This window comes from Streptomyces sp. NPDC041191, from assembly GCF_055591945.1.
Window position 1 is genome coordinate 1 of the sequence record NZ_JBVIZC010000014.1, and the last position, 93,069, is coordinate 93,069.

76 protein-coding genes and 1 pseudogene are annotated in these 93,069 nt (G+C 74.8%); 30 read left to right on the forward strand and 47 right to left on the reverse strand.

Annotated features, from left to right (window positions below; genetic code table 11):
* Window positions 1-180 (reverse strand): annotated as a pseudogene (locus tag ACZ6AQ_RS25540) (RNA polymerase sigma factor SigF); the annotation flags it as partial.
* Between the two features lie 173 nt (window positions 181-353).
* Here ACZ6AQ_RS25540 and ACZ6AQ_RS25545 point away from each other — a divergent pair.
* On the forward strand, window positions 354-677 hold the full coding sequence (locus ACZ6AQ_RS25545) for a plasmid stabilization protein (protein ID WP_468762665.1): 324 nt from the start codon (window positions 354-356) through the stop codon (window positions 675-677).
* A gap of 79 nt (window positions 678-756) precedes the next feature.
* Here ACZ6AQ_RS25545 and ACZ6AQ_RS25550 read toward each other — a convergent pair whose 3' ends face one another.
* Window positions 757-2,130, reverse strand: coding sequence for a carboxyl transferase domain-containing protein (locus ACZ6AQ_RS25550; RefSeq protein ID WP_468762667.1), 1,374 nt, complete (start codon window positions 2,128-2,130; stop codon window positions 757-759).
* 83 nt (window positions 2,131-2,213) lie between these two features.
* Window positions 2,214-2,672 carry a Crp/Fnr family transcriptional regulator gene (locus ACZ6AQ_RS25555; protein WP_388695196.1) on the reverse strand — a complete coding sequence of 153 codons (459 nt, stop codon included), beginning with the start codon at window positions 2,670-2,672 and terminating at the stop codon, window positions 2,214-2,216.
* Window positions 2,673-3,167: 495 nt separating this feature from the next.
* Between ACZ6AQ_RS25555 and nadE the strand changes: the two genes are divergently transcribed.
* The 4 genes from nadE (at window position 3,168) to ACZ6AQ_RS25575 (ending at window position 7,604) form a co-directional block, all read left to right on the forward strand.
* On the forward strand, window positions 3,168-3,998 hold the full coding sequence (nadE, locus tag ACZ6AQ_RS25560; protein WP_468762669.1) for an ammonia-dependent NAD(+) synthetase: 831 nt from the start codon (window positions 3,168-3,170) through the stop codon (window positions 3,996-3,998).
* Between the two features lie 593 nt (window positions 3,999-4,591).
* On the forward strand, window positions 4,592-5,686 hold the full coding sequence (locus ACZ6AQ_RS25565; RefSeq protein WP_468762671.1) for a glycoside hydrolase family 5 protein: 1,095 nt from the start codon (window positions 4,592-4,594) through the stop codon (window positions 5,684-5,686).
* Window positions 5,687-5,922: 236 nt separating this feature from the next.
* Window positions 5,923-6,855, forward strand: a complete 933-nt coding sequence (locus tag ACZ6AQ_RS25570; protein WP_468762673.1) for an SIS domain-containing protein — start codon at window positions 5,923-5,925, stop codon at window positions 6,853-6,855.
* Window positions 6,852-7,604, forward strand: a complete 753-nt coding sequence (locus tag ACZ6AQ_RS25575) for a PIG-L deacetylase family protein (protein ID WP_388695206.1) — start codon at window positions 6,852-6,854, stop codon at window positions 7,602-7,604. Before ACZ6AQ_RS25570 ends, ACZ6AQ_RS25575 begins: the two co-directional genes overlap by 4 nt.
* Window positions 7,605-7,646: 42 nt before the next feature.
* On the opposite strand, the gene ACZ6AQ_RS25580 is transcribed toward ACZ6AQ_RS25575, so the two are convergent.
* A complete protein-coding gene (locus ACZ6AQ_RS25580) occupies window positions 7,647-8,624 on the reverse strand; it encodes an NAD(P)/FAD-dependent oxidoreductase (RefSeq protein ID WP_468762675.1) in 978 nt (325 codons plus the stop codon).
* Window positions 8,625-8,692: 68 nt separating this feature from the next.
* Here ACZ6AQ_RS25580 and ACZ6AQ_RS25585 point away from each other — a divergent pair, with 68 nt between their 5' ends.
* The 10 genes from ACZ6AQ_RS25585 to ACZ6AQ_RS25630 all read left to right on the forward strand — a co-directional run bounded on the left by ACZ6AQ_RS25585 (window position 8,693) and on the right by ACZ6AQ_RS25630 (window position 18,350).
* On the forward strand, window positions 8,693-9,310 hold the full coding sequence (locus ACZ6AQ_RS25585; protein ID WP_468762677.1) for a helix-turn-helix domain-containing protein: 618 nt from the start codon (window positions 8,693-8,695) through the stop codon (window positions 9,308-9,310).
* 37 nt (window positions 9,311-9,347) lie between these two features.
* Entirely contained in the window at window positions 9,348-10,316 is a 969-nt protein-coding gene (locus ACZ6AQ_RS25590; protein WP_468762679.1) for an NADPH:quinone oxidoreductase family protein, read from the forward strand.
* Complete coding sequence (locus ACZ6AQ_RS25595) at window positions 10,313-11,518, forward strand: acyl-CoA dehydrogenase family protein (protein ID WP_468762681.1); 1,206 nt, start codon at window positions 10,313-10,315, stop codon at window positions 11,516-11,518. Before ACZ6AQ_RS25590 ends, ACZ6AQ_RS25595 begins: the two co-directional genes overlap by 4 nt.
* Complete coding sequence (locus ACZ6AQ_RS25600; protein ID WP_468762683.1) at window positions 11,515-12,603, forward strand: acyl-CoA dehydrogenase family protein; 1,089 nt, start codon at window positions 11,515-11,517, stop codon at window positions 12,601-12,603. Before ACZ6AQ_RS25595 ends, ACZ6AQ_RS25600 begins: the two co-directional genes overlap by 4 nt.
* A 168-nt stretch (window positions 12,604-12,771) precedes the next feature.
* A complete protein-coding gene (locus tag ACZ6AQ_RS25605; protein WP_468762686.1) occupies window positions 12,772-14,388 on the forward strand; it encodes an ABC transporter substrate-binding protein in 1,617 nt (538 codons plus the stop codon).
* Window positions 14,385-15,377: an ABC transporter permease gene (locus tag ACZ6AQ_RS25610; protein WP_468762688.1), complete on the forward strand. Its 993-nt coding sequence runs from the start codon at window positions 14,385-14,387 to the stop codon at window positions 15,375-15,377. Before ACZ6AQ_RS25605 ends, ACZ6AQ_RS25610 begins: the two co-directional genes overlap by 4 nt.
* Window positions 15,370-16,206 carry an ABC transporter permease gene (locus ACZ6AQ_RS25615; RefSeq protein WP_468762690.1) on the forward strand — a complete coding sequence of 279 codons (837 nt, stop codon included), beginning with the start codon at window positions 15,370-15,372 and terminating at the stop codon, window positions 16,204-16,206. Before ACZ6AQ_RS25610 ends, ACZ6AQ_RS25615 begins: the two co-directional genes overlap by 8 nt.
* Entirely contained in the window at window positions 16,203-17,231 is a 1,029-nt protein-coding gene (locus ACZ6AQ_RS25620) for an ABC transporter ATP-binding protein (protein ID WP_468762692.1), read from the forward strand. The genes ACZ6AQ_RS25615 and ACZ6AQ_RS25620 overlap by 4 nt, the downstream gene beginning before the upstream one ends.
* Complete coding sequence (locus ACZ6AQ_RS25625) at window positions 17,224-17,895, forward strand: ABC transporter ATP-binding protein (protein ID WP_468762694.1); 672 nt, start codon at window positions 17,224-17,226, stop codon at window positions 17,893-17,895. The genes ACZ6AQ_RS25620 and ACZ6AQ_RS25625 overlap by 8 nt, the downstream gene beginning before the upstream one ends.
* A 260-nt stretch (window positions 17,896-18,155) precedes the next feature.
* A complete protein-coding gene (locus ACZ6AQ_RS25630) occupies window positions 18,156-18,350 on the forward strand; it encodes a hypothetical protein (RefSeq protein WP_388695231.1) in 195 nt (64 codons plus the stop codon).
* Window positions 18,351-18,369: 19 nt separating this feature from the next.
* Here the strand turns inward: ACZ6AQ_RS25630 and ACZ6AQ_RS25635 are convergent, their stop codons facing one another.
* Window positions 18,370-19,167, reverse strand: a complete 798-nt coding sequence (locus tag ACZ6AQ_RS25635) for a VOC family protein (protein ID WP_468762696.1) — start codon at window positions 19,165-19,167, stop codon at window positions 18,370-18,372.
* A 103-nt stretch (window positions 19,168-19,270) separates the two neighbouring features.
* Between ACZ6AQ_RS25635 and ACZ6AQ_RS25640 the strand changes: the two genes are divergently transcribed.
* Window positions 19,271-19,957 carry a formylglycine-generating enzyme family protein gene (locus ACZ6AQ_RS25640; protein ID WP_468762698.1) on the forward strand — a complete coding sequence of 229 codons (687 nt, stop codon included), beginning with the start codon at window positions 19,271-19,273 and terminating at the stop codon, window positions 19,955-19,957.
* Between the two features lie 11 nt (window positions 19,958-19,968).
* Here the strand turns inward: ACZ6AQ_RS25640 and ACZ6AQ_RS25645 are convergent, their stop codons facing one another.
* Together ACZ6AQ_RS25645 and ACZ6AQ_RS25650 are read right to left on the reverse strand one after the other, a co-directional pair.
* Entirely contained in the window at window positions 19,969-20,469 is a 501-nt protein-coding gene (locus tag ACZ6AQ_RS25645) for a nucleotide triphosphate diphosphatase NUDT15 (RefSeq protein ID WP_468762700.1), read from the reverse strand.
* A 101-nt stretch (window positions 20,470-20,570) separates the two neighbouring features.
* Window positions 20,571-20,969, reverse strand: a complete 399-nt coding sequence (locus ACZ6AQ_RS25650) for a DUF5997 family protein (protein ID WP_468762702.1) — start codon at window positions 20,967-20,969, stop codon at window positions 20,571-20,573.
* A 63-nt stretch (window positions 20,970-21,032) separates the two neighbouring features.
* On the opposite strand from ACZ6AQ_RS25650, the gene ACZ6AQ_RS25655 reads away from it, so the two are divergent.
* A complete protein-coding gene (locus ACZ6AQ_RS25655; protein WP_468762704.1) occupies window positions 21,033-21,893 on the forward strand; it encodes a LysR family substrate-binding domain-containing protein in 861 nt (286 codons plus the stop codon).
* Window positions 21,894-21,995: 102 nt separating this feature from the next.
* Here the strand turns inward: ACZ6AQ_RS25655 and ACZ6AQ_RS25660 are convergent, their stop codons facing one another.
* The 13 genes from ACZ6AQ_RS25660 to ACZ6AQ_RS25720 form a co-directional block, all read right to left on the reverse strand.
* Complete coding sequence (locus tag ACZ6AQ_RS25660; RefSeq protein ID WP_468762706.1) at window positions 21,996-23,654, reverse strand: FAD-dependent oxidoreductase; 1,659 nt, start codon at window positions 23,652-23,654, stop codon at window positions 21,996-21,998.
* A gap of 27 nt (window positions 23,655-23,681) precedes the next feature.
* Window positions 23,682-24,611 (reverse strand): AurF N-oxygenase family protein, encoded by a 930-nt coding sequence (locus tag ACZ6AQ_RS25665; protein ID WP_468762707.1) that lies wholly within the window; start codon window positions 24,609-24,611, stop codon window positions 23,682-23,684.
* A gap of 222 nt (window positions 24,612-24,833) precedes the next feature.
* The gene (locus ACZ6AQ_RS25670; protein WP_468762709.1) at window positions 24,834-26,654 is read right to left on the reverse strand and encodes a S8 family serine peptidase; all 1,821 of its coding nucleotides are present in this window, start codon (window positions 26,652-26,654) and stop codon (window positions 24,834-24,836) included.
* Between the two features lie 583 nt (window positions 26,655-27,237).
* Entirely contained in the window at window positions 27,238-28,056 is an 819-nt protein-coding gene (locus ACZ6AQ_RS25675) for a VOC family protein (RefSeq protein ID WP_468762711.1), read from the reverse strand.
* A 110-nt stretch (window positions 28,057-28,166) separates the two neighbouring features.
* Complete coding sequence (locus tag ACZ6AQ_RS25680) at window positions 28,167-30,905, reverse strand: fumarate reductase/succinate dehydrogenase flavoprotein subunit (RefSeq protein WP_468762713.1); 2,739 nt, start codon at window positions 30,903-30,905, stop codon at window positions 28,167-28,169.
* 118 nt (window positions 30,906-31,023) lie between these two features.
* Window positions 31,024-31,761, reverse strand: coding sequence for an ABC transporter ATP-binding protein (locus tag ACZ6AQ_RS25685; protein WP_468762715.1), 738 nt, complete (start codon window positions 31,759-31,761; stop codon window positions 31,024-31,026).
* On the reverse strand, window positions 31,758-32,633 hold the full coding sequence (locus ACZ6AQ_RS25690; RefSeq protein ID WP_468762906.1) for an ABC transporter permease: 876 nt from the start codon (window positions 32,631-32,633) through the stop codon (window positions 31,758-31,760). The genes ACZ6AQ_RS25685 and ACZ6AQ_RS25690 overlap by 4 nt, the downstream gene beginning before the upstream one ends.
* Window positions 32,634-32,725: 92 nt before the next feature.
* Window positions 32,726-34,066 carry an ABC transporter substrate-binding protein gene (locus ACZ6AQ_RS25695; protein ID WP_468762717.1) on the reverse strand — a complete coding sequence of 447 codons (1,341 nt, stop codon included), beginning with the start codon at window positions 34,064-34,066 and terminating at the stop codon, window positions 32,726-32,728.
* Window positions 34,067-34,080: 14 nt separating this feature from the next.
* On the reverse strand, window positions 34,081-34,308 hold the full coding sequence (locus ACZ6AQ_RS25700; protein ID WP_388695267.1) for a 4Fe-4S dicluster domain-containing protein: 228 nt from the start codon (window positions 34,306-34,308) through the stop codon (window positions 34,081-34,083).
* A 66-nt stretch (window positions 34,309-34,374) separates the two neighbouring features.
* A complete protein-coding gene (locus ACZ6AQ_RS25705) occupies window positions 34,375-35,142 on the reverse strand; it encodes a GntR family transcriptional regulator (protein WP_468762719.1) in 768 nt (255 codons plus the stop codon).
* A 406-nt stretch (window positions 35,143-35,548) separates the two neighbouring features.
* Window positions 35,549-36,643: a carboxylate-amine ligase gene (locus ACZ6AQ_RS25710; protein WP_468762721.1), complete on the reverse strand. Its 1,095-nt coding sequence runs from the start codon at window positions 36,641-36,643 to the stop codon at window positions 35,549-35,551.
* Between the two features lie 130 nt (window positions 36,644-36,773).
* On the reverse strand, window positions 36,774-38,915 hold the full coding sequence (locus ACZ6AQ_RS25715; RefSeq protein ID WP_468762723.1) for a S9 family peptidase: 2,142 nt from the start codon (window positions 38,913-38,915) through the stop codon (window positions 36,774-36,776).
* Window positions 38,888-40,672: an N-acetylglutaminylglutamine amidotransferase gene (locus ACZ6AQ_RS25720; protein ID WP_468762725.1), complete on the reverse strand. Its 1,785-nt coding sequence runs from the start codon at window positions 40,670-40,672 to the stop codon at window positions 38,888-38,890. Before ACZ6AQ_RS25720 ends, ACZ6AQ_RS25715 begins: the two co-directional genes overlap by 28 nt.
* A 270-nt stretch (window positions 40,673-40,942) precedes the next feature.
* On the opposite strand from ACZ6AQ_RS25720, the gene ACZ6AQ_RS25725 reads away from it, so the two are divergent.
* Window positions 40,943-42,409, forward strand: coding sequence for an aminotransferase class I/II-fold pyridoxal phosphate-dependent enzyme (locus tag ACZ6AQ_RS25725; RefSeq protein WP_468762727.1), 1,467 nt, complete (start codon window positions 40,943-40,945; stop codon window positions 42,407-42,409).
* A 166-nt stretch (window positions 42,410-42,575) separates the two neighbouring features.
* Here ACZ6AQ_RS25725 and ACZ6AQ_RS25730 read toward each other — a convergent pair whose 3' ends face one another.
* Window positions 42,576-43,781: an amidohydrolase gene (locus ACZ6AQ_RS25730; protein WP_468762729.1), complete on the reverse strand. Its 1,206-nt coding sequence runs from the start codon at window positions 43,779-43,781 to the stop codon at window positions 42,576-42,578.
* 183 nt (window positions 43,782-43,964) lie between these two features.
* Here ACZ6AQ_RS25730 and ACZ6AQ_RS25735 point away from each other — a divergent pair, with 183 nt between their 5' ends.
* From ACZ6AQ_RS25735 to ACZ6AQ_RS25745, 3 genes are all read left to right on the forward strand, one after another.
* On the forward strand, window positions 43,965-45,146 hold the full coding sequence (locus tag ACZ6AQ_RS25735; protein WP_468762731.1) for an FUSC family protein: 1,182 nt from the start codon (window positions 43,965-43,967) through the stop codon (window positions 45,144-45,146).
* A gap of 788 nt (window positions 45,147-45,934) precedes the next feature.
* Window positions 45,935-46,882: a LysR family transcriptional regulator gene (locus ACZ6AQ_RS25740; RefSeq protein WP_468762733.1), complete on the forward strand. Its 948-nt coding sequence runs from the start codon at window positions 45,935-45,937 to the stop codon at window positions 46,880-46,882.
* 141 nt (window positions 46,883-47,023) lie between these two features.
* Entirely contained in the window at window positions 47,024-48,388 is a 1,365-nt protein-coding gene (locus tag ACZ6AQ_RS25745) for a carbohydrate-binding protein (protein ID WP_468762735.1), read from the forward strand.
* An 86-nt stretch (window positions 48,389-48,474) separates the two neighbouring features.
* On the opposite strand, the gene ACZ6AQ_RS25750 is transcribed toward ACZ6AQ_RS25745, so the two are convergent.
* From ACZ6AQ_RS25750 to ACZ6AQ_RS25765, 4 genes are all read right to left on the reverse strand, one after another.
* Window positions 48,475-49,878: a GH1 family beta-glucosidase gene (locus tag ACZ6AQ_RS25750; protein WP_468762737.1), complete on the reverse strand. Its 1,404-nt coding sequence runs from the start codon at window positions 49,876-49,878 to the stop codon at window positions 48,475-48,477.
* A 58-nt stretch (window positions 49,879-49,936) separates the two neighbouring features.
* Complete coding sequence (locus ACZ6AQ_RS25755; protein ID WP_468762739.1) at window positions 49,937-50,875, reverse strand: carbohydrate ABC transporter permease; 939 nt, start codon at window positions 50,873-50,875, stop codon at window positions 49,937-49,939.
* The gene (locus ACZ6AQ_RS25760) at window positions 50,872-51,837 is read right to left on the reverse strand and encodes a carbohydrate ABC transporter permease (RefSeq protein WP_468762741.1); all 966 of its coding nucleotides are present in this window, start codon (window positions 51,835-51,837) and stop codon (window positions 50,872-50,874) included. Before ACZ6AQ_RS25760 ends, ACZ6AQ_RS25755 begins: the two co-directional genes overlap by 4 nt.
* Window positions 51,838-51,924: 87 nt before the next feature.
* Window positions 51,925-53,229 carry an ABC transporter substrate-binding protein gene (locus tag ACZ6AQ_RS25765; RefSeq protein WP_468762743.1) on the reverse strand — a complete coding sequence of 435 codons (1,305 nt, stop codon included), beginning with the start codon at window positions 53,227-53,229 and terminating at the stop codon, window positions 51,925-51,927.
* A gap of 307 nt (window positions 53,230-53,536) precedes the next feature.
* On the opposite strand from ACZ6AQ_RS25765, the gene ACZ6AQ_RS25770 reads away from it, so the two are divergent.
* On the forward strand, window positions 53,537-56,308 hold the full coding sequence (locus ACZ6AQ_RS25770) for a glycosyl hydrolase (protein WP_468762745.1): 2,772 nt from the start codon (window positions 53,537-53,539) through the stop codon (window positions 56,306-56,308).
* A 68-nt stretch (window positions 56,309-56,376) separates the two neighbouring features.
* Here ACZ6AQ_RS25770 and ACZ6AQ_RS25775 read toward each other — a convergent pair whose 3' ends face one another.
* The 3 genes from ACZ6AQ_RS25775 to ACZ6AQ_RS25785 form a co-directional block, all read right to left on the reverse strand.
* Window positions 56,377-57,402 (reverse strand): LacI family DNA-binding transcriptional regulator, encoded by a 1,026-nt coding sequence (locus ACZ6AQ_RS25775; RefSeq protein WP_468762747.1) that lies wholly within the window; start codon window positions 57,400-57,402, stop codon window positions 56,377-56,379.
* Window positions 57,403-57,862: 460 nt separating this feature from the next.
* The gene (locus ACZ6AQ_RS25780) at window positions 57,863-58,627 is read right to left on the reverse strand and encodes a CbtA family protein (protein WP_468762908.1); all 765 of its coding nucleotides are present in this window, start codon (window positions 58,625-58,627) and stop codon (window positions 57,863-57,865) included.
* A gap of 53 nt (window positions 58,628-58,680) precedes the next feature.
* Window positions 58,681-58,908 (reverse strand): CbtB domain-containing protein, encoded by a 228-nt coding sequence (locus ACZ6AQ_RS25785; RefSeq protein ID WP_468762749.1) that lies wholly within the window; start codon window positions 58,906-58,908, stop codon window positions 58,681-58,683.
* Window positions 58,909-59,216: 308 nt separating this feature from the next.
* On the opposite strand from ACZ6AQ_RS25785, the gene ACZ6AQ_RS25790 reads away from it, so the two are divergent.
* Window positions 59,217-59,792 carry a histidine phosphatase family protein gene (locus ACZ6AQ_RS25790; RefSeq protein WP_468762751.1) on the forward strand — a complete coding sequence of 192 codons (576 nt, stop codon included), beginning with the start codon at window positions 59,217-59,219 and terminating at the stop codon, window positions 59,790-59,792.
* A 125-nt stretch (window positions 59,793-59,917) separates the two neighbouring features.
* Here the strand turns inward: ACZ6AQ_RS25790 and ACZ6AQ_RS25795 are convergent, their stop codons facing one another.
* From ACZ6AQ_RS25795 to ACZ6AQ_RS25810, 4 genes are all read right to left on the reverse strand, one after another.
* A complete protein-coding gene (locus ACZ6AQ_RS25795; RefSeq protein ID WP_468762753.1) occupies window positions 59,918-60,472 on the reverse strand; it encodes a hypothetical protein in 555 nt (184 codons plus the stop codon).
* 267 nt (window positions 60,473-60,739) lie between these two features.
* A complete protein-coding gene (locus tag ACZ6AQ_RS25800) occupies window positions 60,740-61,816 on the reverse strand; it encodes a FecCD family ABC transporter permease (RefSeq protein ID WP_468762755.1) in 1,077 nt (358 codons plus the stop codon).
* The gene (locus tag ACZ6AQ_RS25805) at window positions 61,813-62,847 is read right to left on the reverse strand and encodes a FecCD family ABC transporter permease (RefSeq protein WP_388695316.1); all 1,035 of its coding nucleotides are present in this window, start codon (window positions 62,845-62,847) and stop codon (window positions 61,813-61,815) included. Before ACZ6AQ_RS25805 ends, ACZ6AQ_RS25800 begins: the two co-directional genes overlap by 4 nt.
* 13 nt (window positions 62,848-62,860) lie before the next feature.
* A complete protein-coding gene (locus tag ACZ6AQ_RS25810) occupies window positions 62,861-63,913 on the reverse strand; it encodes an iron-siderophore ABC transporter substrate-binding protein (RefSeq protein ID WP_468762757.1) in 1,053 nt (350 codons plus the stop codon).
* Between the two features lie 355 nt (window positions 63,914-64,268).
* Here ACZ6AQ_RS25810 and ACZ6AQ_RS25815 point away from each other — a divergent pair, with 355 nt between their 5' ends.
* Together ACZ6AQ_RS25815 and ACZ6AQ_RS25820 are read left to right on the forward strand one after the other, a co-directional pair.
* On the forward strand, window positions 64,269-66,257 hold the full coding sequence (locus ACZ6AQ_RS25815; protein ID WP_468762759.1) for a SpoIIE family protein phosphatase: 1,989 nt from the start codon (window positions 64,269-64,271) through the stop codon (window positions 66,255-66,257).
* A 302-nt stretch (window positions 66,258-66,559) separates the two neighbouring features.
* Window positions 66,560-66,850 (forward strand): hypothetical protein, encoded by a 291-nt coding sequence (locus ACZ6AQ_RS25820; protein WP_468762761.1) that lies wholly within the window; start codon window positions 66,560-66,562, stop codon window positions 66,848-66,850.
* A 48-nt stretch (window positions 66,851-66,898) separates the two neighbouring features.
* Here ACZ6AQ_RS25820 and ACZ6AQ_RS25825 read toward each other — a convergent pair whose 3' ends face one another.
* Window positions 66,899-67,630, reverse strand: coding sequence for a hypothetical protein (locus ACZ6AQ_RS25825; RefSeq protein ID WP_388695325.1), 732 nt, complete (start codon window positions 67,628-67,630; stop codon window positions 66,899-66,901).
* Window positions 67,631-67,839: 209 nt separating this feature from the next.
* A complete protein-coding gene (locus tag ACZ6AQ_RS25830) occupies window positions 67,840-68,592 on the reverse strand; it encodes a beta-glucanase (protein ID WP_468762763.1) in 753 nt (250 codons plus the stop codon).
* A 320-nt stretch (window positions 68,593-68,912) separates the two neighbouring features.
* Between ACZ6AQ_RS25830 and ACZ6AQ_RS25835 the strand changes: the two genes are divergently transcribed.
* Together ACZ6AQ_RS25835 and ACZ6AQ_RS25840 are read left to right on the forward strand one after the other, a co-directional pair.
* The gene (locus ACZ6AQ_RS25835) at window positions 68,913-69,953 is read left to right on the forward strand and encodes an NAD(P)-dependent alcohol dehydrogenase (RefSeq protein WP_468762765.1); all 1,041 of its coding nucleotides are present in this window, start codon (window positions 68,913-68,915) and stop codon (window positions 69,951-69,953) included.
* A 94-nt stretch (window positions 69,954-70,047) separates the two neighbouring features.
* Window positions 70,048-71,070 carry an aminoglycoside phosphotransferase family protein gene (locus ACZ6AQ_RS25840; protein ID WP_468762767.1) on the forward strand — a complete coding sequence of 341 codons (1,023 nt, stop codon included), beginning with the start codon at window positions 70,048-70,050 and terminating at the stop codon, window positions 71,068-71,070.
* Between the two features lie 134 nt (window positions 71,071-71,204).
* Here ACZ6AQ_RS25840 and trpS read toward each other — a convergent pair whose 3' ends face one another.
* From trpS to ACZ6AQ_RS25885, 9 genes are all read right to left on the reverse strand, one after another.
* On the reverse strand, window positions 71,205-72,290 hold the full coding sequence (gene trpS / locus ACZ6AQ_RS25845; RefSeq protein ID WP_468762769.1) for a tryptophan--tRNA ligase: 1,086 nt from the start codon (window positions 72,288-72,290) through the stop codon (window positions 71,205-71,207).
* Between the two features lie 253 nt (window positions 72,291-72,543).
* Window positions 72,544-73,788 (reverse strand): cytochrome P450 family protein, encoded by a 1,245-nt coding sequence (locus tag ACZ6AQ_RS25850; protein ID WP_468762770.1) that lies wholly within the window; start codon window positions 73,786-73,788, stop codon window positions 72,544-72,546.
* On the reverse strand, window positions 73,785-75,014 hold the full coding sequence (locus tag ACZ6AQ_RS25855; protein WP_388695342.1) for a cytochrome P450: 1,230 nt from the start codon (window positions 75,012-75,014) through the stop codon (window positions 73,785-73,787). Before ACZ6AQ_RS25855 ends, ACZ6AQ_RS25850 begins: the two co-directional genes overlap by 4 nt.
* The gene (locus ACZ6AQ_RS25860) at window positions 75,011-75,634 is read right to left on the reverse strand and encodes a GTP-binding protein (RefSeq protein WP_468762772.1); all 624 of its coding nucleotides are present in this window, start codon (window positions 75,632-75,634) and stop codon (window positions 75,011-75,013) included. The genes ACZ6AQ_RS25855 and ACZ6AQ_RS25860 overlap by 4 nt, the downstream gene beginning before the upstream one ends.
* Entirely contained in the window at window positions 75,615-75,968 is a 354-nt protein-coding gene (locus tag ACZ6AQ_RS25865) for a DUF742 domain-containing protein (protein WP_388695347.1), read from the reverse strand. Before ACZ6AQ_RS25865 ends, ACZ6AQ_RS25860 begins: the two co-directional genes overlap by 20 nt.
* Window positions 75,965-76,366, reverse strand: a complete 402-nt coding sequence (locus ACZ6AQ_RS25870) for a roadblock/LC7 domain-containing protein (protein WP_388695349.1) — start codon at window positions 76,364-76,366, stop codon at window positions 75,965-75,967. The genes ACZ6AQ_RS25865 and ACZ6AQ_RS25870 overlap by 4 nt, the downstream gene beginning before the upstream one ends.
* Window positions 76,366-77,985 carry a sensor histidine kinase gene (locus ACZ6AQ_RS25875; RefSeq protein WP_468762774.1) on the reverse strand — a complete coding sequence of 540 codons (1,620 nt, stop codon included), beginning with the start codon at window positions 77,983-77,985 and terminating at the stop codon, window positions 76,366-76,368. Before ACZ6AQ_RS25875 ends, ACZ6AQ_RS25870 begins: the two co-directional genes overlap by 1 nt.
* A gap of 229 nt (window positions 77,986-78,214) precedes the next feature.
* Complete coding sequence (locus ACZ6AQ_RS25880; protein WP_468762776.1) at window positions 78,215-78,937, reverse strand: VOC family protein; 723 nt, start codon at window positions 78,935-78,937, stop codon at window positions 78,215-78,217.
* A gap of 152 nt (window positions 78,938-79,089) precedes the next feature.
* Window positions 79,090-80,262 carry a PP2C family protein-serine/threonine phosphatase gene (locus ACZ6AQ_RS25885; protein WP_468762778.1) on the reverse strand — a complete coding sequence of 391 codons (1,173 nt, stop codon included), beginning with the start codon at window positions 80,260-80,262 and terminating at the stop codon, window positions 79,090-79,092.
* Between the two features lie 50 nt (window positions 80,263-80,312).
* On the opposite strand from ACZ6AQ_RS25885, the gene ACZ6AQ_RS25890 reads away from it, so the two are divergent.
* Window positions 80,313-80,822, forward strand: a complete 510-nt coding sequence (locus tag ACZ6AQ_RS25890) for a MarR family transcriptional regulator (RefSeq protein ID WP_468762780.1) — start codon at window positions 80,313-80,315, stop codon at window positions 80,820-80,822.
* 849 nt (window positions 80,823-81,671) lie between these two features.
* Window positions 81,672-83,480 carry a PP2C family protein-serine/threonine phosphatase gene (locus tag ACZ6AQ_RS25895; RefSeq protein WP_468762782.1) on the forward strand — a complete coding sequence of 603 codons (1,809 nt, stop codon included), beginning with the start codon at window positions 81,672-81,674 and terminating at the stop codon, window positions 83,478-83,480.
* Window positions 83,481-83,577: 97 nt separating this feature from the next.
* On the opposite strand, the gene ACZ6AQ_RS25900 is transcribed toward ACZ6AQ_RS25895, so the two are convergent.
* From ACZ6AQ_RS25900 to ACZ6AQ_RS25915, 4 genes are all read right to left on the reverse strand, one after another.
* Window positions 83,578-85,389 carry an ATP-binding SpoIIE family protein phosphatase gene (locus tag ACZ6AQ_RS25900; RefSeq protein ID WP_468762784.1) on the reverse strand — a complete coding sequence of 604 codons (1,812 nt, stop codon included), beginning with the start codon at window positions 85,387-85,389 and terminating at the stop codon, window positions 83,578-83,580.
* Between the two features lie 200 nt (window positions 85,390-85,589).
* Window positions 85,590-87,149: a mucoidy inhibitor MuiA family protein gene (locus ACZ6AQ_RS25905; RefSeq protein WP_468762785.1), complete on the reverse strand. Its 1,560-nt coding sequence runs from the start codon at window positions 87,147-87,149 to the stop codon at window positions 85,590-85,592.
* Window positions 87,150-87,154: 5 nt separating this feature from the next.
* Window positions 87,155-89,233, reverse strand: coding sequence for a DUF4139 domain-containing protein (locus ACZ6AQ_RS25910; RefSeq protein WP_468762787.1), 2,079 nt, complete (start codon window positions 89,231-89,233; stop codon window positions 87,155-87,157).
* 84 nt (window positions 89,234-89,317) lie between these two features.
* A complete protein-coding gene (locus ACZ6AQ_RS25915) occupies window positions 89,318-91,543 on the reverse strand; it encodes an alpha-N-acetylglucosaminidase (protein ID WP_468762789.1) in 2,226 nt (741 codons plus the stop codon).
* A gap of 305 nt (window positions 91,544-91,848) precedes the next feature.
* On the opposite strand from ACZ6AQ_RS25915, the gene ACZ6AQ_RS25920 reads away from it, so the two are divergent.
* Entirely contained in the window at window positions 91,849-92,961 is a 1,113-nt protein-coding gene (locus ACZ6AQ_RS25920; protein ID WP_468762791.1) for a chitinase, read from the forward strand.
* Window positions 92,962-93,069 lie beyond the last annotated feature (108 nt).

The following is a 93,069-nucleotide window of genomic DNA, read 5'->3' on the forward strand; positions in this document are numbered from 1 at the left end:
TTCGGGGAGTTGGTTGAGGCGGGTGAGGAGGGCGGCGGAGAGGGGTTGGGCGTCGTCGGTGGAGATGGTGGTGGGGCGGGTGAGCTCGGGCAGGTTGCCCAGCGCCGCCCGACGCACCGCCGCCCCCGGAGTCGTCGGGGCGTCGCCCGTGGTGACCGGTCGGACTCTGACGGTGGACATGGCACTCCTTCGACGATGCGTGGGACCCGTGCCGCTTCCGTACGGGGTCACGTCCCGGGTCCGTCGGTCGAGCGTCTTGGACCAGGATGCCTGCTATCCGATGGTTCGGCACGATTTACCGGGGAAGCCGAACAGAAGCAGGACGGACCCTTCCGGACCGAGAGGAGTGACCGATGCCGCGCGGATCGAGCCCCAAGCGGGAACGGCAGTACGAGCACATCAAGGAGAGCGCCCGGGACCGGGGCGAGAGCGAGAAGCGGGCCGAGGAGATCGCCGCGCGCACGGTCAACAAGGAACGGGCCCGGGCGGGTGAGTCGAAGACCGCGAGCAAGAGTTCGACGCAGGACATGTCCTCGTCGCGCCGTGGCGGAAAGCACTCGCACAGCGGCGCGCAGGGCCCGACCTACGACCAGCTCTACGCCGAGGCCAGGCGCCGCGACGTGCACGGCCGTTCGTCCATGGACAAGGCGGAGCTGAAGCGGGCCCTGGGGGAGTGACCCGCCCCGCCCGGAGAAGTCCCGCGCCGGGCCGGGCACGGGCCGTACGCGCGCCCGTGCCCGGCCCGGCGCACCGCGTTCACGCCCCGTCGCCGCCGCTTCCGGGAGGCGCGGGCCGGACCTCCACGATGCCGCGCGCGATGCCGAGGTCCACCAGGTCCTCCGGCCGCAGCCGGAGCTGGTCGGCGGTCGTGACGGCCTCCTCGGGGGCGCGCTTGAGGATGGCCGCGGCGGCCTCGGGAGCGATGACGGAGAAGTACGCGTCCGGCGTGGTCCAGGTGTTCCCCGGGGCCGCGAGGGCCAGCGCGCCGCCCGATCCGCCCTCCCCGACGAGCAGGGAGGTCAGCGGGGTGCGCGCGGAGGCGACGGCGGCGAACAGGTCCGCGATCGCGCTCCCCGCGCCCTCGCGCTCCGCCGCCGGGTCGTTGGCGGCCCCCGGGGTGTCCACGAGGGTGAGGACCGGTATGCCCAGCCGTCCGGCGAGCCGCACGAGCCGGGCGGCGGTGCGGAAGCCGGCCGGACGGGTCGCCGTGCCGCACTGCGCGGCATAGGCGGCGGTACGGCCGTCGGGGAGCCGCCCGAAACCGCACCGCACGCCCGGGTCCACCCCGCCGCAGCGGTCGCCGGAGATCTCCTCGCGGAGCGTGAAGTGGGCGTCGAGGTACGCGCCGGCCCGGGGCCGGCCGGGGTGCCGGGCGCGCGCCACGGCCTCCCGGCCGCTCGCGGAGGGCGCCGCGCCGGGGTCCCCGAGCGCGTACGGCGGCGGAACCGGGCCCCCGGCGGGGCGGGTGAGCAGGGAGAGCCAGCGCCCCAGGGTGGCGCGCAGCGCCTCCGGGGGCACGATCGCGTCCACGTGGCCGTGGGCGAGCTGCGCCTCGGCGGTGTACGCGGCCGGGTCCGCGCCCGGCGGGCGCACCCGGGACCCGGCGAAGGCGACCTGGGCGCCCGGCAGGGCGAGGACGACGTCGGAACCGGCGCCGAGCGTGGCCCAGCCGCCGCCGGTCGTCGGATCGCGCAGGACGGCGACCTGCGGCAGCCCGGCGGCCCGGGTGAGCGCCGACTCGCGGGCCAGGCGCTGGAGCTGGAGGAGGGCCCGCATGCCCTCGTGCATCCGGCTGCCCCCGGTGGCCGGGAGGACGACCACGGGCAGCCGCTGCTCGCGCGCCAGGGCGTGGGCCGCGGCGATCCGCGCCCCCGTCCGCTCGCCCAGGGAGCCGCCGAGGAACCGGAACTCGAAGGAGATCACGACCGCCGGCACCCCGCCCACCGCACCCGTGCCGCAGACCACCGACTCGGTCTCGCCGGTACGGGCGGCGGCGCGGGCGTGCGCGGCGGAGTACCCGGACCAGCCGATCGGTCCGTCGTCCTCCAGGGGCCCCTCGGAGAAGGGGAGTTCGGTGAACTCGTCGGTGGCGAGGGCGATCGCCCCGCGTGCCGTCGTCGGGTCGGTCACGATGCCTCACAGCCGGTCGCCGGTGCGTGCGTACGGGTGGATCAGCGGTGCCGCCCCACCGTACCGTCCGGCCCCGGCCGCGCTCAGGCCAGGACGCCGCTCCCGTGCGGGGCGTACAGGTCCAGGAGCCGGACCCGGTTCACCTGGAGGCGGTGCGCCAGGACCGACCCCATCCAGAACAGGACCGCGGCACCGAACTCCACGTCCGAGCGGCACAGGGAGCGGACGGCCGGGGCGTCGAACTCGAACGCCCGCACCGGCGTCATCGCCTCCGCCCCGGACTGGCAGAGGTACGGCGGGAACATCCAGGACACGCCGACCAGTTCGCCGTGGCGCAGGGTCTCGATCACCGGGGCCCCGCGCCCCGGCACCCTCACGTCGAGCGTCACCGCGCCCGTCTTCACGATCCAGAAGCGGTCGGCGTGCTGCCGTTCCTCGAACAGCCGGTGACCGGCCTCGAAGGACACGTCCTCGGCGAAGGCCATCAGGCGCTCCCGGTGCTCCGGGGGCAGCGAGCCGACCTTGGGCGCGGCACTGCTCATGGCGGACCCTCCTCGCACACTCGATCCCACCCCCAGTGTCCGCCAGACGGCCGCCGCGCGCAGATCTCCCCCGGCCCGGGGAGGGCCCGCCCGGGAAGCGCGCCGGAACGGTCCGCGCGTCGACCGGCGGGCCGGCCCGCGAGGAGCTCCTCCTCCGCGCCCTCACCTGCCTCCCGGGGGACGGCTCCGACCGGGTCCCGCGGGGTCCCCCGGCACGTTTGAACCCGCCGGGCCGGGAGAGCCGGGACCACGGGTCCGGCCTACGGCACCGGCCACCGCGACCGCGTTCCGGCCTGCCTCGCGGGGCGGACCGGGAAGGGGCGGACGGACCGGGCGGCGCGAGGCGACGCCCCGGCGTCCCGGTGCGTAGAGTCGACCCCTGTACGCCCCCGTACAGCCGCCGTGCCGACCCGTGCGAGCCCGCACGGACCCGTACGGCGGACCGGGCGCGCCCCACCGGTGCGCCGCCGACCGATCCCGACGAGGAGACTTCACGTGACCGACCCGGTGTCCACCGACCTCCAGCAGCAGATCGCCCGGACTCTCCAGGTCTCCGGGTCCTTCGACCCGGCGGCGGAGATCGAGCGCCGGGTGGCCTTCCTCACCGAGCAGCTCACCTCCAACGGACTGCGGGCCCTGGTGCTCGGCATCAGCGGAGGCGTCGACTCCACCACCGCCGGCCGGCTCTGCCAGCTCGCCGTGGAACGTGCCCGCGCCGCGGGCCACGACGCCACCTTCTACGCGATGCGCCTGCCGTACGGCGCCCAGGCCGACGAGAAGGACGCGCAGACCGCCCTCGACTTCATCCGCCCCGACAAGGTCCTCACCGTGGACGTGAAGCCCGCGAGCGACGCGGCCCTGGAGGCGTGCGTCGCCGCCGACGTGGCCTTCCGCGACGACCACCACCGGGACTTCGTCCAGGGCAACATCAAGGCCCGGCAGCGGATGATCGTCCAGTACGCCGTCGCCGGTGCCCACAACGGCCTCGTCGTCGGCACCGACCAGGCGGCCGAGGCCGTCTCGGGCTTCTTCACCAAGTTCGGCGACGGCGCCGCCGACGTCGTCCCGCTGACCGGTCTGACCAAGCGGCGCGTGCGCGCCGTCGCGGCCGAGCTGGGCGCGCCGGACGAGCTGGTGCGGAAGGTTCCCACGGCCGACCTGGAGACCCTCGACCCGGGCAAGCCCGACGAGGAGGCGCTGGGCGTCACGTACGACGAGATCGACGACTTCCTGGAGGGCAGGCCGATCGGCCGGGAGGCGTTCGACACGATCGTCCGCCGTTACGAACTCACCGAGCACAAGCGGCAGCTGCCCATCGCTCCCTGAGCGGCGCCCGGGGAGGGGCGGGGGCCGGCCGACCCCCGCCCCTCCCCGGGTCCGTCGTCCTTTCCCGGCCCGCTGCCTTTCCCGGACCCGTCGTCCTTTTCCGGTCCGCCGCCTTCCTCGGGCCCGTCGTCCTTTCCCGGCCCACCGCCCTCCCCGGGGTCGCCGCCCACCCCCGGGCTCCCGCCCGCGTCGGCCCTCCCGCGGCCCCCGCCCCGCCCTCCTCGCGCGACCCGTGACCGGCCCCCTCCACCCGTCGCCGCACGCGGCGCGGAGCCCGATGCCGTACGGCCGTCCCGCGCCCCGGCAGGCCCCGTAGCCCCGCAGGCCCCGCCGATCCCGACGGACAGGCGGACGCCCGGTGCCGCCCCACGGGGGACGACGACCGACACCCCCGCAAACGACAGCCCTTGGCGTACCGACGCCAGGGCCGTCCCCCACAGGGCCGATTTCCAGCCCGCTGAACGGCGTCTCCCGTCATGACCCTTGCGGGACGGTCCGGAGCCCTGCTATTCATCCGTTAGGAAGGTTTCCTTCCAATCTCGGAGACGCCTTCTCGCGTCCCTCCCCTCGTTCGTCGTTCCGTGGAGACCCCCATGACTTCCGCACGAACCGTACGACTCCGCTCCCGCCGCTTCGGCGTCGCCGGCACCGCCCTCGGCGCCCTGCTGTTCGGCATCACCGCCGCCCCTCCCGCCGTGAACGCCGCCCCCGCCCCCACGGCCCCCTCGTCCTCCCGGGCCGCCGCCACCACCCCGGCCGCGATCAACGGCCGGCTGAAGGTCTGCGGCACCAAGCTGTGCAACCAGTACGGCAAGCCGATCCAGCTGCGCGGCATGTCCTCGCACGGCACCCAGTGGTACAGCCAGTGTCTGACGGGCGGCTCCCTCGACGCCCTCGCCAAGGACTGGAAGGCCGACGTCCTGCGCGTCTCCACGTACGTCCAGGAGGACGGCTACGAGACCGACCCGCGCAAGTACACCGACCTCGCCCACTCCCTCATCGAGCAGGCCACCGCGCGCGGGATGTACGTGATCGTGGACTGGCACATGCTCGACCCGGGCGACCCGCACCACAACCTCTCCCGCGCCAAGACCTTCTTCACCGAGATCGCCAAGCGCCACGCGGGCAAGACCAACCTGCTGTACGAGATCGCCAACGAGCCCAGCGGCGTCTCCTGGTCCAGGATCAAGAGCTACGCCGAGCAGGTCATCCCCGTCATCCGCGCCAAGGACCCCGAGGCCCCGGTCCTCGTCGGCACGCGCGCGTGGTCCTCGTTCGGCGTCTCGGAGGGCGCGACCGAGTCGGAGGTCGTCTCCAAGCCGGTGAACGCGTCCAACATCATGTACACCTTCCACTTCTACGCGTACTCGCACCGGGACGAGTACCTGAAGACCCTCTCCCGCGCCGCCGACAAACTGCCGGTCTTCGTCACCGAGTTCGGCACCCAGAACTACGCCGGTGAGGGCAGCAACGACTTCGCCATGACGCAGAAGTACCTCGACCTGATGGCGTCCAAGAAGATCAGCTGGGTCAACTGGAACTTCTCCGACGACGAGCGCAGTGGCGCGGTCTTCAAGACCGGCACCTGCGACAAGGGCGGCCCCTGGACCGGCACCGCCTCCCTCAAGCCCGCCGGCGTCTGGATCCGCGACCGGATCAGGACGGCGGACGACTTCCCGACCTCCTGATCCGCACGACCCCCGACCCACCCGGCCGGCCGGTCCGTTCCCACCCGGCCGGCCCGGTGCGCCCCCGTCCCGCGTTCTCGCCCGGCGGGGGCGCACTGCTCTCCGTCGACGGGACCGCCGGGGGCCGGACACGAAAGTCCAAGGGGTGTGTGCCCCTCGCTCATGGCGCGTCCCGGCGGGCGGCGGTAGAACTCGGTCCGGGGCCCCGAGGACCCCCGCGAGGAGAGGACCCGGACATGAGCACCCACGCCGACGCGGAGATCGCCGCGCAGCCCGACTGCTGGCGCCGCGCCGCCGAGGCCGCCGACCGCCACGCCGGCCTGCTGCCGGCCCCGGGCGAACGCGTCGCGGTCGTCGGCTGCGGCACCTCCTACTTCATGGCCCGCGCCTACGCCGCCCTGCGCGAGTCCCTCGGCGCGGGCGAGACCGACGCCTTCCCCGCCTCCGACGGGACCCCGCTCGGGCGCGGCTACGACCGGATCGTGGCCCTGACCCGGTCGGGCACCACCACGGAGGTCGTGGACCTGTTGGCCCGCGCCGCCGGCCGCGCCCCGACCCTCGTCCTCACCGGCGCCCCCGACAGCCCGGCGGGACGGCTCGCCGGCCGGGTCCTCGACCTCGGCTTCGCCGGCGAACGCTCCCTCCTGCAGACCCGGTTCGCCACCACCGCCCTGCAACTCCTGCGTGCCGGGCTCGGCGTGGACCTCGCCCCCGCGATCGCGGACGCCGAACTCGTCCTGTACGAACGACTGCCGGCCCTCTGGGAGCGGCGCGGCCAGTTCACCTTCCTCGGCACCGGCTGGACGGTCGGCCTCGCCGACGACGCCGCCCTCAAGCTGCGCGAGGCGGCCCGCGCCTGGACGGAGTCGTACGCGGCGATGGAGTACCGCCACGGACCGATCAGCATCAGCGACCGGACCAGCCTCGTCTGGTGCCTCGGCCCCGCCCCGTCGGGACTGCGCGACGAAGTGGAGTCCACCGGCGCCCTGTTCGCCGCCGACGCGATCGACCCGGTCGCCGCCCTCGTCCGCGCCCAGCGGCTCGCGGTCGCCCTCGCCGCCCGGCGCGGCCTCAACCCCGACCGGCCCCGGCACGTCTCGCGCTCGGTGATCCTCGCCGGTGCGTCCCGCTCCGTGGCCGCGGAGGCGGCCCGTATCCTGCGCCCATGACCGCAACGGACGCCATCGGCCTCGCCGAGATGCCCGGCGACTGGCGGCGCGCGCTCGCCGTCGTCGCCCACCCCGACGACCTGGAGTACGGCTGCGCGGCCGCCGTCGCCGCCTGGACCGATGCCGGGAAGGAGGTCGTCTACGTCCTCGCCACCCGCGGCGAGGCGGGCATCGACACCCTCGCCCCGGACGTCTGCGGCCCGCTGCGGGAACGGGAGCAGCGCGACAGCGCCGCCGTCGTCGGCGTGGACACCGTCGAGTTCCTCGGCCACCGCGACGGCGTGATCGCGTACGGACCGGAGCTGCGCCGCGACATCGCGGCCGCGATCCGCCGCCACCGCCCGGAGCTGGTCGTCACCCTCAACCACCGCGACACCTGGGGCGGCGGCCCCGGCGCCCCCTGGAACACCCCCGACCACCTGGCCGTCGGCCGCGCCGTCCTCGACGCGGCGGGCGACGCGGGCAACCGCTGGATCTTCCCCGAACTGCGGGAACGGGGCCTGGAGCCGTGGAACGGCGTCCGCTGGGTCGCGGTCGCCGCGTCCAGCGCCCCGACCCACGCGGTCGACGCGGGACCGGGCCTCGAACGCGCGGTCCGCTCGCTCCTCTGCCACCGGACCTACATCGAGGCGCTGACGGACCGGGACCCCGAGGAGTACGTCCGGTCCTTCCTCGCCGAGACGACGGGCCGGGCCTCCGGGCGCTTCGGCGGCCGTCCCGCCGTGACCTTCGAGCTGTTCCCGCGCTGACGGGGGCCGGCTCAGGCGGGCGCCGCGCCGTCCACCGCCGCCTCAGGCGTCCGCCGCGCCGTCCACCGCCGCCTCCAGGTCGCCGAACAGCAGCTCGTTGTTGATCGTGACGCCCGCCCGGTAGCCCCCGCTCACCGCGTTGACCACCTGCTCCTGCGGGCCCGTCACGTTCCCCGCCGCCCACACGCCGGGCACGCTCGTCCGTCCCGTCCCGTCCACCGCGACGAACTCTCCGAACGGCGTGGCGTTCCTCTCCGCCCCCAGCCGCCGCAGGACGTCGTCCCGGGCCGCCAGGCGCGCCGCCCCGACGAAGACCACCTCGCGCGGCACGAACCGGCCGTCGGCGAGCCGGACCCCGGTCAGCCGGTCGTCCTCCACCGCGAGCCCGGCGACCTCGCCGGCCACGACCTCCACCCCCGCCGCGTCGAGCAGCGCCGCGTCCCGCGCGGAGAGCCCGTCGGCGGTGTGCAGGAAGAGGGTCACGTCCGGGGACCACCGGGAGACCATCAGCGCCTGGTGGGCCGGCATCGCCGGATGGGCGACGACCCCGAACGGGCGGTCCCGGACCTCCCAGCCGTGGCAGTACGGGCAGTGCAGCACGTCCCGGCCCCAGCGCCCGGCCACCCCGTCGATCTCCGGCAGCTCGTCCACGAGCCCGGTCGTCACCACGAGCCGCCGCGCGCCGACGACCGTGCCGTCCGCGAGCGACACGGTGAAACCGTCCCGCCCGTCCGGCTCCGCGTCCGTCACCCGGCCGGACCGCCACTCCACCCCGTACGCGGCGATCTCCGCCCGGCCCGCCGCCAGGTACGCGGCGGGGCTCATGCCGTCCCTGGAGAGGACGCCCCGCATGTGGGCCGCGGGGGCGTTGCGGGGCTCGCCCGCGTCGACCACCAGGGTGCGCCGCCGCGACCGTCCCAGGACCAGGGCCGCGCCGAGCCCGGCCGCGCCGCCCCCGACGACCACCACGTCGTACCGCTCGTCCTGCCGTTCGTCCTGCCGCGTCATGTGTGCGTTCATGGGGCCGAGGTTCGGCCGGGCACCCCCTCCGGTGCAAGAAAACTTGCCGGTCCTGCAACACTGGACCCATGACCGCAGACGACCGCATCGACGCCGTACTGAACGAGGTGGGCCCCCGGCTCCGCCGGGTCCGCCGCGACCGGGGGGTGACCCTGGCCGAGCTCTCCGCCGCCACCGGCATCTCCGTGAGCACCCTCTCCCGGCTGGAGTCCGGGCAGCGCAGGCCCAGCCTCGAACTGCTCCTGCCGCTCGCCCGCGCCCACCAGGTCCCGCTGGACGAACTGGTCGGCGCGCCGCCCGTGGGCGACCCCCGGGTCAGGGCCAGGCCGATCGTGCGGCACGGGCGCACGATGTACCCGCTGACCCGGCAGCCCGGCGGGCTCCAGGCGTACAAGGTCATCCAGGAGAAGCCGTACGAGGAGCCGGAGGGCCGGGTGCACGAGGGGTACGAGTGGCTGTACGTGCTCTCCGGCAAGCTCCGGCTGCACCTCGGCGGGCGGGAGGTCGTCCTGGGGGCGGGGGAGGCGGCCGAGTTCGACACGCGCGTCCCGCACTGGTTCGGGCCGACCGCCGACGGACCGGTGGAGTTCCTGAGCCTGTTCGGGCCGCAGGGGGAGCGCATGCACGTCAGGGCCCGGCCCAAGAAGTCCGGCCGATCCGTTCCCCCAGGGCAAGCGACCGCTTAGTATGCAGCCGACCGCTCGGTACGGAGGAGGCTTCCGGATGCAGGCATGGCGTGTGTACGAGAACGGTGAACCGGGTGCGGTGATGCGCCGCGAGGAAGTGGAGCCGCCCGAGCCCGGCGACGGCCAGGTCCTCCTGAGGGTCCGCGCCGCGAACGTCAACTTCCCCGACGCGCTGCTCTGCCGGGGCCACTACCAGGTGCGCCCCCCGCTGCCCTTCACCCCCGGCGTGGAGGTCTGCGCCGAGACCGGGGACGGGCGCAGGGTCGTCACCACCGTCGCCCTCCCGCACGGCGGCTTCGCGGAGTACGCCCTCGCCGACGCCGCCGGACTGCTCCCCGCCCCCGAGTCGCTCGACGACGCCGAGGCCGCCGCGCTCCACATCGGCTACCAGACCGGCTGGTTCGGCCTGCACCGCCGCGCCGCCCTGAAGGAGGGCGAGACCCTCCTCGTCCACGCGGCGGCGGGCGGCGTCGGCAGCGCGGCCGTCCAGCTCGGCAAGGCGGCCGGCGCCACCGTCATCGGCGTCGTCGGCGGACCCGCGAAGGCCGCCGTCGCCCGCGCCCTCGGCTGCGACGTGGTGATCGACCGGCGCTCCGAGGACGTCGTCGCCGCCGTCAGGGCCGCGACCGGCGGCCGGGGCGCCGACGTGATCTACGACCCCGTCGGCGGCGACGCCTACCGGCAGTCCGCGAAGTGCGTCGCCTTCGAGGGCCGGATCGTGGTCGTCGGCTTCGCGAGCGGCACCGTCCCCGAGCCCGCCCTCAACCACGCCCTGGTGAAGAACTACTCCGTCCTCGGCCTCCACTGGGGCCTGTACGCGGCGAAGGACCCCGCCTCGGTCGGCCGCTGCCACGAGACCCTCACCGCCTACGCCGCCAAGGGCCTGATCAAGCCGCTCGTCGGGGAGCGCGTCCCCTTCGCGGGCGCCGCCGACGCCGTCCAGCGCGTCGCCGACGGCACCACCACCGGCCGCCTGGTCGTCCTCCCGGAAGGGGTCCGCGCGTGACCGGCCCGGACCCGGCCCCGCCCGGCGCCGGCGCACTCCGCGCGCTCACCCGGAAGCTCCTCGACGAGCACCCGCCCGCCACCACCGGCCGCACCGACTTCCTGCGCGCCCGCTTCGACGCCGGACTCGCCTGGGTGCACTGCCCCGTGGGCCTCGGCGGACTCGGCGCGCCCCGCGCCCTCCAGACCGTCGTGGACGCCGAACTCGCCGCCGCGGGCGCCCCCGACAACGACCCGCGCCGCATCGGCATCGGCCTCGGGATGGCCGCCCCCACCCTCCTGGCGTACGGCTCCGAGGAGGTCAAACGCCGCTTCCTCAGGCCGCTGTGGGTCGGCGAGGAGGTGTGGTGCCAGCTCTTCAGCGAACCCGGCGCCGGCTCCGACCTCGCCGCCCTCGGCACCCGGGCCGTCCGGGACGCCGGGGGAGACTGGGTGATCGACGGACAGAAGGTGTGGACCTCCAGCGCCCATGTCGCCCGCTGGGCCATCCTCATCGCCCGCACCGACCCGGACGCCCCCAAGCACCGGGGCATCACCTACTTCGTCTGCGACATGACCGACCCCGGCGTGGAGGTCAGGCCGCTGCGCCAGATCACCGGCGAGGCCGAGTTCAACGAGGTCTTCCTCACCGGCGTCCGCATCCCCGACGCCCACCGCCTCGGCGAGGTCGGGGACGGCTGGCGGGTCGCCCGGACCACCCTCATGAACGAACGCGTCTCCATCGGCGGGGCCCGCGTCCCCCGCGAGGGCGGCATGATCGGGAAGGCCGCCGCCACCTGGCGCGAGCGCCCCGAACTGCGCACCCACGACCTGCACCGGCGCCTCCTCGACCTCTGGGTGGAGGCCGAGGTGGCCCGGCTCACGGGCGAACGCCTCCGCCAGCAGCTCGTCGCCGGCGAGCCGGGCCCCGAGGGCAGCGCGACGAAGCTCGCCTTCGCCCGGCTCAACCAGGCCATCAGCGGCCTGGAGGTCGAACTCCTCGGCGAGGAGGGACTGCTGTACGGGGAGTGGACCATGCGCCGCCCCGACCTCGTCGACTTCACCGGCCGCGACGCCGGCTACCGCTACCTGCGGTCCAGGGGCAACTCGATCGAGGGCGGCACCAGCGAGGTGCTCCTCAACATCGTGGCCGAGCGGGTCCTCGGCCTGCCCCCGGAGCCCCGCGACGACAAGGACGTCCCGTGGAAGGACCTCGCGCGATGACGGACCGGACCGACCTCCTCTACTCCGATACCGAGGACGACCTGCGCGCGGCCGTCCGCGCCCTGCTCGCCGACCGGGCCGGCCACGCGGTCCTGCTCGGCCGGATCGAGACGGACGACCCGTACGTCCCCGGCCTCTGGACGTCCCTGGCGACCGGCATCGGCGCCGCGGGCCTCCTCGTCCCCGAGGGGCTCGGCGGCCAGGGCGCGAGCCACCGCGAGGCCGCCGTGGTCCTGGAGGAACTGGGCCGCGCGGTCACCCCCGTCCCCTACCTCACGAGCGCGGTGACGGCCACCGGGATCCTGCTCGCGCTCGCGGAGGAGAGCGACCCGGCGGCCGTACTCCTCGCCTCCGTCGCGAGCGGCCGCACGGTCGCGGTCCCCGCCGTGCCCCTGACGACCGCGCCGTACGACCCGGCCCCGCCGCCCGGCCCCTCCGTGTCCGCCGTCGCCGACGCCGTCGCGGCCGACGTCTTCCTGGTCCTGCGCGCCGACGGCCTGTACGCCGTGCCCGCCGACGGGGCGACGGTCGAGCCGCGGACCCCGCTCGACCTCACCCGCCCGCTCGCCCGGGTCACCACGGAGCCCGGCACCGGCACCCGGCTCGCCGGACCCGGGGCGGCCCGCGCGGCCGTCGGGCGCGGACTGCTCGCGGGCGCCGGACTGCTGGCCTCCGAACAGCTCGGGCTCGCCGAACGGTGCCTGGAGGAGACCGTACGGTACACCCGCGAGCGCCACCAGTTCAACCGGCCCGTCGGCTCCTTCCAGGCGCTGAAGCACCGCATGGCCCGGCTCTGGCTGGACCTCGTGGGGGCCAGGGCGGCGGCCCGCGCCGCCGCGGACGCCCTCGCCACGGACAGCCCGGACGCCCCGCTCACCGTGGCCGTCGCCCAGGCGTACTGCTCCGGGGTCGCCGTCCGCGCGGCCGAGGAGTGCGTCCAGCTCCACGGCGGGATCGGGATGACCTGGGAGCACCCCGCCCACCTGGCGCTGAAGCGGGCCGTGTCCGACCGGGCCGCGTTCGGCGCGGCGGGCCGCCACCAGGACGCGATCGCCGCCCTGGCGGATCTTCCGGCGCCCGTGTAGGAAATCCCGCGCGGAGCGCCCGTGGGCCCCACCCGTGCGGGCCCACGGGCCCCGCACGCCCCGCCCGCCCCCCGGGTAAGGGGCCCGTCTGTCCGCACCCCTTATGCGTGCTGTTTAATTGCGAGCTGTTGGCAAAAGCAGTTGATCTTCAAAAGGGGTACGGACACGATGACCGCCCGATCCATCCGCAACGCGGCGGCCACGGTACTGGCGGGCTCCCTCGCCCTCACCGCCGCGGCCTGCTCGAACCCCGGCACCACCGCCGACGGCGCCGGCGGGCCCAAGGATTCCGCGGTCGTCGGCATCGCCTACGAGCCCGACAGCCTCAGCCCCCTCCTCGGCTACGGCAAGGACGGCAACGCGAAGATATTCGACGGCCTCCTCGCCTTCGACGCGGACATGAAGCTCAGGCCGGCCCTCGCCCGCGCACTGCCCCGGGTCGGCGAGGACGGCCTCACCTACACGTACTCCCTCCGCAAGGGCGTCACCTTCAGCGACGGGGTCCCCTTCACCGCGAAGGACGTCGTCTTCACGTACCGGACCATCCTCGACCCGAAGACGAACAACCCCTCCCGCACCGAACTCGACGCCCTCAGGAGCGTCGAGGCGGTCGGCGACGACACCGTCGTCTTCCGGCTCAAGTACCCCTACGCGCCCTTCGCCGAGCGCACCGTCCACGCCATCGCCCCCGAGCACGTCGCCGCGAAGCAGGACGTCAACACCGGCCCCTTCACCACCAGGCCGATCGGCACCGGCCCGTACGTCCTCACCGACTGGTCCAAGGGCGAGAAGCTCAGCTTCAAGGCCAACCCGACCTACTGGAACGGCGCGCCGAAGGTCAAGAAGTTCACCATGGCGATCATCAAGGACGACGACGTCCGCGCCACCCGGCTGCGCGCCGGCGACCTCGACGGCGCCATCCTGCCGCCCAACCTCGCCGCCGGCTTCAAGACCGACAAGACCAAGAAGACCTGGACGGCGAAGACCTACGACTACCGCACGGTCACCCTTCCCACCCACCACCCCGTGACCGGCGACACCGCCGTCCGCCGCGCCCTCGACCTCGCCGTCGACCGGCAGGCCATGGTCGACAAGATCCTCGAAGGCGCCGGAAAGCCCGCCTACGGGCCCGTCCCCACCGACAGCCCCTGGTTCACCAAGGGCACCGAGCGCCGCCACGACCTCGCCGGGGCGCGGAAGATCCTCGACGAGGCCGGCTGGAGGCCCGGTCCCGACGGCGTCCGGGTCAAGGACGGCGTCCGCGCCGCCTTCCCGCTCTGGTACCTCTCCGGCGACAAGCTCCGCCAGGACCACGCCCTCGCCTACGCCTCCGACGCCAAGAAGGCCGGCATCGACGTCACGACCCAGGCCGGCACCTGGGAGGTCATCGAGCCCCGGATGAAGACCGACGCCGTCCTCGCCGGCGGCGGCTCGCCCGGCGACCCCGACTTCGACCAGTACCTCCTCCTGAAGTCCTCCCTCGCCGGCGACGGCTTCAACAACATGGCCCGGTACGACAACAAGACCGTCGACCGCGCCCTGGAGGACGGCCGCCGCACCGACGACCCCGCCGGACGCCGCGCCGCGTACGACACCGTCCAGCGCGAACTGGTGAAGAACCCCGGCTACACCTTCCTCACCCACATCGACCACCTCTACGTCCTGAACGACTCCTGGGACGGCCCGAGCACCCAGACCGAGCCCCACGACCACGGCCTCGCCGCCGGTCCCTGGTGGAACGTCGAGACCTGGACGCCCCGGAACACCGGAGCGGCGAAGAAGTGAAGCGCCGCCTGCCCTGGGGCGCCATGGCGCGGATGACGGGACGGCGCGCCCTGGCCGCCGTCCCCGTCCTCCTCGTCGTCACCTTCGCGGTCTTCGCCGTCGCGGAGGCGTCCCCCTTCGACCCCGTCAAGGCGTACGCCGGCACCGCCGGACTCACCGCCTCGCAGGAGAACCTCGACCAGCTCCGCGCCAACCTCGGCGCCGACCGCCCCCTCCTCTCCCGCTGGTGGGAGTGGCTCACCTCCGCGCTCACCGGCGACCTCGGCGACTCCGCCGTCATGCGGCGCCCCGTCGCGGAGGTCATCACCGAACGCCTCGGCTGGTCCGTCCTCCTCGCCGCCACCGCCTTCGCCGTGGCCATCGCCCTCGGCACCCTCCTGGGCGTCCTCGCCGGACGCCGCCGCGGCGGCCTCCTCGACCGGGCGGTCAGCTCCGCCGCGTACACCCTGGAGGCCGCCCCCGCCTTCTGGCTCGGCCTCCTCGCCATCTGGTTCTTCGCCCTGGAGCTGGGCGTCCTGCCCGCCGGCGGACTCACCGACACCGCCAGCGACACCGTCACCCCCGGCCAGGTCGCCCACCACCTCGTGCTGCCCGCCCTCGTCCTCGGGACCTCCCAGCTCCCCTGGTTCTTCCTGTACGTCCGCCAGGGCGTCGGCGACGCCCTCGAAGAGGACCCCGTGCGCGGCGCCCGCGCCCGCGGCCTGCGCGAACGCACCGTCCTCACCGGCCACGCCCTCCGTTCCGGAATGCTTCCCGTGCTCACCCTCGTCGGCTCCCGCGTCCCCGAACTGATCACCGGAGCCCTGCTCGTGGAGACCGTCTTCAGCTGGCCCGGCATCGCGGCCGCCACCGTCACGGCCGCCACCTCCGTGGACTTCCCGCTGCTCGCGGCGCTCACCGTCCTCGCCACCGCCGCCGTCCTCCTCGGCAACCTCCTCTCCGACCTGCTGTACGGCCTGGCCGACCCGAGGGTGGGCTTCGATGGCTGACCCGCGCACCCACCGCCTGCGGCGGTGGACCTCCGCCGTCACCGTCGCGGCCGTCCTCCTCGCCGTCCTCCTCGTGCCCCCGCTCGTCCAGCTCGACGAGCAGGCCGTCGACCTCTCCCGCAAGCTCCTCCCGCCGTCCTGGGACCACCCCTTCGGCACCGACGACCTCGGCCGCGACCTCCTCCTGCGCTGCGTCTACGGACTGCGGGTCTCGCTCCTCGTCGGACTGGTCGCCGCGCTCGTGGCCACCGTCATCGGCACCGCCGTGGGAGCCGCCGCCGGCGCGCTCGGCGGCTGGGCCGACCGCGCCCTCATGCGGCTCGTGGACACCTTCTCCTCCGTGCCGCACCTGCTCCTCGGCATCTTCGTCGTCGCCCTCTTCCGGCCCGGCGTCTGGCCCGTCATCGCCTCCGTCGCCGTCACCCACTGGCTCTCCACCGCCCGGATCGTGCGCTCCGAGGTCCTCTCCCTGCGCACCCGGCCCTTCGTGGACGCCGCCGTCTCCGGCGGCGCCTCCCGGTGGCGCGTCGCCGTCCGGCACCTGCTGCCCGCCGTCCTGCCCCAGGCCGGCCTCGCCGCCGTCCTGATGGTCCCGCACGCCATGTGGCACGAGTCCGCCCTCTCCTTCCTCGGCCTCGGCCTCCCCAGCCACCAGGCCAGCCTCGGCAACCTGGTGCAGGGCGCGCGCTCCTCGCTCCTCGCCGGGTCCTGGTGGCCCACCCTCTTCCCCGGCCTCCTCCTCATCGTGCCGACCCTCGCCATCGCCGGACTCGCGGGCGTGTGGCGCGACCGGCTCAACCCGCGCCGCCGATCGGAGCTGATGCTGTGAGCGCCCCGAACCTCCCGGCCCGCCGGGTCCTGCGCGCCCTCGACGCCGTCGCCGCCGAGCGGGCCGGGGACGCCGTCCTCGGCGTCCGCGACCTCACCGTCCGCTTCCGGCTGCGCGGCGGCCGCACCGTCGCCGCCGTCACCGGCGCCGACTTCGACCTCGCGGCGGGGGAGTGCCTCGCCCTCGTCGGCGAGAGCGGCTGCGGCAAGTCCGTCCTCGCCTCCGCCCTCCTCGGTCTGCTCCCGGGCAACGCCGAGACCTCCGGCACGGCCCTGCTGGCGGACCCCGACGGCGGCGCCGGCACCGACCTGCTCGCCGCCGGGGAGAAGACCCTCGCCCGCACCGTGCGGGGCCGCCGCGTCGGCCTCGTACCGCAGAGCCCCGCCGCCCACCTCACCCCCGTCCGCACCGTGCGGTCCCACCTGGAGGAGACCGTCCGGGCCCTCACCGGCGCCTCCCGCCGCGACCGGCGCGAGGCGGCCGAGGCCGCCGCCGGACGGGCCGCCTTCCCCGCCGACCACCTCGACCGGTACCCCCACGAACTCTCCGGCGGCCTCGCCCAGCGCGCCGCGACGGCCCTCGCCCTCATCGGCGACGCCCGGCTGCTGCTCGCCGACGAGCCCACCACCGGCCTCGACCGCGACCTGGTCGACCGGACCGTGGACGAACTGCGCCGCCACGCCGACGACGGCCGCGCCCTCCTCCTCATCACCCACGACCTGGCCGCGGCCGAGCGGATCGCGGACCGCGTCGCCGTCATGTACGCGGGCCGGATCGTCGAGATCGCCCCCGCCCACCGCTTCTTCGGCCCCGCCGGACCCCGCCACCCCTACGCCCGGGGCCTCCTCGACGCCCTGCCCGACCGGGCCTTCACCCCCGTCCCCGGCATGCCCCCGGAACTCTCCGCGCTGCCCGGGGGATGCGCCTTCGCCCCGCGCTGCCCCCGCGCCACCGACCTCTGCGCCATCCGCCCCGAGCCCGTGGCCGGGGTGGCCTGCCACCACCCGGAGCACCCCCGTGCTTGAACTCGACGCCGTCACCGCCGGATACGACCGCCGCGCCCCCGTCTTCCGGGGCGCCTCCCTCACCGTCGCCCCGGGCGAGTCGGTGGGCCTCCTCGGCCCCAGCGGCTGCGGCAAGTCCACCCTCGCCCGGGTCGCCGCCCTCCTGCACCGCCCCGACGCGGGCCGTCTGGTCCTCGACGGCACCGAGGTGCGGACCTGGCGCCACCGCGCCCCGCGCGAGCTGCGCACCGCCGTCGGCGTGGTCTTCCAGCAGCCCCGTACCGCCGCCGACCCCCGGCTCACCCTCGCCGACCTCGTCGTGGAACCGCTGCGCGCCACCGGCCGCCGCGCCGAGGCCCCCGACCGTCTGGCCGCACTCGCCCCCGCCGTCGGCCTCACCCCCGACCTGCTGGTGCGCCGCCCGCACGAGGTCAGCGACGGTCAGCTCCAGCGCGCCTGCCTCGCCCGCGCCCTGAGCCTGCGCCCCCGCTGGCTGATCTGCGACGAGATGACCGCGATGCTCGACGCCTCCACCACGGCGGCCCTGGTCGCCGCCGTCGAGGCGTACCGCGCGGAGAGCGGCGCGGGACTCCTCGCCGTGGGCCACGACCGCGTCCTCCTGAACCGCTGGTGCGACCGCACGGTGGAATGGCGGGACTGCCTGCCCGCGGAGGAGACCCCCTGAGCGTCCCGTGACCGCCCGGGGGCCCCGGCCCCCGGCGGGTGCGCGCCGCTCGGCCCGCCGCTCCGGGCCCGGACGCGGTGCGCCGCCCGGGTGCCGGGGAGGCCCCGGTCGCGCGGGCCGGGCCGGTCCGTCCGCTCGGGGCCCCGCCCCGATCTCACCCGTATGGCCGCCCCGCCACGCGCCCGGACGGAACGCTCATTCCGCCACACTGTCCGCCGAAAGCCGCAATTCCGGTGCGGCGTCGGAGGGACGTGAAGGCGATGGCCGTTTCCATTTCTGTTGTGCTGCTCCTGCTGATCCTGACCGTGATCTTCCTGCGGAACGGCGGCCTCAAGCTCTCGCACGCGATCGTCTGCGCCCTGCTCGGCTTCTTCCTCGCCGGCACCAGCATGGCGCCCACCATCCACGACGGCGTCGCCGCCACCGCCGACGTGGTGTCCGGCCTCAGGCCGTGACCTCCGGGCGCGGGGCGGGTCACTCCATCTCGGGCATGTCGCCCGTCGTGGTCCCCGGGTCGATCACGGCGAAGGGGGCGCCCTGCGGGTCCAGGAGCGCCGCGAACCGGCCGAACGGGCTGTCCATCGGGCCGAAGACCGTCCGCCCGGACAGGCGCTCCGCCGCCTCGACGGCCCTGTCGCAGTCGTCGACGGCGAAGTAGACCTGGACGTACGGGGGGACCTCCGGCGGGAAGTCCCCGGCCGGCATCACCATCCGGCCGAGCACCGGCCCGCCCCCCAGGTCGAAGACCCGGTAGTCCACGTGGTCGTCCTTCATCTTCTTCGAGCCGTAGCCGAAGACGGCCGGGAAGAAGGCGTCCGACTTCTCCGGCTCCCGGGTGAACACCTCCGCCCAGATGTACGAGCCGGGCTCGCCCTCCCGCTCGAAGCCCCGGTGCGTCCCCGACTGCCAGACGCCGAACACGACGCCCGACGGGTCCCGCGCGATGCACATCGAGCCGAACTCCCCGACCCGCATCGGCTCCATCAGGACGGTGCCGCCCGCCTCCCTGATCCGTTCCGCCGTGGCGGCGACGTCCGGCGAGGAGAGGTAGAGACACCAGGCCGACCGCGGCGGGGTGTCCTGGCCGGGCATCGGCGGCACGACGGCCGCGACCGCCTTTCCGTCCTTGTACGCCTGCGTGTAGTCGCCGAACTCCGTGGACGCCTCGGCGAAGGTCCAGCCGAGCACGTCGCCGTAGAACGCCTTGGCGCCCTCGGCGTCGGTGAACATCGCGTCGGTCCAGACCGGCGTGCCTTCGGGTCGTGAGGCCATGACGCTGACTCTTTTCCGGTCGATGACGTGCTTCCTGGGAACCACGCTAGCCAGAGCCGTCACGTCCCGCTCGGCGGCGCGGAAAAGCTGCGATCATGGACGGATGGAGACGGTCGCGGGGGACGGGACGATCGCCGTCCGGCGGGGGCGGGTCACCCTGTCGGACCGGCGCACGGAGCGGAGCTGGACGGTGGAGGTCGGGCCGTACGCCCTGGCCGCCGCCCCCGTCACGCAGGAGCTGTACGAGCGGGTCACGGGGGAGCGGCCGGGCGCCGCGCACGGCGACCGGCTCCCCGTGGAGGGGGTCTCCTGGAGTGACGCGGTCCGCTTCTGCGACGCCCTATCGGCCCGCGAGGGCCTCACCCCCGCCTACCGGACGCGGGCCGGGGACGGGGAGGGCGCGGACGGGACCGCGTGGGACCGGACCGCCGACGGCTACCGGCTGCCCACCGAGGCCGAGTGGGAGTACGCCTGCCGGGCCGGCACCACGGGGGCGCGGTACGGCCCGCTCGACGAGATCGCCTGGCACCGGGGGAACTCCGGGGAACGCCTCCGCGCGGTGGGCGGCCGGCTCCCCAACGCCTGGGGCTTCCACGACATGCTGGGCAACGTCTGGGAGTGGTGCTGGGACCTGTACGACCCCGAGGTCTACGGCGGCTACCGGGTGCTGCGCGGCGGCGGCTGGTTCGACGAGCACTGGAGCTGCCGCGCCTCGGTGCGCCGGCGCAGCCACCCCGCCCTCCGCATCGACGACGTCGGCTTCCGGGTGGCCCGCACCCTGCCGGGCTGAGCCGCCGGACGTCAGCCGGGCAGCCGGCCCAGGGCGTACCGGTGGAACGGGCCGCCGGGGATCGGCAGGTCCGGCCGCCACATCCGCAGCACCTGCGCCGAGGGCAGGAACAGCGCCTCCGGCAACCGGTCCGGGTCCGTCCACTCCCAGCGTTCGATCTTGTCGGGCTCGGTCACGGCAGGCACCCCCCGGAAGGCGCGCAGGGTCGTGGCCGCGGTCAGCCGGGTCAGCCGGTCCGAGGTGACCGAGTCCAGGATCAGCCCGAGGACCTCCACGTCGGCGGCGTCCGCGACGAGCGCCGTCTCCTCGGCCAGCTCGCGGACCGCCGCGTCCTCCACGGACTCGCCCGGCTCGACCTGACCGCCGGGCAGCTCCCACACCCCGGAGCGGTGGAGGCCGAGGAGAACGCGGCCGTCCGCGTCCACCACGACGACACCGGCCCCGAGCGAGGCCCGGGCGTCCGGCGGGCGGAGGTTGCGCTCCGCCGTCGCGGCCTGCTCCGCGGTGGTCATGGGGCTCCTTCTGCCGGGATCGTCCGCCCCCCGGGGCGGAAGGAGAGCCGCCCGCCCGTCACGCCCGGCGGACCGGGGAGAGGGCGGGGCGGGGGAGGCGGTCAGTCCTCCTGCGTGCGCCGCGCCCGCTCCTCGTCGCGCTCCTTGATCCGGAGGGCCTCCTTGCGGACCTCCGCCTGGATGGCGCGCTCCTTGCGCAGCCACTCCGGGAACTCCTCCTTGAGCGCGTCGATCTGCGCCGTGGTGAGCGGCTCGGTGATGCCGCCGCGCGCGAGGCCGGCGATGGAGACGCCCAGCTTCGACGCGACCACCGGGCGCGGGTGCGGACCGTTCTTCCGCAGCTCCTGGAGCCAGGCGGGCGGATCGGCCTGGAGCTCGTTCAGCTCGGTGCGCGAGACGACACCCTCCTGGAACTCGACGGGTGTGGCCTCGAGGTACACACCCAGCTTCTTCGCCGCGGTCGCGGGCTTCATCGTCTGGGTGTTCTGGTGCGACGTCATGCGTCCAGGGTATCGAGCGTGCGGCCGACCTCCGACCACGGCGGCTACCGGTAACCTGGCGGGGTGACAGGCTCGGACGCTTCTCCCTCGGACTCCTCCCCGGACCGTTCCCCGGATTCCCCCGCGGACCCCACCCCGGACTCCCCCTCGTTCCGGCTCGCGTACGTGCCGGGCGTCACCCCCTCGAAGTGGGTGCGGGTCTGGAACGAGCGCCTGCCCGACGTGCCGCTGGCCCTTCTCTCCGTGACCCCGGCCGAGGCGTTCGGCGCCCTCCGGGAGGGCGCGGCCGACGCGGGGCTCGTCCGGCTGCCCGTCGACGGGGACGACCTCAGCGCGATCCCGCTCTACACGGAGACGTCGGTCGTCGTCGTCCCCAAGGACCACCTGTTCGCGGCCGTCGAGGAGGTCGCGGCGGACGACCTCGCCGAAGAGCTCGTCCTGCACCCCCTCGACGACACCCTCGGCTGGGAGCGCCCGCCGGGCCGTCCGGCGTTCGAACGCCCCGCGACCACCGCCGACGCGGTCGAGCTCGTCGCGGCCGGGGTGGGCCTGCTGGTCGTCCCCCAGTCGCTCGCCCGCCTGCACCACCGCAAGGACCTCACGTACCGCACGCTCACCGGTGTTCCCCAGTCGCGCGTGGCCCTGTCGTGGCCGGCCGCCGACGAGGCCCCCGACCTGGTGGAGGAGTTCATCGGGATCGTGCGGGGCCGGACGGTGAACAGCACCCGGGGCCGCCGCGCCGAGGAGAAGAAGGGGCAGAAGGAGCAGAAGCCCGCCAGGTCCGGGAAGCCCGCCCCGTCCGGGAAGTCCGCCAAGCCGGGCGCCGGGCCCCGCACCCGGGGACGGCCCGCGGCCGGCAAGGGCGGCGGAGCCGGGGGCTCCGCGCGCGGCGGCCGGAGCGGAAAGCCTCGCCGCAGGTCCTGACCTCCCTCCCGGAGGGAGCCGTACGCCCGCCGGGTGGCCCTCCCGGCGGCGCACACCGCCGGGAGGGCGTTCCGGGTCCGGCGTCCGGGCGGGCCCCGGCCCTCAGGCCGGCCGGTGCCGCCGGCCGGTCCTCGCCGCCGCGACCAGCTCCGGCACCGTGGCGAACTTGACCCGGGGACGGCCCGTCTCCCGGCCCCGTGCCCGCTCGGTCCGGTCGATGGCCGCGAGGCCGCGCGCGTCGACGAGGCCCCCGCTGCGGCTCCGGGCCAGCCGGCGGAACTCCGCGGCCGTGCCCGTGGGCGCGGGCAGCGCGCCGGACACCGCGTCCGCGAGCAGCGTCCCGACCGTCTCCTCCGCGCAGACGCGGTTGGCCCCGATGCCGCCGGAGGGCCCGCGCTTGATCCAGCCGACGACGTAGCTCCCGGGCAGGCCGGTGATCCGGCCGGCCTCGTGCGGCACGGTGCCCGTGGCCTCGTCGAACGGAAGTCCCGGGAGCGGCACGCCCCGGTGGCCGACGGCCCGGACGAGCAGCCCCGTCCCGATCTCCGTACCGGCCTCCGTCCCCTCCTCGGTCACGCGCACCGCCCGGACCGCGTCGGTGCCGAGCACCTCGACCGGAGCGGAGTGGAAGCGCAGCACGATCCGGCGCCGGTCCGGCGCGGGCGGCCGCGTCCAGTCCACCGTCTCCCGGGCCACGTCCCGCAGGAGCGCGGCCTTCTCCCCGGGGGCCGCCGCGTCGATCGCCGCCCCGGTGCGCGGGTCCCGGTCGTCCACGACCAGGTCCACGCCCGGGAGGTGCTTGAGGCCGAGCAGTTCGGAGGCCGTGTAGGCGGCGTGCGCGGGGCCCCGGCGGCCGAGCAGCACCACCTCGCGGGTCCGGGCGCCGTTCAGGGCGGCGAGGGCGTGGTCGGCGATGTCCGTGCCGGCGAGGGCGGCCGGTTCCATGACCAGGACGCGGGCGACGTCGAGCGCCACGTTGCCGTTGCCGACCACCACGACGCGCTCGGCGGAGAGCGGGACGGCGTCCGCGCCGGTCTCCGGGTGCGCGTTGTACCAGGAGACGACGGAGGTCGCCGGGACGCTGCCCGGCAGGTCCTCGCCGGGGATGCCGAGCCGCCGGTCGGAGGGCGCGCCCACCGCGTAGATCACCGCGTCGTGGTGGGCGGCCAGTTCCCCGGTGGTGACGTCCTTCCCGACCTCCAGGCCCAGCCGCACGCGGACGCGGGGGTGGGAGTGGAAGCGGGCGAAGGCGTCCCCGACGCCCTTGGTCGCCGGGTGGTCGGGCGCCACGCCGTACCGGACGAGTCCGCCGGCCACCGGCAGCCGGTCGATCAGCGTCACCTCGGCGTTGGTGTGCAGGAGCAGGTCCTCGGCCGCGTACATGCCGGCCGGTCCCGTGCCGACGACGGCGATCCGCAGCGGCGCGAAGTCGGACGGGAGCGAGCGGGGGAAGGAGGGTTCGTCCCAGGCGTGGAAGTTGGGCGAGGCCACGGCCGGCCGGTCCGCGCGGTTCGCGTAGTACGCGGCGTTGATCGCCTCGTACTCCCGCAGGCGCTCGGTCAGCCGGTCCGCGGGGAAGATCGCCTCGGCCGGGCAGGCGTCGGCGCAGGCGCCGCAGTCGATGCAGGCCCGGGGGTCGATGTACAGCATCTCCGTGGTGCCGAAGTCCGGTTCCCCGGGCGTCGGGTGGATGCAGTTGACCGGGCAGACGGCGACGCAGGTGGCGTCGTTGCAGCAGGTCTGGGTGATCGCGTAGGTCATCTCGTCGACTCGGCTCGGGGTGCGGGATCAGATGAGGTGGGCGCGCTTGTAGACGAAGAGCGCGGGCCGGGTGAGCAGGCGGGCCGAGGCGAGGAACTCCATGAGCCCGGCGCAGCTGGAACGCAGCTGGGACTTGTAGTGCTCGTTGGCCGCGGCCTCGCGGCGGGCGCGCTCCGGGTCGAGACCGGCCTGCGCGTACACGTCGGGGCTGACCATGCTGGTGACGATGTAGTACGAGGCGATGGCGATGACCAGGGCGTGGAAGTGGCGGCGGGCCGTGCCCGCCCGCGCGAGACGGCGGCGCGTCTCGTCCCGGGCGAACTTCATGTGCCGGGACTCCTCCACGACGTGGATGTTGCTGATGGTGCGGACGAAGGGGGCGACCCGCTCGTCGCGCATCCAGTCGCGCTGCATCACGTCGAGGACCTCCTCGGCGACGAGGATCGCGGCGTACGCCGCCTCGCCGAACCCCACCGTCTTGAAGGCGCGGCCCAGTTCGAGGACCGCGCGGCGCGGACGGTAGGCGGGGGCGCCGAGCTTCGCGGAGCCGCGGCCGAACATGATGGAGTGGCGGCACTCGTCCGCGATCTCGGTCAGGGCCCACTGGAACCGGGGGTCGGTGGGGTCCTTCGCGTACATGTCGCGCAGCACCATCTGCTGGAGGATCATCTCGAACCAGATGCCGGTGCTGGCGACCGAGGCGGCCTCCTGCCGGGTCAGCTCCTTGCGCTGGGCGTCGGTCATCTCGTTCCAGTACGCCGTGCCGTAGAGGCTGTTCCACTCGGGGCTCTGGCCGTGGAAGTCCTTGTCGAGGGGGGTGTCCCAGTCCACCTCGACGGCGGGGTCGTACGAGAGCTTGGCGGAGGACCGGAGCAGCCGCTCGGCGACGTCCGAGTCCGGGACGCCCCTGTCCTCGGCCCCGTCGTGGCTGTCCGGGCGAACGGTGCTGCTTGCCATGGTGCGGCTCCTTGGGTCGCGATCGACTCGGAGACTTGTTAGACGTCCCGTCTAGCAAGCTTGTTAGACGGAACGTATAGCAAGCGGCCGGGCTCGCCTACCCCCCGGCGAGGACTTGTTTCCGAAACGTTCCCGGTGTACGCGCGCGAACACTCCGGGGGCGGGCACGCGAACGGGGCCGGAGCCCGGTCGGCTCCGGCCCCGTCCCGGGGGCGCGTCCTGTCAGAAGGTCAGGTTCCAGGCGTCGATCCTGCCCGTGTCCTGGCTCGCGTTGTCGCTCACGCGGAGCTTCCACACCCCGTTCGCCACCTCGGAGGAGGCGTTGACGGTGTAGGTCCGGACGATGTTGTCCGCGCTGCCGCCGGTCCGGTTGTGCAGCGGGTACACGCTGCCGTCCGGGGCCACCAGGTCGACCTTCAGGTCACCGATGTAGGTGTGCTTGATGTCCACGCCCACCGCGAGGGCCGCCGGCGCGTTGCCCGTCACGCCGCCGACCGTGATGGGGCTCTCCACCGTGGTGTTGTCGGGAACCGTGACGTCCGTCTGGTTCTCGAAGTACTTCCCGGGCGGCGGGGTCGAGCCGCCGACCGCCTTCAGGGCGTCGACCGCGCCCTCCCCGAAGAAGCCGTTCCTGGCCGTGGTGCCCGTGCAGCGGGTGTCCGACGGGCAGGCCCTGTCGGTCGCCTGGACGCCCAGCCGGTCCCGGATCTGCGCCGGGGTGAAGGACGGGTTCACGCTCGCGATCAGCGCCGCGACGCCGGTCACGTGCGGGGAGGCCATCGACGTGCCGCTCATGCTGCCGTACTTGCCGCCCGGGAGCGTCGAGTAGACGCCGGAGGAGCCGTCGCCGCCGGGGGCCGCGACGTCGATGACGCCGTTGCCGAAGTTCGAGTACGACGCCTTGGCGCCGCCGTTGCCCTGGGCGGCGACGGTCACGACGCCCGGCAGCTCGGTCGGGATGTCGACGCAGGCGTTGGTGATCGTGCGGGTGACCGGGGTCGAGTCGTTGGGGCTCGCCGTGTCGGTGGTCTTGTTCGCCAGGTCGTAGTTGGAGTTCCCGGCGGCGGCGACCTGGAGCGAGCCCTTGCCCTCGGCGTACTCCTGCGCCCGGCGGACGCCCTCGATGATGGCGGCCTGGTCCAGGTCGTCCGGGCAGTTGAACTGCCACGGGTCCGTGTAGTAGCTGTTGTTGGTGACCTTGAAGCCGTGGTCGCCGGCCCACACGAAGCCGCAGATCGTGTTCTCCGCGAAGAACAGCGTGCTGTTCGGCTCCGCGATGCGGACCGAGGAGATCCGCACGCCCGGCGCGACGCCGACGACGCCCTTGCCGTTCCTGGCGGCCGCGATCGTGCCGGCGACGTGCGTGCCGTGGGTGTCGACGTCCCGCCAGGCGCCCGCCCGGGTGTCCGCCCTGCCGTAGGCGCAGGAGGCCGAGTCGGCGGCGTTGAAGTTGGGTGCGATGTCCTGGTGCCGGTCGTCCACGCCGGTGTCCAGGACGCCGACCTTCACCGACGCCGAACCGGTGGTGACCGCCCACGCCTGGTCGGCCTTGATCTGCGTCATGTCCCAGCGGTCGGTCTCCGTGAGCGTCGTCGCCGACTGCGCGGGATCGGCCGGGAGGACCGGGTCGTAGGCGTCGGCCGGGACGTCGGACGTGCGGGTCGCGCCGACCTGCTGGACGCCGGGGGCCGTGCGCGTCGAGGAGGCGAACGACGGGGACGCCGAGTGCGCCACGATCACGCCGATCGCGTCGTACGCCGCGAAGACCGAACCGCCGTTGCCCGTGACGGCGCCGGTCACGGCGGCGGTGCCGCCGGGGGCCGTGATCACCAGGTACGCGCGGGTGCCCGCGGCCCAGGAGGCCGGGGCCGCCGCCTTCGTGGTGGCGGCCGGGCCGGCCCCCGCCGCGCGGGCCGCGACGGGCGCGGTGTCCGACGGGGCGGCGTGGACGGGTCCGGCGGGGGCGGCGAGTGCCAGGGCCGTGCCGAGGGCCGCGGCGACCGCGGCCGACGTTCTCGGCCGGCTGGATATGAGGGAAAGCAAGGCGTCCTCCGACGGCCCGGCGACGCGCACGTGCGACGCCCTCCGGGCCCTGTGGTGTGTGGGGTGGACGCAAGATCCCAGAGGCGCCCCGCGGAAGGAAGAGTTCTGTCCGAGAAGGGCGTTCGCGTTACGTACTGTTGACCGGGCGGGCCGGAGGAGTGGGATGTCCCGGACGAATGCCCCCCCGGGGGCCGGCCCCCGCCCCCGGGGGGGGGCGTGTCCGGCGGCCCGGACCGCCTTTCCGTCGTCGGACTCCCGCCGGAACGGCGGCGGGACGGGGGATCTCCTCGGGGCGCGGGGCCCGTGCGGACGGGACGGTGTGCCGAACCCCGCCGGGACCGGGCGGGCCTGTCACCGGACGGCCTCCGCCCGTCGTTCACGGCCACGGGCGGGGTCGCCCCCGTCGGTCGTTCACGGTCGCGGCCAGGGGCGTCCCGAAGCGGGGCGGCCCGGCCGGGGACGCGGGGACGGCCCCTGCCGGCGCCGCCCGTCCGGCGGGGGTGGCCGCGATGGCCCGCGCCGGACGCCGTGAGGGCCCCGTCCGCCGCGTCTCCACGGCGGCCGGGGCCCTCACGGACGCCTCCTACTCCCGCTCCTCCGCCTCCAGCGTGAACAGGGCCCCGTCCGGGTCCCGCACCACCACGCGCCGCTCACCGCCGGCCGCCGGGCGCACACCGCCCCACTCGCCGCCCGGGACCACCGAACCGCCGTGCTCCACGACCGCCGCCTCCGCCGCCTCCAGATCGCGCACCCGGAACCGGACGAGCCAGCGCGGCCGCAGCTGCGGCCGGGGAGAGGCGGACTCGACCGGACCGCTGTTCAGCCGGGCGACGGCCTCGCCGTTGTGCCGCAGGACCACCTGGTCGTCCTCGTACGACACCTCGGAGCGGCCGGGACCGCCCTCCGCCCATCCGAGGACCCCGCCGTAGAACACGGCCGCGTCGAACGCGTTGCGGGTGTGCAACTCCACCCAGGCCGGCGCCTGCCGCTCACCGACCTGCCAGCGCGACACCAGCCGCCCCTCCCACACCGCGAACGCCGCGCCCTCCGGGTCGGTGGCGAGCGCCGCGCGGCCCCGGGGCGGAAAGGCGACCGGGCCCACGCCGACGGTGCCGCCGCGCTCCCGGATGCGCCCGACCGTCGCGTCGGCGTCGTCCACGCCGAAGAAGACCGTCCAGGCCACCGGCACCGCCATCTCGGCGGCCACGGCCGCGATCCCGGCCACCGGCACCCCGTCCCGCTCGCCCACCGCGTACGCGTCGCCGAGGGCCCCCCTCCGGAACGTCCAGCCCAGCACGGCCCCGTAGAACCGTTCCGCCGCCCCGAGATCCCGTGCGGAAAGATTCAGCCAGCACGGTGCTCCCCGTGCCTCCCCGGTCGTCGGCCCCGACACCGGCACCACCTCCTCGTCGTCCTGAGTGCGCCGTGCGCCCCTTCCCCGTCCCGCCCCCTCCCATGCGTGGACTCACCCGTCCGCCGCCGGTCACCACACCACCGGGGAACGGCCGCGGGTCAATGGACCGCGTGGGCCGCCCGGGCGGCGTAGGCGCGCACGTCCGCGTCGGGGTCGTCGGCCGCCCCGGCGAGAGCGGCACGGGCCGCGGGCTCGTCCCGGTGGGCGAGGAGCGAGAGGACGGCCGCCCTGCGCACGTCCGCGTTCGCGTCGGCGAGCGCCGGGGCGAGCGCGGGGACGGCGAGGGAGGCGGCGGCCGCCCGGAGCGCGGTCGCAGCCCCGGCCCGCACCTGCCAGGCCGGTGAGCCGAGCGCCGCCACGGCCCGCGCCGCGTACTCCGGCGGGCAGCCGGTACCGGCCAGGGCGGCGAGGGCCGCGCCCGCGACCAGCGGGTCCGCGTCGTCCAGCAGCGGCGCGAGCGGTTCCGGCCGGGGCTCCCGCACGGCCGCGAACCCCCTGGCCGCCGCGGCCCGCACCTCGCGCGCCGGGTCGGCAGCGGCCGGCGCCAGCTCCGCGACCGCGTCGGCCGAGACGAGGGCCCGGACGGCCTCCACCCGTACGTCCACGACGGCGTCGGAGAGCGCGGCGGCGTACAGCGCGGCGTCCCCGAGCCGCAGCGCCCGCAGGACGGCGAGCGCGGCGGCCCGCACGCCCGCGTCGGGCACGTCCAGGGCCTCCCGCAGGCCCGCCGCGAGCACCGGCCCGGCCGGCAGCACCTCGACCAGCTCGCGCAGCGCGGCCGAGGCGGCGGCCCGCACCCGGGCAGAGCCGTCCCGCAGCCTTGCGGCGAGCGCCGGCCCGGCCCCGGCCGGAGCGGTCTCGCCCAGGGCGGTGACGGCGGCGGCCCGCACCCCCGGATCGGCGTCGTCCAGATAGGGGCCGAGCACGTCGAGGCCGGGGGAGTCCTCCACGAGGGCGAGCAGTTCGAGCAGCCGGGGGGAGGGCGCCGCCACCGCCGCCGTCTCCCCGGCCGGGACGGGCGCGTCCGCCTTCGCGCGCGCCGCCGGGACCGCGTCCCGGGGCCCCGCCGTGGCCACCGGCACGAGCTCCACCTCGCCCAGGTGCCGCTCGGGACCGCCCGGCGGCGCGAACTCCGGCACCGGCACCAGGTACGGCTCGACCGGCCGCGCGGTGAACTCCATCGCCCCGGAGGGGGCCTTGCGCAGGTCGAGGTGGTACAGCCACCCCGCGTCGTCCCGCTCCGGGTGGTCGAGCCGCTCGTGGTAGAGCCCCCAGCGCGACTCCGTCCGCGCCAGCGACGCCCGCGCCGCCATCTCGGCGCAGTCCCGGATGAACGACACCTCCGCGCACCGCATCAGCTCGTGGGCCGTGCGCGCCCCCATCCCGGCGATCTCCCCGGACATCCGGTCGAACGCCTCCACCGCCAGGGAGAGCTTCGCCCCCGTCTTCGGCGGCGCCACGTAGTCGTTGACGAACCGCCGCAGCTTGTACTCCACCTGCGGCTGCGGCGGCCCGTCCGGGTTCCGCAGCGGCCGGTAGACCAGCTCGTGGGCCTCCGCGACCTGCCGCGCGTCGAACTCCCCCTCGTACGCCCGGTACCTCGCCGCGTCCTCGCCCGCCAGGTCGCCGAAGACGAACGCGCCGATCATGTAATTGTGCGGTACGGAGGCCAGGTCCCCGGCCGCGTACAGCCGGGGCACGGTCGTCCGGGCGTGGTCGTCCACCCGCACCCCCGAGGCGGAGTGGCCCCCGCACAGGCCGATCTCGGAGATGTGCATCTCGACGTCGTGCGTCCGGTAGTCGTGACCGCGCCCCTCGTGGAACGTGCCCCGGGTGGGCCGCTCCGTGGTGTGCAGGATCGACTCGACCGCGCCGACCGTCTCCTCGGGCAGGTGGCTCAGCTTCAGGTACACCGGCCCCCGGTCCGAGGCGAGTTCGGCCGCGAACTCGGCCATCATCCGCCCCGACCAGTAGTCCGACTCCACGAACCGCTCGCCGTGCCGGTTCACCTGGTACCCGCCGAAGGGATTGGCGACGTAGGCGCAGGCCGGCCCGTTGTAGTCCTTGATCAGGGGGTTGACCTGGAAGCACTCGATTCCGGTGAGCGCCGCTCCCGCGTGGTACGCCATGGCGTAGCCGTCGCCCGCGTTCGTCGGGTTCTCGTACGTGCCGTACAGGTACCCGGAGGCGGGCAGCCCGAGCCGCCCGCACGCGCCCGTCGCCAGGATCACGGCCCCGGCCCGCACGACGACGAACTCGCCCGTGCGCGTGTGGAACCCGGCGACGCCCACGGCCCGCCCGTCGTCGGGGTGGGTGAGCACCCGCACCGGCATCACCCGGTTCTCGATCCGGATCCGCTCCCGCATCTCGCGCCGCCGCAGCTGCCGGTAGAGGACCTTCTTCACGTCCTTCCCCTCCGGCATCGGCAGGACGTACGAGCCGGACCGGTGCACCTGCCGGACCGCGTACTCGCCGTGCTCGTCCTTCTCGAACTTCACCCCGTACGACTCCAGGCGCCGCACCATCGCGAAGCCCCGGGTCGCCGTCTGCCGGACGGTGGACTGGTCGACGAGGCCGTCGTTGGCGCGGGTGATCTCGGCGACGTAGTCGTCCGGTTCGGCCCGGCCCGGCACGACCGCGTTGTTGACGCCGTCCATTCCCATGGCGAGGGCGCCGGAGTGCCGCACGTGCGCCTTCTCCAGGAGGAGGACGTCCGCCCCGCGCCCGGCGGCGGTCAGCGCGGCCATCGTGCCGGCCGTGCCGCCGCCGACGACGAGCACGTCGCAGGAGAGTTCGGTCGCGGCGGCGGGGTCGGGGACGGTCAGGGGGGTGTCCACGGGATGCCTTTCGGGTGGGTCGGGGAGGCGGGGCCGGACGGGGCGGTACGGGCGGGACCGGCGGACCGGTACGGGCGGGGCTCCGGACGGACCGGCGGGGCGGGTCCGTCCGGAGGGGTCAGAGCGAGTCGAGGACCCGGCGGCGCAGCGCCGCCGTCGCGGGCGCGTCCCCGGCCTCCCGCGAGCGCGGGTGCGGCACGTCCAGGACCTCGCCGGACGCGAACAGGACGATCCGGTCGCCGAGGTGGAGGGCCTCGTCCACGTCGTGCGTGACGAAGACGACGGTCGCGCCCGTACCGCGCAACACCTCCACCAGGAGGTCCTGCATCCCGGCCCGGGTGTGCGCGTCGAGCGCGCCGAACGGCTCGTCCATCAGGACCGCCCGGGGCCGGCCGGCCAGGGCGCGGGCCAGCTGCACCCGCTGACGCTGTCCGCCGGACAACCGGTGCGGCAGCCTGAGGGCGTGCCCGGCCAGCCCGACCCGTTCCAGCCACTCCTCCGCCGCGCGGCGCCGCTCGGCGCGCGGGACCCGGCGGATCGCGAGGGGCAGCTCCACATTGGCGCGGACCGTCCGCCACGGCAGCAGGGCGTCGTGCTGGAAGACCAGCGCCCGGTCGGCGCCTGGCCCGCGCACCGGCACCCCGTCCTGGGTGACCCGCCCCTCCAGGGGAGGCAGCAGCCCGGCGAGGGTGCGCAGCAGGGTCGTCTTGCCGCAGCCGGACGGGCCGACGACGGCGAGGAGTTCACCGGGCGCGATCCGCAGCTCCGCGGGACCGGACGCGGCGGAACCGTCCGGGTGGCCCAACCGGACCCCGTGCAGGGCGAGTTCCGCACCCGCGGCACTCGTGGCGCTCATGGCACCGGCTCCTTCTCGGGCAGGGGGACGGGACGGGAGGGCGTCCGGCCGGGAGCGGCGGGAGCCGGAGCGGCGACCGCCCGGCCGGGCCCGGCGCCGGTCCGTTCGGCCGGACGCGGCAGCCACGAGGTGGCCCGGCGGCCGAGCGCCTCCACGGCGGTGGAGGTGAGCCGGCCGAGGACGCCGATGGTGGCCATGCCGACGAAGACGCCGGGATAGTCGACGACCGTGTAGTCCTGCCAGGTGCGGTAGCCCACCCCGTACTCGCCGGAGATCATCTCCGCCGAGATCACGCAGATCCACGAGACGCCGATCCCCACGGACAGACCTCCGAAGACCCCCGGCAGGGCGCCCGGGAGGACCACCGAGAACAGCACCCGGGCCCGGCCCCCGCCCAGGGTGAGCACGGCCTCCTCCCACACGGGGTCCAGCGCCCGCACCGCGTGCCGGGTCGAGACGAGGACCGGGAAGAGGGCGGCGGCACAGGTGATGAGGACGATGCCCTGCTCGTTGGTGGGCAGCAGCAGGATCGCGACCGGGACCAGGGCGATGGCCGGGACCGGCCGTACCACCTCCACCAGCGGGTCGAGCAGGTCGGAGGCCCACCGGGACCGGGCGACGGCCGTCCCGGCGGCCACCCCGAGGACGGCCGCCAGGAGGAAGCCGGCCGTGATCCGGCGCAGACTGTGGCCGAGGTCCTGCCAGTACGCCTCGGTGCCGGCCCGGTCGGCGAACGCGGAGGCGATCTCCACCACCGTGGGGAACTGCTCGAACCGCAGCCACAGGTTGACGTCCAGGGAGGTCAGCGCCTGCCACAGGCCGAGGGCCGCGAGCAGCGAGGCGACCCGGACCAGGCGGCGGCCGGCGGGCAGCGACGCCCCCCGCGCGGCACGGCGGCCCGTGACCGGGGCGGGCTCCCGCGCCGGACCCCGGTCCGCGGCCGGGAGGGGCCGCGCACCCGCGCTCACGACGCCGACTCCACGGCGTCCGCGTACGCGACGATCCGGGCACCGGCGTGTCCGGCCGCGTACCGCTCCGCGCCCGCCCGGGTCATGAAGGCGCGCCACTCGCCCCCGTCCCGCACCCACACCGCCCGGTCCGCGAACCAGGGCGTCCCGGTCACCGAGTCCGGAACGTACGCGGCCCGCACCCGGGCCGCCCCGGCCTCCCCGACCGCCTTCAGGAGCGCGCCGGGGCCGTCGAACGCACGGGTCGACGCCTGCCCCTTCAGCCACAGCTCCGGCCGGGGAGGGGCCGCCTCCGGGTACGCGGCGCCCGTGACCGCCCGCCGCAGCGGGGCCGGGTCGACGAAGGCGTCCACGTCCACGTCCTCCACCAGACCGGCCGCCCGCAGGACCGGCACGTCCTCCTTGAGCGCGGCCACCAGCTCCGGACGGAGCGCCGGGTCGAAGGTGGCGACGCCCCGGGCGCCGTTGTAGAGGTAGACCGCCTCGGCGGGCAGCCCGGTCTCCTCCGCCACCGTCTCGGCGGCGGCGACCGGCCGGGCGCGCAGCTCGTCCGTGGCGCGCCGCTGGGCGCGCAGGAACGCGTCGAGCACCGCCGGCCGCTCCTTCGCGAACCGTTCGCGCACGGTCACGCCGTGGAAGGTCGGCAGGTCCAGCTCCGCCCCGTCGTACAGGGCCCTCGCCCGGCCCTGGAAGGCGAGCAGGCCCGGCCAGGCGACGAACTGGGACAGCGCGTCGGCGCTGCCCGCCGCCAGGGCCGAAGCCCCCACGCTCGGCTGCTGGTTGAGCTTGCGGACGTCCTTCTCCGGGTCGAGTCCGGCCCGCCGGAGCGCCCGGACGAGGGTGCCGTCGGCGGCCGACCCGACGCTGGTGGACACCGTGCGGCCCCTGAGGTCGGCCAGCGTCCGCAGCGGCGAGTCCGGCGCGGTCACCACGGTGTTGAGCCCGCCCCGCAGGTTGTACCCGGTCACCGACACCAGCCGCGTCGGCTGCTTGAGCTGCTTGCCGCGCGCCGCGTTGAGGAGCAGCGGGAAGTCGCCCATCGAACCGATGTCGATCTTCCCGGCCGTCATCTGCGCGGTGATCGGCGCCCCGGTCGCGTGGTCCTGCCAGCTCACCCGGTAGGAGACGCCGTCCTTCCGGCCCTGCCGCGCGAGTTCCTCCTCGAAGTACCCGAGGGAGCGCAGCAGGGTGCCGGCGGTGACGGTGTTGATCGTCTTCGACTGGTAGCCGACGGTCACCGTGACCTGCTTCGCCCCGGGCCCGTCACCGGTGCCGGAGGCGCAGGCGGTGGCGAGCGGCAACAGGGCCAGGGCGAGGGCGGCTCTTCTTCTCTTCATGGGGGCGGGGCCTTTCACCGGAGCAGGTAGGGCATGTTGACGGTGACCGCGCCGGTCGGGCAGCGCGCGGCGCACGGGCCGCAGTACCAGCACTCGTCGACGTGCATGTACGCCGTGCCGTTCTCCTCGCGGATCGCGAGCGAGTCCAGCGGGCACATGTCGACGCAGAGCGTGCAGCCGTCGATGCACTTCGACTCGTCGATGGTCACGGGCACGTCGGCGCGCTGGGGGACCAGGGGCATGGCTGTCTCCGGGAAACGGGATACGGGATACGGGGGTACGGGAGCAGGGGCCGGGCGGAGGGAGGTTCAGGGGGTGCGGCGCAGGACGCCGCTCATGGTGATGCGGTCGCCGCGGAAGCGGATGAACTCCAGGTCCACCGGCCGCCCGTCGGGCAGACGGGTCAGCCGCTCCAGCATCAGGACGGCGGCCCCGCGCGGGGCCTGGAGCACGGCGGCGGAGTGCGCGTCGGCGTTGACGGCCTCCAGGGTGATCTCCGCGTGCCCGAGGGGGGAGCCGGTCAGCCGCTCCAGGAGCCGGAAGACGTCCGTGTTCTCCAGGTCGCAGCCGAGGAGCCCGGCACCGATGTCCATCGGCAGGTAGGACAGGTCCAGGGAGAGCGGCAGCCCGTCGAGGCGCCGCAGCCGCTCGACGCACAGCACGTCGGAGTGTGCGGGCAGCCCGAGCCGGTGGGCCACCGGGCCGGGCGCCCCGACCGGCCCCACGGTCCGGACCTCGTTGGTGACCCTGCCGTGTTCGCGCAGGGTCTCGGCCAGTCCCTGGAGCCGGTCCAGGCCGTGCGGGTACTTCGCGCCCACCACCACCGTGCCGACGCCCGGCTGCCGGTCCACCAGCCGCTCGCCGCGCAGCAGGTCGAGGGCCTGCCGGACGGTGTTCCGGCTGGCCCTGTAGTCGGCCGCGAGGACGTTCTCCAGGGGAAGGACCCCGCCGGGGAAACCGCCCGTCAGGATCTGGTGGCGCAGCAGGTCGGCGAGCTGCCGCGCCCGGTCCGCCCGGAGGAGCCGGCGGCGGGCGGCGGCGACGGGGCGGGCGGCGGGAGCGGGTTCGGCGGGCATGACACGGAACGTAGCGGGGGACCGGCCCCGGTGGTGTTGCCACAGTGTTGCGCCATCCCGGGGGGTTCCCGTACCTCTGTGACCTGCGGAAACGCGGGACGGGCGGAGAGTTCCGCCACCCGGCCGCCCATCACGTGGACGGTCGGCCGTCCAGGATGCGGAGGGGTCGTGCCGTGTGTTCCCCGGCCTCACGCCGAAGGGCGGCGGAGGACGGCGGGGAACAGCGGGGGGAGCGCGGCGGAGGGCGCCGAGGACCGGCCGCGTCGGCGGGGGAGGGACGGGGCGCGGACCGGCCGCCCGTTCCCGGACCGGACCGCCGCCCGGCGGGCACCCTCCGGGGAACCGGCACCGGACCGGCCGCGTCGGCGGGGGAGGGGCACGGAGCGCGAGGTCGCGCGGCGGAAGGTCAGGGAGCGACCGTCTCGCTCACGATCAGCTCCACGAGCGCGGGCAGGCCGCCCTCGGCCAGGGCCCGGCGCTGGCGGTCGGCCGAGGTGCCCTCCCGGAGGAGCCGGTGCAGCAGCGAGGTCACCTCGCGGGTGTCGCCCGCCTCGTCCAGGGCGGGCGTGATGTGGTCGAGCAGCGAGCACAGGACGTCGCCCGACCGGCGCGACCGCCCCTCCGGGTCGACCAGCAGGCCGCTCAGGCCGTGGCGGGCGGCGTGCCAGTTGGCCGCCTGCAGCAGCTCGGGCGAACACTCGGGGAGCGGGACCCCGGCCTTCTCCTCGTCGATCGCGGTGGCGACGAGCGCGCGGACGATCCCGGCGAACATGACCGCCTCGTCGGCGCGCAGCTGGACGTCCGCGCAGCGCACCTCGACCGTGGGGTACCGCTCGGAGAGGCGGGCCTGCCAGTAGAGCTGGCCGGTGTCGGTGATGACGCCGGTGTCGAGGAGCGACCGGACGCGCTCCTCGTGGTCCGCGAGCGAGGTGAAGCGGGGCGGGGGGCCGCTGACCGGCCACCGGCCGAAGATCACCGTGCGCCAGCTCGCGAACCCGGTGTCGCCGCCGTCCCACAGGGGCGAGTTCGCGGACATGGCCACCAGGGTCGGGAGCCAGGTCCGGATGCGGCTCAGGACGGCGACGCCCATCTCGCGGTCCGGCACGGCCGCGTGCACGTGCATCCCGTTGACCAGCTGCTCGGCCACGAGCTGGGGGGCCTGGGAGGACATCGCCAGGTAGCGGGCCTTCCGGGTGACGGGCACGGGAGCCGCCTCCCGGCAGGGGGCCGTCGCGCAGGCGGCGAGCCGGCAGCCGTGCTTCTCCGCCGCCATGCCGAGCGCGTGCCGCAGTCGCAGCAGGTGGCCACCGACCTCCTCCAGATCGGTGCACACCGGTGTGGCGACCTCCACCTGGGCCTGCAACAGCTCCGACTGGACCTCCGAGCCCTCGACGATCGGCTGCAGCCCGGCCGACGCGCGCACCTGGTCTCCGAGCGGTACGGGAAGGCACGTGTCCGGATCGAGCAGCAGGTACTCTTCCTCGACCCCAATAGTGATCATGTCTTCCCGGTACCCCCGATCGGCCGGGAGAATCGCTTCCTCGCCACACCGTCTTCACGGGTCCGGCACAAACCGGGGGTACGGGCCGGTGGCACGGCCCGGCCGGGCGGCCGGAGCCCCCGGCGGCGCCTCAGCCGCCGAGATGGCGCTCCAGCCAGTCGGCGGCGGCGCGGCGGAAGAGGCGCCGGTTGTCCGCCCGGCGGAACTCGTGCCCCTCGTCGCGCAGCGTGAGCATCTCGGCGGGCAGCCCCCGCTCCCGCGCCGCCCGCACCATCTGCTCGGACTCGCCCGGCGGGACGTTGGTGTCGTGCTCGCCGTGCACCGCGAGCAGCGGTACGCGCAGCGCGTCGACCCGGCTCATGGGGGAGAGCGAGCGCAGCAGCTCCCGGTCGCGCGCCGGATGCCCGTACTTGTGCGCCGCCGACTCGGCGATCCACGGCTCGGTGCCCGCGAAGAACGTCGCGAAGTCCGACATCCCGCACACGGCGACACCGGTCCGGAACAGCTCCGGATGCCACACGAGGGAGGCCATCGTCAGATAGCCGCCGTAGGAGCGGCCCATCACCGCCAGCCGCGTGGGATCGGCGAGTCCCTCCAGGACCACGTGCGCCGCGCAGTCGGCGACGTCGTCCAGGGCGGCGAACCGCCCCGTGCCGAGGTCGGCGTCCACGAACGACCGCCCCCAGCCGGACGAGCCGCGCACGTCGGGCGCGAAGACGTCCAGGCCCCGGCCCAGCAGCTCGTGGTACAGCGGATCGAGCACGGGCCGTTCCTGCTCCTCCGGCCCGCCGTGCAGGTGGATCACGCACGGGGCGGGCCGGCCGGCGTCGCGGCCGGGCGCCCGGTAGTACCAGCCGCCCAGGCGCAGTCCGTCACGGGCCACCGGCCGCAGCGGCACGGGACGCACGGGCGGCCTGCCCGGCGGTACGGCGTCCTCGTCCCGCGACGACCAGGGCGTGCGCGCCGACAGCGCCCCCGGGGGCATCCACCACACCCCGGGGCGCCGCTGGGACCCCGACAGGGCCAGCACCATCCCGCCCGGCCCGGCCCGGGTGATCCGGGTGACCACCTCGTGCGGCAGCGGTACGTCACGGGGCGGCACGGTCCCGGTGGCGGCCCCGGCGGGGGAGGTCCCGCCCGCCGGGAGTCCCAGCGTCTGCAGCTCGCTGGCCCCCCGTACGTTCCACGCGAGCGCGGCCGTGCGGCCGTCCTCGGCGAACGCCAGGAGTTCCAGGTCGCTCTCCTCGCGCTCGGCCACCACGGACACGCCGAGCCGCCCGCCGTCCTCGTCGAGACCGACGGCGAGCAGGGCGGCGAACTGCCGCTCGTGGTCGCTCCGGAGCCACACCGTGCGGCCGTCGGACGAGAACCGGCCGATCCACGGGTCCCCGTCGCCGACCCGCAGGACGGACCCGGTCGTGAGGTCGGCGGTGCGCACCACCACCGCCTCCCGCCGGCCGCGCGGTCCCCGGCGCACCAGGGCGAACCGCCCGTCCTGGCTCACGTCGCAGACCCGCAGGGTCGCGGCCCCCGACTCGACGGCCACCAGGACGGGCGACCGGAGGCCGTCGGGATCGACCAGGTAGGCGGTGAGCCGGTCCCGCGCGCCGTCGTCCGCGCCCTCCGCTCCGCCCGGGCCGTCCGGCCCGGGACGCTCCGGGCCGGACGGCCCGACGTCTCCCCGGCGGGGACCGCCGAGCAGCGTGGCCGGACCGTCGCGGCCCGCCCAGCCGGCGGGCAGGTCGGCGAGGACCGCCTCGTGGTCCGGGACGGCCGCCTCCTGCCGGGGGGCGCGGGCGGGCGGGGCCGGCGGTTCGGCCACCGTGACCGCCACGGCCGAGCCGTCGCGCGTCCAGCGGCCGAGGTACGCCGAGCTGCCCGCGTCCGCGCCCGCCACGATCCGGCGGCCGGTGCCGTCCGGGCGCACGCACAGGACCCGGGTGAGTTCGCCGCCCCCGGGGGCGACCGTGTAGGCGATCCACCGCCCGTCGGGGGACCAGGCCACCTCCGTGACCGGGTCGGGGTCCGTGTCGAGGAGGTGGACCTCCGGGCCGTTCACCGGCCCGGTCCACAGCTGGGGGACGCCCGTCCGGTCGCAGATGAACGCCACCCGCTCGCCCGTGGGGTCCACGGACGGGTACCAGCAGCCGTGCGCGACCAGCGGCCGCGGCACGTCGCGCAGTCCGGCCGCGTCGGCCAGCGGCACCGGCACGGGCGCCGCCGACACCCCTCCGTCCGGTCGGTTCAGTCGATCCCGTGGGTCTGCAGCCATATCTCCAGCAACGCTATGTGCCACAGGGCGTTCGCTCCTCGCTTCGTCCGGTGGTGGTCGGGGGCGGAGAGGAGTTCGGCGACGTACTCGTCGCGGAAGACGCCTCGGGCCCGTGCCTCCGGTGCGGACAGCGCCTGACGCACCCGTTCGAGGACGGGCCCCGCCATGTGGCGGATCGCCGGCACCGGGAAGTACCCCTTCGGCCGGTCCACGACCTCGCGGGGGAGCAGCTTGCGGCCCGCGTCCTTCAGCACGCCCTTGCCGCCCTGGGCCAGCTTCAGCTCCGGCGGGCAGGCCGCCGCCAGCTCGACCAGCTCGTGGTCCAGGAACGGCACCCGGGCCTCCAGGCCCCAGTCCATGGTCATGTTGTCGACGCGCTTCACCGGGTCGTCCACGAGCATGACGTGGGTGTCCAGTCGCAGCGCCGCGTCGAGCGCGGTCTCGGCCCCGGGCGCGGCCATGTGCTCGCGGACGAACAGGCCGGACTCGTCGCGGCCGGTCAGCAGGTGCGGCTGGAGGATCCGGGCGAAGTCGGCGTGCGGACGGTCGAAGTACACCTCCGCGTACCTCTCCGGCTCCTCCTGGCGCGGCACGGAGGCCAGGTCCGGGTACCAGCGGTAGCCGGCGAACACCTCGTCGGCGCCCTGGCCGCTCTGGACGACGCTCACCTCCTTGGAGACCAGCTCCGACAGCAGGTGGAACGCGACCACGTCATGGCTGATCATGGGCTCGCTCATGGCCCGGATCGCGCCGTCCAGGGCGGTCGACACCCGGTCCGAGGGGACCATCAGCTGGTGGTGCGCGGTGTCGTAGTGCCGGGCGACCAGGTCCGAGTAGAAGAACTCGTCGCCCTCCTCGCCGCCCTCCGACTCGAACCCCACGCTGAACGTCGCCAGGTCCTTCTGGCCCTCCTCGGCGAGCAGTCCCACGATCAGGGACGAGTCGAGCCCGCCGGACAGGAGCACGCCGACCGGTACGTCGGCGACCATCCGGCGGCGCACCGCCGTCCGCAGCGAGTCGAGCACCGCGTCGCGCCAGTCGGCCGCGTCCATGCCCGCGTACGCGTCGCGGCGCGTGTACGACGGCTGCCAGTAGCACCGGTCGCGGTACGAACCGTCCCGCTCCACCACGCGGACCGTGGCGGGCGGCAGCTTGCGGACGCCGTTGAGCACCGTGCGGGGCGCCGCCACCGTGGCGTGCCAGCTCAGGTACTGGTGCAGGGCGACCGGGTCCAGGGAGGTGTCGACGCCGCCGGCCGCCAGCAGCGCGGGCAGGCTGGAGGCGAACCGCATCCGGCCCGGAGCGTGGGACAGGTACAGCGGCTTGATGCCCAGCCGGTCGCGGGCGAGCACGACGCGCCCGGTGTCGTTCTCGACGATGACGAACGCGAACATGCCCATGAAGTGGTCGACGCAGTCCGTGCCCCACTGGCTGTACGCCTTGAGGACCACCTCGGTGTCCGACGTGGAGAAGAACCGGTGCCCGAGGTCCTGCAGCTCCCGCCGCAGCTCCTGGTAGTTGTACACGCACCCGTTGAACACGCCCGTCAGCCGGGCCTCGGCGTCGGACATCGGCTGGGCGCCGCGCTCCGACAGGTCGATGATCTTCAGCCGCCGGTGTCCCAGCGCCACCGGCCCCTGCGACCAGATGCCGTGGCCGTCGGGCCCCCGGGGCGCCAGCCGATCGGTCATGCGCTCCACCGCGGCCACGTCGGGCCTCCGGTCGTCGAACCGTATCTCTCCGCTCAGGCCGCACATGTGGCACCTGCCCGCAGCGCTCCGGCCGCCCCCGGCCTCTCCGGGGCCTCGCAGCCCTCCTCGACCTCATGTGAATCAGTCACGACAACTCCTCGAAGACGGGGAGCGGACGCCCGCACGCCCTCCGGTCCGGGACTGCGCGGCGGCCCGCTCCGTTGGGCGGGTTCCCGCTCGACCGGGGATCATGCCTTCCGGAGGGTCACGTTCCGTGTACGCGGAGTCCTCCACCGGCGGGGTTTTTGCCCCTTTTCCCTGGGAAGCCGCACCACCATGGACCATTCACAGGCACCCGTGCTCGACGCGCTGGCCGCGTACCACGCGGAGAACCAGACCCCGTTCACCCCGCCCGGTCACAAGCAGGGGCGCGGCGCGGACCCCCGTGTCCGCGCCGTCCTCGGGGACGCCGTCTTCCGCTCCGACACGCTGGCCACCAGCGGCCTGGACGACCGCACCTCCTCCAAGGGCGTCATCTCCCGGGCGCAGGAGCTGATGGCCGACGCGGTGGGCGCCGACCACACCTTCTTCTCCACCTGTGGCAGCTCGCTCTCGGTCAAGGCCGCCATGCTGTCCGTCGCCGGACCGCACGAGAAGCTGCTCGTGGGGCGCGACGCCCACAAGTCCGTGGTGTCCGGCCTCGTCCTCGCCGGGATCGTGCCGGTCTGGGTGGACCCCCAGTGGGACCCCGAGCGCCACCTCGCCCACCCGCCGTCCGCCGACGCCTTCCGCGCCGCCTTCGCCGAGCACCCCGACGCCCGGGGCGCCCTGGTCACCACGCCGACGCCGTACGGCACCTGCTCCGACCTGCCCGCCATCGCCGAGGCGTGCCACGAGCACGGCGTACCGCTCGTCGTGGACGAGGCGTGGGGCGCCCACCTGCCGTTCCACCCGGACCTGCCGACCTGGGCCATGGACGCCGGGGCGGACGTCTGCGTCACCTCCGTCCACAAGATGGGCTCCGGCCTCGAACAGGGGTCGGTCTTCCACCTCCAGGGCGACCTGATCCAGCCGGAGGTCCTCAAGAACCGCGAGGACCTCCTGGGCACCACCAGCCCCTCCGTGCTCGTGTACGCGGCCCTCGACGGCTGGCGCCGCCAGATGGTCCAGCACGGCCACGCCCTCTACGACGACGCGCTGGCCCTGGCCAAGACGGTGCGGGCGCGGATCGCCGAGATCGACGGCATGCGCGTCCACGGACGCGACGACTTCTGCGGACCCGGCCGCGCGGCCGACCTCGACCCCCTCCAGGTCATCGTCGACGTCTCCGCCCTCGGCACCACCGGCTACCGCGTCGCCGACTGGATCCGCGAGCACCACCGGGTCAACCTCCACCTGTCCGACCACCGGCGCGCCAGCGCCCAGCTGACCCACGCGGACGACGAGCGCAGCGCCGGGATCCTGCTCGACGCCTTCCGCGACGTCGCCCGGCACGCCGGCGACCTGCGCCCCGCCCCCCGGGTGGAGGTCCCCGACCCGGCCGAACTCCGCCTCGAACAGGTCATGCTCCCGCGCGACGCGTTCTTCGGGCGGGTCGAGCAGGTGCCGTGGGAGAAGGCCGTGGGCCGGGTGACCGCCGAGATGCTCACGCCCTACCCGCCCGGCATCCCCGCCGCGCTGCCCGGCGAGAGGCTGAACGCGCCGGTCCTGCGCTACCTGCGCAGCGGCGTGGACGCCGGCATGGTCGTCCCCGACGCGGCCGACCCCGAGGTCAGGACGGTCCGCGTGTCCGTCGAGGACTGAGGAGCGGCGCCCCCCCGGGACGGGGACGGCCCCGGGGAGCGGTGGCGGCTTCCTCGGGGCGGGGACGGGCCCCGAGGGCGCGGGCGGAGGGGTGCGGGGCCCCGGCCGGCCGGCCCCGGGCCCTTGGACGGGCGGGGCCGGAGCCCGGGAACCGGGGGAGGAGCGCTCACTCCCCGGCCGCCGCCTTCTCGTGGAAACGGGCCCACGCCCGCTCCCTCACGTCCGCCCCCAGCAGGACGTCCACCGCCGTGCAGGCCAGGGCCTCCGCCGCCGCCGTCACCACCCGCCGCGCCCGGGGGCCGGCCGTCGCCTCCGCGAACTCGGGCGTGTGGTCCGACCCCTCCGCGCCCATGACCGCGACGAACGGATGGATCGCGGGCACCCGCGTGCTGACGTTCCCGATGTCCGACGACCCCAGGTACACCCCCGCCGCCGGCTCCGTCAGCCGGATGCCCGCCCGCTCCAGGTGCCCGGCGAAGAGACCGGACAGCACGTCGTTGTCGCGGAAGTGCTCGTACCGCCCGCCCACGTCGGTCACCTCCACCGTCGTACGGGTGGCCAGCGCCACGCCCCGGGCGCACGTGCGCACCTCCTCCACCAGCTCCTCCAGGGCCTTCGTGGTCCCGCCGCGCAGCCCGAACAGCCCCTCCGCGTACTCGGGGACGATGTTCGTGGCCCGGCCCCCCTCCGTCACGATCCCCTGGACGTGCGAGCCGGACGGCAGGCGCTTGTGCAGCACGCCCAGCGCGTTGAAGAGCTGGATCAGGGCCCCCAGGGCGTCGATCCCCTCCGTGGGGCTGCCGGTCGGATGCGCCGCCCGCCCGTGGAACCCCACCCTGATCTGCGCGCTGGCCGTCAGCGGGGCCCACCTCCAGTCGTGCACCCCCGGATGGAACATCAGCGCCGCGTCCACCCCCTCGAACAGGCCCGCCTCCACCTCGGCGACCTTGCCGCCGCCGCGCTCCTCGGCGGGCGTCCCCACGGCGAGCAGCGTCCCGCCCGTGTCACCGAGCGCCGCCCGCGCGGCGAGCGCCGCTCCGAGGCCCGCCGCCGCGATCAGGTTGTGCCCGCAGGCGTGACCGAGCAGCGGCAGCGCGTCGTACTCCATCAGCAGGGCGACACGGGGCCCTCCGCCGGAGGCGGCCGCCGGTCCCGTCCGCGCGACGAAGGCGGTCGGCAGTCCGGCCGCGCCGCGCTCCACCCGGAAGCCCTCCCGTTCCAGTTCGCCCGACAACAGGGCGGCCGCCCGGTGTTCCTCGTAGGCCGTCTCGGGGTCGCGGTGCAGGGCGAGGCCCACCTCCCAGAGCCGGTCCGCGCGGGCGGCCACCTCCTCCCTGACGCGGGCGTACACCGATTCCTGGTTCTCCGGCACGGGGGCCTCCTCCGGTAGGGGCGGTCGCTCTCCCTCACGTGTTCCACGAGCGCCGCCCGGGATTCCCGCCACGGCCGCCCCTCTCCCGGAAGCGCCCCCGGGGCGCACGTACATCCATCCCCGCGGGGCGGGTAAGCGGGCCCGGGTACGGGGAGCGACGACGGGAGAGGCGTGCACATACGGATGTCCGGGACGGGGAACTGGTGCAGGCGCCGGTGCGGTGCCGCCCGCGAGACCGTCCGGGAGGCGATACGCGGACCGGGCGAGGCGCGCGACGGAATGCTGCTCCAGGCGAAGGGGGCGGCCGCCGCGACCGTCGCCTGGTGCCTGTCCTCGCTGCTGCTGCCCACCAACGTCACGGGGTTCGCCCCGTTCACCGCCCTGCTCGCCCTCCAGTCCACGGTCTACCGCTCCCTGTGGGAATCCGCCCAGTACCTGGGGGCGATGGCGGTCGGGACGGCGGTGGCGGCGGCGTTCGGCACCACCGTCGGCGTCCACGCCTGGGCCCTCTGCGTGCTGGTCTTCGTCGCCCTCGTGGTGGCCCGGCTCCACCTGTTCGGGGGGCAGGGCACCCAGGTGCCGGTGGTGGCCCTCTTCGCGTTCGCGGGCGGCGGGGGACGCATCGACTACATCGGGCACCTGGTGGCGTCCGCCGCCATCGGCGTGTGCTGCGGTCTCGCCGCCCACTTCGCCGTCGCCCCCTCGCCGCACCTGGCCACGGCACGGCGCCAGGTCGAGGACCTCGCCGCGCGCACCGGGGACCTGCTCCGCGACCTGGCACGGACCGCCGCGGGGGAGGCGCCCGACGAGGACGCGCGGAAGGACTGGCCGCGCCGCTGCGAGGACCTGGCCGCCCAGGCGGCACGGGCGCGCGCCGCGCTCGAGAAGGAGCAGGAGAACACCCGGCTCAACCCGCGCCATTCGTGGAGCGCCGCCAGGGAGTCGATCGGGCGCTGCCACGACACCATCGGCATGGTCGAGCGCATCGGCACGCACATCCGCTCCCTCGCCCGTGCCCTGTCCCACACGTCCCCCGGACCGGAGGCCGGGGAGACCGGGGCACACCGGTTCTCCGAGGTGTCCGTCTCGGCGGAGTTCTCCGCCTCCTGCGCCGGCCTGCTCCACGCCGTCGCCGACGGTCTCGAATGCCTCGGCCCGCCCGGCGGGCCGACGGACCCCGACCGGTTCCGCCGCCGCGTCGAGGAGGCCGAGCGCCGCTACGAGGAGGTGACGGACGCGGCCAGGGACGGCCGTCTCGGCCGCGCGGGGGAGTGGCCCGTGCACGGCACGGTCCTCGTGGAGGCGGCGCGCATCCTGGAGGAGATCAAGCAGGCGTCGGACCTCGCCGCCGAAACGCACGGCTGAGGGAAGACACGCCGGCGGTACGGCGTCCCGGCCGGAGCGGCGACTCGGTGGCGGGCGGTGCCGGGGCGGGCGGCCCGGCCCGGCGGGGGCGATGCCCGGATGCGGCAGGAAAGCACCGGCGCGGGCTCCGCGAAGAACGGGCCGCGACGGGGCCGGCCCACTCCGCCCGGACGCGCGTCCGCGTCCGGGCGGAGTCGTTAGCGGAACGTGAGTGAGACGTGAGCGGCGGGCGGGAGAGTGGTGCCGACCGGCGGGGCCGGCCGGCCGGACAGTCCCACCGGCCGGCCGGCCCCGCCGGTGGAGCGAACCGGAACGAAGAGGACGCCCCGCGCCGTCGCGGCGGGTGCCGCGGAGGGGGCGGCATCCGCGCGGAGCGGGGCACCGGTGCGCCGAGGACCGGTCCGGAGGGGCGGGTGGGGCATCGGCCCCGACCGGGCCGGACCCGGGGCGGGCCGTGGGGGCCCGCCCCGGGCCCCGTCCGGTCGGAGCCCGTCCCGCCCCCCTCGGACCGGTGGTCGCCCGGGGCCGGTTCCCGTCCCCGGGCCGCTTCCCGGCCCGCGTCCGGACCCGCTTCCCGGCCCACGTCCCGGCCCACGTCCCGGGCCGCTTCCCTGCCCGCGTCCGGACCCGCTTCCCGACCCACGTCCCGACCCACGTCCCGACCCGTGTCCGGCGGGCCTCCCGAGCCGTGGAGTCCCCGCCGGGACCGCCCGGCGGTCTCCCGTTTCCCGGACAACCACGCGGTCGCTGGTCTGGACCTCTCGGGTGCGGAGCGCCAAGCTCTCCGTATGGACTTGGAGTTGAGGCACCTCAAGACGATCCGGGCCATCGCGGACGCGGGGAGTCTCACCCGCGCCGCCACCGCGCTCGGACTGGCGCAGCCCGCGCTCAGCGCCCAGCTCAAGAGGATCGAACGCGCCCTGGGCGGGACGCTCTTCGAACGGGGCCGGGAGGGCGTACGGGCCACGGCCCTCGGCGACCTCGTCCTCGAACGCGCCCGCGTGGTGCTGCCCGCCGTGTGCGGACTCCAGGAGGAGGCCGTGCGGTTCGCGCGCGACGGGGCCGAGGGCTACCGGCTCGGCGGCACGCACGGACCGCTCCTCGGCGGCCTCGTCGACCGGCTCGCGCGCACCGAACCCGGCGCGTCCGTGACCACGTACACCTCCTGGTCGGAGCGCGAGATCGCCGGCGGGGTGGCCGCGGGACGGCTCGACTTCGCCCTGGTCGGGGTCTGCGGCGAGAGCAGCCCGCCCGAAGCGGGACGGCTGGCCTGGACGGAGGTCGCCCGCGACCCCGTGTACGCGATGCTGGCCGCCGGACACCCGCTGGCCCCCCGCACCGAGGTCGGCCTGGCCGAACTGGCCGACGAGGCGTGGACCGACGTGCCCGGCGACGGCTGTTTCGGCGACTGCTTCGCGGCCGCGTGCGTACGGGCCGGCTTCACCCCGGCCCGTGTCTACGAGGCGGACACCGCCTCCTGCGCGCACCTGGTCCGGGTCGGCCGGGCCGTCGGCCTGTGCCGGGCCACCTTCCCCGCGACCCCCGGCATCGTGACCCGCCCCCTCGCCGGCGCGCCGCTGGTCTGGCGGCACCTGCTCGGCTGGCACCCCGAGGGGCGCGCGGCCGGCCGGGCCGCCGCCGTGCTCCACCACACCCGGGCCGCCCACGAGGAGGCGCTGGCCCACAGCGCGGGCCGCACACCGGCCCCGCCGCCCCGGGAGGGCGGTCCCCGCTGACGCGTCCGGGCGGCGGCGGGCCGTGACGCCGCCGTCCGCCCGGCCATAACGCCGTGGCAGGGGCCGTCTGGCAACTGCCGCTCCCCCGGCGGGATCCCTACGGTTTCGGCAGATCCCCACCGCCAACCGAGGAGACTCCCCATGCTCCGACGACACGCCCGCACGGCGTGTACCGTGCTGGCCGCCGCCGGCCTGGCGCTGGCCGGCCTCCAGGCCGGTTCCGCCACCGCGGCCCCGCACGACGAGGACCGCGTCCCCACCGTCCGGACGGCCGCCGACGCCCTCGGCGCCGCCTCCGCGCAGCCCGAACTCCTCCGCGCCATGCAGCGCGACCTGGGCCTCACCCGTGCCCAGGCCGAGAACCGCCTCGCCAACGAGGCCGAGGCCGGGGCCAGGGCCGCCGGGCTCCGCCAGGACCTGGGCGCCGCCTTCGCCGGCGCCTGGGTGGAGGGCGCCGAGTCCGGCACCCTGGCCGTGGCCACCACCCGCGCCGCCGACGCGGCCGCGATACGGGCCTCGGGTGCGAACGCCCGGGTCGTGACGCACGGACTGGCCGCCCTGGAGCGGGCCAAGGAGGCCCTGGACCGGGCCGCCACCGCCGACGCCCCGGTCCGCTACGTCGACGTCCGCGCCAACGTCCTCGTCGTCGAGGAGGCACGGGCCGGAGCCGGCGCGCGGCTCGTCGCGGCCACCGGCGTCCCGCGCGGCCTGGTGAAGGTGGTCCGCACCACCGAGGCGCCCCGCCCGCTGTACGACCTCCGGGGCGGCGACGCGTACTACATGAACGGCAGCGGGCGCTGCTCCGTCGGCTTCCCGATCACCAAGGGCACCACGCAGGGCTTCGCCACGGCCGGCCACTGCGGCCGCGCCGGCACCACCACCAGCGGCTTCAACCAGGTCGCCCAGGGCAGCTTCCAGGCGTCGGTCTTCCCCGGCAACGACATGGCCTGGGTCGCCGCCAACTCCAGCTGGACCGCCACCCCGTACGTGAAGGGCGCGGGCGGCGCCAACGTCCAGGTGACCGGTTCGGTCCTCCAGCCCGTCGGCTCCTCCGTGTGCCGCTCCGGCTCGACCACCGGCTGGCACTGCGGCACCGTGCAGCAGCACAACACCAGCGTCACCTACCCGGAGGGCACCATCTCCGGCGTCACCCGCACGACCGTCTGCGCCGAGCCCGGCGACTCCGGCGGCTCGTACATCTCCGGCAGCCAGGCCCAGGGCGTGACCTCGGGCGGTTCCGGCACCTGCTCCAGCGGCGGCACGACCTTCTTCCAGCCGCTGAACCCGATCCTCCAGAACTACGGCCTGACCCTGAAGACCACCACCGACCCGGGCCCGGGCCCCGGTCCCGGCCCCGAGCCGGGCGGCACGTGGGCGGCGGGCAAGGTCTACGCGGCCGGTGACACCGTCACCTACGGCGGCGCCACCTACCGCTGCCTCCAGGGCCACCAGGCCCAGGCCGGCTGGGAGCCGTCCAGCGTCCCCGCCCTGTGGCAGCGGGTGTGACCCGGGTCCCGTCGCCGTGACGACCGGGGGTGCCGCGGCTCCGAGGGGGCGCCGCGGTACCCCCCTCCCGCCGTACCGCCGGCCCGTCAGGCCCCCGCGAGACCGCCCCGGGCGATCACCTCCGCGTACCAGCGGGCGCTGTCCTTCGGCGTCCGCCGCTGCGTCGCGAAGTCCACGTGGACGATGCCGAACCGCTTGCTGTAACCGTACGCCCACTCGAAGTTGTCCAGGAGCGACCACAGGAAGTAGCCCCGCACGTCCGCCCCGTCCTCCAGGGCCCGGTGCACCGCCGCCAGGTGCGCGCGCAGGTACGCCACCCGCTCCGGGTCCTTCACGTTCCCCGACGGGTCCGCGTAGTCGTCGTACGCCGCGCCGTTCTCCGTGATCACCAGCGGTACGCCCGGCAGTTCGTCCCGCAGCCGGACCAGCAGCTCGTGCAGCCCGTCCGCGTCCACCGGCCAGTCCATGGCGGTGCGCGGCCCCGGCGCCGGCACGAACCGCACGTGCCGCTCCGCGCCCGCCCACGGCGACGGCGACTCCGAGGAGCCCGCCGCGACCACGGACGGGGAGTAGTAGTTGATGCCCAGCGAGTCGAGCGGCGCCGCCGCCGCCTCCAGGTCGCCGTCCCGCACGAACGACCAGTCCGTGACCGCCGCCGTGTCGCGGACCAGGTCCTCCGGGAGCCGCCCGTGGAAGACCGGGTCCAGGAAGATCCGGTTGCCGACCGCGTCGATCCGCCGGGCCGCGTCCAGGTCCCCGGGGGCCCGGGTGAGGGCCCGTACGGCGTGCAGGTTGAGCGTCAGGGACACCTCGGCGGACCCGGGCAGCGCACCGCGCAGCGCCCGCGCGCCCAGGCCGTGCGCCAGGTTGAGGTGGTGGGCGGCGCGCAGCGCGGCCAGGTCGTCGGTGCGGCCCGGGGCGTGCACGCCGCTGCCGTAGCCGAGGAAGGCGGCGCACCACGGCTCGTTGAGCGTGGTCCAGGTCGCCACCCGGTCGCCGAGGGCGTCCGCCATGATCCCCGCGTACTCGGCGAAGCGGTACGCGGTCTCCCGGTGCGGCCAGCCGCCCGCGTCCTCCAGCTCCTGCGGCAGGTCCCAGTGGTAGAGCGTCGCCACCGGCCGGATGCCGGCCTCCAGGAGGGAGTCGGTCAGGCGCCGGTAGAAGTCCAGGCCCTTGCGCACGGCCGGTCCCCGTCCGGTGGGCTGGACCCGGGGCCAGGCGATCGAGAAGCGGTAGTCCGTCACGCCGAGCCGGCGCATCAGGGCGACGTCCTCGTCGAGCCGGTGGTAGTGGTCGGCGGCGATGTCGCCGGTGTCGCCGTTGCGGACCTTGCCCGGCGTACGGCTGAAGGTGTCCCAGATGGACGGGGTGCGGCCGTCCTCGGCCGCCGCTCCCTCGATCTGGTAGGCGGCGGTGGCGGTGCCCCAGCGGAAGCCCTCGGGGAAACGGAGCGTGGTCGTCGGTTCGGTGCGGGCGTCGAGCGCGGTCATGGGGTGGGAGCTCCCTGGGGTGAGGCGTACTGAGGAGGAAGGGGCGGGGGAGGGGCGGTCAGCCCTTGACCGCGCCCTGCATGATGCCGCCGACGATCTGCCGGCCGAGCAGGCCGAAGACGAGGAGCACCGGCAGGGTGCCGAGCAGCGTGCCCGCCATGATCACGGACTGGTCGTGGACGTAGCCGCCGCCGAGCTGGCGCAGCGCGACCTGGACGGTGGGCTCGGAGGAGGTGAGGGCGACGACGGGCCAGAAGAAGTCGTTCCACGACGCCATGAAGGTCAGCAGACCGAGCACGGCCATGCCGGGCCGGGCGATCGGCACGACGATCGACCAGAAGATCCTGGCGGTGGACGCGCCGTCGACCCGTGCCGCCTCGATCAGCTCGTCCGGCAGCGACTGCGTCAGGTACTGGCGCATGAAGAACACGCCGAACGCGGAGACCAGACCCGGCAGGATCACCGACTGGAGCTGGTTCACCCAGCCGAGTTCCGCGATCAGCATGAACAGCGGGATCACCCCCAGCTGCGGCGGGATCATCATGGTGCCGACGGTGACCGCGAGCAGCGCGCCCCGGCCCTTGAAGCGGAGCTTGGCGAAGGCGAAACCGGCCAGTGTGCAGCACAGGACGGTGCCGAGGGTGATCGAACCGGAGACGATCAGCGAGTTGAGCAGCGCCCTGCCGATGTCCGCCTCTTCGAGGACCGCCCCGAAGTTCTCGATCAGGTTCGGTCCCGGCAGCAACACCGGGGGGACCTGCGCCAGTTCGGCGTTGGAGCGGCTGGCGGCCACGATCGTCCAGTAGAACGGGAACGCCGAGAACAGCACGGCGACGATCAGGATCCCGTACGCCAGTGGTCCGGCGTGCAGGGTGCGGCCCGCCCGCGGGGCCCCCCGGCGGGGCGGCCCGCCGGGTGCGGGCGCGGGAGGAGCGGCCGGGGACGCGGCGGGCGCGGCCGGGACGGTCGGCGCGGTCGGCGCTGTCGGCGCTGTCATCGGGTGGCCTCCTTGCGGGAACGGCGGCGCGCGATCAGGGCGTTGGCCCCGACCAGCACCACGATGAGCAGGAACATCACCCAGGCGACGGCGGCGGCCCGGCCCAGGTGGAAGAAGCCCCAGCCCTGCTCGTACATGTACAGGCCGAGCGTCTGGTACTGGTGCGAGATGCCGCCCGAGACCGACCCTTCGAGCAGCAGCGGCTCGCCGAACAGCTGGGTCGCCCCGATCGTGGAGACGACGACGGTGAACAGGATGGTGGGCCGCAGGCCGGGCAGCGTGACGTGGAAGAACTGGCGCCACCGCGAGGCCCCGTCCATCGCGGCCGCCTCGTACAGCTCGTCGGGGATCGACTGCATGCCGGCCAGGTAGATCAGCGCGTTGTAGCCGGTCCAGCGCCAGACGACGACCGTCGACACGGCGATCTGCGAGGCCACCGTCCCGTTCTGCCAGTCGACGGGGTCGACGCCGACCAGACCGAGCGCGTAGTTGATCAGCCCGAAGTCCCGCCCGAAGAGCTGGGCGAAGACGAGGGTGGCGGCGGCGACCGAGGTCGCGTACGGCAGCAGGACCGCCGTGCGCAGGAAGGTCCGCCCGCGCATCCGGTAGTTCAGCAGGTGGGCGAGGCCGAGGGCCATGACGAGCTGCGGCACGGTGGAGAGCAGGCCGATGGTGAAGGTGTTGCGCAGCGAGGTCCAGAAGTACGCGTCACCGAAGAGCGCGGTGTAGTTGCCCAGGCCGCGCCACTCCATGTCGCCGGGCGTCTGGAGCTCCACCCGGTACAGCGAGACGAAGGCCGTGTAGAGCAGCGGGAAGAGACCGAAGGCGGCGAACAGGGTGAAGAAGGGGGCGAGGTAGGCGTACGGGGAGACCTTCCGCCAGGTCCGCCGGGCGGGGCCCGGCCGGCCGGGCGGCGGGACCGGCTTCGGCCGGGCCGGCGTCTCGGATGCGGTGAGGGTCACGGTGCGGCCCTTCGGTGTGGGGTCGGGCGGGGAACGGGGCTGCGCCGGACGGACGCCCCGGGACGGGGGCCCGTCCGCCGGAACGGATCAGCCGATGGTGTTCTCCACGCCCTTCCTGGCGTTCGCCCACGCCTTCTCGGGCGGGGTGCCCTTGCGCTCGACCTCGCTCAGCGCGTTGGTGATCTGCTGGGCGATGTTCTGGTCGTGGACGCCGAGGACCTGGACCGGGGCCGCCTTCGCCGCGTCGCCGAAGATCCTGCCGATGGGGGCGTTCGAGAAGAACGGGTCTTTCGCGTCGGCGATCTTCTCGATGGCGCCGGTGGCGGAGGGGAAGTTGCCCTGCTTCCGGAAGAGCCTGGTCTGCTGCTCGGGGGCGGTGAGCCACTCGATCAGCTCGTACGCCTCCTTCTTGTGCTTCGCGGCCTTCGGGACGGCCAGGTAGGAGCCGCCCCAGTTGCCGGCTCCGCCGGGCAGCTTCGCGACGTCCCACTTGCCCTTGCCGGCCTCGCCGGTCTGGCCCTTGATGTAGCCGAGCATCCAGGCGGGGCACGGCATGGTGGCGAAGGAGCCGGCGGAGAACGCCTGGTTCCACTGCGGTGACCACTGGTCGAGCTTGGCGCTCAGGCCGTCGCCCGCGGCCCGGACGGCGTGGTCCCAGGCGGCGCGCAGGGCGGGGTTGTCCTCCCAGATCAGCTTGCCGGAGGCGTCGTAGTAGCGCTCCTTCTCCTGGCCGATCATGATCGAGTAGAGGCTGCCGACGCTGTCGAGCCAGGCGCTCCTGGCGGGGGCCTTCGCCTTGTACTGCTTTCCGAGGTCCAGATAACCGTCCCAGGTGGCCCACTTCTTCGCGAGCTCCTCGCGGTCGGTGGGCAGCCCGGCCCGCTCGAACAGGTCGGTGCGGTAGCACATGGCCTCCGGGCCGACGTCCGTGCCGAGGCCGAGGACCTCGCCGCCCCTGCCGGTGGCGGCGGCCCACTTGGCCGGGGCGAACCGGTCCTTCAGGGAGTCCGCGCCGTACTTCTTCAGGTCCTCGAACCGGTCGGCCTGCTGCTGGGTGACGGAGGCGATGCGGCCCACCTCGATGCCCTGCACGTCGGCGAGGCCGGCGTTCCCGGCGAGCCGGGTCTGGAGGGACTTCCAGTAGTCGGCCTCGTCCTCGGTGTCCGTCTGCTTGACGGTGACGCCGGGGTGGAGCTTCTCGTACTCGGCGTAGAGCCCGGCCTCCTTGTACCCGAAGGAGCCGAAGAGATCGACGGTGAGGGTGATCTTCCCTCCCGCGCCGTCCGAGGACGCGCCGTCCTTCGATCCGCCGCAGGCGGCGAGCAGGGCGCCGACCAGCGTGACCGCGCCCAGGCGGACGACGGTTCTTCTGGCGGCTCGGGCGATGGGCATGGGAAGCCTCCCTTGGCTCCGGAACGAGCGAGAGCGTCTGAGAGCGCTCTCAGTCATGCGGAGGGAGCGTGCCTCCGGTCCGGTCCATCCGTCAAGGCTCGAAGGCGTAACGGACGCGAAGTGCCCTGGGAGCGCAGCCGTGTTCAACCTCTTGACACGTTCGTTTCGCGGGTTCTACGTTTCCGACATTCTGAGAGCGCTCTCAGTCGTGTCGCACCCTCGGCTCCCCACTTCTCGAACGCCGCCCTCCCCACTCCGGGCGTCCCCCTCCGAGCACCATCCGTCGCGACGAATGAGGTGCCCCTCCATGCCCTCCCCCCGCACCCGGCCCGCCGCAGCGCTGGCCCTGGTCACCGCCCTCACCGCCGTGGGGCTCGGCCCCGCCGCCGCCCCCGCGGCCGCGGCCACCGTCCCGGCGGGCGCCGGAAGCTACTCCGACACCCGCCCCGCCGGCACCTCCGGCCCCACCACCGACACCGGGACCCCGGTCACCCCCAAGGTCACCACCGCCGCCCAGGGCAGGCCGGTCCCCACCAACGACTGGTGGTCCTCCCTCGCCTTCCAGCGCTACGGGGGCAATCCGTACTCCACCCCCATGTACGGCCACCCGCTCACCTACCAGGCCGTCGCCGGCGGCCTGGAGATCGGCTACCCCACCAGCCCCGCGATCGTCGGCGACGGCCGCCAGTACGAGTTCCCCCACAAGCGCGACCTCACCCTCGGCCTCACCGGCCTCAACTCGCCCGACACCAGGGCCGACGCCTGGTCCGACTGGACCGTCACCCCCTACTGGTCCGACGGCGCCCGCACCCTGCGCACCACCATCGGCCACGGCCTCCCCTTCGTGTACGCCAGGGGCACCGGCGGCGACGCCCGTATCACCACCGCGCAGACGCCCACCGTCTTCGCCGACCAGGGCAACGTCCTCGGCATCACCGTCGCGGGCCACCACTACGCCCTCTTCTCGCCCAGCGGCACCGACTGGAACGTCTCCGGCTCCACCCTCACCGCCGGACTCGGCGGCAAGGACTACTTCTCCGTCGCCGTCCTGCCCTCCACCGACGCGCTCGCCACGTACCGCACGTACGCCTACAGCTTCGTCACCGGCTCCACGGTGAACTGGAGCTACGACGCGGGCACCGTCCGCGCCACCTACGGCCTCACCACCGAGGCCAAGGAGGGAACCGAGCGCGGCACCCTCCAGGCCCTCTACCGCCACCAGTGGCTGCACACCACCGACCCGCTGACCTCCTACACCTACGTCTCGCCCCGGGGCACCATGAAGGTCCGCGCGGGGACCTCCTTCACCACCGCCCAGAAGGCCGCCGCCACCCTCCCGGCCCTGCCCGGCAGCGGCATCGACACGGCCCGTCTGCGCGGCCACCTGAACGAGGTCGCGAACTCCTCCGACCCGTTCTCCGGAGCCGTCGACACGTACTGGACCGGCAAGGCCCTCGGCAAGCTCGCCCAACTGGTGCCGCTCGCCGACCGGATCGGCGAGGGCGCGGTCCGCGACAAGCTCCTCGGCCTGATCAAGGGCCGCCTCCAGGAGTGGTTCACGGCCGGCGGCGCCAACGAGTTCTCGTACGACAGGGTCTGGAAGACCCTCACCGGGTACCCGGCCTCCTACGGCAGCGACACCGAACTCAACGACCACCACTTCCACTACGGCTACTACGTGTACGCCGCCGCGATCGTCGCCCAGTACGACCCGGACTGGGCCGCCGACTCCGCCTGGGGGACCATGGTCAGGACCCTGGTCCGCGACACCGCCAACCCCAGCCGCACCGACACCGCCTTCCCCTTCCTGCGCGGCTTCGACGTCTACGCCGGACACAGCTGGGCCAGCGGCCACCAGGGCTTCGCCGCCGGCAACAACCAGGAGTCGTCCTCCGAGTCGACCAACCTCAGCGCCGCCCTCGTCCTGTGGGGGTCGGCCACCGGCGACACCTCCCTGCGCGACCTCGGCACGTACCTCCTGACCACCGAGGCCGAGGCCGTCGCCCAGTACTGGTTCGACGCCGACCAGCAGGTCTTCCCCGGCTCCTTCGCGCACGACACCGTCGGCATGGTCTGGGGCAGCGGCGGCGCCTACTCCACCTGGTGGACCGCCAACCCGGAGGAGATCCACGGCATCAACGTCCTGCCCGTGACCAGCGGCGGCTCCCTCCACCTCGGCGGCCGCAAGGACGCGATCCGGCGCAACATCGCCGAGATGGAGCGCGAGAACGGCGGCCCCGCCGTCGAATGGCGCGACATCCTCTGGGAGTTCCAGTCCCTCGCCGACCCCGCCGCCGCCAAGGCCAAGTGGGACGCGGGGAACGCCGCTTACACCCCGGAGGCCGGCGAGTCCAGGGCCCACACCTACCACTGGATCACCACGCTCGACGCGCTCGGCGCCCCCGACGCGACCGTCACCGGCTCGATCCCCACCTCCGCCGTCTTCTCCAAGGGCACCACGCGCACCTACGTGGCCCACAACCACGGTGCGACCGCCCGCACGGTCACCTTCTCCGACGGCACGTCCCTCTCCGTGCCGGCGCGTTCCACCGCCACCGGCAACGGGACGGGCGGCACCGACCCCGGTCCCGGACCGTCCACCGGCAACACCTTCCAGCTCCGCACCGGCGGCACGCTCACCACGGCCACCGGAGCCGCCGAGAGCGCCGACACCCTCGCCTCGGCCCAGGGCGCCAATCACGACGGCACCCCGTACCGGCCGCTCGTCTACGAGGCGAGGAACGTCAACGGCACGCTCCGGGCGGGCGGCTCGACCGCCTTCCGGCTCCAGGTGGACGCCGGTACGGCCGTCGGCCTCGGCCAGCAGGCCCGGATCAGCTACGACCTCACCGGCGACGGCACCTTCGACCGCACGGAGACGTACCACTACTTCGCGACGGACCCGGTGACGGGGTGGGAGGAGTACGCCCAGTCCCGGGGCCTGAAGGCCGCCACCGGCACGCTCGGCGACCTGCGGGGCGGAACGGTGCGCCTGGAGGTCTGGAGCGCCATCGGCAACGGCGACTCGCGGCTCCGGACGGGCACGGACCGGTCCGTGGTGGTCATCCCGTACGACTGACCCCGCGGAGGATCACGACGGCGGGCCCGGGGGACGCGTCCCGGGCCCGCCACCTCCCGTCCGGGCGCTCAGGCGGAGGCGCGGCGGACCAGCGAGGTCGGGGTGATCACGGAGCCCGGGACGCCGGGACCGGTCCCGTCGAGCAGCCGCATCAGGAGCTTCACCATCAGCCGGCCCATGCCCTCGACGTCCTGGTGCACGGTGGTCAGGGCCGGGGAGGTCCTGCCGACCACCGAGGCCATGTCGTCGAAGCCGACGACCGCCACGTCCTCCGGCACCCGCACCCCGCGCTCCCGCAGGGTGCGCAGGGCGCCCGACGCCATCAGGTCGTTGGCGACGAACACCCCGTCGATGTCCGGCCTCCGGTCGAGCAGTTCCGCCATGGCGCGCGCGCCGCTCTCCTCGGTGAAGTCGCCCGCGCACAGCAGCGCGGGATCGGCGTCGAGGAGGACGTCCCGGTAGCCGTTCAGCCGGTCGATCGCCGAGGTCTGGTCGGAGGGGCCCGAGATGTGGGCGACGTTCCCGCGCCCGAGGCTCCTCAGGTGGCGCACCGCCTCCCGGGCGCCGCCCCGGTTGTCGCAGTCGACGAAGGGTACGGCCGGATCGGTGCCCGGAGCGGGCCGCCCGCCGACGACCACCGGAATCCGCGCCCCTCCGATCATGGCCGGCAGGGCGTCGTCGCTGTGCAGCGAGAACGCGAGCGCGCCGTCGACGTGTCCCCCGCCCAGATAGCGGGCGATCCGCTCGTGATCCCCGGGGCCCTCCACCCACAGCAGCACCAACTGGGAGTCGTGGAACGTCAGTTCGCGGCTGATCCCCCGTATCTGCTGCTCGAAGAACGGGTCCGAGAAGATCCGGAACTCGGGCTCCGCGATGATCACGGCGACGGCGCCGTTGCGCCGGGTGACCAGGGAGCGGGCCGCGTGGTTGGGGACGTAGCCGAGCTCCTCCACGGCCCTGCGCACCTTCTCGGCCAGGGGCGCGCGCACGCCCGCGCCTCCGTTGACGACCCGGGAGGCCGTGGCGCGGGACACGCCGGCGCGCGCGGCGACGGCTTCCAGCGTGGGGCGGGGCCCCGTGGTCTGCTCGGGCAAGGCGGGCGCTCCTCGGCTGGGTCGGCTGGACGGGACGTGCGCGGCGTGCGGGTGCGGGGCACGCGGTGCGGAGGTCGGGGCGGGGCGTGCGGTGCGGGGCGTGCGGGCCCCCGGGTCGGGGCGCGCGGTGTGCGTGCTCGCGGGGATCAGGATATCTGTAGCCCGCACCTTCTGAGAGCGCTCCCAGAGGGAGGGGAGCCCCCGCACGTCACGGAGAACGCCGTTGCCCCTCGTCGGCGTCCGGCTGCCTCCGGAGCCCTGCGCCGTGGAGCCCGGCGGCAGGGCACCGGGCCCGGTGCGCGGGGGCGGAACCGCCACGCCGGCTCATGGGCGGTCACGCGGACGAGCGGCTGTCGAACGGCCCGGGCCCGCCGGGCCGACGGACGGCCGGGCGGGCCCGGAACAGGAGAGACCGCCGGACGGCCCGCCCCACCGGGGCGGGCCGTCCGGCGGTCGTGGCTCAGCCGACGGTCCCGGCCGGGACCTCCGTGCCGTCGGTGCGCGCGGTCAGCGCCTTCTGGGCGAGGACGCCGAAGACGATCGCGAACACCGTCCACAGCACGGCCTGGACGCCGAGCGACGCCATCCGGAACTCCCACAGCAGATCGGCCGGGAAGGTCGCGGAGACCGCGTCGTCGTTCGACGGCAGGACCGCGAAGGCGACGCCCGTCACGGCGACGAAGCCGAGGCCGGCCGCCAGGCTCGCGTTCCAGTTGCCCAGCCGGGGCGCGAGACGGCGCCCGGCGATCACCGCGGCGGTGCCGAGGAGCACGCTGAGCAGGATCATCAGGAAGAACAGGGCGGTGCGCCTCCCGATGGTGTCGGGGTTGCCGACGGCCGGCGGGGTCGCCGGGTACTTCAGGAACGGCACCAGGCAGACGGTGGTGAAGGCCGCGGCCGCCGTCAGGGCCGCGGTCGCCCGCGGCCCGAACCGGCCGACGCGGCCGAGCGCGAAGGAGAACGCGAGCGCGGCGACGCCGCCCAGCGCCACCCCGTACACCAGGACGCCGGTGGCCAGGCCGAAGGTGGACTGCGCGGAACGGCCGACCACCTCCTCCTCTTCCGTCGTGCCGGCTCCCGCGCCGCCGTGGTCACCGTGTTCGGAGTGGGCCGTCTCCCGCGCGGCCTGCGCCTCCTCCACGGCGATGGATCTGTTCACGGAGGGTTCGCCGCCCAGGTAGGCGGCGGCGAAGGCGAACAGGCCGGCGACGAGGCCCGCGAGCATCCCGCGGACCAGCAGGGTCCTCACCATGGAGGCGTGCACGCGCGCGTCGCCCCTCAGTGGCACGGGAAGCCGAGCAGGTGACGCCCGTCGTGCACCCACTCGTGCACGCCGGAGCCCGCGAAGAGGGAGGTGGCCCCCTGCTCCGCGCCCACGAAGTAGAGCGCGATCAGCGCGAGGAGGCCGACGAAGAGGGCCCAGGGCAGTACGGCCCGCACGGGCAGCGGAGCCGGTACGGCGACGGAAGGGGGGGAGACGGCGGCGGAAACGGCGGCTTCGGCCATGAGGGAACCTCCTGAGGGAACTCGCGTCCCGGTCGGTGGTGCAGGACGACGGTCCACGGGTCTGACTCGCCGTGACGTCCCGGGGACGCCTCGGCATACAGTGGCGCGACCGTGCCGGGTTCCCACCGGACTTCCGTATCGCCGTCGTCACGTTGTTCAGATGTCGCTCGACGGTACCGCGTGACATGAGCATTGTTAAGGGCGTGAGGTCCGGATCACTTTCCGCGCTCCGGGCGGAGGCACCCGCCGAAGGCTCCGCGCCCCGGACACGGCCGTCCGGCGCCGCCCCCTACCGGGAAGGAACCCCGATGACAGTCCGGCTGACGCTGATCCCGCCCGCCGCGAACGACGCGCTGCGCGAGGTCCGGTTCGACGACGACGGTCCCCTCGACCCGGCGGGGCTCGCCCGCGCCGAGGCCGCCGCGGCCTTCGTCGGTCCGTCCCCGCGCGCCTACGCCTCGCCCTCCGCGCGCTGCCTCGCCACCGCGCGCGCCCTCGGCCTGCGGGCGGAACCGGTGGACGGCCTCGCCGGCTGCGCCGTGGGACGCTGGCGGGGACGGACCCTGGAGGAGATCGCCGCCACCGAGGGCGACGCGCTCGCCTCCTGGCTGTCCGACCCGACGGCGGCACCGCACGGCGGGGAGTCCCTGCGCGACCTGCGCGTCCGGGTCGGCGTCTGGCTCGACGCCCTCCAGGAGGGCACGGGGCGCGTCACGGCCGTCGTGGAGCCCGACGTCGTGCGCGCCGCGACGGTCCACGCCCTCGGAGCGCCGGACGGTACGGCCCGGCGCCTGGACGTCCGCCCCCTGACGGCCGTTCACCTCAGCGGTCGCGGCGGGCGCTGGAACCTGCGCGCCGGGGAGCCCCTCGCAGGGGGGCGCTGACCGCCCCGGAACACCGGCCCCGCCCCGGGACCGCCGGGGCCGGACGCCGGGCGGGGTCCGCGGGACCGCGGACGCGGGCCGCCCCCGACCCCGGGCGGGGCGGGGGGCGGCGCGGTCGGCGGTGGTCAGCAGGGGCGGATGTGGAAGACGGGCGTCCAGGAGGCGGTACCGGTGGACTTGGCCACGTTCGACCAGCGCTCGCTGCCGTTCTGGTTGTAGAAGCGGGCCCGGGTCCCGGGGGTCTGGTTGTTGTTGAAGGTGCCGTCGCCGATGCCGGTGAAGTCGTAATAGCCGCAGCGGTAGTAGTCGTAGGTGTAGCCGCGTCCGTCCACGATGCACAGGTGGCCGTCGGCGCAGCTCACGGCCCGGTCGGGGGAGGCCAGGTCGCGGGCTCCGGGGAGGCCGGGGACGGCGACGGTGACGGTGCCGCCGGCGGTGGCGAGCCTGTTCGCCGAGATCTGGCGGGCCCCCGGCTCCCGCGCGAGGACGGCGTCGACCCGGCGCTGGAGTTCCCCGGCCCGCGCCCCGGAGAGACCGGCGGCACGGGCCTGTTCGGCGTAGACGGCCCGCTGGCCGGTCGGAGAGGCGGTCGAGGCGTGGGCGGACAGGACGGAGCCTGCGATCAGGGCCGCGGCGGCGGCCAGCAGTGCGGCGGGACGGCGGAACAGAACACGCTTCACGGTCTTCCTCCTGCGATGAACGGTCACACCGTGTCGTGGTGCAGGGGGATGCTGTCCATTTCGGCGCCCGCACAAGAGACATCGGGGGCATGTCTACTGATGTGGGTGACGCTTTGTACTCGTGACCGAGGCGGAATCGCGCCGAACCGGTGCGCGCGATCCGCCACCGCCCCGGCGCGGGGCGCGGGGCGGGCCGCTCGCGCCCGGCCCTGTCCCCTTGCGGCCGGCGGGTTCGCCGGCCGCACGCGCCACCGCCCCGGCCCCGCCTCAGACGGGCCGCCTCCACTCCCGCAGCAGCAGATGCCCCAGGTACGCCCCTCCGACGGCCATCGTGTACAGGCCGACCGGCAGGTCGTCGAAGAACGGCGACTGCTGGGCCGCGAGGTCGGCGAGGACCAGGAGCAGGGCGCCGAGCAGGGTCGACATGACCAGCTGCGGCCCGCCGCCGCGCGTGACCCGCTTGGCGATCTGCGGTGCCGTCAGGGAGATGAAGGCGATCGGCCCGGCCACGCTGACGGCGCCCGCGGACAGCACGATCGACAGGGCGACCGCCGCCGTCGCCGTCCTGGCGGGGCGGGCTCCCAGACCGGTGGAGAGGTCGTCGCCCATCTCACCGATGCCCAGGGGGCGCGCCAGGAGCGCCGCGAAGGGCAGACAGACGAGCAGCACCCCCCAGATGACCGTCGCGTCCTCCCAGGAACGGGCGGAGAGGCTGCCGTTGATGTACGCGGTCAGCGCGCTCGCCTTGTCGCGCTCGACGGCGTACACCACGTACTGGGTCAGGGCCGTCGCCATCGCGGCCACGCCGATGCCCGCCACGACCAGCCGTCCCGGGTGGCGGAACCCGGTTCCGGTGGAGGCGTACACGACCCCCATGGCGGTCACCGCGCCGAGCAGGGCGCCGACGGGCACCGGCACGGTGCCGGGGAAGAAGAGCGCGGCGGCCGCGGCCCCCGCGCCGGAACCGGCGCCGAGCCCGATCACGTCGGGGCTGCCCAGCGGATTGCGGGTGACGGACTGGAACAGCGCCCCGGACAGGCCGAGGGCCGCCCCGGTGGCGACGGCCACCACGAGCCGCGGGCCGCGCAGCCGGTTCAGGACGAAGGCGTTCTTGCCGGTCGCCCCGCCCGTGAGGGCCGACGGCAGGTCGGCGAGGCCGATGCCGAGCCGGCCCGCCGTCAGGGTCGCCACGGCCGCTCCCAGGAGCAGCAGTACCGACACCGCGGCGGCGAGCAGGGAGGAGCGGCGCACGGGTATCGCGACCCGGGGCCCCACCCGTACGAGGACGCGTCCCGCCGGACGCGGCGTCACGGTCCGGGAACCGGTGCGGTCGGCGGTCTTCATGCCGCTCCCCTCATGCGACGGACGGCGAAGAGCAGGGCGGGCGCGCCCACGAAGGCGGTGACGACGCCGACCATCAGCTCCTGCGGGCGCAGCAGGACCCGGCCGATGACGTCCGCGAAGAGCAGCAGCGTGGGTCCCGTGAGCGCGGTGAAGAGGATCTGCATCCGGAAGTCGGCGCCCACCAGGGCCCGGACCAGGTGCGGGACGGCGAGTCCGACGAAGGCGATGGGTCCCACCGCCGCCGTGGCGGACGCGCTGAGCAGCGTCGCGGCGAGCAGGCCGGCGCCCTTGACCCGGGCGGGGCTGATGCCGAGCGAGGCGGCCTTGTCGTCGCCCAGCGCCATGGCGTTGAGGCCGGGCGCGAGGAGGACGGCGAGGAGGAGGCCGGCCGCGGCGAACGGCAGCACGGCCCAGAGGGCGTCGAAGCCCCGCCCGCCGAGCGACCCCACCACCCAGTAGCGGTAGGTGTCGAAGACCTTCGGCCGGGACAGCGCGACGGCCTGGATGAACGCGGCGAGGACGGCGGAGAGGACCGCGCCGGCGAGGACGAGCCGCACCGGTCCGCCGCCGCCCCCGGCCGTGCCGACGACGTGGACGAGGACACCGGTCGCCAGGGCGCCGGCGAGCGCCCACCAGATGGTCTCCCGCTGTCCGGACGCGCCGAGGAACGCGGTGGCGGCGACGATGCTCGCGGACGCGCCCGCGTTGATGCCGAGGAGCCCCGGCTCGGCGAGCGGATTGCGGGTGATGCCCTGCATCAGGGTGCCGGCCAGTCCGAGGCAGAGGCCCGCGAGCACGCCGAGCGCGGTGCGCGGGTAGCGGCTCTCGACGACGGTGCGGGTGTAGTCGTCGCCGCCTCCGGTGACGACCCGCAGGACGTCGGCCGCGGACGTCGGCCTGCTGCCGAACATCACGCCGGCGAGCAGGGCGAGGGCGAGCAGGACCAGGCACAGGACGGCGGCTGCGAAGTACCGGGCGGGGCCCCGCCGCACGACGGCGGGGTCCTGCCCGGTACGGGAGAGAGTGGTCACGCCGGGTCCGCTGTTACTTCCCGGCCTTGGCGACGGCCTTGTCGATCATCGGCAGGTAGCGCTCGATGCTGTACGGCACCGTCAGCGGGTTGATCATGGAGGAGGCGGTGACGAACGGCGTGTCGTGGCTGTAGACGAGCGCGCCCTTCTTCACGGCGGGGATGGCCGCGTACAGGGGCTGGGCCTCGACCGTCCTGCGGGACTTCTCGTCCATGTAGAAGGTGAAGGCGATGTCGCTGTTCGCGAGCTTGTTGGCGTTCTCCAGGCCGATCAGGGCGGAGTCGGTGCCCTCGGTCTCCTTGAAGGTGTTCACCACCGGATCGACCTTGAGACCCAGCTTGGAGACCATCGCGACGCGCTGCTCCTCGGGCTTGAAGACGCCGAGGGTGCCGGGACCGGTGTTGTAGATGTACGAGAACGTGACGTTCTTGTAGTTCGGACGGGAGGCGGCCGCGTCGGCGAGCTGCTTGTCGATCTTCGCCTCCAGCTCCTTGGCCTTCTCCGGCCGGCCGAGCGCCTTGGCGACGATCTCGATCTGCTGGTCCCAGTTCGTGCTCCACGCCTTCTCGGGATAGGCGACGGTCGGCGCGATGTCCTTGAGGATGTCGTACTGCTTCTGGGTGATGCCGGACCAGGGGGCCAGGATGACGTCGGGCTCGAGCTCGGTGATGGCCTCGATGTCGAGCTCCTCGCCGCCCTTGAACTGCTTGGGGAGCGCGGCGCCGGACTTGGTCACGGCCTCGTGGATCCAGGGGAGGTAGCCGGTCTTGTCGCTGCCCCAGGGGTACTCCTCGATGCCGACCGGGACGTTGCCGAGGGCGATGGCGGTCTCCGCGGAGCCCTGGCCGAGGGTGACGACGCGCTTGGGCCTGTCCTTGATGACCGCCTCGCCGAGGGCGCTCTTGAGGGTGACGGGGAACGCGCCGGCCGGAGCCTTCGACGCCGGGCCCGCCGCGTCGTCCTTTCCGTCGTCCGAGCCGCACCCGGTCACCATGAGGCCGAGCGAGGCCGCGACGGCACCCGCCGCGAGGACGCGGCGGCGGACGGGGGTGAACAGAGAGGGCATGGTGGTTCCTTGTCTCCGGGCAGGGGTGTGCCGGCGCCGTGTCCGGGTCCCCAGGGCGTGGTCACACGGGACGACGGCCGTCGCGAACGTATGTTAGGTGAGCCTAACCTATCTGCTTCGGGGTCGATCACCGGGGGCCGGGCGCCCGCGGAGTGCGTCCGTGGGGGCGGGAACACCGCCGGGCGGACACGGGCGGGGTGGCCGCCCGTGTGGCGCGGACCCCCGTCGCGCGGTCCCCTGGAGGGTGCGGGGCGGTGCCGGAGAGACGAAAGGCGGGCGGAGTGATCGCAGCGGAACGCCGGGGGACCGGCGGGCGCCCGGACCTTCCGCGGGCCGGCGCGGGAAGGGGCCGGCGGTGAGTCCGGCCAGGGCCCTGGACCCGAAGCTGTTCGACGCCACCGTGGCGGCGGTCGCGCTGTTCTCGGGCCCCGAACACGTGCTGGTCTACATCAACGCGGCGTACAGGAGGATGCTCGGGGACCGGCCCCTCCGCAGACCGGCCCGGGAGGCGTACCCGGAACCGGCCGCCGAGCGCTTCCTGTCCGTCCTGGACGAGGTCCTCGCCACCGGACGCCCCTGCCAGCTCACCGACTCGCTGCTGCCCGTCCCCGGCGGCCCGGAGGGCGTCCGGCACTTCGTCTCCTCCTGCACCCCCGTCCCCACCCCGGACGGCGACGGGGTCCTGGTCGTGACGCTGGAGACCACCGCGGAGACCCGGGCCCTCCAGCGTTTCGAGGCCCTGGTGACGGCCATCTCGCAGATGGTGTGGGTGGTGCGCGCGGACGGCCCCGTCGAGGAGATCGTCCCCGGCTGGGAGAGGCTGACCGGGGACCCCCTGCCCGACCGGGAGGGCGAGGACATGTACTCCTACCTCCACCCCCGGGACCGGGAGCCGCTCGTCCACAGCTGGCGCGCGGCGGTCACCCGCAGGCCTCCCGGGATCTACCAGAACACCTTCCGGCTCCGGACGGCCGACGGCTCCTACCGCCACATGGCGGTGCGCTGCGTCCCCATCGTGCGGGACGGCGGCGCCGAGGAGTGGATCGCCGCCATCGTCGACGTGGAGGACAGCTGGGGCGCCGAACTGCGCGAACACCTCCTCGCCCGGGTGGCGCAGGCGTCGGGCGGCGGTCTGGACGCGGCGTTCGCCGTGGTGGTGGAGTCGGTCGTGCCCGAACTCGCCGACGCCTGCGTGATCCTGCTGCTCTCCCACGAGGAGTGGCCGCTGCCGGAGAACGTCACCGTCACGGCCCGGCGGATCGCCTCCGCCACCCGTCCGGGGCTCCCGCCCCCGCCCGCCCCGATGGGGCAGGCCCTCACGGTCACCCCGGCCGTGCGGGAGGTGCTGGAGAGCCGCCGTCCGAAGACGTTCCGGCTCTCTCCGGCCGGCCGCGTGCCGTCCGGTCTGGTGCCGGAGGTCACCGAACGCTGGCTCACGGCGGTCGGCGCCACGAGCATGACGCTCGTCCCCCTGGTCGTCGACGACGTCGTCCTCGGCTACGCCACCACCGCCACCAGCGGGGACACCCCCGTTCCCGGACCCGCCGACACCGAACTGCTGCGCGAAGTCCTCCACTACGCCCAGCGGCCCGTGCGCAGGGTCCTCGACCTCCAGCAGGCCCGCCGCGCCGCGCTGCGCCTCCAGCGCGCCCAGCTCACCCGGCCGCCCTCGGTGCCCGGGGCGGGCCTGGCCGCCCGCTACCAGCCGGCCAGCTCGGCCAACGAGATCGGCGGCGACTGGTACGACGCCTTCACGCTTCCCGACGGCACCCTCGTCCTCGACATCGGGGACGTCGCGGGGCACGACCTCACCGCCGCCACCGTCATGGGCCAGATGCGCAGCATGCTGCGCGGCCTCGCCTGGAACAAGGGCCCCGACTGCACGCCGGCGGCCGTGCTCTCGATGCTCGACGACGCCGCCGAGGGCCTCGACGTCGGCTCCTTCACCACCGCCGTCCACACCCACCTGCGGCGGCGCCCGGACGGCAGCTGGCGGATGACCTGGTCCAACGCGGGGCATCCGCCGCCCCTGCTCGTGCCCGCCGCCGGAGAGCCCCGCTTCCTCGTCGGCGACGGGGAGGACCCGCCGCTCTGCGTCGTGCCGGAGTTCCCCCGGGCGACCCACACGTGCCTCCTCGCTCCCGGTGACACCCTCCTGCAGTACACCGACGGCCTCATCGAGACCCCGGGCACCTCCCTCGACACGGGGCAGGCGCGCCTCCTGGAGGCGGCGGCGCTCCACCGCGACGCCGGGCTGCCGGAGCTGCTCCGCCTCCTGCAGGGCCTCTCCGACCACCGCGACGACACCGCCATGATCGCCTTCCGCGCGGAACCGTCCGGCTGAGCGGCGCACCGCGCCGGGTCCGGGCGGCGGGGGCCGGGCCGCCGCTCGCGCGGAGTGTCCCCGACCCCGCACGGCACCGGTTCCCCTTCCGGTGCGAGTCACCCGAATGCTGCGTTCCCCTTCGAGGGGAGGCGTCGTTGAGGGGATGTGACATCGGCGGTCCCCTTTTTATTCGAATGTGATGCCTTCGGGGATATGCCCGTGATGTCGGTTCTGTCTCGATCGAGTCCCGCTCCGTGACGGCTCTCCCCGGCATTCCACCGAGGGCGCGACCGGAGGACCGTGGACAACAGGAGGAAAACATGTACGAAGGAACTGTCCCTCTCGAGGACTTCCTCAACACCATGAACCGTTTGCAGGCCGACTTCGAGCGACGCCTCGGGGGCATCGAGCGCGCCGCCCTGGCGGCGCCCCCGCGCCACGCGCGCGTGCGGGACGGCGCGGGCGCCACGCCGTCCTGGCGGGTGGCCGACCCGCACCTGTCCCTCGGCCTCGAAGCCATCTGGACCGACGCCCGCCGGGGCGGGACGGCGCGGACGGGCGGCGCGGAGGAGGTGTTCCTCGGCTCCCGCCCGGACGCCTTCGCCGACTAGCGCGGGTCCAGGGGAGGTGTGCACCCCGCACCCGTCCGCCGGGGCGGGTCAGACCCGCGCGTCCCAGGCCCTCGTCAGGCCGTCCAGCCACGCGGGCGGCAGCTCGGCGGCGTCCCACTCCTCGTGCAGGGCGGAGGGCGCCGCCGCCAGCCGTTCCAGGACGGCGAGGCTGGTGGGGGAGTGAACGAGGGTGTACCGGCCGTGGATCGCGATGGCGCTGCCCGGTCCGTACTCCGCGTACAGCCGTTCCAGGTGCGTCCGGTGAGCGGTGGCGAACTCCGTCAACCGGCCCGGGTACCGGGACCGCTGACGGGAGCTCATCGTGCCGAGGACGGCGGTGAGCACCTGCTCGGAGACCTCCGGGTCGAGGTCGGAGACGTCGGTGAACGAGAGGTAGAGCGGGACGACCGCCACCTTGGTCCGCTCCACCTCCGTCCGCCCCACGGGAGGCCGGTCGTCGGGGGAGTCGGTGGTGGGATCGGCGGCGACGGCGTGCCGGAGGGCCCGTTCGGCGATGCCGCCGAGTTCACCGGTCACGGCCCGGACCCCGTCGAACCAGCCGGCGGCGTAGGACCCGGCCTTCCCCGAGGGGGAGTTCCGCCGGGCTCCGGCGATCTCCTCGTACGCCAGGGCCAGCGCCCCCGCCTCGACGAACCCGATCAGCTCCTCCGCGTCGCCCGACCAGACGCCCGCCCGGGCCAGGAGCTGAAGGAGCGTCCTCTTCGCGTTGAGGACGCTGACCGCGTCGAGTTGCTGCCGTCCTTCTTCGGCGGTGGTCATGGGGTCCTCCTCGTCGTACGGGCGGCACGGTGCGGGTGCGCGGAACGCCCCGTTCGAGCCTACGCAACTCCCGTTCCCCCGACGCGCGCCCGTCCTCCGCGGCGCGCCCCGACGCCCCGCCCGCCGTCCCCCGGAAGGCCCTCCCGCGGCCCCGGCGGGAGGGACCAGGGCCCCACCGGCCACCGCTCGCCGCACGGCCCGGCGGCACGTCAGGCGCGGTACACGCGCAACTCCGTCACCTCGTACGACATCTCCGACGTGCCGGGACCGGGCGCCGGGTGGTAGCGGCCCGCGCAGACCGAGAGGTTCACGATGAGGTGGGCCCGCCAGGAACGCCCCACCCCGCGGCGGTCGTCGAAGACCCGGGCGCCGTTCACCCACCACACCACGGACCGGGCGCCGAACTGGACCCGGAGGTCGACCCACGCCCCCGGCCGGACGGCCGGGTCCCGGAAGTAGTGGTGGCGTCCCCGGACCCGGTTCGACAGCTCCAGCAGGTCCGGGTTGTCGGGGTGGTACTCGAAGACGTCGATCTCCTGGCCGCCGTCGAGCCACGTCCAGATCGCCGGCCAGGCACCGGTCTCCTCGGGGAGGCGCACCCGCGCCTCCAGGACGTCGCCCGCCCGCAGGAGGAACCCCTCGGCGCTGCCCTCGGTCGTGAGCAGCCCGGAGTCCCAGTACCCGTCGGACCTGCGGGTGGCCCGGAAGAGCCCGCTGCGGCTGTACGCGGGATCGTCCGTGAGGTGGTCGAGCTTGTTGTCCCCCGGATTGGTCGGGCCTCCGCGGGGGTACGCCCACGTGCGGCCGGCGACCCACTGCTCGGTGGACGAGAAGTCCGCCTCCAGGACGAGGCTCCCCGGGGGCCGCGCCCGGCCGGGCGCTTCCGGCCCCGCGGGCGGTCCCGTGCCGGGGCCCGACCCGGCGCCACGTCGCAGCAGTCGGTCGAAGAAGTCGGACAGCATGGCTCGCTCCTTTCACTCGGGCGCCCGTCGGCCCAGGGGTGATCTGCCCCCGCCGGACCACCGGCAACCACGGAGAGTCACATTCTGGCGACAACTCGTCACCACCGTTCGTCGTGTTTCGACGGGTCCGGCCGGTGGACGCCGTGACGGGCCCGCCGGGCCGCCGCCCGCGTCGCGGCCGAGCACGGCGCCGTCGCTCTCACCGGGACGGCGGCGCTCGGCCACGCCTCCCGGGGGTAGGCATCAAGGCCGTCGGCACGTCGACGGCGCCCGCGCGCCCCGCCGAACCACCGGAACGAACGAAGGACGAAGGCAACGTCATGAAGGCACTCCAGTACCGCACGGTCGGCGCCCCGCCCGAGGTCGTCACCGTCCCCGACCCGGAGCCCGGTCCCGGACAGGTGCTCCTGAAGGTGACCGCCGCCGGCGTCTGCCACTCCGACATCGCCGTCATGAGCTGGTCCGCCGACCAACTGCCCTTCCCGCTGCCCCTGACCCTCGGACACGAGGGCGTCGGCACCATCGAGGCGCTGGGCGCCGGTGTCGAGGGGTTCGCCGTCGGCGACTCCGTCGCCGTCTACGGACCCTGGGGCTGCGGCACCTGCTTCATGTGCGCGCAGGGCAAGGAGAACTACTGCCTGCGGGCCGCCGAACTGGGCATCATGCCGCCCGGCCTGGGCGCCCCCGGCGCCATCGCCGAGTACATGGTCGTGGACAGCCCCCGCCACCTCGTCCCGCTGGGCGACCTCGACCCCGTGCGGGCCGCGCCGCTCACGGACGCCGGCCTCACCCCGTACCACGCCCTCAAGCGGTCGCTCCCGAAGCTGGTTCCCGGCAGCACCGCCGTCGTCATCGGCACGGGCGGGCTCGGCCACATCGCCATCCAGCTGCTGCGCGCCATGACCGCGGCCCGGGTCGTGGCCCTGGACGTCACCGAGGAGAAGCTGTCCCTCGCCCGCTCCGTCGGCGCGCACGAGACGGTGATCTCCGACGCGTCGGCGGCCACCAGGGTCCGCGAGCTGACCGGCGGCCGCGGCGCCGAGGTCGTCCTCGACTTCGTGGGCGCCGGGCCGACGGCGACCGCGGCGGGGGCGATGGCCGCGATCGAGGGCGACGTCACGATCGTCGGCCTCGGCGGAGGGTCCCTCCCCGTCGGCTTCGGCTCCCCGGCGTACGAGGTCTCCGTGGCCTCCCCGTACTGGGGCAGCCGGGCCGAGCTGATCGAAGTGCTCGACCTGGCCCGCGCCGGGGCCGTCGAGGTCCACGTGGAGCGGTACGGCCTGGACGAGGCGCCCGAGGCGTACGAGAGGCTGCACGAGGGACGCGTCGACGGACGGGCGGTCATCCTGCCCAACGGCTGACCGCGCCGCCCCGCCGCCCGGGAGGGCCCGGCGCCGGGGCGCGCCCGCGCATATTCGGGTGCGTCCCTCCCGCCTCCGGTGGTGGGATCGGAGCATGCGACACGAGACGTTCATGACCGTCGACCGGGGGCAGTTCGCGGACGCGGTCACCCCCTGGGAGGAAGAGGACTGGCGCGCGGACGCCCTCGCGTGGGCGGAGCGGGAACTCGGCCGCCGCGGCCTGCGCGAGACCGGCCCCCGCGAGGTCAGGGTCCGTCCCTGGTCGATCCTGGTGCGCTTCCGGACCGGGACGGGAGAGCGCGACGCGGTCTGGTTCAAGGCGGGCGCCCCGGACAACGCCTTCGAGGCGGCCCTCGGCGGCGCCCTGGCGCGGTGGGTCCCCGACCACGTCGTCACCCCGCTGGCGGTCGACGCGGGGCGGGGCTGGTCCCTCCTTCCCGACGGGGGCCCCCTCTTCCGGCACGTCCTGGACGCGGGCCACGCCGGCCCGGAATCCTGGACGCGGGCCCTCGCCCAGTACGCGCGGATGCAGCGGGCGCTGACCCCGTACGCGGACCGCATGAGCGCCCTGGGCGTGCCCGGCGCCCGCACCGCCGACCTCCCGCGCCTCTTCGACGGCCTCGTCGCGGACAACCCGGTCCTCGAACCCGCCGCCCGGCGCGCCCTCGTGGCCCGGCGCCCCCTCCTGCTCGACTGGTGCGCGGAGCTCGACGGGTACGGCATCCCGGACTCCCTCGACCACAGCGACCTCCACGACGGGCAGGTGCTCACCCCCGCCCCCGGCCGGTTCACCTTCTTCGACTGGGGCGACGCCGCCGTCGCCCACCCCTTCGGCAGCCTCCTGGTGCCGGCCCGGGCGGTCCATGAGCGCTACGGCCCCGGGCACGCGGAGCGCCTGCGCGACGCCTATCTGGAGCAGTGGACCGGCCTGGGGCCGTCCCTGCCGGAGCTGCGCCGCGCCGCGACGCTCGCCGTCCGGCTCGCGGCCCTCGGCCGGGCCGTGTCGTGGTCCCGGCTCTTCCCGGGCACCCCCGCCACCGGCTGCGCCGAGGCGAGCGCCCACTGGGTGAACGAACTCTTCGCGGCGACGCCGGTGTTCGAGGACGCGGCGGGCTGAGGGCGGCGAGGGAAGACGGGGCGCGGCGGGCCGAGGACGGCGAGGGAAGACGGGGCGCGGCGGGCCGAGGGCGGTGCGGGGGACACGGAGCGCGAGAGGCCGGGGCCCGGGTGGGGGCCGGGCCCGGCGACCGCTCAGTACTCGCTCCGCATCACCGCGCGGACCTCCGCGAGGGTGGCGTCGGCCGCCGCCCGGGCGCGCTCGTTGCCCTCCCGCAGGACCTCGCGCAGACGGCCCCGGTCCCGCGCGTACGCGGCGCGACGGGCCCGGACCGGCGCCAGGTGCTCGTTGACCGCCTCCGTCACGGTCCGCTTCAGGGCGGCGGACCCCGCCGAGCCGATGTCCTCCGCCACCTCCTCGGGCGTACGGCCCTGGCAGAGGGCCGCGAGGAGCAGCAGGGAGGACACCTCGGGGCGGCGCACCGGGTCGTACGCGACGTGCCGCTCGGAATCGGTCTTCGCGTCTCTGATCAGCCGCGCCGTCTCGTCCGCGTCGGCGGCCAGGGGCACGGCGTTGCCCCGGCTCTTGCTCATCTTGGTGCCGTCGGTGCCGAGCAGCAGCGGCGCGTCGGAGAGGAGCGCCTCGGGTTCGGGGAACACCCCTTCCCCGTAGCGGGCGTTGAAGCGACGGGCGATCGTCCGGGTGACCTCCAGATGCGGCAGCTGGTCCTGGCCCACCGGGACCAGGTTCGCCTTGCAGAAGAGGATGTCGGCCGCCTGGTGGACCGGATAGGTGAACATCAGGCCGCTGACGGCGGACTGCCGGGAGTGGGCGATCTCGTCCTTCACCGTGGGATTGCGGTTCAGCTCGGCCACGGACACCAGGCTGAGGAAGGGCAGCATCAGCTGGTTGAGGGCGGGGACGGCGCTGTGGGCGAAGATCGTGCTCCGCGCCGGGTCCACACCGATCGCGAGGTGGTCCAGGACCAGCTCCTCGACGTGCCCGGGCAGGTCGTCCGCCACGTCGCGGTCGGTCAGGACCTGGTAGTCCGCGACGATCACGAACAGCTCCACCCCCCGCTCCTGGAGCCGGACCCGGTTGCGGAGCGTGCCGAAGTAGTGCCCCAGGTGCAGCCGTCCCGTGGGACGGTCGCCCGTCAGCACGCGGAAGCGCCCGGGGGACCGGAGGATCTCCTCCTCCAGGACCGCGCTCCGGGCCCGGGCGGCGGACGTCCCGAGCACGTCGGGGGAGGAGGGGGCGGGGGCGGTGGTGGTGTTCACGAGGTCTCCTGGTGGGTCGAGGACGCCGTCGGTACGAGCCGCCGGAACGACAGGACCCGTGATCCAGGAAACGCGAAAAGGGCCGTTCGTCCGAACGGCCCTTCGGTCATGCGCGAGAGGTGGCCGCTCCTAAGGGGAGGGCCACCAGCTCGGGCAGGACGAAAGACGCATGCGCCCACCGTACAGCCTCGTACGGATGTCCGTCGGCGCGGACGACCGTCAGGCCAGGCCGATCGCCAAGCCAGGCCGACCGTCAGGCCAGGACGACCGGCAGGTCGAAGAGGTCGTTCTGGGTGACGACCGGCTTGTTGCGCAGCTCCTCGCGCGGCACGGCGAGGCGCAGCTCCGGGAAGCGTGCGTACAGCGCGGGCAGCGCCACCGACGCCTCCAGGCGGGACAGCGCCGCACCCGGGCAGACGTGCGGTCCGTGGCCGAAGGAGATGTGACGGTTCGGCGTGCGGGTCACGTCGAAGTCGCCCGCCGTCGGGCCGAACTGCTCCTCGTCCCGGCCGATCGCGCCGAACGACACGATCAGCCCCTCGCCCTCGGGCAGGACCTTGTCGCCGACCTCGATGTCCTCGGTGGCGAACCGGAACAGGACGTGCGAGGTGGGCGTCGACCAGCGCAGGGTCTCCTCGATCACGTTCTCCCACGGCACCTCGCCCCCGAGCACGAGGGCGCGCTGCTCGGGGTGGGTCTCCAGGGCGACCACGGCGTTCACGATCAGGCTGATGGTCGTCTCGTGGCCGGCGGCCACCATCAGCTGGAGGGTGTTGGTGATCTCCTCCGTGGTGAGCCGGTCGCCGTTCTCCGACGCCTCGATCAGCGCGCTGGTGAGGTCGTCGCCTGGCGCCTCCTTCTTGGCCGCCACGATTCCCGCGAACAGGGCGCCCAGGTCCGCCATCATCCGCGGCACCTCCTCGGGCGGGGTCTGCGTCGAGAAGAACTTGTCGAACAGCTCCTTCATCCGCGGCTGGTCGGCCCTTTCGACGCCCATCAGCTCGCAGACCACGTTCATCGGCAGCGGGTACGCGAACTCCGCCTTCAGGTCCACGACCGCGCCCGCCGGACGCTCGGCGAGCCGGTCCAGCATCTCCGTGGTCAGGGCCTCGATGCCGGCGCGCAGCCGCTCCACCCGGCGCGCGGTCAGCGCCTGCGCGACCAGGGTGCGCAGCCGCCGGTGCTCCTCGCCGTCCACGGTCAGCATCGACCTGCCCGGGTTGGCCAGGCCGATCAGCGGCCAGTCCAGGGGGATCTCACCGCGCTGCCAGGCCCCCCAGACCCCGATGTCCTTGACCAGCCGCGCGTCGGTGAGCAGCTTCCGGGCCTCCGCGTGACGGGTGACCGCCCAGCAGGGCACCCCGCCCGGCAGGACGACGCGGACCAGCGGACCGGCGGCGCGCAGCCGGGCGCTCTCGCCGTCGAGGTCGGTCACGAACGGGTCCAGCTCGATGACGTCGGTGCCGGAGGCGGCGGTGTGGTCGTACGGGCAGCTCATCCGAGGGCTCCAAGTGCGGGGGTCGGGGTGTAGGTCACGGGAAGCGCGGTGAGGCCGCGCAGCCAGGGGGAGGGGCGGCGGGTGAGCGCCTCCGGAGCCACCGCCAGGTCCACGTCCGGCAACCGGTCGAGGAGCACCTCGATGCCCGTACGGGCGATGGTCTCGGCGACTTCCTGCGCCGGGAAGGGGCAGCGGTGCTCGCCGTGCCCGAAGGAGAGGTAGGCGTTGTTGCCGCCGGTGAGCGCGCCGGAGTCGGTCCGTACGTGCGGGTCGGAGTTGGCGGCGGCCAGACCGAGCAGCAGCAGGTCGCCGCGGCCGATCCGGCGTCCGCCGAGGTGCGTGTCGCGCGAGGCCCACCGCCCGGCGACGTTCTGGGTGGGGGTGTCCTCCCACAGCACCTCGTTCATCGCCTCGCCGACGCTGTGCCGGCCGCCGGACAGGGAGGCCGCGAACCGGTCGTCGGTGAGCATCAGGCGCAGCGAGTTGCCGATCCAGTCGGCGGTGGGCTGGTGGCCGGCCGCCAGCATCACCATGAGGTCCTGACCGACCTCCTCCAGTGTGAAGCCGGAGGTGTTGGCGACCATCCGCGAGGCCACGTCGTCGCCCGGCGTCTCCGACTTGGCGGTGAGCAGGGCGAACATGGACTCGCCCAGATGGCGCTGGCCCTCCAGGGCGCCCTCCTGGCCGTTGATCATGTCGTTCAGGGCCTTGACGAGCCCGGGACCCTGCTCGTCGGCGAAGCCGTAGACGCTGGCGAGGACCCGGACCGGCAGCAGCATCGCGTACTCGGCGATGATGTCGCACGAACCCTTGCCGCACAGCGCGTCGATGAGCTCGTCGGCGAACCGCTCGGCCCGCTGCCTCAGGACGAACGGGTCGATCGCCTCCAGGGCCCCGGAGATGACGTTCGCGCGCTCGCGGTGCCGCTCGCCGACGGTGTAGAGGATGGACGGCTGCTTGCGGCCGATCATGGGCAGCAGGGGCCAGTCCGCCGGGATGTGCTCCCACTGGTTCCACAGGTCGGAGTCGCGGGAGAAGAGCACCGGGTCGCTGGTGACCTGGTGCAGCTCGCGGTAGCCGAGGACCAGCCAGGCGGGCACGTCCCCGTCCAGGACGACGGGGGCGACCGCCCCGTGGTCACGGCGCATCTGCCGGTACAGCTCGGTGGGTTCGGTCTGGAACCGGGGCCCGCTCAGCGGAACGGGACGGGACACGGGGCAGGTCACGGGGCGGGCTCCGGTATCGGCTGCGAGATCGGGTCCTGGACGAGGACGGACTGCAGGTGTTCGACGAGCGAGATCAGGACCTGCTTGCTGGACTCGCGCGACCGGGCGTCACAGAAGACCAGCGGCACCTCGGCGGCGAGGTCGAGGGCCTCGCGGATCTGCTCGGTGGTGTGGGCGGGTCCGCCGAAGTCGTTGCAGGCGACGACGAACGGCGTGCCGTGGTGCTCCAGGCGGTCGATCGCGTACCAGGAGTCGGCGAGCCGGCGCGTGTCGACGAGGACGACCGCGCCGAGCGTCCCGGAGAACAGCCGGTCCCACAGGAACCAGAACCGCTCCTGGCCGGGCGCCCCGAACAGGTAGAGGATGTTGTGGGCGTCCAGCGAGATCCTGCCGAAGTCGAAGGCCACGGTGGTGGCCGTCTTCGCGGCGACGCCGACGGTGTCGTCGACGCCCTCGCCCGCCTGGGTCATGGTCTCCTCGGTGTTCAGCGGACGGATCTCGCTGACCGAGCGCACCAGAGTGGTCTTGCCCACGCCGAAACCGCCGACGACGACGATCTTCAGTCCGTTGTCGGCGGTGCTGTGCAGGGTCTGGCGCTGTTCAGAGATTACGGAGTCCAACGAGCACCTGCTCCAGGATGTCGTGATCGGGAAGGCTGTACGACGCACGCGGGTGCCGTGCGCTGATACGGCCGGTGTCGTGGAGGTCGGCCAGCAGGATCCGCGTGATCGACACGGGCAGACCGAGACCGGCCGCCACCTCCACCACGGCGGTGGGGAAACGGCACAGGCGCAGGATCGCGGCGTGCTCGGACTGCATGCCGGGGGACGGATCGCTCTCGGCGACCACGAGGGTCACCAGGTCGAAGGCGTCGGACCCGGCGCGGCTGCGGCCGCCGGTCAGGGTGTAGAGCCGGTCCGGGGAATCGTCCCTGCCCGGCCTGGAACGGCTCATCCCCGGGGCCTCGCGACCAGGTGCTCGCCGAGCTGCTCGACCAGTTCGGACATGTTGTGGCCGATGAGCCCGGCGTCGGCGTCCTCGTCGGCGACCAGGGCGAGGTGGGCGCCCTCGCCGGCCTCCACGATGAACAGGATGCCGCCGTAGAACTCGGCCATCGCGGAACGGACGCCGCCCGTGCCGTCGCCGAACTCCACGGAGGCACCGTGCGACAGGCTCTGGATGCCGGCGGCGATCGCGGCGAGCTGGTCGGCCTGGTCGACGGAGAGCTCGGGGGTACGGCAGAGCTTGAGGCCGTCGCGGGAGAGCACCAGGGCGTGCCGGGTGCCCGGGGTGCGTTCCAGCAGGCCCTCCAGGAGCCAGCTGAGCTTCTCGTCGGTGGTGGTGCCGGTCATTACGGGGTGCCTTCCGGGTGCGGGGAGTTCGAGGACGGCGACGACGTCCTGGGGGTGGACGTCCGGCCGTCCCGGTCGGACGGGGCGGCCGGGGGACCGCCCGCCGGGGTCTGGTCGGCTTCGGTCCCGGCGTCCGGCTGGGCGGAGCGGACCGCCCGGCGGAAGCTGCCGAAGCGGGTCGCCGCCCCGGCCGCCGCGCCGCTGCGCGGACCCGCCGGGCGGGGCTTCGCGGCGGCGTCGGGGCCCTCCGGGTGGGCGGCGGCCAGGGCCCGGCCGCGACGGCGGCGCGGGAGACCGCTCTCGCCGAACTGCGGGTGCTCGCCGGTGCCCTCGGCGCCGGTGCCGGACGCCGCGTCGGGCTCGTGCACGGCCTCCGGTTCGGGAACCCGCGCTCCGGCGGGCACCCGGTCCGGTCCGGGCAGGGCGGGAGCGCGGCCGGGGGCGGCCGGTACGGCTGTGGCGGCGGGCGCGGCCGGCGAGGCCGGGGCCGTGTGGCTGATCAGGTCCTGCGGCAGCATGAGGAGGGCGCCGGTGCCTCCGCGCGCCGACGGGCGGAACGACACGGTCAGACCGTGCTTGCGCGCCAGCCGGCCGACGACGGCCAGACCGAGCCGGGTGCCGGAGAGTCCGGCCAGGTCCTGCGTCTCCGCGCTCACGGCGGCCTCGGCACGGCGCAGTTGGACGTCGCTCATCACCAGGCCGCTGTCCTCCACCGCGATGATGACGCCGGCGGGGACCTCCTCCACGTAGACGTGCACCTCGGCGGTGGGCGGGGAGAAGTTGGCGGCGTTGTCCATGAGTTCGGCCAGGGCGTGCATGACGCCCTCGGCGGCGTGGCCGGCGACGGCCGCTTCGCTGCTGGAGTGCAGCCGCACCCGCTGGTAGCCGCTGATCCGGCCCATGGCGCCGCGCAGGATCGACTCCATGCCGATCGGGCGGGCCCAGCGGCGGCCGGAACGCGCCCCGGTCAGCACGGCGATGGAGTCCGCCAGCCGGCCCGCCTGGGCGGTGCGGTGGTCGAGGTGGAGGAGGTCGGTCAGGACGTCCTCGTCGGCGTGCCGGTGCTCCATGTCCCGCAGGTCGGCCAGCATGCTCGTGGCCAGGGCCTGCATGCGGCCGGCCGCGTTGGCGGCGGCGGCCATGGCGGCGGACCGGCCGGACTCGGCACGGCGCAGCCGCTCTTCGAGGCGCGCCAGGTCGGCGGCTCGCGCCCGCTTCAGCTCGGCCGTCTCCGCCGCGTGGGCGCGGACGAGCTCCTCGGCCCGCGCCGTGCGGGCCGCCTCGGCGGCGGCGGCCTCCGCGGCGTACCGCTCCCTCAGGGCCGCGGCCTCCCGCTCGGCGGAGGCCGCGTACCGGGCGATGTACGCGTCCCGGGAGGCCAGTTCGGCGGTGAGGGCGTCGACCCGTCTGCCGAGCGCACGCGAGGTGCGTCCGTACCAGGTGACGGCGAAGGCCGAGGCGGCGAGCAACAGGACGCCGCAGACGGCGAACCAGCCCAGCGCGGGACGGACCTCGGCCGGTGCCGCGGCGGTCGCCGCCGCGGCGAGCGCACCACCTGCGGCGGCTGTCAACGACGAGGCGAGCAGGGCGGGACGGAAGGGGGTGGACGGCGCCGACATCAACCAGACTCTCAGGAACGGGCACACGGGGAAGGGAGTCGTAACGACGGCACTATAGATGTGTTCTTGATCAGTTAGGAACACTGTTGGTTGAACTTGCGCCAGTCAAGGTTTAAAAGGGCACAGTGCGTGGCGATTTTCGTTAACTTCTGGGGGACGGAGGGGGGCGCGCGGGTGGCGGGGCGGTGGCGGACGCCCTTGCGGCACGGCTCGCCCGGCGACGTGCCCGCTACCGGGGCCCGCGCACGGAGAACTCGTTGCCGTCGGGGTCGAGCATCGGTACCGGACCGCCGTCGTCCCCGTCCGTGCCGACGCGGGTCGCGCCGAGCGAGACCAGACGGTCGGTCTCCGCGTCCCGGTCGGCGCCGACCGGGAGCGCCAGTTCGAAGGACAACCTGTTCGTGCCCGTCTTCGGCGCCACCGGAGGGCCGCCCCAGGTGATCTTCGTGCCGCCGTCCGGTGCCTGGATCGCGGTCTCCTGGTCCTGGTCCCAGACCAGCGGCCACCGCAGCGCCTCGCTCCAGAAGAGACCGACCTCCCGCGTGCCGTCGCAGGCCAGGGCCCCGATGGTGCCGGTACCGGCGAGGAACGCGTTGCCCGGCCCGATGACGCAGAACTCGTTGCCGTCCGGGTCGGCGAGGACGACGTGGCCCTCTTCGGGACGCTGCCCCACGTCGAGGTGGCTGCCGCCCAGTTCCAGCGCCCTGGCCACCGTTCGCCGCTGGTCCTCGGGTGAGGTGCTCGTCAGGTCGAAGTGCACCCGGTTCCGCCCGCTCCTCGGCTCCCGGCACGGCAGGAAACGGATGTGGAACCCGGCGGCCCCGGGAGGCCGGATCGCGACGTCGCCGTCCGCACCCCCGAGCGGGTCCCAGCCCAGGACCCCCGCCCAGAACCGTGCCAGGCCGGACGGCCGGGGCGTGTGGAAGCAGATCGCGGAAAGCTGACTGGTCATGGCTCGGTGAGTCTCCTGTCCCTCGACGGCCGGCGCGGCGCCCCGGCGTGCGCAGCCTAGGGCGGCCGTGCGGCGCCCGCATCCGGTTTCCGTCCCGGAGCCCGGCCGCCCCTCCGGCGGGCGGCGCGTGAGGCCGCGCCGGGGGCGGCTCCTCAGGCGCCGGGCCGTCCGTGCCAGTCGAGGCAGACCACCATGGCGTCGTCCTCGGGGTCGATCACACCGCGGTGACCGGCCAGTTCCTGCAGGACGGCCCGGGGGACCTGGGCGGCGGGCAGGAGCTGGGTGCTGGTCAGCGCCCGGGCCAGAGCCCGGTCGCTGTACCGTTCGCCGGCCGGCGAGGCGACGTTGTAGACGCCGTCGCTGACGAAGACGAGGCGGTCTCCCGGTTCGGTCCGGAAGTGCTCGGCTGTGTAGGAGGTGTCCTCGAACATGCCGAGGGGGAGCTGGGCGTTCAGCTCGATCTGTTCGGCCCTTCCCCGCCGTACGCGCCACATCTTCGGTGAGCCGGCGTCCACGATCTCCGTGGCCCCGGTGGCCAGGTCGAAGCGGAGCAGGAGGACCGACAGGTGCTGCGCCCCCCGGTGCTGCCCGTAGACGGCCTGGTCGGCGAGGTACGCCTGGTCGACCAGGGACAGGCCGGCCCGCCGGGCGTTGCGCAGGGCGTTGACCGCGAGGCTGGTCAGCAGGGCCGCCTCGATGCCCTCGCCCATTCCGTTGGTCACGGTCAGGGTGAGGGCGTCGGCCGACGTCGACCAGTCGAAGTTGTCCCCGTAGATCGCGTAGGCGGGTTCGAGCTGCGCGCCGATCTCGTACTCGGGCCGGGTGCAGGAGCGCCCGGGAAGGAGCTGCCACTGCATCTCGGCGGCGAGGGTGAGGCGGGTGGCCCGCCGGGCCTGGAGGTAGAGGTCGGTGTCGCGCTCGCCGACGATGATCTCGTGGCCCAGGACCTCGGCGATCTCCGTCAGCTCCCGCGCGGTGTCCGAGTCCTCGTCCCAGGCGGCCAGGCGCAGGCTCAGGACCCCGATGCGGTCGCCGCGTACGCTCACCGGCAGGTGCGCGACGACGGAGCCGTCCTTCCCGGGGGCCTCGGTGTGGGGCCGCTGCCAGTTGAACGCCTTGCCGGGGGCGCTCGTGTGGACGGGAACGGGTTCCATCGTGTAGGGGAGGGCGGAGACCGGTTGCAGTATGGTCATCGCGTAGTCGGCCATGAGCAGGGTGACGTCCGCGGCGCCGTACTGTGCGGCCAGCGCTTCCTCCAGGGCCTGGAGGAGAGCGTCGGGAGTGGTGGAGCGCAGGGCGCGCTCGACCACGGTGAATCTGTCCATCGTTCGGTTACCGCCTAGTTGTGGAACGCATGCGAAAGGGAGCTTCTCTCATGTCTCGGCGACCGGAGGAAGCGCTGCGGCAGGACGGCGCGGGGGCATACGTCGCCAGTATGGCGCGCGAGGTCCTGGAGCTGGTCGAGGTCTTGTGGTCCCAGGGAGAGAGGGTCTCGACTGCGCCGGTGTCGTCGTCCCAGGTGCGTGTGCTGTACGTCCTCGAGCGCGAGGGAGTGGTGAACCTGCGCACCCTGGCCGAGAAGCTCGACTCCATGCCGCCGTCGGTCAGCCGGATGTGCGACCGGCTGCACGCGGTGGGATTCATCGAACGCAACCACAGTTCTTCGGACCGCCGGGAACTGGAACTGCGCCTGTCACGCCGGGGCGCGAGCTACCTCGAAGCGCTTCGGGCCCGGCGCGAGGAGGTCCTGGGAGAACTGCTGGGCAGGATGAGCGCCACGGAGCGGGCCATGCTGGCGCGGGGCCTGGTCGGGATCCGGGCCGTCACCGGCGACGCCGCGTCCGGACGCGGCGAGCCGGAAGCCGTCGCGTCGGGGTCGGCCTGAGGCCGGCGGCTGCGCCGATGGGTTCACGATTCCACCTTCCCGAGGCCGGCTCTCCGGCTCATGCTGCTGCGACAGATTCCTGCCTCCGGCGGATACTTGTCAAATGGCAAGTATTGGTCCGGGGCAACTGTGGGTGAGGGGTGTTTCGCGGCGGGAGTCCCCGGGGCGCCGCGCGGGGGAGGGGAATGCCTCCGCGGGCCGGAAGGCCCCTCCGTGCCGATGGCCGTCGACGCCGCGCGGCGGCGGGCGGACCGGAGCCGCCGCCTGACGGACCGGGGCGGTCCGGCGGGCCCGGCGCCCGGCGGGTGAGGCCCGCGGACTCCCGCCGCGTCTTCGTCTCCTCCCGCCCTCCCGCCGCCGCTGTGGCGGCCGCCCCGGCGGTCCGGAGGCCCGGGGTGCCCGCTTCTCCTTCCACGGTGACCTCCTCCCGTCCCTTCCGGGGACGTGCGCGGTGACCGGCCCCGTGATCCTCCTGCCCCGCTCCGGACCCCGTACGCGCCGGGCGTCCGGAGCCGGGGCCGTGCCGGGCGGGCCGTGCCGATCGCGCGGGACTCGCCTATTGTTGTCGTGCGGCAACTATCGCTGGTCGTTCCTCATCCGCCGGTCCCTGTCGGTGCCCGGATGCTCGAAGACCCGGGAAGAAAGCGAGCGGGCATGGCGGTTCAGACGCCGCACACGGCTGGCCGGGAGCGCGACCGCGTTCCCGGCCGGCCGCCGGGAGCGGGTCGCGCGGCGGACGGAACCGCCGCGCTTCCGGACGGTGCCCGGCGCGCCCGGTCCCGCCCCCGGCGACACCACGTCCGTCGTGCCCACCGCCGCAGCCCTCTCCCCACCCCCGCGAGGAGCGTGATGAACGCGCCGCAGATCAACCTGACGATCAGAACGCCGGCCGACGCCCTGCGAGCGCGTCAGGACGTCCTCGCCCTCGCCTCCGCGGTCCCCGCCGAAGCACGCGTCCGTCTGGTCACGGACCTCTTCGGAAAGATCGGGACGGCGCTCGACGAAGGCACCACGGCCCGTCTGCGGGTCGAGGTCCACCCCGACCCCGCCACCGGGGCCCCCGCCGTCCACGCCGTCCTGCACACCCCCGGCGACGGGAACGACGGAAGCGACGGGAGCGACGGAAACGACGGAAACGACGTGCACACGGAGCCGACCCTTTCCCGGCCCGCGCGCGCCCCGGCCGCCCCGGCCGCCCCGGCCGCCCCGGCCGCGTCCCGGGACGGCGGCGAGGAGCCCTGCTCCCGGCTCGTCCGCGCGCTCGCGGACGGCGACGGCGACGTCCGCACCCTGGTGGAACTGCTGGACTGGCACCGCGGCGAGCTGGAATCCACCAACCAGGGCGTACTCGCCCTGCACGCCGAACTCGACGCCGCCCACCGGGCCCAGACCGAACTGCTGACCGCCGAACAGGCCGCGCGCGAGCAGGCGGAGACCGCCCGCAAGCGGCTGTCGTTCCTCTCCGCCGCCAGCGCCACGCTCACCCGCACCCTGGACCACGAAAGGGTCCTGCGCGACCTGGCCGGGATGCTCGTCCCCGAGTACGCCGCCACCGCCCACATCCGGCTCCTCGACAACCGGCAGAAGCTCATCGCGCCGTCCGGGGACACCCCGGACGGCGCGGAGCTGCCGGCCGACCACCCCGCCGTCCTCACCGCCCGCACCGGACGGGTCCACCACCGCGCCGGAACCGGCCGCCCCGGAGCCGCCCCCGGCACCGTGACCGGTCCTCCCCTGCTCTCCCTCCCCCTGACCACGGGCCGGACCACACTGGGCGTGCTGGTCCTGACGCCCCCCGCGGACCGGTTCACCCCCGACGACGTCGTGATGCTCACCGAACTGGCCCGTCGTGCCGCCACCGCGCTGGACAACGCCCAGCGCTACGAACACGAACGCGACACCGCGGAGATCCTGCAACGCGCCATGCTCACCGACCTGCCCGCGGTCCCCGGCCTGCGCATGGCGGCACGCTATCTGCCCGCCGGCAAGGGCATGAACGTCGGCGGCGACTGGTACGACGCCTTCCTCCACCCCGACGGCACCCTGACCACGGTCATCGGCGACGTCACCGGCCACGGACTGGACGCGGCCGTCCTGATGAGCCAACTCCGCCACGCCCTGCGCGCCTACGCCCTCCAGGGCCACTCCCCGGGCGTCCTGCTGACCCTCCTGCACGACCTCATGCGCAGCCTGCAGCCCGGTCTCTCCGCCACCGCCCTGGTTGCCCAGCTCCGCCCGGCGAGCCCCGAGGTCGTCTGGGCGACCGCCGGTCACCTGCCCCCGCTCCTGCGCACCCCCGACGGCACCGTCCACGTCCTCCACGACCGAGGAGGTTTCCTCCTCGGCCTGCCCGTCGACCAGACCGTCCGCGACCACCACCTCACCCTCGCCCCCGGCTCCAGCCTGCTGCTCTACACCGACGGGCTCGTCGAACGCCGTGCCCGGGGCGTCGATCCGGGCATCCGGCGGCTCGCCGCCGCACTGGCCGGCCTCGCCCCGCAGGCCGGCGACACCGTCGAGCAGGACGCCGAGAAACTCCTTGCCGACCTCCTGCGCGACAGCCCCGGGGACGACGACACCTGCCTGCTCCTGTGCCACGCCGACCCGCCGTGCCCCTCGGTGCCGGTCCGCAGGCCGGCGGAGTCCCGGTCCAGGTGACGGCCGCGCCGGCCACGGCCGGACCCCGACGGCGGCGACGGCGGGGCGGCCGGTTCCGCCGGGTGCGCGGCACCGCGCCGGTGCCGTGCCCGCCCCGTCACGCCTCCTGGCCGCCCGGCATGTTCTGCTCCGCCCAGACCACCTTGCCGGTGTCGGTGCGGCAGGAACCCCAGCGGCGACAGAGCATGTTGATGAGCTGGAGCCCCCGGCCGCCCTCGTCGCTGAGGTCCGCGTGCTGGATCTGTGGCAGGTCGGGTCCCGTGTCCGAGACCTCCACGACCAGACGCTCGCCCCGCCAGAGCCGCAGCTCGCCGGGGCCGTTGCCGTAACGCAGCGCGTTGCCCACGAGTTCGGAGACGACCAGTTCGCAGACGTCCGCGAGCTCCGCCAGCTCCCACTCGGCGAGCTGGCCGGTGACCAGGCCCCGCGCCACCGAGGCCGCCCGCCCGTCCTTCGGCAGCTCCCACACCCGCAGATCGACGCCCGGGGACGGGGAGTCCGTCGTGACGAGGAGCACGGCCTCGTCGAACCGCGTGGCGCCGGCCGGGGCGCGGTCCAGCAGGCCCCCCGCTTCGAGCGACTCGGGGGTGAGTCCGAGCGCGGCCGACCGGAGCCGCGCCAGCTGGACGTCCAGGTCCTCGGTCCGGGTCTTGATCAACCCGTCCGTGTACATCACCAGACGACCGCCGTCCGGGATCTTCAGCCGCAGCGGGTCGTACGGGATCACCCCCGCGCCCAGGGGCGCGCCGGCCGGCACGTCCACGAAGTCGGCGGCCCCCCTCCCGTCCAGGAGCAGGGGCGGCAGGTGACCGGCGCTGGCCAGCGTGTAACTGGAGTCCGCCGGGTCGTAGACCGCGCACAGACACGTGGCGACCTGCTCGTCCTCCAGGTCGCGGGTGGCCAGGTCGAGCCGTGCCAGGACCCGTTCCGGAGCCATGTCCAGGGTCATCAGGGTGCGGGCGACCGCCCGCAGCCGGCCCATCGTGGCGGCGGCGGGCAGCCCGTGCCCCATCACGTCGCCCACCACCAGGGCCGTGCGCCCCCCGGGCAGCGCCACCACGTCGTACCAGTCCCCGCCCACCCCGTGGCCGGCCGCCGAGGGCGCGTACTCGGAGCGCACCCGCAGGCCCGGCGTCACCGGGGTCGCGCGCGGCAGCAGGCTGCGCTGCAACGAGACCACGTGCTCGCGCTCGCGCCCGTACAGCCGGGCGTTGTCGATGAAGACGGCCGCCTTGGAGGCGAGCTGTTCCGCCAGGGCCAGGTCGGTGGGGGAGAACGGCGGTGTCCCGGGGCCGCGCACGAAGTCGGCGCTCCCGAGCAGCAGGCCGCGTGCGATCAGGGGCACGGCCAGATAGCTGTGCACGCCGGCGGCGCGCATCTGCGCCGCCGCGCTCTCCGTCGGCGCGACCCGGGCGAAGTCGTCGTCCCGCATCCGGCTCAGCAGGACCGGCTTGCCCTGCCGGAGGCAGTACCGGTGGAGCAGCGTCTCGTGCTGCTCCTCGGACCGGACGAAGGTCTCGCCCACCGGGGTCGGCTCCAGGGAGGACAGCTCCTCGATGGCGCACAGGGCCGTGGCCCGCAGGGCCGGGATGCCCTCTCCCGTCCACCGCGCGCCCTCCTCGCCGCGCAGCACGCTCTCCAGGACGTCGACGGCGGCGCCGTCGGCGAACCGGGGCACGGTGAACTCGGCCAGCTCCTGCGCGGTGCGCTCCAGGTCCAGCGTCGTACCGATTCTGGAGGTGGCGGAATTCAGCCACGCCAGCTGACCGCGGGTGGTGAACCGGTCCGGGGGCAGCAGACCCCTGCTCCTGCGGAAGCGCGCCCTCGCGCCGGCCGGGCGGTGCGCCGACGGCCCGCCTCCGTTCGGGGCGCGGCCGGTCAGGCGCCGTCCGTCGCTGTCGCCGTTCACTCTTCCGGCCTCCCGACAGGATGTGACGCCATCTGCCGCACAGTCTGCACCGGAAGCGGCCCGTGTGCATCAGGCATGCGGAACCGGTTCGCGCAAGGATGTCCACGGCCACGAAGGGTCACCCGGGGCGACCGTCCGTGACGCCGGGAGGGCGTACGGGAAAGCCCCCCGGCCCCGCGCCCTCCCCGCCCGTCCCGCCCTCAGATCCCCGTGGCCCTGGAGGCCGCCGACAGCTCGTACACGAGGGTGACCGTGCGGCGGCCGCCGGGCGGCACGGGGACGTTCCAGCGGGCGATGCCCTCGGCGTCCACCGCGTCCGGCACCGGGGAGCAGGACTCCTCGCGCAGACGCACCTCCACCGCCGAGACCTCGGAGACGGGAAGCCGCTCCCGCAGGACGACCACCCGGTCGCCGTCCTCGCCCGGGGCGGAGAACCGGGACAGGCGCAGCCGGACCGTGCGGGTGACCACGGTCCGCTGCGAGAGGCCGGCGGTGTCGCGGGACTCCTCGGCGTGCCGCACGACCCGCAGGTCGTCACGGCTGCCGAAGGCCAGCTCCGCCGGGGCCCCGGGCGCGGTGAAGTCCAGCGTGCCGCGTCCGGTGAAACCGCCGCCGCGCACCAGGTCCACCGGCCCGGCGAGCAGCGCGTGCCCGGCCGCGTTGTCGAACCGCACCACCTGGGTGACCAGCGGCGACAGTTCGGGGGAGCAGGCGTACTCACTGCTCGCGCCCGTCGTGAAGGAGGAGAGCGGCACGTGGTGGGCGCGGCCGTCGCCGGGCACGGAGACCGTCGCGGGAGCGTGCAGGACGCGGACCTCGCCACCGTCGTCCACGCCCGGCAGGCCGGTCACCGGCGCCGGGCCGAGGTCGCCGGTCTCCTCCTCGCGCACCTCGACGTCGAGCGTGCGGCGCTCGGCGGCCGTCCGGTCCCTGAGCGTCAGCCGGTCCTCGACCAGGCGCGGCGGATCGGTGGCCAGGGCCGAGCGGGCCGTCGACAGCGTCAGCCGCACGTCCGACCAGTCCTCGCCGGTGCGCTGCCAGACCACGGCCCCGGTCTCCAGGGTCAGGGAGTCCCCGTCGAGCACGGCCCGGTAGGCGGGCCGCCACAGCGCGCACGGCGTGAGGTGGCTCAGACGCAGCCGCGCGGGCCCGGCGGCCCCGGCCTCCACGGTCAGCTCCACGTGACCGGCCAGCTCGGCGGGCTCCTCCTCGGCGGCGTGCAGGGCCCGCCACGCCTCGCCGGTCTCGTCGGCGAGGGCGGACAGCCGCGCCTCGGCGGCACGGAGCCGCTCGGCGTGCGCGTCGCGCTCGGCGTCCACGCGGTCCAGCTCACGGGCCCAGCGCTCCTCCTCGCTCTCCCCGGAGCCGGCGCCCTCGGAGATCTCCCGCAGCAGGTCGGCGGCGAGCCGGCCGAGCAGGTCCAGACGGGTCCGCAGACGGTCCCGCCGCTGCTCCACCGCGCGCCGCTCCTCCTCCAGGGCGCGCACGTGCCGGCGCAGGCCGGAGTCGTCGGGGGAGGGGGCGGGACCGCGCGGCGTCCAGGTGCGGACGATCCGTACGTCGAGCACGGTGGCCGGGCGGTCGGACACCAGCTCGGCGTGGAGGGTGCGGTCGACGGCGAGCGCGCCGACCGGGCCGAGACGCAGCCGCTGGACGCCGGCCGCCAGGTCGAGGACGGCGGTGCGCTCGACGTGGGCGCGGTCCTCCAGGCAGGTGACGGCGGTGACGGGCAGGGGGATCGGCCGGGGGTGCGTGGACATGGTGGTCAGCTCCTGCGGTTGCCGTCGGCCAGGGACTTGCCGGCCGGGACGCGGATCTCGTAGCCGCCTTCGAGGACGGCGGTGCCGCCGGCGGGGAGGACGACCCGCCAGACGCGGGTTCCCTCGGCGTGTTCCCCCGGGTCCGTGCCGTCCTCCGGCACGGACCAGTCGGCCCGTTCCTCGATCCGCACGTCCGGCTCTGAGGTGACCGGAACCCGCTCGTGGACCTCGACGGTGGCGGGCGCCGCCAGGCGGTTGGCCAGTTCCACGTGGACGCGGTGGTCGAGCACGGTGACGTTGTTGCGCAGTCCCGCCGTCGATTCGAGGAGGTGTACGCGGCGCGTCACGCGAAGGGCCTCGGCCGCCCCCAGGCCCAGCCGCCGGACACCGCCGGGGGCGAGCGTGGGGAGCGCGGCCGTCAGCAGGAACGCGTCGTCGACGGTGACCTCCACCGGACCGGCCAGCAGGGCCCGGTCGGTGGCGTTGGAGACCACGAGCGTCGCGTACACGGTCTGCTCCACGGACGGCACGCAGAGGTACTCCGTGCGCAGGCCGACCGCGATCTCGCCGACGGTGACGGTGTGCCAGGTGCCGTCCGAGGGGACGTCGGCGCGGGCGGCGGCGTCGAAGCGGTGGTCGAACGAACCCGCCGACTCGCGAGGACGCACGGCGTGTTCGGGCAGCGGCAGCGCGGCCACCCCTTCGGCACGGCGTCGGTACTCGGCCGCCACCGCGTCGGGGGAGGAGGCGGGGAACAGCCGGCCCCGGCGCGGTTCCGGCTCGTCGGGGCCGCACAGCACCAGGGAGGCGTAGTCGAGTTCGGCACCGCTCGGCCGGGGCGGACCGGCCGGGGACGGAACCGCCGGGGGCGCCGCCGCGCCGTCCCCGCCGGACCTCTTGCCCGCGCGTCGCGGGACGGCCGGGGACACGGGGTCCGGCGCCGCGTCCCGGGCCCCGGCGGCGAAGCCGTACGCGCCGCCGGGGGCCGGCGGCAGACCGGTGGCGGGCGCCGGCCCGGCGAAGCCCGGCGGCGCGGGCGCCGGGGGCGGCGGTGGCGGCGGTGGCGGAACGGGGGCGGCCGCGACGGGCACGGCCGCGAAGCCTCCCACGGCCTCCCCGGAACCGCCCACCGCCCCGCCGAAACCGCCGACGGGACGGGGCCCGGCCGCCTCGTACCCGGCGAAGAGGCCGGCGAGACCCGCCGGGGGCTCGCGCCAGCCGGACGGTGCGGGGGCCTCCTGGCGGCGCCCGATCCGGACGGAGCGCAGCCTGGGCAGATCGGTGCGGCGCCCCAGGTCCGCCGTGGCCAGGGCGACGCGCACCCCGTTCCAGTCCTCGCCGGTGCGCTGGGCGACCGAGGCGCGCAGCAGCAGCCTGCCGCTGTCCTCCCCCGTGCGGTGGGAGAGGCGGTAGGCCGGTACCCAGACGGCGCCCGGCACGCCGTACTCCACCTCCACCTCGACCTCCTCTTCGGCGGCCCCGGTCAGGGAGAGGACGGCGTGGACGCCGGTCTCGACGTGGGCCGGAGGGGCGTCGGTGGAGGCCCGGTCGAGACGGTCCGAGGCGACGCCGAGCTCGTGCTCGACGCGGAGGACCTCCTCCTCCAGCTCGGCGAGGCGCGCGTGCAGTCCGGTCAGCCGCTCGTCCACGAAGTCGGCGAGTCCGAGCCAGGCGTCGACCGGGGTCCGGCGGTGCGGGTCGTCGCGCTTGCGGGGCGGCGGCACGGGGCGCAGCCCCCGCACCTCCTCGATCAGGCCCCGCTGCCGGTCCCGGCGCGCCCCGGCCGCCGCGTACGCGTCGCGCAACCGCTCCACCTCGCGCCGCAGCGCGTCGGGGGCGGAACCGTCGTGCGGCGCGGCCTCGACCTCCACCCGGGCCCCGGTGACCCGGACCCCGGCGGTGTCCAGGACCCGGGCCCGCAGCGAGCCCGGGTCCAGCGTGCGCGGCAGGCCCGTCACCCGTACCCGGCCGTCCCGCGGCACCCGGCCCCGGGCCAGGCGGCGGCAGAGCGCGCCCCGCGCGTACACCACGACCGAATCGAGGACCGAGTCCCACCTCCGGGTCGTTCCCGTTCCGTCCGCCATGCGCCCCGCCCCCCCCGCGTCTCCGTGTGGAGCGAAGCCTACGACGGGACGCCCGCGCGCCGGCTCCCGTGTGCCGGGAAACCGTCAGGCCGCCGCCTCCAGGGCCGCCCGCACCTCCTCCGCCAGGGCGTGGGGGTCACCGGCCGGAACGGTCGGGTGGGGCCGGTGGTCGCGGGCCCAGGCGTCGTCCCGCGCGAACCAGTCGACGGCGGCCGGGGCCCCGCCGGTCACCAGGGCGTCGTCGAGGGTCGCGAAGTAGGCGGCCCAGCGCGGCGCGTAGACCTCCCGGACGAGTCCGTCCCACTCCCGGTTCGCGTAGTCGCGCAGCCCGCCCGTCTCGCTCGGGACCCGGCCGCCCCACGTAGTCAGGATCGAGCGGGCGTCGTACTCCAGGCGGTCGCGCTCGGCGGGGTCGGCGCCCCAGGAGCGGGCGTCCTCCAGCCACGGGCCGAGCAGGAACCGCCGGTCGGAGCCGACGAGCCGCCCGAGCAGTTCCATGTCGGCGTTCCACTCCCGCACCAGCGCCCGGAAGCGTCCCAGGTCCTTGGCCTCGTACGCGGCCCTGACGCGCGGCAGCAGCACACGGCCGCGGTTGGTGAGCGCCTGGCGCGCCACGTCCACGAGGTCGTAGCGGTACGCGTCCGTGGTCCGCAGGCCGGGAGCGACCCGGAGCAGTTCCGACAGGGCCCGCTCCACCGTGGCGGCGTCGTACCGCAGGGCGGTCGGGCTCCAGCGCGCCGCCGTGTTCGCCGTCAGGCTCGGGCGCGCGGCGAAGAGGCTGTCCTGCGGCTCGCTCCACGTCCCCGGGGCCATGCTGTACGGGCCGAGCCGCAGCTGCTCCCAGGCGGCGGCGGCGTGCGGGTCGGCGCCGCCGTAGCGGCGGGCCGCGTAGTCGGCGAACCAGGCCCGCTGGTCGATCCGGCCCGGCTGCCAGGCGAGTTCGGTGAACAGGTCGAATCCGGCGGGGTTGCCGCCGGTGCCCTCCGGCAGGTAGGCGATCCCGCGCAGCGCGGAACCGGGCTCGGCCAGCCACGCGTGGAAGCGGCTCACCCAGGCGCCGGTGTTGGCGCCCAGGCTGGTGTGGCCGCCGAAGTTGGCGATGGAGCCGAAGGCGTAGGGCGTGCCGCCCCACTCCGTCTCGCGGTCGAGGCCGTCGTAGCGGTCGGAGAGTCCGTCGAGGATCAGCACCCGGCTGCGGTCCACCCCGCTCAGGAACGCGGCGGTCGGGTTGCGCTGCCAGCCGAGCATGGCCCAGGTGGCGCCGGGGTGCGCGGTGTCCAGGGCCCGCTGGACGGCCCGGGCGGCCGAGGCGACGTCGACCGGGCCCGGGGTGCCGCCCTCGTGCAGCAGGTCCATCTTGTACATGCCGCTGTCGCCGAACCGCTCCCGCTGGACGCGGTAGAAGACGGCGGCCAGCCGGTCGAAGACCGGGCCGGTCGGGTCCAGCCAGTCGGGCCGGTCGAACCCCACCCACCTGCCCTGCGGGACGGTGACCGCACCCGGGTTCCGCGCGGCGAACCCCGGCGGCACCGTGCCGAAGAAGCCCGGGAGGACGGGGGTCATCCCGAGGGAGCGCAGGTGGTCCGCGATCCGGGCGCCCAGCGCCGCGCGGGCCTCGACCAGCCGCTCGGACACCGGCCCGGCGAAGCCGGACATGTTCTGCAGCATCCACCAGGGCTGGTGGGCGGGGCCGGGGAGCCAGTTCCGCAGCTCGGCGGCGCTGTAGCCGAACTCCTGGAGGGCCCGGTGGTACACGTGGTCGGTGCCGGTCGGGACGAACACCTCGTTCACGCCGTGCAGCGCCATCAGGTCGATGTCGCGGCGGTACGCGTCGAAGTCCCGGTACGCGCCCGAGTAGCCCTCGTCCGTGTCGTTCAGGGCGTAGCGGTGGGGCACGTTCGCCGACCGGGTGAGGGTCCCGGTGACTCCCGGGAGCGTGGCGGGCAGCCGCCCGAGGCTGTCGCCGGGCCATCCGACGTCGACCCCGGCGACCCGCTCCAGGTACCAGCCCGCCCCGGCGAGCAGCGTGGCCGGGGAGGTGCCCCGGATCTCGATCCGGCCCGCCTTCCCGGAGAGCGTGAAGTAGTCGCCCGCGTCCGGCCGCTCGACGGAGACCAGGGTGAACTGCCGGGCCCGGGTGGCGAGCAGCCGCTCCAGACCCGCCCGCGCGGGCGCCGTGTCGAAGACGGGCGGCGCGGCGGCGGCGCGGTCGCCCCACCGGGGCGGCGCGCCGGGCAGGACCGCCGCCGCGGCGACGAGCAGCACGACGGCGAGGACGTGACGACATCGGAGGATCGGGTGACGGCCCATCTGGTTCCCTGTCCTTGGTTCCCTGCTCGGAAGAGCCCGGCGGATCGTCCGACCACTCTCCGACGCTCCCGCTCCCGAAGGGCGCAGGCGGAGCCGGAACCGGCGGGCGCTCATCCGTGCGGGTGAACACGGACGGCGCGACGGTGCTCGGGGGCGCTTCCGGGCGGGCGCACCCGGCCGCGCCCGTACCGGTGGGTCAACTCGCTTGTCGGTCGGGTCGGTTGACGAATGGTCTGGACCAACCTACGGTCGGGAGAGCGCGCGCCATGCCCAGGACTCCACCCCCCACGTCCCAAGGAGCACGCATGCCAGGCCATCGGATCACCCGTGTCCTCGGAGCGGGACTCGGCGCCCTGCTCGCGGCCACCGCCCTCACCGCGCCCGCCGCCGCCGAGGGCGCGAAGGCCGTACGGACGGCCCCGTCCCTCCCCGCCGCCCCCACCACATCCGCCGCCGACCCGGACACCTGCGCCCTCAAACCGAAGCCCGCCGGAAAGGTGTTGCAGGGGTACTGGGAGAACTGGGACGGCGCGTCCAACGGCGTCCACCCGCCCTTCGGCTGGGCCCCCATCGACGACCCGCGCTTCGCCGCCCACGGCTACAACGTCCTCAACGCCGCCTTCCCCGTGATCCGTTCGGACGGAACGGTGCTGTGGGAGGACGGCATGGACAGCACCGTCCGCGTCGCCACCCCCGCCGAGATGTGCCGCGCCAAGGCGGCCGGGGCGACCCTCCTGATGTCGATCGGCGGAGCCACGGCCGGCATCGACCTGAACTCCCGCGCCGTCGCCGACCGCTTCGTCGACACCGTCGTGCCCCTCCTGAAGAAGTACAACTTCGACGGGATCGACATCGACATCGAGACCGGCCTGGTCGGCAGCGGCTCCATGGGGACCCTGTCCACGTCCCAGGCCAACCTGATCCGCATCATCGACGGCGTCCTCGCCCGCATGCCCGCCGGTTTCGGCCTGACGATGGCACCGGAGACGGCGTACGTCACCGGCGGCAGCGTGGTCTACGGGTCGATCTGGGGCGCGTACCTGCCGATCATCAAGAAGTACGCGGACAACGGGCGCCTGTGGTGGCTCAACATGCAGTACTACAACGGCAGCATGTACGGCTGCGCGGGCGACTCCTACTCCGCCGGCACCGTCGCCGGGTTCGTCGCGCAGACCGACTGCCTGAACCGGGGCCTGGTGATCCAGGGGACCACGATCAGGGTCCCGTACGACAAGCAGGTCCCCGGGCTCCCCGCACAGCCGGGCGCGGGCGGCGGCCACATGGCGCCCTCGGCCGTGGCCCAGGCGTGGAACCACTACGGCGGGGCGCTCAAGGGCCTGATGACCTGGTCGGCGAACTGGGACGGCTCGAAGGGCTGGACGTTCGGCGACAACGTCAAGGCCCTCCAGGGTCGTTAGGACGTGCCCGGGAGCGGATGGGGTCCACCACCTGCCGGGTGTGCTGGACCTCGCCTCCATTCGTTCGGCAAGCGGACGCAGCGGCGCCGAACCGCCCGGCGGCGTATC

Bases quoted from the DNA above. Each gene is read 5' to 3' on its own strand.
- ACZ6AQ_RS25785 (WP_468762749.1), bottom strand. From the start codon at position 58,908: ATGGCCGAAGCCGCCGTTTCCGCCGCCGTCTCCCCCCCTTCCGTCGCC.
- ACZ6AQ_RS25600 (WP_468762683.1), top strand. From the start codon at position 11,515: ATGACGGACCGGACCGACCTCCTCTACTCCGATACCGAGGACGACCTG.
- ACZ6AQ_RS25630 (WP_388695231.1), top strand. From the start codon at position 18,156: ATGGCCGTTTCCATTTCTGTTGTGCTGCTCCTGCTGATCCTGACCGTG.
- ACZ6AQ_RS25570 (WP_468762673.1), top strand. From the start codon at position 5,923: ATGAGCACCCACGCCGACGCGGAGATCGCCGCGCAGCCCGACTGCTGG.
- ACZ6AQ_RS25920 (WP_468762791.1), top strand. From the start codon at position 91,849: ATGCCAGGCCATCGGATCACCCGTGTCCTCGGAGCGGGACTCGGCGCC.
- ACZ6AQ_RS25895 (WP_468762782.1), top strand. From the start codon at position 81,672: ATGAACGCGCCGCAGATCAACCTGACGATCAGAACGCCGGCCGACGCC.
- ACZ6AQ_RS25590 (WP_468762679.1), top strand. From the start codon at position 9,348: ATGCAGGCATGGCGTGTGTACGAGAACGGTGAACCGGGTGCGGTGATG.
- ACZ6AQ_RS25820 (WP_468762761.1), top strand. From the start codon at position 66,560: ATGTACGAAGGAACTGTCCCTCTCGAGGACTTCCTCAACACCATGAAC.
- ACZ6AQ_RS25745 (WP_468762735.1), top strand. From the start codon at position 47,024: ATGCTCCGACGACACGCCCGCACGGCGTGTACCGTGCTGGCCGCCGCC.
- ACZ6AQ_RS25705 (WP_468762719.1), bottom strand. From the start codon at position 35,142: ATGCCCGCCGAACCCGCTCCCGCCGCCCGCCCCGTCGCCGCCGCCCGC.
- ACZ6AQ_RS25865 (WP_388695347.1), bottom strand. From the start codon at position 75,968: ATGAGCCGTTCCAGGCCGGGCAGGGACGATTCCCCGGACCGGCTCTAC.
- ACZ6AQ_RS25910 (WP_468762787.1), bottom strand. From the start codon at position 89,233: ATGGCGGACGGAACGGGAACGACCCGGAGGTGGGACTCGGTCCTCGAT.
- ACZ6AQ_RS25695 (WP_468762717.1), bottom strand. From the start codon at position 34,066: ATGAAGAGAAGAAGAGCCGCCCTCGCCCTGGCCCTGTTGCCGCTCGCC.
- ACZ6AQ_RS25765 (WP_468762743.1), bottom strand. From the start codon at position 53,229: ATGCCCATCGCCCGAGCCGCCAGAAGAACCGTCGTCCGCCTGGGCGCG.
- ACZ6AQ_RS25890 (WP_468762780.1), top strand. From the start codon at position 80,313: ATGTCTCGGCGACCGGAGGAAGCGCTGCGGCAGGACGGCGCGGGGGCA.
- ACZ6AQ_RS25575 (WP_388695206.1), top strand. From the start codon at position 6,852: ATGACCGCAACGGACGCCATCGGCCTCGCCGAGATGCCCGGCGACTGG.
- ACZ6AQ_RS25800 (WP_468762755.1), bottom strand. From the start codon at position 61,816: ATGAAGACCGCCGACCGCACCGGTTCCCGGACCGTGACGCCGCGTCCG.
- ACZ6AQ_RS25870 (WP_388695349.1), bottom strand. From the start codon at position 76,366: ATGACCGGCACCACCACCGACGAGAAGCTCAGCTGGCTCCTGGAGGGC.
- ACZ6AQ_RS25615 (WP_468762690.1), top strand. From the start codon at position 15,370: ATGGCTGACCCGCGCACCCACCGCCTGCGGCGGTGGACCTCCGCCGTC.
- ACZ6AQ_RS25640 (WP_468762698.1), top strand. From the start codon at position 19,271: ATGGAGACGGTCGCGGGGGACGGGACGATCGCCGTCCGGCGGGGGCGG.
- ACZ6AQ_RS25915 (WP_468762789.1), bottom strand. From the start codon at position 91,543: ATGGGCCGTCACCCGATCCTCCGATGTCGTCACGTCCTCGCCGTCGTG.
- ACZ6AQ_RS25580 (WP_468762675.1), bottom strand. From the start codon at position 8,624: ATGAACGCACACATGACGCGGCAGGACGAACGGCAGGACGAGCGGTAC.
- ACZ6AQ_RS25605 (WP_468762686.1), top strand. From the start codon at position 12,772: ATGACCGCCCGATCCATCCGCAACGCGGCGGCCACGGTACTGGCGGGC.
- ACZ6AQ_RS25685 (WP_468762715.1), bottom strand. From the start codon at position 31,761: ATGAGCGCCACGAGTGCCGCGGGTGCGGAACTCGCCCTGCACGGGGTC.
- ACZ6AQ_RS25635 (WP_468762696.1), bottom strand. From the start codon at position 19,167: ATGGCCTCACGACCCGAAGGCACGCCGGTCTGGACCGACGCGATGTTC.
- ACZ6AQ_RS25660 (WP_468762706.1), bottom strand. From the start codon at position 23,654: ATGACCTACGCGATCACCCAGACCTGCTGCAACGACGCCACCTGCGTC.
- ACZ6AQ_RS25555 (WP_388695196.1), bottom strand. From the start codon at position 2,672: ATGAGCAGTGCCGCGCCCAAGGTCGGCTCGCTGCCCCCGGAGCACCGG.
- ACZ6AQ_RS25835 (WP_468762765.1), top strand. From the start codon at position 68,913: ATGAAGGCACTCCAGTACCGCACGGTCGGCGCCCCGCCCGAGGTCGTC.
- ACZ6AQ_RS25790 (WP_468762751.1), top strand. From the start codon at position 59,217: ATGACAGTCCGGCTGACGCTGATCCCGCCCGCCGCGAACGACGCGCTG.
- ACZ6AQ_RS25720 (WP_468762725.1), bottom strand. From the start codon at position 40,672: ATGTGCGGCCTGAGCGGAGAGATACGGTTCGACGACCGGAGGCCCGAC.
- ACZ6AQ_RS25875 (WP_468762774.1), bottom strand. From the start codon at position 77,985: ATGTCGGCGCCGTCCACCCCCTTCCGTCCCGCCCTGCTCGCCTCGTCG.
- ACZ6AQ_RS25715 (WP_468762723.1), bottom strand. From the start codon at position 38,915: ATGGCTGCAGACCCACGGGATCGACTGAACCGACCGGACGGAGGGGTG.
- ACZ6AQ_RS25740 (WP_468762733.1), top strand. From the start codon at position 45,935: ATGGACTTGGAGTTGAGGCACCTCAAGACGATCCGGGCCATCGCGGAC.
- ACZ6AQ_RS25735 (WP_468762731.1), top strand. From the start codon at position 43,965: ATGTCCGGGACGGGGAACTGGTGCAGGCGCCGGTGCGGTGCCGCCCGC.
- ACZ6AQ_RS25840 (WP_468762767.1), top strand. From the start codon at position 70,048: ATGCGACACGAGACGTTCATGACCGTCGACCGGGGGCAGTTCGCGGAC.
- ACZ6AQ_RS25880 (WP_468762776.1), bottom strand. From the start codon at position 78,937: ATGACCAGTCAGCTTTCCGCGATCTGCTTCCACACGCCCCGGCCGTCC.
- ACZ6AQ_RS25850 (WP_468762770.1), bottom strand. From the start codon at position 73,788: ATGAGCTGCCCGTACGACCACACCGCCGCCTCCGGCACCGACGTCATC.
- ACZ6AQ_RS25825 (WP_388695325.1), bottom strand. From the start codon at position 67,630: ATGACCACCGCCGAAGAAGGACGGCAGCAACTCGACGCGGTCAGCGTC.
- ACZ6AQ_RS25905 (WP_468762785.1), bottom strand. From the start codon at position 87,149: ATGTCCACGCACCCCCGGCCGATCCCCCTGCCCGTCACCGCCGTCACC.
- ACZ6AQ_RS25565 (WP_468762671.1), top strand. From the start codon at position 4,592: ATGACTTCCGCACGAACCGTACGACTCCGCTCCCGCCGCTTCGGCGTC.
- ACZ6AQ_RS25665 (WP_468762707.1), bottom strand. From the start codon at position 24,611: ATGGCAAGCAGCACCGTTCGCCCGGACAGCCACGACGGGGCCGAGGAC.
- ACZ6AQ_RS25830 (WP_468762763.1), bottom strand. From the start codon at position 68,592: ATGCTGTCCGACTTCTTCGACCGACTGCTGCGACGTGGCGCCGGGTCG.
- ACZ6AQ_RS25545 (WP_468762665.1), top strand. From the start codon at position 354: ATGCCGCGCGGATCGAGCCCCAAGCGGGAACGGCAGTACGAGCACATC.
- ACZ6AQ_RS25645 (WP_468762700.1), bottom strand. From the start codon at position 20,469: ATGACCACCGCGGAGCAGGCCGCGACGGCGGAGCGCAACCTCCGCCCG.
- ACZ6AQ_RS25725 (WP_468762727.1), top strand. From the start codon at position 40,943: ATGGACCATTCACAGGCACCCGTGCTCGACGCGCTGGCCGCGTACCAC.
- ACZ6AQ_RS25585 (WP_468762677.1), top strand. From the start codon at position 8,693: ATGACCGCAGACGACCGCATCGACGCCGTACTGAACGAGGTGGGCCCC.
- ACZ6AQ_RS25710 (WP_468762721.1), bottom strand. From the start codon at position 36,643: ATGATCACTATTGGGGTCGAGGAAGAGTACCTGCTGCTCGATCCGGAC.
- ACZ6AQ_RS25780 (WP_468762908.1), bottom strand. From the start codon at position 58,627: ATGCTCGCGGGCCTCGTCGCCGGCCTGTTCGCCTTCGCCGCCGCCTAC.
- ACZ6AQ_RS25750 (WP_468762737.1), bottom strand. From the start codon at position 49,878: ATGACCGCGCTCGACGCCCGCACCGAACCGACGACCACGCTCCGTTTC.
- ACZ6AQ_RS25810 (WP_468762757.1), bottom strand. From the start codon at position 63,913: ATGCCCTCTCTGTTCACCCCCGTCCGCCGCCGCGTCCTCGCGGCGGGT.
- ACZ6AQ_RS25700 (WP_388695267.1), bottom strand. From the start codon at position 34,308: ATGCCCCTGGTCCCCCAGCGCGCCGACGTGCCCGTGACCATCGACGAG.
- ACZ6AQ_RS25755 (WP_468762739.1), bottom strand. From the start codon at position 50,875: ATGACAGCGCCGACAGCGCCGACCGCGCCGACCGTCCCGGCCGCGCCC.
- ACZ6AQ_RS25885 (WP_468762778.1), bottom strand. From the start codon at position 80,262: ATGGACAGATTCACCGTGGTCGAGCGCGCCCTGCGCTCCACCACTCCC.
- ACZ6AQ_RS25650 (WP_468762702.1), bottom strand. From the start codon at position 20,969: ATGACGTCGCACCAGAACACCCAGACGATGAAGCCCGCGACCGCGGCG.
- ACZ6AQ_RS25770 (WP_468762745.1), top strand. From the start codon at position 53,537: ATGCCCTCCCCCCGCACCCGGCCCGCCGCAGCGCTGGCCCTGGTCACC.